This is a genomic window from Cupriavidus phytohabitans (assembly GCF_017815025.1).
Lineage (GTDB): Bacteria > Pseudomonadota > Gammaproteobacteria > Burkholderiales > Burkholderiaceae > Cupriavidus.
The window spans coordinates 1-112429 of sequence record NZ_JAGIQB010000012.1; the positions used below are offsets into that span (position 1 = coordinate 1).

Here is a 112429-nt window from a genome sequence, read left to right on the forward strand (position 1 = left end):
GGAAACGCCGGTCACGATGCCGGAATCGGCGGTCACGATAATCCGGAATGACCGGTCACGATCGGCCGGAATACGCATTCATAGGCTTCCAACGGGATGCCAGTCAGGATGATCTTGTCGTTGTAAATCAGCGTGGTTAGGTCTTTGTCCTTACCCTTCTTACCGTAGCGCATCTTCTCAACGCGGTAGTCGGCATCGGTCAGCAGCAATCCGCCGCCTTCAACGTGCAAGGGGTACTTCTCCACCGTCTCGAAGTTCAGATGCAAGTCGGCCAGCTTCCGACCAGCCTTGCAGAATGCCCAGAAGTCGGCTGCGCGCTTCACGCAAGGAATGCGCGGCAGTTCCTTAGCAAGATTGTCGGCGTAACGTTCGCGGTAGTCAGGCGAGTGCAGCAGGCCGTAGACGTAGTAGAAAACATCTTGCTTGCTGATCTCTTCGCCCGGATACGCTGAACGGAAGTGTGCAAGACCTTCATCGGTCAGTGCGTCGCGGCGATTGTGATTGCCATCTGTAGGAGTTGTCGCATCAAACAAGCCCACCTGTGGCGCATTTGCTTCAACCTCATCATCTGCGCTGTCATAGAGATACAGTGGAAAACATTGCGAACCGTCAATATCCACCATGTGCAGGCTTGGTACAGCGTTCGTCATCAACGTGCTAAACGCAACTTTGCCGCCCCTGCCGGAAACGCAGATAACACGGTTTTCTGTCGCCGCATCCGGAAAGATGCTAGGCATTTGGTAGCGACTCCAAAGGAAGTTCTTATCGTTGTACAGCCAATGTTTCGTGAACGGTCTATAAAGACTGGTGGCGATCAGCTTCGAGTCGACTTCAAGAATCTTACCCCGCCGTAGAGCGCCTTTCAAATCATCGGCCCAGCTAATCTTCGTTCTGTCTACTGTAATGAACTTATCAATATCTACGTCTTGCGTATCCGATGATGCTGATGCTGATTGGTATCGCTTGACATGCTCGTTGTAGAACTCCGTCATGCGCTGAACCTTGTTTGACAAGGAGGTCTTGGAAAACGCGAAAACCCAAGCATCTCGGTTTGTCTTTACACCCTGAGAGTAGCTTTCAAATAGCTTCAGCGATTGCCCCTTTTTGTCTCCCAAAACCATGAATTGGCTGAAGCTATTATCGCGCTGCTTCAGCCAGTCCGCGTGTTGGTCGGGGACGATGGGTTGCCAACGGCCAGCATTAGCTATGCCTGCCACACTGACAAAGGTGCTGATCCGTTCCAATTTCTCCTCACGACTCAGATAGTCGCCGATGTCGTGAAAATGAATCTGACCATGCTGTGCGGCTTTCGGATTCTTGACCAGCAAGGAAATGGCAATCGGCGCCCGGCTGCCACTACCGAAAATCTTGCCGCCTTCCCTGCGCGATTGTTCGCCAGAAGTACGCTGGTTGCCGCGCAAATGGAAAACGTAGATGCTGGAAAACTCTTCAGCCAGACACCGGCGCATTCCATCGGCAGAGTTCGCGTCCAGGAAACCAGCATTAGTCACGAAGCCGATCACCCCGCTATCACCGATGCGGTCTGAAGCCCAGCGAATGGCGCGGATGTAGCTATCGTAAAGCGACCTTACCATCGTGATGCTTGACTTGGCCGCGTAGGTTGACCGAATTCGGCCATCAAGATGGGGATATTCAACATTCTGGTTGTTGTCGTTGGCGCTTTCCTGACCCGCCGAGTAGGGCGGGTTGCCGAAGATGACACGGATGTCCAGCTTCTTCTGGCGCTTGCGGCGGGCGCTGTTATTCGCCAGCAGGGCATCTACCATGTCTTCCTTCTCATACAATTGGAAGGTGTCGGTCAGGCAGATGCCTTCAAAGGGCTGATACTTGCCGCCCACAGTGCCGTGGTACACGGCCTCGATGTTGATGGCGGCAATGTAGTAAGCCAGCAGTACAAGTTCATTGGCATGGATCTCATGCTTGTACTTGTGTGGGAGTTCTTCCGGTTTGATCAGCCCGCTTTGCAGCAGCCGCGTGATGAAGGTGCCGGTGCCAGTGAACGGGTCGATAATATGCACCCCCTTACTGCCAAGCGTCTGTCCAAACTCGGCTTGCAGGATGTGGGCGACGCTGTGGATGATGAAATCCACCACCTCAACCGGGGTGTAGACAATGCCCAACCGCTCGGTCATCTTGGGGAAGGCATTGCGGAAGAACTTGTCGTAAAGCTCAACAACGATTTTTTGCTTGCCTGCTGCGTTGTCGATACCTTGGGCACGCAGTTTCACGCTGTCGTAGAAGCGTTCAAGCGTGTCGGCTTCCTTGTCCAGCCGGTGCTCATGCAGTACGTCCAGAACATTCTGCATCGCGATGGACATCGGGTTGTGTTGTGCGAAGCTGTAGTCTTGGAATAACGCGTCGAACACCGGCTTGGTGATGAGGTGCTGCGCCAGCATTTCGATGATTTCGCCGTCCGTGATGCTGCCGTTCAGGTCATCGCGTAATTCGGCGGCGAAATCATCGAACGCATCTCGTTCCTTGGTGTTGGCCGGATTCTCGATGATGCCGGTGATGCGGTCGATGTGAGTGCGGGCGATCTTTGCAATGTCGTTGGCCCAGTCTTCCCAATGGTGCCGATTGCCGACCTTCTGGACCAGCTTGGCGTAGATAGCCTTTTCAATCTCACCGATCTCGAATTGCAGGTCGTGTTGTTCCTGCGGGGCAGGGCGCTTCTTGACCGCTTCGCCGATGGAGAAGCCGCCCTTGGCCGCATCCTTGTTCTTGGTGCCCTTCGTTTTTTCCTGTTTTTTCTGAATTTTGTCGGTGATGGCGATGACTTCCATCTTGCTGGTGTCCTTGCCGATCAAGTCCAGCTTATTGACCATCGCGTCGAAGCGGTCATCGTGCGAACGCAGCGCCTGCAAGACCTGCCAGACGACGGAATAGGTCTTGTTGTCATTCAGGGCCTCGTGCGGTTCCACGCCAGCCGGGATCACCACCGGCAGGATCACGTAGCCTCGCTTCTTGCCCGGTGCGTTCCGCATGACGCGGCCTACGGACTGCACCACGTCCACCTGCGAGTTACGCGGTGTCAGGAACAGCACGGCATCCAGCGCCGGAACGTCAACACCTTCGGACAAACAGCGAACGTTGCTGAGGATGCGACAGGTGTTTTCCGGCGCCTCGGATTTCAGCCATGCCAGTTTCGCTTCCTTCTCACTGGCGTTCATGCCGCCGTCTACGTGCTCGGCCTCGCAGGTCAGGCGGGTGATCTGTTCGATTTCCTCGGTTTCTTCGCTTTCCTGATACGCCTCAACCACCGATTGGAACATTCCAGCGATCTGCTTCGAACTGACCTTGTGCGTTTTGGCACCCTTCGAAACCTCGATGACCTGACAGAAGGCAACGGCGCGTTTCATGGCTGCGGCGTCGCCAACCAAGTCCTCGGTCAGGTCCTGCTTTGATAGCGCCTTCCAGCAACCGACGATCCGGGCTGCATCGTCTACCTTCAACTGATTGTTGTCGTCCCGCAGCAGGTCTTGCAGGCGTCGATTGACGTGCGCTTCTTCGACGGCCAGCACGATCACCTTGTAATCGACCAGCAATTGGCGCTTGACGGCTTCTGAGAAGGTGATGACGAATAGTTCCTTACCGTACAGCGATTCATCGTCCATCGAGCACAGTGCCACGTTGTCCCGTTCGGCACTGGCCTTGGCCGTGTCGCCATAGATGCGCGGCGTCGCCGTCATGTACAGGCGCTTGGCGGATCGAATGAATGTCGAATCGTGGACCTTGACGAAGGCGCTTTCATCATCGTCGCCGAAAGTCGCGCCGGTTGTGCGGTGCGCTTCGTCGCAGACGATCAGGTCGAAATCGGCCAGCCCGAATTCCTCCTGGGCGCGACTGATCACATTGATGGAGTGATAGGTGCTGAAGACGACGGACATGTGCGTGCCATCGTGCCGCTTCGCCATCTCCGTCGCCAACCGGGCCGAATCCGTTGTGGCCGGGTAGCGCAGTTCATGGACGAAGGTCTGGACGGCATCGTCTTCCTTCTTCCGCTTTTTACCCACGTCGCTGTCGGAACAGACGGCGAAGCTGTGGAGGGGCGTCTCGCTTTCCTGTGTCCATTCGGTCAAGGTCTGGGACAGTAGCGACAGACTTGGAACAAGGAACAGGACCCGCTTGCCTGCCCCGGCCAATGTCTCAGCGATCTTCAAGCTGGTAAATGTCTTCCCGGTGCCGCATGCCATGATTAGCTTGCCCCGGTCGGCATCCGCCAGACCATGAATGGCCCCGTTCAGTGCACTCTTCTGGTGGTCCCTTAACTGCTTCTTTGCCTTGATGACCGGCGTAGCCGCCTTTGGTTGGTACTGCGACCAATCGATCTGACTCTCTTCAAGGGCGGTCAAGTCAATCTTGCTGACTGGTGGCTGCTGGTCATAGAGGGCATCTTCGGCGTGGTCACTCCAATGATTCGTCGTGGCGACGATGATCCGGCGCGTGAACGGCTTCTTGCCCGATGCCGTGAAGAAGCTGTCGATGTCACTCTTCTGGACCTTATAGTCCGGTGCGTACAGCTTGCACTGGATGGCGTGGTACTCGCCGGTACCCTGTGTCTTCGCCACAAGGTCGATACCGGCGTCCCGCTTGTCCAGCCCTTGCAGGTCCGCCCATGCCGCATAGGTCCATACATCGCTGTACAGGTCGCGGTAGGTGGCTTCGTTCCGCAGGTAGCAGACGATCAACTCTTCGAAGTAAGTCCCCTTCTCCCGTTCGGTGACTGCGGCGGAGCGGAAGGTGTTCAGAAGCTGTTCGAGGGCCGTCATTCTTGTGTGCGGAAACAATTTGGCAAGGTTCAGCATTATGCCTGCCGACCGCAACGTCTCGGACACACTGTCAGCGATTGCTTGTCATGGATTGCTCAACGTTCCGCGCTTCCCGCTGTTACCAATCGACCGTTTTCTAACAGAGTTCCGAACACGACTCCAAGAACTGTTGGAAATATAGGGTTGACACATTCCAACATCAGTTGATATTCTGACACCCTTTTCCAACATATTGCGGGGCATGATGGCGATCTTCGGGTACGGCAGGGTCAGCACGCGAGAACAGACAACTGAGAACCAGCGCCTTGAAATCGAGAACGCTGGCTTCAAGGTGGATTACTGGTTCACCGACGAAGGCATCAGCGGAAAGACCCATGCGACCCAACGCCCGCAGTTCGTCGCCATGCTGGACAAGATTCGTGATGGTGAAACGCTCGTTGTGTCGCGCCTTGACAGACTTGGCCGGGATGCGGAGGACGTGCTGCGGACCGTTCGGACATTGGCGGAACGCAAGATAGAGGTTGTCGTCCTTCAGCTTGGCAAGCTGGACCTTGGGTCATCTGCCGGGAAGCTTATGTTGACGATGCTGGCGGCGGTTGCATCGATGGAAAGGGACTTGCTGGTGGAACGGACCCAATCTGGTCTGGCGAGGGCAAAAGCACAAGGGAAGGTGCTTGGCCGGCCATCCAAGACCACACCAGCCCAACGTGAAGAAATGAAGGGCAAGTATGCGACGGGAGAGACGGTCAGCGCCTTGGCCCGGACCTATGGCATCTCACGTGCCAGTGTGCTGGCGGTGGTGAATCCGTAGCGGGCTTGCCACAAAAGGTTGCGGATGTCAACTTTAGTTGACGGTGTGATCCAATTCCTGTATAATGTCGTTTTGGTGGCCAATTGTTCGCCGAATTCTGAAAAACTTCCGATGACTAAATAGTACTAGGAAGTGCCTGATTGGCGCTCAGCACCTCTGCTGGATGCCCCCAAGCAGACCCATGTTTCTTCAGGTCTCGCGTCTATATAAATTCCAAAGCGTTTTGTTGACAGCCTGTCGGTACGAACGTGCCCGTGGACTGGCATTGACATTACTCGATGCAGTAGATGTAGCGTTTCGTGCTGACGAGACATCTGCGCTGGCTGATTCAATTTCAGCATCTGGGCCTGACATGCCCGCCGTGCCTGTGATCTTCGAATGACAGGAAGCACTCATCACCGGTCAATTATCCGCGCAAAGCGTGGAAAGGTAGTGCCCGTTCTTTCGGTTGATGAGTATGTCAAATAACAGTGCGTATGATGATATAAGGGAATTTAAAAATAGGAAGCGCCCATTCGTATGGGTATATGTGCCATTAATAGGCACCTAAGCATGGATGCTCATGTGCTTCTAAGTCCGAGAAATCGGCAGGTTGTGGATAACCTACACGGAACCACCCCTTCATCAGTGGATACATACCCGCCACTTAAAATAAAGCGAAATGAGCGACTGACTAGGTCAGTCCATGTCCCCGGTGGGATGTACGCAACAGGTGATACCCCTCTCCCTGCCGAGAACAGCCATTAATGAGGGGCGGCACATTCCATGTCATGCGAAGTATGGGTGTGCCGCCCACATCTCATTTTTGTGCCGCACCTTGGGAGCAGGCCACAATTGTATCTAGTGATTTCAAAAATCACGGTTCTCGCAGGGCGGTCCCCACGTCACGCGATAGTTTCCTCAAACTAAAATATGGGGGGCGGCGCTATTGTGAATAGTTAAGTAACTAGTCTGATCTAATCAGTCACTAGTTAAAAACCAAAAACAAAAACACAAGTTATGAGCCGCAGGCGAATGGGCGCTTGCGCCCCGAATTAGTGACTAATCGTTAATAATTATTCACAATAGCGGGCCGCGTAGCGGCCACTCGGCTTCGCCTCGTAATCTGATGTAGGTCAAACCAGTGACATGAGTTGGCGCGAAGAGCCCAGATCAGTATCGATGGGATCAAATGAAGATTTAATTCGAGGATAATTTGGGCCGCTTTGCGGCCACTCGCTTCGCTCGTAACACAGCCAAGATATAGCAAGTCGGACTAGTGCTGGATTTCCGACCAGATAACACCTGTGAGTCAATTTTTCATCGATACATTTCTGGTGACGACTGATCACCACCTGTCATTTGTAACCGGATTCCTTTCTGGTCACGCACCTACCTCTTCTACTCATACTCGCGTACTGGCGTCAAAGCATCTGTAAGCTTGTTCAGGTCAGGCTTTCCGGCGCTTGCGTCACACCCCACACGAAACTCCGCAAAGCTATATGGCAAGTTCGCTCACGAACGAAATGACCCTCGTCCGTTGCTTCTTTGGCAGTCGGTGAAAGACCAGTAGAAGTTCGGCCTCGTCGTCTTCCATAGCGTAGAAATACGACGCGGGCACCTTCAGGACAGCGGCAATCCTCTCTACAAGCTGCAAATCAGGTGTTCTCTTCCCAAGTTCATATCGATTCATCCGTGTGCTTGCCGACATGGGGTCAAGCCCGGCTTCGATGCCAAGTTTTTCTTGCGACCACCCGGCACGCTGTCGGGCCTCTTTCAGTCGTTTTGCAAGTACGGACATTTCTGCCTTCTGGGATGTGAAGACAGGAATCGTCCGGCGTTGGTCTGGTGCGAATGCTACCGATTTGGTAGTATCGCGTCCTTGCAGACAACCGTCATGAGGTGCACATGAAGAACTGCCCGGCCTGTGCTGAACAAATTCAAGACGCAGCCTTGAAGTGTCGCTACTGCGGTACAGATTTGGCAGCCGCCGAAGCCGCTACCGCAGAGGCCGAAGCCGAACGGGGACTGAATTACGCATTGGGCATCTTCTTTGGGATCGTCGGTGCCGCGATCTTCGGCTTCTTCGCCTACCGGGCTTTCGTGGGTGGTGAACAGAAGATTGCTATGGTCATTGGCGGGTTCGCAGCAGCGTTCCTGGTCGTCGGACCGGTAGCGTCTCGTCTGGGCGATGCATTCAGGCAGGCCGTGATGCCGGACGTTGTGTTCGCACGTAGTGCGTCCGAACTTGCCGGCCAACAGTTGTTTTGGAGTTTCGGGCCGCAAGCCATTGCCGCTGTTGCCGCCTTCATCGGCATGGCGGTGCTACTGACCAAGCTGGTTCCGATGGAAGACATCGTGAACGAGGCGTTCGGTTCAACCCCGGCCAAGACCGTACAGGTCGCCGAAGCGCAGAACGAACCGACCAGTCTCACGTCCGCACCTGTTGAGCCGGACAAGCCGTCTGATCAAGTCGTCGCACAACAGCAGGCTGTGACGATGCCGAACCCAAGCCCACAGGCTGCTGTTCAGGAACCGGCCACTCCAGCAACGCCCGCACCTGCGGATGAAGCCAAGGAAGCACCGGCGACTTCTACAACAGTACCTGCCGTCCCCGAGAAGTCCGTGATCGAGGCTTCATTCGATTGCAACAAAGCAACATCGAAGATCGAGAAGCTGATTTGTTCGACCCCTGAGACTGCGGCTGCGGACAAGCGACTAGCATCCGCCTACAGCGCCGCCAAGGCGAAGTCCACCGACATCCATGCCCTGAAGGCGCAGCAGGTCGAATGGATGAAGCAAGAACGGAATGCCTGTACCGATTCGGCCTGTCTGTTGAAGGCTGTGGACGACAGAATTCAAAAGCTGGCGGCGTCATAACCAACCGCCCCACGAACGATAAAGGATGCCTGTGCGGCATCCTTTTGTTTTTCAGCTAGCCGTAGACCACCATGCTAGCGAACGACGGCGGCACTGTATTTGACAAAATTCCCACTGCGACATCGCCATCGACATGCTTTCAACGCTCATCCGGACGACAGCGGTTTGGTGTCGCGGAAAGTTCAACTTGACATTGGCTGCAGACCGCGAACATATCGGCGAACGCATACCTCGGATTGGCGATTGGAAGTTCGTCCGCGTCGGCACACTCGATCCATCTTGTACGCCCCACGAAAGGAGGGTGATTCGTCATCCTCTTGGTTATAAAATATCAAACTCAGACCAAATGACGGGTCTTCAGTTCATTCAATTCGATAACGATTCGCGGCGAAATCGCGATTCACATTGCCTGCGGAAGAGGGGGGAATCATGAAGGTTTTGGTATGGGCTGCAATTGCGTCGGCGGCAGTGAGCGTTTCCGGTTGTGCGACCTCCACTGCCCATTACTCTCCGCCCACCGCTTCTCAGGTTTCGGCATCGAAGACTGTTGCAACACCATTTGACGCGACATGGGATAAGCTCGTGAAGAATCTGGCGTCGGATTTTTTTGTTATCAACAACATTGACAAGAATTCAAGGCTAATCAACGTTTCGTTTTCGTCCGATAGGCCATCTGACTATGTGGATTGTGGATTTAGTAGTCGGACATTCAAGAATGCACGAGGTGAATCTTCTTATAATTATCGCACGGCGGATTCTGCGCAATTCACCTTCGCCAATAAGGACGGCATGGCATTTAACGTGAATCGCAAAACTAGGTTGGAAGGACGGATTAACGTTTATGTTGCGCCGGAGGCGTCAGGCACGGTTGTCAACGCAAACGTCAAGTATATTCTCGGGGTCAACATCGTTTCCGCTCCCCTAGGAGGTGGAGTCCCTGCGACGGCTAACATTCAAGCTGATTTTTCCACCAAAGCACCTTACGTCGGTAGCGATTTTACCTGCCATGCTAATGGAGCCATAGAATCCCGAGTGTTAGGGTTTGTGGAACGCTAAATGCCGAGAGAAGCTATTTCGACGTGATTTGGGATGTTGGACCAATCCGGCATGCCACGGTACTTCTGCTAGATTGGACGCCAATACGATTTGAACAAGAAATGAGGTGGCTCAATGGGTCGAAGGAGAAGGGAACCGTCTCTGAGCGACATCCTGCTGGATGCGCCGTGGTGGGTGTCGGCTGCGTTGGCCTTGGGCAGCTACATCGGGTTCCATGCGATCCTGCCTGCCTTGTTCGCCTCAAATCCATTCTTGATCGGCCTTGCCATTGTCAGTCGGTCCCTCGCATGGGTCCCGGCAACGATCTTCAGTTTCCTCGGATTTCTTGCGTATCTGCGCGCACGAAGGCGCCAGTCGGAGGCCGGTACCGGTTCTGGTGGTGCACGGCCCTCGCGCAAGGAGCGCAACCTTCGTGTAGTTCCTAGTCCCAGCCCTGTCGTGAACAGAAATCCCGAGGCGAGAGACAGGATCGATGAGGCGCTCTCGGTCCTGCGCCAGAACATTACGCCTGCAAAACCCACAGAATGGTCGCTGGATGCGCTCAAACAACTGGAATGGAAGCGGTTTGAGATGCTATGCGTGTGGTACTACGAGGCGATGGGTTTCGCCGTCAAGACGGTGCCTCATGGGGCAGACGGCGGTATCGATGCCACGCTGTACAAGGATGGACTGTCGGCACCCATTGCTGTCGTCCAGTGCAAGGCATGGCGTTCACCGGTCAAGGTGGAACCAGTTCGGGCACTTGGTGGGGTCATGCACTCGAAGCAGGTGAAGCGGGGCGTTTTCTGGTCGCTGGCAGGGTACATCGGCCAGCCAGTGCAGACCTATGCCGCCGAGGCAGGCATCCAGCTACTGGACGGTGCTGGCATCGTCGAACGTATTCGCGCACTCGATCAGTACAAGCAGGCGACGCTGCTGGCGCAGGCGTTTAAAGGCGACTACTGGACACCGACATGCGCGGCCTGCGGCGTGAAGATGGTGGAGCGGCAAGGTAGGGACAGTTCGTTCTGGGGGTGCCGCAACTACTCGAAGGGGTGCAAGGTCAGGCTTCCACGTGCCGCTTGATGCAGGCGGGACCTTTTGCCATCAGCCGAAAATGGGCAAGTGACGCGGCCCACAATTCTTGAGAGATTGTCTGTGCAAATTCAATGGGTGGGGAGATATAAGCTGTCGTTCGACAGCAACCGCTTCACGGTCGAATGCCCTTTGGGAACCGACAAGTTCTCCGGTCTTGCGACATCTGGCTTACCGAAGCTGTATGTCGTCAGTGTCGAAGATCGACCAATTTACGTCGGAATCACCAAGCAGCCTGTTCGGAACCGGTTACGTCTGGGGTGGAATGCATCAGGGGAGAATGGTTATCACGGTTACGCATGGCGGCATGCGCTGTCTGCGGCCAACTTGGACATATGGTGTCACCGTGATCCGCCCGAGACCGATCCGTGCTTAGACATCGAGACGATTGAGGCTGAGGTGGTCTACTTGATCCGACAGTCTGGTCAGTGGCCGCGTTTCCAGACTGAAATTCACTTTCATCCATCTACCGATGCGCATCGGCAATGGGCTTGCTCAATCGCAGAGAGGTACGATTTGAGACCAGAGGGTCAGCTTGCCGCCATCAGGGATGGTGCGAGACACGACCAACAGCTTGCCTGATGAAACCCGGCGCGTCTGGGCGGGCATAGAAGCAGCCGCTGCGTCGCCCCATCACAAATGAAATGGATCGCCATCCAGTCGCTTCAAGTTCGGTCGTGTCCGGGTACGGCTGCTCCGTGACATCCATCACGTGGCGAAGGTTGACGTAGAGAAGCAAGTCTGTCCCACGCTTGAAGTCAGACGAATACTTGTCGAGACTTGCCGCTCCTTTCTGACAGAGGCGGTATATCTCTCCGAGGCTCATGTCCTTCGGCGTAAAGGGCCGCAGCAGGTCTTTGGCTTCAGTGATGTTTTGCGCACGTTCTAACTCTTGCTTGTACTCGGCATGTCGTCGTCTGCCCGGGTCTAAAATCTCTTTGATCTCGAAACGGGCGTTGCGAAATGCAACGTCGGGCGGGTCTTGTTTGATGCTGATGATCTCGCCTTTCGCCGGGATAATTCCAAGATTTCGGACAAACGCATCTGCAACCCAACATTCGCGCTCATTCTTGTTTTGGGGCGCGAAGTATTCAACGGAGGCTTCAAGGTCTTTGCGGCGCTGCGCGATGAATTTCTGTTCGTCCATACCTTCCTTTGGTCCAGTGTGGGGAAAACTCAGATGATCGGAATGCAGTCCGCAAAGTCCACGTGGAACTTGCGGACGGCTGGCATGTTCCTTTGCGGATCGCCAGTGAGAATGGCGGTCAACTGTGCCGCGATGCAGACAAGCGCATTGGAGTTCCGCATTGCGTCAATTGCAAGCTGGACAGGGAAGCCGGAGAGCGTCCTTGCCAGCGGGTGAAGCCCGCCATGCGTGTAGCTACTCAGTGCTTTCCACGACACATCCTTAAATTGCCGAAGCTGGTCAACCAGTTGTGCCGGGGCTTCACTAGCATCCAATTGCTTCAGCATTTCCGCCAACATCGGCCCTTCGTTCGCCCTGCGGGCACTCTCGACGGTCAGGGGTTCGCCAAGTTTTTCCACCCAATTGTCCGTGGCGGCATGAAGCAGCCAGATGCCACGAACAAGGGATTCGTACTGAGGGCGCAGCAGGGATAGGGCGGAAGTACCCAGACCGTTGCCAATCAGTATCAGCGCACCCCTTGCGTGGTCCATTGACAGAAGCCCGGCCTGAAACGAGACGACGAAGCGTTTTTCCGGGTAGGGGATGAGACTAGCTACATGCGTCTCGACTGCTTCGTGTAGCTGTGCGGTCCGGTCAATTGCAGTAAGTAGCTTTTCTTCGGTCATATCAGTAGGTGCTGCCGGACTGGTGGCGGATCGGGTGGGACATCAGTGTACCGATGTCCCGCCGTCATGGATGAACGGACGGTTAGCCGATCTTCTTCGCCAGTTCGGCGGCGGAAGGATGGTAGTACCGCTTCAGCATGGTCAGGCTGCGGTGCCCGGATACTGCCGCCAGTTCGATCAGGTTTGGCAGCTTCGTCGCCAGCCGGGTGATGGCCGTGTGACGAAGGTCGTGCCAGTGCAGGTCAAGCAGTCCGGCCCGCTTACATGCCCGCTTGAACGCCTTATGGTGTGCCGGTGCATTGATTGGGAATACGCTTCCATCGATCCAACGCGGCAGTTCTTTCAACAGGGCTACCGCCTTCAGGGAAAGCGGCACAGTCCGTGCAGTTCCGTTCTTGGTCATCGGCAAGAAGGCAGTTTGGCTTTCGAAGTCGATGTTCTGCCAACGAAGTTGCAAAAGCTCACCCCGCCGCATGGCCGTTTCCAAGCTCAAGATAGCCATTGGCCGAAGCCACGGATTTCGGCGTGCAGTTGGTGCCAGCGCCGCCAGCAATCGGGCTTCTTCTTCAGCCGACAGCACCCGGTCTCTTCCCTGTGGCGTTGGCGGTTTGCGAATCGATGCAACAGGGTTTGTGATGTTGATGCCCCATTCGCGCCGTGCGTGGTTGATGATTGACGACAGGTAAGCCAGTTCGCGGATCACCGTACCCGCCTGTACTTGTTTCAGTCGTTCATCGCGATAGGCGGCGATTGCCATTGGCGTCAGCGCAGCCATGCTCAGTTTGGCAAGTCTCGTGCGACACATCGCACGCAGTCTGATGGTGTCTTCAGTGCCGCCACGCATCGACGGGCAAATGTCGCTTATGTAGCGTTCGAGAACATCCCCAAGGGTGGTCGATTCAGCCTCACTGCGGCTGACGAAACTACCCCGGTCCATATCCAACTCGATGGACCGTGCCCATCGTTCGGCATCTTGGCGAGTGGTGAATGTCTTTACTTCAAGCGGGAAACCTTTGCGACGAACACGTACCTGCCATCCGTCGCCTCTGCGGGATATGGAAGCCATTTCCTGTCTCCGGTGGAGCAGGATTGGAGCAAGATCGAATTTTTGTGCACTTCCGTCATCATCGTGCCGCGCCAGAGGGGCCGCAGGTGCTGCGCAATGCGGTCGAGAGTGACTGTCTGGAAAGCCTTGTGAATCAAGGGTTCGCCACCCAATCCCCCGACTTCCCGCCGTGCTTCTCCAGTAGCTTCACATTCCCGATCACCATGCCCCGGTCCACCGCCTTGCACATGTCGTAGATCGTCAGCAGCGCCACCTGCACGCCGGTCAGCGCTTCCATCTCGACGCCGGTCTGGCCGCGGGTCTCGGTGCGGACGGTGCAGGCGACGGTGGCGTTGGCCTCGTCGAGCGCAAAATCGACCGCGACCTTGGTCAGCCCGATCGGATGGCACAGTGGGATCAGGTCGGCGGTGCGCTTGGTGGCCATGATCGCGGCCACGCGCGCGATGCCGAGCACGTCGCCTTTCTTTGCATTGCCGTCGCGCACCAGTGCGAAGGTGTCGGGCAGCATGGTGATGGTGCCGGTGGCCACGGCCACGCGGTGCGTGCTGGCCTTGTCGCCGACGTCGACCATGTGGGCCTGTCCGGCGGTATCGAAATGGGTGAGCTGGGTCATGGCTGGGCGTTGTGCGGGAGGCCTTTGGCTGGGGTGAAAGCCGTCTGATGGGAACGGCCACCGGAGGCCGCTATCATAGCAACATGCCAAAACAACCATCGCTTCGCAGGTCTGCCGCACCCGGCCGTTGTGCTGCTGTGGATGCCGCGCCTGCCGGTTCGGCGTCACATCGCGGCCGCCCCGGGTCGCCATGGCGGCGGTCGCTGGCGGCGCTGCTGGCGCTGAGCATCGCGTCGCCGGCGTGGCCGCAGGCGACGCCGCGAACAGCGGCCGCAGCCCCGGCCTCGGCCGCTGTAGCGCCGGCCAGGCCGGCGGCGTCCACGCGCGCGCCGCAGCCGGTGCCATCGTTGTCCGGCGAGGCCAGCGACCAGGTCTACGACAACCTGAACCGCAGCATCAAGGCCGGGCAGAAGTCGGAGTTCGGCCTGCGCACCAATAACGCGGTGGTGGAAAGCGGCGGGGTGCAGCTGCCTGACCTGGGCGACCCGTCCACGGCATCGCTGTCGCCCGACATGGAAAAGCGCCTGGGCGACCGCATCATGCGCGATATCCGCCGCGATCCGCTGTACGTGCCGGATCCGCTGCTGTCGGATTACCTGAACGCGCTCGGCTACCGGCTGGTGCAGGCGGCGCGGCGGCAGAGCATCTCGGGCTCGACCGGAGCCGGCACCTTTGCCACCGGCTTCGACCTGTTCGCGGTGCGCGACCGCAGCATCAATGCCTTCGCGCTGCCGGGCGGCTATATCGGCGTGCATACGGGGCTGCTGGTGCAGTCCGACACCGAGTCGGAACTGGCCTCGGTGCTGGGCCATGAAATCGGCCACGTGATGCAGCGCCATATCGCACGCGGCATCACGTCGCAAGACCAGTCGATGTGGATCGCGCTGGCGTCGATGGTGCTGGCCGGCCTCGCCGCCACGCGCAGCCCCGATGCCGCGGCGGCGCTGGCGATGGGCGGGCAGGGCGCCGCCGTTGCGAACCAGCTGTCGTTCTCGCGCGGCGCGGAGCGCGAGGCCGACCGCGTCGGTTTCCAGATCATGACCGCGGCGGGCTTCGACCCGCAGGGCATGCCCGATTTCTTCGCGCGGCTGCAGCGCGTGTCCGGCATCTCGGAAAGCTCGGTGCCGTCCTATGTGCGCACCCACCCGCTGACTTCCGAGCGTCTTGCCGACATGCAGGACCGCGTGAGCCACGCCAACGCGCGCAAGGTGCCCAATACGCCCGAGTACGAGTTCGCACGGATGCGCGCGCGCGTGATCCAGGAATCGTCGCCGAGCGACCTGCAGGCCTTGCGCAACGCGCTGCGCGCGCAGTTGCCGGGCGCCTCGGCGCTGCGCGCGCCGGCGCTGCACTACGGCCTTGCCTTCACCGAGCAGCGCCTCGGCCGTGCCGCCGCCGCCGAGCAGGAACTGGCCGAGGCGCGGCGGCTGTACGGCACCATCCCCGGCGCCAGCTCGGGCAGCCCCATGCTAGACGTGATGGCGATCCAGCTGGCGCGCACGCAGGGCCGCGTGCCGGAGGCGCTGTCACAGGCCACGGCGTCGATGAAAGGCTTCCCGCTCTCTCATGCGGTATCGGTCGTCTATGCCGAGACCCTGATTGGCTCGGGCCGTTATGACGAAGCGGTGCGCTTCCTGCGCGAACGCACGCGCCAGGAAACCAGCCGCAGCGACTGGTGGGAGATGCTGGCGCGCGCGTACGCCGGCCAGGGCAAGCGGGTACAGCAGCACCAGGCGCTGGCCGAGAAGTACGCGATGGACGGCGCCTACCAGGCCGCGATCGAACAGTTGCAGATCGCCCGCAAGGCCGGAGACGGTGACTTCTATACGCTGTCCGAGGTCGACGCCCGCCTGCACCAGCTGGAACGCCAGTACCGCGAGGACAAGCAGGACAGCAAGGGCATGCCGAACTGAGGCCGGCCCGGTCAGCGCCGGTCGGCGTCAGGCCGCCGGCTGGCGCACGAAGCCGAAGCGCTTCGGCACCTCGCTTTCCGCGATGGGCTCGATCGGCAGGTCGCGGCCGTCGTGGTGGAACAGGCCGAGTTCGGTGCCGCAGGCTTCGCCATGCCAGGTGCTGCTGCCGCTGAAGGTCTCGAGGTCATGGTCGTGCAGCAGCGCTGCCTGCGTGCCATCCACGCCGTCGACCGTCCCTGACAGCACCACGTTGCCATTGTCGTCGGCGTAGCAGGCCTGCAGCGTGAAGGGCTGCCGCGAAGTCGTGCAAAACGCGCGCTGGTGCAGCCGCACGATCCACGGCGCGTACGCCAGCGCCACGAACACCTTCTGCGGCCCGTTCTGGAAGTACCACGCGCCGCGCTCGTCGCACAGGTAGTTGCGTTCGATGAAGGCGACCAGCGCTTCGTTGCGCACCGGCTCGCCGGACAAGCCGTGCTGCTGGGCGTATTCATTGCGCAGGCGCCACTGCCCGCGCCGGTCCAGTGCGAGCCAGCCATAGGCGTTGGGCACGTTGGGCCAGCGCGCCATGGCTTGCCTGACGATGTCGTCCATCTCCTTCTCCTCTGCCGCCCGGGCGGCACGCGCCGCCGGCGGCTTTACATCATGCTGTCGAAAAAGCGCAGGATCCGCGCCGGCAGCCATTCGATGTGGCCGCCGAAGGCTACGCCCCACTGGCTGTCGGGCAGCCACAGATGGCGCCGCCAGCCTTCATCCGGGGTCATGAAGCCGACATGGCCGCCATGCTCCGGCTGTTCCAGCCAGACCTGCGGGCTGACGTCGGTCGGGCCGGGCAGGTGCCGCCCGGGCAGGAAAGGATCGTTGCGCGCATTGAGCACCAGCGTGGGCACGGCGATCGCGCCGAGCACCGGCTTGCTGGCGGCGCGGCGCCAGTAGTCGTCGGTATCGGCATAGCCGTGCAGCGGCGCCGTGACCACGTTGTCGAACGCGTACAGGTCGCGGCTGGCCAGCATCGCCTCGCGGTCGAACAGGCCGGGGAACTGCTGCAGCTTGGCCAGCGACTTGCGCTTGAGGGTCTGCAGGAACATGCGCGTATAGAGCATGTTGAAGCCGGCCGACAGCGCCGCGCCGCCCGCGGCCAGGTCCAGCGGCGCCGAGATCGCGGCGGCGGCGTGCACATGGCCGGCACTGTTGCCGTCTTCGCCGAGCAGGCGCAGCAGCGCGTTGCCGCCCAGCGAGATGCCGACCACCAGCAGCTTGCGGCCATGGGCGCAGTGCTGGCGGTGCACGCGCTCCAGCACCCAGCGCAGCTCGGCCGAATCGCCCGAGTGGTAAAAACGCGGCGCCAGGTTGAGCTCGCCGGAGCAGCCACGGAAATGCGGGATCACGCCCTGCCAGCCGCGCGTGCCCAGCGCGTGCATCAGCGCCTGCGCGTAGTGGCTGTTTGAATCGCCCTCCAGCCCATGGAACATCACCACCAGCGGCGTGTCCGGCCGCAGCGGGTGGGTGGTCCAGTCGAGGTCGATGAAGTCGCCGTCAGGCGTGTCCCAGCGCTCGCGCCGATAGGCAACGCGCGGCGGGCGGCGCGAAAAGCGGGCGGGGATGATGGTCTGGGCATGGCCGCCGCGCAGCCACCAGGGCATGGCGATGCCGTCGCCGTAGCCGTGGCCATGCTCGGGCGGCGTGGCGGCAACAGGCAAACGATGCGTCAGGAGGTCGGGGCGCTGCGTCATGCCAGCTCGGTAATGCGGTCTAGCGGTCTTGCGTTCTTGCCTTCTCGCAGCCCTGCCCGGTTGCAGCCGGGCCGCGCGGCCCGGCAGGCTCAGTGCAACGCCTGGCCGGGCGCCGCGGCCACCGCGGCTACCTGCACGGCGTTGGCCGGGCTGCAGTGGATATGGGCCAGGCGCCAGCCTTCGTGGTTCTGCATCAGCACATAGGTGGTGTGCACGTACAGGTCGGCTTCGACCCGGTCGCTGCCAAAGCGCAGCGCCTCGGTGACGTCGAAAATCGACACGGCCATCGATGCGTGGCTGCTGGTTTCGATCGCGTCGACCAGCACCGGCTGCTCTTCCAGCAGCTGCGAGAACGCCTGGCGCAGTTGTTCGTGGCCAATCATGCGCTGGCCGTCGGGCAGCACGCAGGTGATCGAATCCTCGTCCAGCCACAGGCGCAGCGCGGCTTCGGCATCGCGCAGCTTGAGCGCCTCGCGGAAGGCTTCGACGATGTCTTCGGCAGAATCGAACAGGCGGGCAAAACGAGGCATGGTGGCAGTGTCAGGGTATCAGGGCCGGTGCAGCAGCTTGCGCAGCTCAACGAAGACCATTTCGGGTTCGATCTCTTTCAGGCAACGCAGGTGGCCCAGCGGGCACTCGCGCTTGAAGCACGGGCTGCACTCCAGCTGCAGCCACATGATACTCGCAGCCTGTGACAGCGGCGGCGTGTGGCGCGGATCGCTCGATCCATAGACCGCCACCTGCGGGCGGTTCAGTGCCGCGGTCACGTGCATCAGGCCGGAATCGTTGCAGACCGCGGCCTCGGACAGCGCCAGCAGGTCGACGGCGTCATCGAGCGAAGTCTGCCCGCACAGGTTGCGCACGAACGGCGCGTCCTTGACGATCTCGGCGGCGATCTCGGCGTCCTTGGCCGAGCCCAGCGTGATCATCTGCGCGTACGGGTAGGAGCGCCGCAGCATCTGCGCCAGCCTGGCGAAGTGGCCGGCAGGCCAGCGCTTGGCGGGGCCGTATTCGGCGCCCGGGCAGAACGCGATCACGCGCGTGTGCGGGGCGATGCCGAAGCGCTCCGCGGTCGCCGCCATGCGCGCCGGGTCGACGCGCAGGCGCGGCTCGGGGATGTTCTCGGGCAGGCGCGCGCCGGGCTTGAGCGCGAGGCGGGCATAGTGCTCGACCATCGGCGGACGGTGGTCGCGCGGCGGGTTGGCATGGCGCACGTTGAGCATGCCGAAGCGCGCTTCGCCACGGTAGCCGATGCGCAGCGGAATGCCTGCCAGCCACGGGATCAGCGCCGACTTGAGCGAATTCGGCAGCACGTAGGCGAGGTCGTAGCCTTCGTTCTTGAGCTGCTGCGCGAACATCAGCCGCGCCGACAGCTGCAGCTTGCCGTGCGCCAGGTCGGACGGGAATACGCGGCCGATCTCGGGCATGCGCGCGAGCACGGGCGCCACCCACTTGGGCGCGAGCGCGTCGATGACCAGGCGCGGATGGCGCGCCTTGAGCAGCGCGAACAGCGGCTGCGCCATCAGGGCGTCGCCGATCCAGTTGGGGGCGATGACGAGGGCTTTCTTCATGGGCGGGGCGCGGGAAGCCGGTTCGCCGGCACGATCGCAGACATGGGCGCCGGCGCAATCGCCGGCAACAGCAACGCCCCGGGGCGCCTGCTGGCGGCCCGGAGCGTCAGGGTCGTGCGAAAACCGGCGGCTCGGGTCAGTGGTGGCCCTTCAGCACGGTGCCCGGCTTGAGCTTGTAGACGGTACCGCAGTACGGGCACTTGGCTTCGCCGGTGTCGGCCACGTCCAGGAACACGCGCGGGTGGTAGTTCCAGGCCGGGGTGTTGGCGGTCGGGCAGTGCAGCGGAATGTCTTCGGCGCCGATTTCGATGATGGTGGCGGTTTGCGTCATGGTGTTGCGGGGATTGAGGCTTGTTGTTCGTCAAAACAAGGCATGCCCCGCGCGCACGGCGGCGGGTGCGGGGCACGAGGGCTGGCGGCCGGTGCTCAGACCAGCGTCAGCCACTTCTTGTACTTTTCGTCGGTGCCGCCCACGGCGGCAAAGAACGCGTCCTGGATCTGCTTGGTCACCGGGCCGCGGCGGCCTTCGCCGATGATGCGGTCATCCAGCTCGCGGATCGGCGTGACTTCGGCGGCGGTGCCGGTGAAGAAGGCTTCGTCGGCGCAGTACATCTCGTCACGGGTGATGCGCTTCTCGCGCACCTCGATGCCCAGGTCGCGCGCGATGGTCAGCGTGGCGTCGCGCGTGATGCCGTCCAGGCACGAGGCCAGGTCCGGGGTGTAGATCACGCCGTTGCGCACGATGAAGACGTTCTCGCCCGAGCCTTCGCTGACGTAGCCTTCGGTGTCGAGCAGCAGCGCTTCGTCGTAGCCCAGGCCGGTCGCTTCCTGGTTGGCGAGGATCGAGTTGATGTAGTAGCCGCTGGCCTTGGCGCGCACCAGCGACACGTTGACGTGGTGGCGGGTGAACGACGAAGTCTTCACGCGGATGCCGCGCTCCATGCCCTCCTCGCCCAGGTAGGCACCCCACGGCCACGCCGCGATCGCAACGTGGATGGTGTTGCCCCTGGCCGACACGCCCAGCTTTTCCGAGCCGATCCACACCAGCGGGCGGATGTAGCAGGATTCCAGGTTGTTGGCGCGTACCACTTCGCGCTGGGCGGCTTCCAGGGTGGCCTCGTCGAACGGCATGGCCATCTGGAAGATCTTGGCGGAGTTGAACAGGCGGCGGGTGTGCTCTTTCAGCCGGAAGATGGCGGTGCCTTCGGGCGTCTTGTAGGCGCGCACGCCCTCGAATACGCCCATGCCGTAGTGCAGCGTATGCGTCAGCACATGGATCTTGGCGTCGCGCCATTCGATCAGCTTGCCGTCCATCCAGATCTTGCCGTCGCGATCCGCCATCGACATGTCTATTCTCCCAGCGCCGTGAAAGTAGCAAAAACGACATTGTAAGCCCGGGGGGCATGGGTGCCAACGCGAGCGGCGGGGGGAGGGCGGGGGAATGCGGGAGAAAAAGGGGCAGCGGCGGACTAGAATCCTCATTTCCGTGCGTTTGCCGGCTCGCCGGTCGCATCGTCCGCGCCCGTCCCGACGCCAGTCCGTTCCCTCGTGCCTTTGACCACACATTCCGACCCGCATGCCGAACCCGGCCAGCCTGGCTGGGAGCAGGCGCTGGAAGCGCTGCGCGCGCTCGCCAGCGCCGAACCCGCCGCTGCCAGCGAGGGCGGCCGCCGCCTGCTGTGGGCGCTGACGCTGGAACCGGACGGCGCGGTGGCCACCCTCGAGCCGCTCGAGCAGGTGCGCGGCGCGCGCGGCTGGGGCAAGCCGAAGCCCGTAACGCTGGCGCGCGTGGCCGAGGATGACCGGCTCGAGCCGTGGGACGCACGCATCGCGCGCGCGATCCGGCGCGACGCCTCGCACAACCGGCGCTATGTGCTGGATCGCGCGGCGGCCGCCATGGCGCTGGTCGGCCATCCGGCCGTGGTGCTCGCCCACGCGACGTCGCAGACACTGGAGGTGGTCGAGGACGCGCCCGCGCTGGAGGCCGTGCACAGCGCCGGCCGCTTCGTGCTGCGCCTGTACCCGCCATTGCGCGAGGCGCCGGCGATGGAGGCCTTGCTGCCCGCCGCGGCGCGCCAGGAGGCCGAGGCGCTGCGCCAGGTCACGGTGCTGCGCGACGGGCCGCACCGGCTCAAGGTGCTTCGCTTCACCCCGGCGCAGTTCGACGCCGCGCGGCTGATCGGCGACGGGCTGGCGATCCCGGAGGACGGCCAGGCCCAGCTCGACCGCACCCTGCGGGCGCTGGCCGGCCACTTCCAGGTCCATGCCGACCAGGCCGCCGGCACGCGCCCTGTCGAAGCCGAAGCGAGGCTGCGTGCCGAGGTCGCGCCCATCGGCGGCGTGGCCGGGCGCGGCATCACGATGCGGCTGGTGGTCACGCCGCTGGGCCAGCTCGGGCCGAGGCTCGCGCCGGGCGCGGGCAGGGAACGCCTGATGGCCGCGGTACGGGGCGAGACGCTGGTCACGCAGCGCGATCTCGATGCCGAACTGGCCAGCGTGGCCGAGGTCTTCGCCGCGCTGCCGGTGCTGGTCACGCAGTCGCCGCCGGGCGGCGAATATACGTGGACACTGGACGACCCGGAGGACGCGCTGGCCGTGCTGGAAGCGCTGCCCGGCCTGCCCGCGGTGCAGGCCGTGGAATGGCCGCGCGGCAAGGAAATCCGCATCGTCGCCGCCGACCTGCCGCAGCTCGGCGTCCATATCGAAAGCCGCGGCGCCTGGTACCGGCTGGCCGGCGAGTTGCGCGTGGCCGAAGGGCTGGTGCTGGAGCTGGGCAAGCTGATCGACTGGACCGGCAGCCACGCCGGCCGCTTCGTGCCGATGGGGCAGGGCGTCTACGTGGCGCTGACGCGGGCACTGCGCGGCCAGCTGCGCGACCTGGCCGCGGTGGCCGAGCGCATCCCCGACGGCATCCGCGTGCCGCAGATGGCCACGCCGTGGCTGGACGACGTGCTCGCCGGCGCGGGCGTCGATCCCGACGCGCATTTCCGCCAGCGCATCGCCCGCCTGCGCGCGGCGCGCGACACGCAAATCACCGTGCCCGCCACGCTGGCGGCGGAACTGCGCCCGTACCAGGAAGCCGGCTACCGCTGGGCCATGACGCTGGCCGCCTCGGGGCTGGGCGCCTGCCTGGCCGACGACATGGGCCTGGGCAAGACCGTGCAGTCACTGGCGGTGCTGGTGGCGCGCGCGGCCGGCGGCGCCGCGCTGGTAATCGCACCCACCTCGGTGTGCGGCAACTGGGCCGCCGAGGCGCGCCGCTTCGCGCCCACGCTCAATGTCCACGTCTATGCCGAGGGGGCAGACACTGCGCGCGACACGCTGCTGGAGCAGGCCGGGCCGCAAGACCTGGTGATCGTCTCGTACACGCTGCTGCAGCAGGCGCGCCAGGATTTCTGCGCGCGCGACTGGCACACCGTGGTCGCCGACGAGGCGCAGGCGTTCAAGAATGCCATCACGCGGCGCGCGCAGGCGATGTTCGACCTGCGCGCCGATTTCCGCATGGCACTGAGTGGCACCCCGGTGGAAAACCGGCTGGCCGAGCTGTGGTCGGTGATGCGCTTCTGCAACCCGGGTCTGCTGGGCTCGCTGGCCCGTTTCAACGAGCATTTCGCCAACCCGATCGAGCGCGGCGGCGTGCGCGAGGCCCGCCAGCGCCTGCGCCGCATGATCGCGCCCTTCGTGCTGCGCCGGACCAAGGCACAGGTGCTCGACGAACTGCCGCCGCGCACGGAGCTGGTGATACGGGTCGAGCCCGAAGCGGTGGAAGCCGCGCACTACGAAGCGCTGCGCCGGCAAGCGCAGACCCAGGCCGAAGCCGCGCTGGCGCGGGTGGAGGCCGCGCGCAAGGCCACGCAAGACGCGCCGGCGGGGGCAAAGGCGCGCGCCCTCGCGCAGGCGCAGCAGCAGTCACAGGCGCGCATCCATGTGCTGGCGCAGATCATGCGCCTGCGCCGTGCCGCGTGCGACCCGCGCCTGGCCACGCCGGAAATCGCCAGCCAGCTGGAAGAGGGCGCCAAGCTGCGCGCCTTTGTGGCACTGGCCGGCGAACTGGCCGCCAGTGGCCACAAGACGCTGGTGTTCAGCCAGTTCGTCGATTTCCTGCAGCTGCTGCGCCAGGGCCTGGAGCGCGCCGGGCTGGCGCTGCAGTACCTGGACGGCGCCACGCCGGCGGCAGAGCGCACGCGCCGCGTGGCCGCCTTCCAGGCGGGCGAGGGCGATGTCTTCCTGATCAGCCTGAAGGCCGGCGGCTTCGGCCTGAACCTGACCGCTGCGGACTACGTGATCATCGCCGACCCGTGGTGGAACCCTGCCGCCGAGGACCAGGCCATGGGCCGCGCGCACCGTATCGGCCAGCAGCGCCCGGTGACGGTGTACCGGCTGATCAGCGCCGGCACCATCGAGGAGCGCATCGTCGACCTGCACCGCGACAAGCGCGCGCTGGCCGACGGCTTGCTGGAGGCGGATGACGAACGTGCCGCGGGAACCGGTGCGCCATTGCCGGATATCGACGAACTGGTGGGCCTGCTGCGCCGCTGAGCGCCACGCCATGCGCACCATATGCCGCCACGGCATACCTTCAAGCGAACTGGTTCGTTGGGTTTTGGCAGGATCCTTGCTATCTTGTGGCACTGGCCCGGGGCTCAGACCCCGGCCTTTTTTTGTGCTGACTTTTCCTGACGGTGCCCCCATGCCCATTTCGTCCCGCCTGCCGCGCTTGTCCTTCCGTTCCACCTGCCGCCTGGCCGCAGGCATGGCCGCCCTGTGCGCCGCCGCTGCCGTGAGCGCGCCCGCCCGGGCGCAGGGCGAGTGGCCGACGCAGCCGGTGACGATCCTGATGGGCTTCACCGCCGGCTCCGGCGTCGACATGGTGGGCCGCGCGCTGCAGGAATCGCTGCAGAAGTCGCTCAAGACCACGATCATCTATGACTACCGTCCGGGCGCCGGCGGCAACGTCGCCTCCGAAGTGGTGGCGCATGCCAGGCCTGACGGCTACACGCTGCTGCTCGGCACCGCGGCCACGCACGGCATCAACCCGGCGCTGTACAAGAACCTGCCGTTCGACGCCGACACCGATTTCACGCCGGTGGCGCCGCTGGTCGAAGTGTCCAACGTGCTGACCGTCAATCCGGCCGTGATCGACGTGAAGACGGTGAAGGAATTCATCGAGAAGGTGAAGGCCAATCCGGGCAAGTACAACTATGCCTCGACCGGCAACGGGACGGGCACGCACCTGGCCTTCGCCGAATTCAACGCCCGCGCGGGCCTGGACATGACCCACGTACCGTACAAGGGCGGCCCCGATGCGCTGCAGGCCGTGCTAAAGGGCGAGGTCTGCTGCATCTTCAACCAGGTGCAGAGCGTGCTGCCGCAATACCGTGCCGGCAAGGTGCGGCTGCTGGGCGTGACCACCAGCAAGCGCGTGCCGGTGATTCCCGACGTGCCGACCATTGCCGAGAGCGGCGTCGCCGGCTACAACAGCACCATCTGGTTTGGATTCTTCGGGCCCAAGGGCCTGGATCCGAAGATCGCGCGCAAGATCAACGGCGCGGTCAAGGTCGCGCTGGAAACGCCGTCGATCCGGCAGAAGCTGGTCGATGCCGGCAATACGCCGCGGATCGAGTCGGTGGAGCAATTCAAGGCTACCGTCAAGGCGGACCGGCAGAAGTGGGCGGGGGTGGTGAAGACGGTGGGGGCTTCGATCGATTGAGGCTAGGCAAGGGCTTCACTTCGTTGAAGCTCCGGCCCTCTCCCCCGGCCCCTCTCCCGCAGGCGGGAAAGGGGAGCAGACAAGCGGGTGCCTTAAGCCCTAACTCCCAACCGCGTCAGCAAATGCGCCAGCTGCGCCTGCGTCCCGGTAGCAGTCTTGTTGAAAATCGCCTTCAACTGCGTCCTCCCGGTTTCCCGCCGAATCCCGATCTGCTCGCAAGCTTCAGGCAGCCCGATCCCCGTTGACAGCTGCAGCGCCAGGCGCGTCTCCGCCGGCGTCAGCCCATACAAGTCCCGCAGCACAGCGGGCAGCGTCATCGGCACGACTCCCGGCTCATGGATCGCCACCAGCGCGCTGGGCCGCTGCCAATCCATCGACAACTGATGCGCCGGCGGCAAAGGCAACAGGATCACCTGCGCCTGCCGCCCACTGCCATCCACCGCCCGCAGCGCCTGCGCCGGCTGCGTATTGCCCGGATCGCACGCGGCCTTCAATGCCTCAGGAAACGGCCGTGACAGCCGCCATTCTTCAGGCCGCGCGCCCGCGGCAGACGCCGCCGCGCTGGTCTCGATCGACACCGCCGGCAGCAGCCGCCGCACCCACGCCTCCCCGGTACTGTTGGCCAGCAGCGTCTTGCCATCGTCCCGCAACACGATCACCCCGAACGGCAGCCGCTCCAGCAACTGGCTCGATGCATGCGCCAGCGCCGACACCTGGTGCGTGCGGTCGCGCAGCGCCATGGCGTGGCGCACATGCGGAATCGCCCAGTCGAGCGCGCGCGCGTCCTCGGGTGAATACTGGTTGCCGCCCAGCGGCCGCTGCAGCGACAGGAACACTTCATAGTGCGGCTTGCGCTCGATCAGGCAGGCCATCACCGACGATTGCTCGAACTGGTGCAGGAACTCGCCGTAGAACGGCGAGTGGCGCATCGCCTGCGAACCAAGCTCGCGCGAATCGATATACCAGTTGCCCACCGACATGCGCTGGGCGAAGGGCAGGGCCGGGTCGATGGTCTCGTAGTATTCGCTATAGGCGGCCACTGCTTCGGGAACGGGATTGACCACCTGGTTCACCAGCACGCGTTCGTGGACCGTATCGCGCACCAGCAGCAGCGCATGCGAGCTGTCGCTGGCCTGGCAAAGCGCGCCCAGGCTGCGGCGCCAGGCATCGGCGTCAAAGATTCCCTCGTACAGCGCGCGGATGGTGTCATGCATCGGCGTGTCGCTCATGGTTTTTCTTCTTTCTTCTTTTTTGTACTTTTGGTACTTTCTTTGCGCGGCTGTGCCAGGGCTGCCGGTGTGTTGCCGGCCGGTGTACCGCGCGAGGGTGTAATTCAGGCCCCTTCCAGCGCCGCGCCCAGGCGCGAAAGCAGGTGGGTGAGCTGGGCCTGGCTGTTGGTGCCGGTCTTGTGGAAGACGGCCTTGAGCTGCGTGCGCGCCGTTTCGTGGCGGATGTTCAGCTGCTGGCTGGCTTCGGGCAGGCCCTGGCCGCCGGCGAGCTGGGTCGCCAGCCGCGTTTCCGCCGGCGTCAGGCCGTACAGGTCGCGCAGCACGGGAGCCAGCAACAGCGGCGCGTTGTCATGCTCGTGCACCACCACCAGGGCCGCCGGCTCCTGCCATTGCGCGGCAAAGGCGTGCGAGGGCGGCAGCGGCAGCACGATCACCTGCGCGCTGGCGCCGCTGCCGTCGGTGGCGCGCGCGGCCTGGGCGGCCACCGCGCGCTGCGGGTCGCAAGCCGCGGCCAGCATTTCGCCGAAGGGCCGCGACAGGGTCCAGTCCGAGACCTTGCCCGCCGGGTCCAGGCGCCGCACCCAGCGTTCGCCGGCGCGATTGCCCAGCAGCACCTGTCGCTGCGGCGAAAACACCAGCAGCGCGAAGTTGAGCCGCTCCACCAGCTGCGACGACAGCCGCGCCAGCACGGTCAGCCCCAGCGTGCGGTCGCGCATGGACATGGCACTGCGCATATGCGGGATGATCCAGTCCATGCCGCGGGTGTCGTCGGTCGAGAACAGCGGCTGCGTGCGCCCGCGCTGCATCGAGAAATAGACTTCGTAGTGCGGCTGGCGCGCGACCAGGCATGCCACGTAGGAGCGCAGGTCGTAGCGGTGGAAGAAATCGCGGTAGAACGGGTGGCGCGCCATGGCGCCTTCGCCCAGCTCGCGCGCGTCGACGTACCACGCGCCCGGCTGAAGCCGCGGTGCGAAGTGCTTGGCCGGATCGATGGCCTGGAAATCCGATTCGTACTCGGTGAACAACTCCACCACCGGATTGACGATTTCATTGACGGTGACCTGGTCGCGTACCGTGTCCCAGACCATCATCGAGGCGTGCGCCGAGCCGGCCATATCGGTCAGGGTGCGCAGGCTCTGCTGCCAGGCACCCGGATCGAGAATGCCCTCGTACAAGCCACGGATCGCTCCGTGCATGTCGGCTTCGTTCATCTGATTACCCCCTGCATTCGCGACAAGATAATGCGCGGCGCCGGCTGTGCGCCCACGCACGCCGGCATGCCTTGTTGTTATCCGCCTGGTGCGATCCTGGCCGTTTGCCTTACCGGCTCTGCTGTCAGCGCGTGTCTGTTTTAGCAGACGTTGCATACATTACCGCACTCGGGGGGGCAGGGGGACGTCCACTTGACCCTTCTTTCGTGGGGCGTGCAGGCCGGTGGGAAATGTCATTGTGTACGTTGATGCACATTGCAAGTCCATTGCCGCCCGGAATGCCAAAGCGTCGACCGCGATCAGGTAAAATCCCCGTTTCCCCGATTTTTCAGCGAAATCTCGCGCCTTTCACCGTCATGACCACTGTCCTGCGTCTTTCCGATCTGATTTCCCAAGGCAAAATCTCCGGCAAGCGGGTGTTCATCCGCGCCGACCTGAACGTGCCGCAGGACGACGCCGGCCATATCACCGAGGACACCCGCATCCGCGCCTCGGTGCCCGCGATCGAGGCCTGCCTGGCCGCCGGCGCCGCGGTGATGGTCACGTCGCACCTGGGCCGCCCGACCGAAGGCGAGTTCAAGCCGGAAGACTCGCTGGCGCCGATCGCCACGCGCCTGTCCGAGCTGCTGGGCAAGCCGGTCAAGCTGGTGCAGAACTGGGTCGACGGCGTCGAGGTCGCGCCCGGCCAGGTGGTGCTGCTGGAAAACTGCCGCGTCAACAAGGGCGAGAAGAAGAACAGCGACGAGCTGGCGCAGAAGATGGCCAAGCTCTGTGACGTCTATGTGAACGACGCCTTCGGCACCGCGCACCGCGCCGAGGCCACCACCCATGGCATCGCCAGGTTCGCCCCGATTGCCTGCGCCGGCCCGCTGCTGGCCGCCGAGATCGACGCGCTGGGCAAGGCGCTGGGCCAGCCGGCCCGGCCGCTGGTGGCGATCGTGGCCGGCTCCAAGGTCTCGACCAAGCTGACCATCCTGAAGTCGCTGGCCGACAAGGTCGACAACCTCGTCGTCGGCGGCGGCATCGCCAACACCTTCATGCTGGCCGCCGGCCTGAAGATCGGCAAGTCGCTGGCGGAAGCCGACCTGGTCGGCGATGCCAAGGCCATCATCGACATCATGGCCGGGCGCGGCGCCTCGGTGCCCATTCCCGTCGACGTGGTCTGCGCCAAGGAATTCAGCGCGACCGCCGCGGCGACCGTCAAGGACGTCAAGGACGTGGCCGACGACGACATGATCCTGGACATCGGTCCCAAGACCGCCGCCCTTCTGGCCGGGCAACTGAAGGCCGCCGGCACCATCGTCTGGAACGGCCCGGTGGGCGTGTTCGAGTTCGACCAGTTCGGCAACGGCACCAAGGTACTGGCCGAGGCCATTGCCGATTCGAAGGCATTCTCGATCGCCGGCGGCGGCGACACGCTGGCCGCCATCGCCAAGTACGGCATCGCCGACCGCGTCGGCTATATCTCCACCGGCGGCGGCGCGTTCCTGGAATTCCTGGAAGGCAAGAAGCTGCCCGCCTTTGAAGTGCTGGAACAACGCGCTGCAGGCTGAAGCATCCGCCGGGCCTGGCGCCATGCCGGGCCACTGTCCTTCACCAAGGAAACCCGCGCATGACCCGTTCCACCAAGATCGTCGCCACCATCGGCCCCGCCTCCAGCTCGCTGGAGATCCTGACGCGCATGATTGCCGGGGGGGTCGACGTGGTGCGGCTGAATTTCTCGCACGGCACCGCGCAGGACCATATCGACCGCGCCCGGCTGGTGCGCGAAGCCGCCCAGGCTTGCGGCCGCGAGGTGGCGATCATGGCCGACCTGCAGGGCCCCAAGATCCGCGTCGGCAAGTTCGAGCACGGCAAGATCACGCTCAAGCCGGGCGATCCCTTTGTCCTCGATTCCGCCTGCCAGCTCGGCAATGAAGAACGCGTTGGCCTGGACTACCAGGACCTGCCGCGCGATGTCGGTCCGGGCGACCTGCTGCTGCTGAACGACGGCCTGATCGTGCTGGTGGTGGACCGCGTGCTCGGCACCGAGATCTTCACCACCGTGCGCATCGGCGGCGACCTGTCCAACAACAAGGGCATCAACCGCCAGGGCGGCGGCCTGTCGGCGCCGGCCTTGACGGCCAAGGACATGGACGACATCAAGACCGCCATGGCCCTGGGCGCGGACTACGTCGCGGTCAGCTTTCCGAAGAACGCCACCGACATGGAAATGGCGCGCCAGCTGGCCGCCGTGGCCGGACAGCCGCATGGCCACAAGGCCCGCATGATCGCCAAGATCGAGCGCGCCGAAGCGATCCACCCGGGCGTGCTGGAAGAGATCCTGCAGGCCTCCGACGGCATCATGGTGGCGCGCGGCGACCTCGCCGTTGAAGTCGGCAATGCCGCCGTGCCGGCGCTGCAGAAGCGCATGATCAAGCTGGCGCGCGAAGCCAACAAGCTCACCATCACCGCGACGCAGATGATGGAAAGCATGATCGTCAACCCGGTGCCGACGCGCGCCGAGGTGTCGGATGTGGCCAACGCCGTGCTGGACGGCACCGACGCGGTGATGCTGTCGGCCGAGACCGCCGCCGGGCGCTATCCGGTCGAGACCGTCGAGGCCATGGCCGCGGTCTGCATCGAGGCCGAGAAGTCCGAGGTGGTGCAGCTCGACACCGACTTCCTGAACCAGACCTTCTCGCGCATCGACCAGTCGGTGGCGATGGGTGCGCTGTTCACCGCCTATCATTTGCAGGTGAAGGCGATTGCCGCGCTGACCGATTCCGGCGCCACCGCGCTGTGGATGAGCCGTCACCGCATCCATGTGCCGATCTACGCCATGACGCCCAACCTCGCCTCGCAGCGCAAGATGCAGCTGTACCGCAACGTGGTGCCGCTGCCGCTGCAGTCCAGCGCCGACCGCGACACCGCGCTGGAGCAGGCCGAAGAGCTGCTGCTCGCGCAGGGCGTGGTACAGCGCGGCGATTTCATCGTGCTGACCATCGGCGAACCGATGGGGCAGCCGGGCGGAACCAACACCCTGAAGATCGTCAGGGTGGGGCATTGAGCGCCGACAGAACAAGTAGAGACACCCCATTTTTATTTAGGAGTTAGACATGCCACTCGTTTCGATGCGCCAGCTGCTGGACCACGCAGCCGAGAACAGCTACGGCCTGCCGGCCTTCAACGTGAACAACCTCGAGCAAGTGCAGGCCATCATGCAGGCGGCCGACGAGGTCAACGCTCCGGTGATCATGCAAGCCTCGGCCGGCGCCCGCAAATACGCCGGCGAGCATTTCCTGCGCCACCTGATCGAAGCCGCGGTCGAAGCCTACCCGCACATCCCCGTGGTGATGCACCAGGACCACGGCCAGTCGCCGGCGATCTGCCAGGGCGCGATCGACCTGGGCTTCTCGTCGGTGATGATGGACGGCTCGCTGCGCGAAGACGGCAAGACCCCCGCCGAGTACGACTACAACATCGACGTCACCCGCAAGGTGGTGGAACTGGCCCACGCCGTCGGCGTGACCGTGGAAGGCGAACTGGGCTGCCTGGGCTCGCTGGAAACCGGTGAGGCCGGCGAGGAAGACGGCATCGGCGCCGAAGGCGTGCTGGACCACTCCATGCTGCTGACCGATCCGGAGCAGGCCGCCGACTTCGTCAAGGCCACCCAGCTGGACGCACTGGCCATCGCCATCGGCACCTCGCACGGCGCGTACAAGTTCACCCGCAAGCCCACCGGCGACATCCTGGCGATCAGCCGCATCAAGGAAATCCACGCTCGCATCCCCAACACCCACCTGGTGATGCACGGCTCGTCGTCGGTTCCGCAGGAACTGCTGGAAGAAATCCGCAAGTTCGGCGGCGACATGAAGGAAACCTACGGCGTGCCGGTCGAGGAAATCCAGGAAGCCATCAAGTACGGCGTGCGCAAGATCAACATCGATACCGACATCCGCCTGGCCATGACCGGCGCGATCCGTCGCTTCTTTGTCGAGAACCCGAGCAAGTTCGACCCGCGCGAATACCTGAAGCCGGCCCGCGAAGCCGCCAAGCAAGTGTGCAAGGCGCGCTATATTTCGTTCGGCTGCGAAGGCCAGGCCAGCAAGATCAAGCCGGTCACGCTGGTCGACGTCGCGCAGCAGTACAAGTCGGGCAAGCTGGCGCAGGTCGTGCAGTAAGCAGTGCCCTGGCCCCGCACCGACGGGGCCGACGCTGACGCCTGGGGCTTCGCTACCGCACGAAGCCCCGTATTGTTTTCTCCCCTCTCCCGCTTGCGGGAGAGGGGTCGGGGGAGAGGGCAGGCGGTTGCCCGTGCCACGGTGCCCGTTGATGCGCTCCCCCTCTCCCCCAGCCCTTAGCCCCTCCCTCCCGCGAGCGGGAGAGGGGAGCAAACCGGACGGCGATTTGCCAACTACATCATGTCCAACGCTCTCTACCAGTCCTCCATCAACTCGCTGCCGCTGCTGGGCCACGGCAAGGTGCGCGACAACTACGCCGTCGGCAATGACAAGCTGCTGATCGTCACCACCGACCGCCTGTCGGCGTTCGACGTCATCATGGGCGAGCCGATCCCCGACAAGGGCCGCGTGCTGAACCAGATGGCCGACTTCTGGTTCAAGAAGCTGGCGCATATCGTGCCGAACCATGAGACCGGCATCGCGCCCGAAACCGTGGTGGCGCCGGCGGAAGTGGAACAGGTCAGGGGCCGCGCCGTGGTGGTCAAGCGCCTGAAGCCGATCCTGGTCGAAGCCGTGGTGCGCGGCTATCTCGCCGGCAGCGGCTGGAAGGACTACCAGGCTACCGGCAAGGTATGCGGCATCGCGCTGCCCGCCGGCCTGCAGAACGCGCAGAAGCTGCCCGAGCCGATCTTCACCCCGGCCGCCAAGGCCGAGATGGGCGAGCACGACGAGAACATCTCGTTCGCCGAGGTCGAGGCCCGCATCGGCATCGCGCTGGCGCGCCAGATGCGCGAGATCTCGATCCGCCTGTACAAGGAAGCGGCTGAATTTGCCGCCACGCGCGGCATCATCATTGCCGACACCAAGTTCGAGTTCGGCCTGGACGACAACGGCGTGCTGACGCTGATGGACGAAGTGCTGACCGCCGACTCGTCGCGCTTCTGGCCGGCCGATTCGTACCAGGTCGGCACCAACCCGCCGTCGTTCGACAAGCAGTTCGTGCGCGACTGGCTGGAAGCCGTGCGCATCGACGGCAAGCCGTGGCCCAAGACCGCGCCGGCGCCGCAACTGCCGGATGACGTGATCGAGAAGACCGCGGCAAAGTATCGTGAGGCGCTGACGCGCCTGACCGGTGAAGAATTGAAGTAAGGTTTCCACCGGCTTCCCGTAAGCCGACTGTGTTCCCCTCTCCCCGCATGGGGAGAGGGTAGGGTGAGGGGTGGTTTAGCAAGACACCACGCGTCGAGAGGCGCATGGCCCTCTCCCCCGGACCCTCTCCCGCAAGCGGGAGAGGGGAGCAAACAAGCAAGGATCAAACGTGAGCAAGCAAGACAAGCCGCTGGTCGGCGTCGTGATGGGCAGCAGTTCCGACTGGGACGTGATGCAGCACGCGGTGGCCATGCTGAAGGATTTCGGCGTGCCGTTCGAGGCTAAGGTGGTGTCCGCGCACCGCATGGCCGACGACATGTTCCGCTATGCCGAGACCGCGCGCGGCCGCGGCATCCGCGCCATCATCGCCGGTGCCGGCGGTGCCGCGCACCTGCCGGGCATGATTGCCGCCAAGACCATCGTGCCGGTGTTCGGCGTGCCCGTGCCGTCGAAGTACCTGCGCGGCGAGGATTCGCTGCTGTCGATCGTGCAGATGCCCAAGGGCGTGCCGGTCGCCACCTTCGCCATCGGTGAAGCGGGCGCCGCCAATGCCGCGCTGCATGCCATCGCCACGCTGGCGACCACCGACGACGCGCTGGCCGTTGCGCTGGATGCCTTCCGCGCGAAGCAGACCGAAGCCGCGCGTGCCATGACGCTGCCGCTGTAATGCTGCCGCTGTAATTCTCCGGACCCACACGGAACCGAGCAATGCCGACCGATATCCATCCCTACCTCTCCGAAGCCCATACGCCGGAATCGCGCGCCGAGTTCGGCGTCGACCGTCCCGACGCGCCCATCCTGCCCGGCGCATGGCTGGGCATGCTGGGCGGCGGCCAGCTCGGCCGCATGTTCACGCATGCGGCGCAGGCGATGGGCTATCGCGTGTGCGTGCTCGATCCCGACCAGGATAGCCCGGCGGGCGCGGTGGCGGACAAGCATATCTGCGCCCAGTACACCGACGAGGCCGCGCTGGCCGAGATGGCCAAGCTGTGCCAGGCGGTGAGCACCGAGTTCGAGAACGTGCCTTCGCTGTCGCTGGACCGCCTGGAGCAACTGGGTTCGTTTGTCGCGCCGCGCGGCTACTGCGTGTCGATCGCGCAGAACCGCATCGGCGAGAAGAAGTTCTTCGCCGCCTGCGCCGAGCGTACTGGCGTGCCGACGGCCCCGCACTGGGTGATCCAGCACGACGCCGACGTCGACCAGCTGCCCGACCACGTGCTGCCCGGCATCCTCAAGACCGCGCGCATGGGCTACGACGGCAAGGGCCAGGCGCGCGTGAAGACGCGCGACGACGTGCGCGCCGCGTGGAAGGCGATGCAGCACGTGCCGTGCGTGCTGGAACAGATGCTGCCGCTGGCCTATGAAGTCTCGGTACTGGCCGCGCGCGCCGCGGACGGCTCCACTGCGACCTGGCCGCTGGCGGAGAACGTGCACCGCGACGGCATCCTGTTCTCGACGGAAATGCCGTCGACCAGCGTCTCGCCGGAGATCGCCGACCGCGCCCGCGCCGCGGCCGCCGCCATCGCGACGGAAATGGGCTATGTCGGCGTGCTGTGCATCGAGTTCTTCGTGCTGACCGACGGCTCGCTGGTCGCCAACGAAATGGCGCCGCGCCCGCACAACTCGGGCCACATCACCATGGATGCATGCGAAACCAGCCAGTTCGAGCAGCAGGTGCGGGCCATGGCCCGCCTGCCGCTGGGCAGCACGCGCCAGCATTCGGCCGGCAAGATGCTGAACCTGCTGGGCGATGTGTGGTTCGAGTTCGGATTGGAACGCACGCCTGCGTGGGACGAGGTGGTGGCGCAACCCGGCGCCAAGCTGCACCTGTACGGCAAGAACGATCCGCGCCCGTCGCGCAAGATGGGGCACGTCAACTGCATCGGCGAGCATGCGGAGGCGGCCGAGGCCGCCTTTACGGCCGCTGCGCAAGCACTGCATATCCCGCTCTGATTCCCGCTCTGATTCCCTCTCTGATTCCCGCTCTGATTCGACGCAAGGAACACGATGTCGCCGCGCATGCCAACGGCTGCTGAACTCGAAGAAGCCGTCCGCCTGCTCGAGGCGGGGCAGCTGGTCGCTTTCCCGACCGAGACGGTCTACGGGCTGGGCGCCGACGCCGAGAATCCCGACGCGGTCGGCCGCATCTTTTCGCTCAAGGGGCGGCCGTCCAACCACCCGGTGATCGTGCACGTGGTCGATGGCGCGGATATCAGCTACTGGACCGACGAGGTCCCTGAGGCCGCGCAGAAGCTGATCGATGCGTTCTGGCCGGGGCCGCTGACGCTGATCCTGAAGCGAGCCTCGCATATCGACGCCGCGGTGGCGGGGGGGCAGGACAGCATCGGGCTGCGGTGCCCGTCGCATCCGGTGGCGCAGGCGCTGCTGGCTCGCTTCAAGCGCGGCCGCGGCGGCATTGCGGCGCCTTCGGCGAACAAGTTCGGCCAGGTGAGTCCGACCACCGCGCAGCATGTGCGCGAAGAGTTCGGCGACGCGGTCTATGTGCTGGAAGGCGATGGGGTCGAGGTCGGGATTGAATCGACCATCGTGGATCTGTCGCGCCTGGACGCCGGAGTCGGGCCGGTCTTGCTGCGTCCCGGCGCGGTCACGGTCGGGATGCTGGCGCAGGTGCTGGGCGAGGCGCCGTTGCCGCCCGACGCCGCAGCACCGCGCGCGTCAGGAACGCTGAAGGCCCATTACGCGCCGCACACGCCCTTGTTGCTGGCGGATGCGCAGGCGGCTGCCGCGCGGCTGGTCGCCCTGCCGGCCGATGCGCGCGTAGCATGGGTAGGACGCGCGCCGCTGGCGGATCAGCGCTGCACCTGGGTGCAGGCGCCGGCCGATGCTGCCGCGTATGCGCAGGAGTTGTATCGGTTGCTGCGCAAGCTCGACAAGCAGGGCTATTCGCAGCTGGTGTTCGAGACCTTGCCTGAGGGTCAGGATTGGGCCGGGGTGCGGGATCGGCTGGAGAGGGCGGCTGCGGCGTTCGGGGGCTGAAGGGGAACAAGGCTGGCACTGACAACAGGCCCGCGCTTGCCCTCACCCCAACAACCGCAACGCCGTATAAACCGCCATCCCCACCGCAATCATCCCCACCATCCGCCGCGTCAGCAGGTAGAACGCGGTGGCTACCACCCCGGCAACCAGCTTGTAGTTCGACAGCGCCACGGTGAAATGCCCCTGCCACGTCATCAGGTCCGGCAGGATGATCGCCGCCAGTGCCGCTGCGGGCGCATAACGCAGCGCTCGCTGGATGCGGTCAGGCACCGAGACGTGCTCGCCGGCCATCAGGAACAACGCGCGCGTAATCACCGTGATCACGGCCATGCCGACCAGCGCGATCCAGGTCTCGACATGGCTCATGCCCGGTCTCCCGGCGGCGCGTCAGCCGCATTGCCGATCGGCGCAGACTTGCGTCGGCGGATACCCCGCAGCGCAGCCCGCGCCGCCAGGTCATCGCTGGCCATGCCCGCGGCGATTGCACCGACCACTGCCACCACCAGCCCAAGCCGGTACGGCAGATCAAAGCACAACAATGCCAACACCGCCGAAATCACCACAGCCATCAACGTCGACCGCGAATTGATGGTGGCGATCATCACCGGGATCAGCGCCATCGTGCCCGCCAGCCCCAGCCCCCAGCTGTCCGGGAACAGGCTGGCCAGCAAGATGCCGAGGATCGACGACACCTGCCACATCGCGAAGTTGGTCAGCGCCATGCCCCAGAAGTAGCCTTCCTTGCCGGGCTCATAGCCCGGCGTCGAATACTTCTGCAGGAAATAAACAAAATGCAGATCGCCGTTGAAGAACCCCAGCACCGTGCGCCGCGCCAGCGTCAGGTAGCTGAAGTGCGGCTGCATGGCGGCGCTGAAGATGACGAAGCGCAGGTTGACCATGGCCGCGGTCAGCCAGATCGTCCACAGCGGCAGGCCGGCGGCGAACAGCGGCAGCACCGCCAGCTGCGCCGAGCCCGCATAAACCAGCAGCGACATGCCGATGGCTTCGGGCACGGTCAGCACCGATTTGCTCATCGCCACCCCTGTCACCAGCCCCCAGGAAAACACCGCGGGAAGGGAGGGGGCGAAGCGGCGCACGCCGGCCATGAAGCCGTCGCGTTCGGCGGGCGCGAAGCGATGCCAGAGGCGCAACCACACCGGGGGTTGTCGGAAAGTCATGTCAGAGGAAGGGGGCAATGCAGGTCCGGGACCGAGGGCCGGTCCGGGAAGCTGCCGCCGCAGGACGCGGCCGGCACCCTGGCATTATAGGGTCGGATCGCGTCCTGGTAAGCGGGCGCTTAACAAAATGGCGCGCCGGCGTTGGCGGCAGGCCACGCGGAGTGGTCCGGCGGGCGCAATCCCAACGCGCAATCTCAGGGCGCGCCGCGATACACCCACTGCATCAGCGCATCGTGCGCCTCCCGCGCCTGCGAGGCGTTGGGGTGGTTGATCATGCTCACCAGCACGTAGCGGTTGCCGTCTTCCGCGTCGACATAACCAGCCAGCGCACGCACGTCGGCCAGCGTGCCGGTCTTGAGGTAGCCGCGGCCGGCCGCATTGGCGCCGGTCAGCCGGTTGCGCAGCGTCCCGTCGACGCCCAGCACCGGCAGCGAATCGACCAGCACCGGGCCGACGCTGCTGGCGGCGGCCTGCTGCAGCAGGCGCGCCATGTCGTAAGTGCTGATGCGTTCCTCGCGCGACAGGCCGGAGCCGTTGTCCAGCACCAGCCCGGGCATGTCCAGTCCCTGCTTCGCGAGCCAGCGCCGCACCACGCGGATCGAGCGCTCGGGGCTGGCCGGGCCGCCGCGGTCCAGCTCGGCGCCGATGGTCAGGAACAGCTGGCGCGCCATCACGTTGTTGGAGAACTTGTTGATGTCGCGCACGATGTCGGACAGCGGCAGGCCATAGTGGCGCGCCAGCAGCACCGCGCTGCGCGGCACCTTGCCGCTGCGCAACGCAGGCAGATGGGTAAAGCGCCCGCCTGCGCGCTGCCATTCGGCGACGAAGCCGCCCCAGGTGAACTCCGCGTGCGACAGCGTGGCGATATTGAGCACGTGCTCGCCGCAGTCGCTGGAATAGTCGCCGGCGAACGATGCCAGCACGGTGCCGTCGGACTGCGGCCGCACGCTGGGGGTGGCGCGGCTCTGCCAGTCGCCGCAGCGGGCGTTGGTCAGCGTCAGCTGGTTGTCGAGCTTGAGTTGCGCCAGCTCCGGCGTGACGCTGACCGCGACAGTCTGCGTGACGGGATCCGGCGTCAATGTGAACGACAGCGTCTTGAAGGCGTAGAGCAGCGCATCGGGGCCGACGTTGTAGGCGCGCTGCACTTCGCCGTCGATGGTGCCATTGCCGTCCAGGCCATCGGCAAAGTAGCTGCGATCCAGCACCAGGTCGCCGTTGATGGCGGTGGCACCCCCGGCGCGGGCGCTGGCGACCAGCTTGGCCATTTCCTCAGGCACCAGCTTGGGATCGCCGCGGCCGCGCAGGTAGACATTGCCGTTGACGGTGCCGTCGAAGCCGGGCTGCGCGTCGGCGTAGAGCGCGGTCTGCCAGCGGTACTCCGGTCCCAGCAGTTGCAGGCCGGCGAAGGTCGTGACCAGCTTCATGGTCGAGGCCGGATTCATCGGCTGCAGCGCGTTCCAGCTGGCGCGCGCGCTGGGTGCGCCCAGTTTGACCACGTAGAAGCTCGCGGCCGAAGCCGGCACGCCGGCGCGGCGCAGGGCCGCGGCCACCGGCGCCGGCACGCCGGCCTGCACCAGGCCAGCATCGGCGGACGGCGCGGCTTTTGCCGCTTTGCCGGCAATCTGGTCCTTCTGTGCTTTCGCGCTTTTCTGGACCTTCTGCGCTTTCTGCGCCTTCTGGGATTTCTGTACCTTGGCCGGCGGCTTGGCCAGCGCCGGCGCGATGACAGGCCCACCGGCCATCAGCAAGGCGGCGGCAAGAAGAGGCGACAGGCGGCGCAGCAGCGCGCCGGGCCGCGATGCGGTTCGCGTGGCGGTTGTTCTTGGCATGGCGGCCATGTTAACGCATGGCAAGCGCCTGCCGGATGACAGCGGCCTGGCGTCAGCCCGCGCGCGGCGGCGCCAGCCGGGACAGCAGCGATTTCAGCGTGGCCTGGTCGCTGTCGGACAGCGCGCTGCCCACATGCGCGTCATGTTCGACCACCGCGCGGGTGGCAGCGTCCAGCGTCTTGCGGCCCGATGGCGTCAGCACCAGGCTGTAGGCGCGCCGATCGCCCGCCGCCGGGCGGCGCGCGACCAGGTTCATCTCTTCCAGCGCATCGACCAGCAGCACCGCGCCCGAGCGCGCAATGCCCAGGATGCGCGCCAGCTCGGTCAGCTTCAGGTGCGGATTGCGCGAGATGATCACCAGGGCCGAGAAGCGCGGCGGGGTGATCTGCCATTGCGACAGCGACAGCACGAAATCCTCGTAGATGCGGATCTGCGCGCGGCGGATGGCGTAGCCGATCAGGCTGTCGAGCACGCCATAATCGACATTCGGCACATGCGGATCGAAGCCGCCGTCGGCCACCGCCGGATCCGGCGCAAGCGGCTCGCGCGGTTTGCGCCGCGAGCTGGCGGTGTGGGTGCCGCCAGTCTTGCCTGCCGCGGCGGGTGCGTCGGATGCACCGGATGCGTCGGGGATCATTGCACTAGTTTCCAGTTGCCGTTGTCGATTGTCAGCATAACGCGGCCGCGCTGGTCAAAGCCATAGTGGTCTTGCCCACTGTAGTTGAGCACGCCGTGCGACACCACGATGTCCTTTTCGCTCTCCAGCGCCTGGCGCAGCGCCTGGCGGAAGGCCTGCGTCCCCGGCCTGGCGCTTTTCAGCGCCACCGGCACGATCCGCTCCAGCACCAGCCCGGCATCGTAGGCATGCGCGCCGAACTGCGTGCGCGACTCGGCGCCGTATTGCTTCTCGTAGCGGGTGACGTAGTCGAGTCCCGGCTTGCGTACCGGATCGCCGGCCGGCAACTGCTCCGGCACGATCACCGGGCCCGCCGGCAGGATCGCGCCATTGACCATGCGTCCGCCGATGCGGATCAGGTCCTTGGTGGCGGCCCCGTGGGTCTGGTAGATGGTGCCGCCGTAGCCGCGCTCGCGCAGCGTGGTGTGCGGCAGGGCCGCACCGGTGCCGGCGCCGGCGACCAGGATGGCATCGGGTTTGGCGGCGATCAGCTTGATGGCCTGTGCGGTCACGCTGGTATCGGCGCGGCCATAGCGCTCGGTGGCGATCAGGCGCAGGCCGTTGGCCGTTGCCGCGGCGGTGAAATCCTTCAGCCAGGTTTCGCCGTATGCGTCGGCAAAGCCGATAAAGCCGATGGTCTTGACGCCCATGGTCTTGGCGGTGGCGGCGACGGCATTGGCCATCAGCCGCACCGGCTGCGCCAGGCGGAAGGTCCAGGCGCCCCGGCCGGGCTTGAGCTCGATCGGCGAGAAGGCAAGCTGGACGGTCTGGCTTTCCTCGGCGACCTCGGCAATGGCGATCGACGGCGCGACCGCGGAGGAGCCGAGGATGATGTCGACCTTGTCCTCGGACACGAAGCGGCGCGCGACCTTGGCGCCCTGGGTCGGATCGGAGGCGTCGTCCAGCACGATGTAGCGCACCGCCTCGCCGCCGATCTTCTGCGGCAGGTATGGCATCGAGTTCTTCTGCGGGATACCGAGCGAAGCGGACGGGCCCGTCGTCGACAGGCTGACGCCGACGGTGATGTCGGCCTGTGCGGCGGTGGCGGTGAAGGCGAGGACTGCGGCCAGCGCAATGTGCGCGGGGCGGGTGAGCCGGGTGAGCCGGGTGAGATTGGGGGGCGCCATGTTGTCTCCTCTTGATGGCTTGTTTCTTGTTGTGGCCTGGCGGATCGCGATGCTATCGCGCGCCCTGCATCGACTGCCGGTCGAACCCGGCCAGCTGCTTGTACCGCAGCGAAATCGCTTCCAGCTCGGCGCGCGGAATCACCTGTTCGACAGCGTGGAACCCCTGCGGCGCGCGTTCCTCCGCCAGCTGCATCACCTGCTCCGGCCCGTTCATGCGGTTGCGCAGCACGATGCCCGCGGTGCGCGGCAGGCGCTCGGCCTCGTATTCGCGCAGCGCGTAAGGGGTGTCCTGCGTGCCGAGCAGGCTGTCGAGCAGGTAGCGCGCATCCAGGATCGCCTGCGCGCTGCCGTTCGAGCCGATCGGGTACATCGGGTGCGCGGCATCCCCGAGCAGCGTGACGCGGTCAAAGGTCCAGCGTGGCAGCGGGTCCTTGTCGACCATCGGGAATTCATAAATCGCCTCGGCACCGTCGATCAGCGCGGGGATGTCGATCCAGTCCCACTGCCAGCCGGCAAACTGTGCCCGGAACACCGACTTGTCGACCTGCTTGTTCCAGTCGCTGCGCGGCGGGGTGTCCGGCACGCTGTCGGGCACGCGCAGCTCGGCGATCCAGTTGACCAGCGAGCGGCCCTGCCGGCGCAGCGGCTCGGAGATGGGATAGGCGACGAACTTCTGGTCCTGGTGACCGGCCATGAACATCGAGCGTCCATCGAGGTAGGGCGGCGCCTCGGTGACCGCGCGCCACAGCATGCGGCGCGAGAAGCGCGGTGCATCGCCGCTGGCATAGAAGTGGCGGCGCACCGCGGAGTGGATGCCGTCGGCGCCGACCAGCACGTCGGCGCTGGCTTCCACCTCGGCGCCATCGCTGCGGCGGCGCAGGACGAAACGCGCCGGCCCGCGCGCGCCGGTATCGAGCACGGTCTCGAACGCATGCCCTGTGTGGATGGCATCGGCACCCAGCCTCTCGACCACGGTGCGATGCAGCAACATCTGGAACTCGCCGCGATGGATCGAGAACTGCGGCCAGTCATAGCCCGCCGCCAGTCCGCGCGGTTCATGCCAGATGCGCTGGCCGAGCTTGTTGTAGTAGGAGAGCGACGAGGTCTCGATCGCGAGCTCGGCCAGTGCATCGCGCAGGCCGAGCTCGGACAGGATGCGTACCGCGTGCGGCAGCAGGTTGATGCCCACGCCCAGCGGGCGCAGCGATTCGCTGGCTTCCCAGACTTCGGCGTCGATGCCATGGCGGTGGCAAAGCAGCGCCAGCGTCAGCCCGCCGATGCCGCCGCCGGCGATTGCGATCTTCATGTTGTCTCCCCGCTTGCGGCGCGCAAGTACGCGCCTGGTCGTCGAATTTTGTTATGGAGTATAACAATTCGCGTCCGCTGGGCAAGACGGGGAACACCCCGGAGTGGCCTGTCCGGGGTCAGGAAAAACCCGGCCTCAGCCGGCGGCCACGCCGTCGGGCCTGGCCGCGGCTTGCTTCAGCGACGGCACCGGGAAAACGATGTCGTAAAGCCAGTTGTACACCAGCGCGTAGGCCATGTAGAAGACGGCCACGGCGATATCCATGATCAGCGCGTCGATCAGGCTGATATTCAGGTACCACGCCAGCGCCGGCAAAAACACCACCAGCAGGCCCAGCTCGAACAGGATCGCGTGCAGCACCCGCACCATGACCGATTTGCGGACCTGCCCGGTGATGCGCAGCATGGCCTTGTCGAACAGCAGGTTGTACAGGTAGTTCCAGCCGGTCGCGATCAGCGAGGCGACCGCGCCGATCACGCCCATCTCGTGCAGCTCGTAGCCAAAGGCCCAGCTGGCCAGCGGCGCGAAGATCAGCAGGCCGACAACCTCGAAGCCAACGGCGTGGCGAATCCGGTCCCGGGTGGTGCGCATGGTTTTTCTCCTGCGAGGCAAGAATTCAGACCGGGCCAAGTCTATCTGCTTTGCTGGGATTGCCAAGTTGGATACTATCGTCAGAACCGATAGATCTCGCAGGGGAGCGCCGCATGAGTCTCTCGCTAGACCAACTCCAGGCCTTCGTCGCTGCTGCCGAAGCCGGTTCTTTTTCCGCCGCCGCGCGCCGGCTCGGCAAGGCTCAGTCAGTGGTCAGCGCCGCCGTCTCGAACCTGGAGATCGATGTCGGCAACGCATTGTTCGACCGCACCGGCCGCTATCCCGTGCTGACCCCGGCCGGCGAGCGTCTGCTGGCGGAAGCGCGCGTAATCCTGGAGCGCTGCGAGCACTTCCGCGGCGTGGCCAAGAGCCTGGGCGAGGGTGTGGAGACGCGGCTGGTGCTCGCCGTCGACGAACTCTACCCGGAAGAGACGCTCGGCCAGCTGCTCGAAGCGTTCTCCGGCCGCTTTCCGGCGGTCGAGCTGGAAGTGCTGTTCCCCCTGATGGAAGACGTCAGCCGGCTGGTGCTCGAGGGCGGCGCCGATCTCGGCATCATGTGGCGGCAGGAAGTGCTGCCGCCCGAACTGGGTTTCCATGCGCTGGGCTGGATGCCGATGCAGATCCTGTGCGCGCCCGATCATCCGCTGGCGTCGCAGCGCGTGGACTGGGAAGAGCTGAAGCGCTACCGCCAGCTGATGGTCGCCACGCGGACCGACAGCGAGGAGAAGATGCGCCTGCGCGTGGCGGCGGACGTCTGGTGGGTGGAGAGCCAGTGGGTCATCGTCGAGCTGGTCAAGCGCGGGCTCGGCTGGGCGTTCGTGCCGTGGCACGTGGTGGCCAACTCGCCGGCCGCGGCGCAGCTGGTGTCGCCGCCGCTGGCGTTCCAGCAGCAGGACTGGCCGGTAGCGATGGAACTGGTGTGGCACAAGCAGCGGCCGCTGGGCAAGGCCGCCACCTGGCTGCGCGAGCGCATCTGCGCGCAGCCGTTGCCGAACGCGCCCCAGCGCGGCGCCTAGCGCCGGCCGACTGTGATGGCGGGTGCCGCAGGTGTGGCTGGTGCAGCGCCGGCGGGCCTGCTGCCGGTCGCGCCATCCAGCGGCTGCGGATGCCAGTTGCCGCCCAACGCCTTGATCAGCACCACCGCGGCCGTGTACTGGCGTCCGGCGATTGTCAGCGCGGTGCGCTCCGCGGTGTAGGCCGCGGTTTGCGCGGTCAGCACGTCGAGCAGGCCCGCGGTGCCGGCGCGGTAGCGGTTGTTGACCAGCACCAGCGCGTCGCGCGCGGAGCGCAGCGCGTCGTTCTGCACTACCGCTTCCTGTTCCAGCAGCCGCTGTGCGGCGAGGTTGTCCTCCACTTCCTGGAACGCCGACAGCACGGTCTGGCGGTAGTTGGCTACGGTCTGGTCGTAGGCGGCCACGGCCTGCGCCTTGGCCGCGCTGCGCAGTCCGCCATCGAACAGCGTGCCGGCCAGCCCGCCGCCGATCGACCAGATGCGGTCCGGCAGCGACATCCAGCGCGCCAGTGTGCTGGCGGTCAGCCCGCCGCTGGCCGACAGCGACAGCGTCGGGTAGTAGGCGGCCTGCGCCACGCCGATCTGCGCGTTGGCGGACGCCATGCGGCGCTCGGCCGCGCCGATGTCGGGCCGGCGCTCCAGCAGTTCCGACGGCACCGCGGCCGGCACGCGCGGCGGGGCCTTGCGGAAATCGTCCGCGGCCAGCGACAGCGCCGCGGGCGGCTTGCCGACCAGCACGGCGATGGCATGTTCCAGCTGCGCGCGCGTGATCTGGATGTCGATCTGCTGCGCCTGCGCGCTCTTGAGCTGGGTCTCTGACTGCAGCACATCGGAGCGTTGCGCGGTGCCGGCGGCGTACTGGTTCTGCACCAGCTGCAGCGACTTCTGGTAGTCGGCCACGGTGCGGTCGAGCAGCGCCTTCTGCGCATCGGCCACGCGCAGCAGGAAATAGCTCTGCGCCAGCGTCGCCTGCGTCGACAGCAGCGTCGAACCCAGGTCGGCCTGGCTTGCTTGCGCGCTGGCTTCGCTGCTTTCCACCTGGCGGCGCACGCGGCCCCACACGTCGATCTCCCAGGTCGCGCCCAGCGTCAGGCTCTGGCCGTTAAGCGTATTGCCGCTGGCGCCGCGCGCGCGCGACGCACCGGCCTGCGCATCGACGGTCGGGAAGAAGCCGGCGCGGGCCGCCTGCAGCGCGGCCACGGCCTGGCGGTACTGCGCTTCGGCCGCCTTGATGTTCTGGTTGGAGATCTGCACTTCCGACATCAGCGCATCGAGCTGCGGGTCGCCGAAGACCGTCCACCAGTCGGCGCGCGCGACGGCATCCTGCGGCTCCGCGGTCTTCCAGTCGCCGCGCCAGGCATTGGCATCGGTGGTGGTATCGCTGGTGGCATCGCTGGTGGCATTGGCTTCCTTGAAGGCTTCCGACACCGGCGCATCGGGTCGCTTGTAGTCGGGGCCGACCGCGCAGCCGGCCAGCAGCAGCGCGCACGCCAGCGGCAGCGGCAGGGCATGGGTCAGCAAGCGGCTAAACACAGGGCTAAACACGGGGCTAAACACAGTCATGTGGAATCTCTGCAAATTCAGACAGCGGCCGGCTGGTCCGGCGTGCCGCGATCGCCGCGGCGGCGCTGGCGCCAGGCCTTGACCTTCAGGCGCCAGCGATCCAGCGTCAGGTAGACCACCGGCGTGGTGTACAGCGTCAGCAGCTGGCTCACCACCAGGCCGCCGACGATGGAGATGCCCAGCGGCGCGCGCAGCTCGGCACCGTCGCCGCGGCCGATCGCCAGCGGCACCGCGCCCAGCAGCGCGGCCATGGTCGTCATCAGGATCGGGCGGAAGCGCAGCAGGCAGGCGCGGTAGATGGCATCGCGCGGCGACAGTCCTTCGCGGCGCTCGGCGTCGATGGCGAAGTCGATCATCATGATCGCGTTCTTCTTCACGATGCCGATCAGCAGGATCACGCCGATCAGCGCGATGATGCTGAAGTCCGTCTTCGACGCCATCAGTGCCAGCAGCGCGCCCACGCCCGCCGAAGGCAGCGTCGACAGGATCGTCAGCGGGTGCACGTAGCTTTCATAGAGCATGCCCAGCACGATGTAGATCGTGATCAGCGCGGCCAGGATCAGGATCGGCTGGCTCTTGAGCGAATCCTGGAACGCCTTGGCGCCGCCCTGGAAGTTGGCGCGCAGCGTTTCAGGCACGCCGATGCGCGCCATTTCGCGGTTGATCGCCTCGGTTGCCTGCGACAGCGAAGTCCCTTCGGCCAGGTTGAACGAGATCGTCGATGCCGCGAACTGCCCCTGATGGTTCACGCCCAGCGGCGTGCTGGTCGGCACCACGCGCGCGAACGCGGACAGCGGCACGCGGTTGCCGTTGCCGGTGACGACGTAGATGTCCTTAAGCGCGTTCGGCCCTTGCAGGTATTCCGGGCTCAGCTCCATCACCACGCGGTACTGGTTGAGCGGATGGTAGATGGTCGACACCAGCCGCTGGCCGAAGGCATTGTTCAGCACCGCGTCGACCTGCTGAGCGGTCACGCCCAGGCGCGACGCCGCGTCGCGGTCGATGATCACTGAGGTCTGCAGGCCCTTGTCGTTGGTATCGGTGTCGATGTCCTCCAGCCCCTTCAGGTTGGACAGCGCCGCGCGCACCTTGGGCTCCCACGCGCGCAGCACCTCCAGGTCGTCGGACTGCAGCGTGAACTGGTACTGCGAGCTGCTCTGCCGCCCGCCGACGCGGATGTCCTGCACCGATTGCAGGAAGAGCCTTGCCCCCGGTTCCTTGGCCAGCTTGTCGCGCAGCCGCGCAATGATCGCGTCGGCCGATTCCTTGCGCTCCGCCAGCGGCTTGAGCGTGACGAACATCTGCCCGGTATTGCGCTGCGAGCCGCCGGTAAAGCCGGTCACGTTCTCCACCGCCGGGTCCGACTGCACGATCTTGATGAAGCTGTCGAGCTTGCCACGCATGGCCTGGAACGACGTCGCCTGGTCGGCGCGGATAAAGCCGATCAGCCGGCCCGTGTCCTGCTGCGGGAAAAAGCCTTTGGGCACGATCACGTACAAGTACACATTGAGCGCGATGGTGGCGATCAGCACCAGCCACACCAGCGGGCTCAGCCGCAGCGCGGTGGAAAGCGAACGCGCATAGCCATCGTGCAGCCACTGGAACATGCGCTCTGTGGCGCGGAAGAAGCGACCCTGCTTCTCCGGTTCCACCGGCCGCAGCATGCGCGCGCACATCATCGGCGTGGTGGTCAGCGATACCACCAGCGACACCAGGATCGCCACCGACAGCGTGATCGCAAACTCCTGGAACAGCCGGCCGACGATGCCCCCCATCATCAGCAGCGGAATGAATACCGCGATCAGCGACAGGCTCATCGACAGCACCGTAAAGCCCACCTCGCGCGCACCGCGCAGCGCGGCCGCCAGCGGCTTCATGCCTTCCTCGATATGGCGCGAGATATTCTCCAGCACCACGATGGCATCGTCGACGACGAAGCCGGTGGCGATCGTCAGCGCCATCAGCGACAGGTTGTTCAGCGAGAACCCGGCCAGGTACATCACCGTGAAGGTGCCGATCAGCGATACCGGCACCGCAACGCTGGGGATCAGCGTCGCGCGCACGTTGCGCAGGAAGATGAACACCACCATGATCACCAGCGCCACCGAGATCATCAGCGTGTGCTCGACCTCGCGCAGCGAGGCGCGGATGGTGGGCGTGCGGTCCATCATCACGTCCATCGAGATCGCCGCCGGGATCATCTTCTGCAGGTTCGGCAGCATCTCGCGTACGCGGTCGACGGTCTCGATGATATTGGCGCCGGGCGAGCGGTTCAGCACCAGCAGCACCGACGGCTTGCCGTTGGCCGAGCCGGCATTGCGGATGTCCTGCACCGAATCGACCACGTTGGCCACGTCGCGCAGCCGCACCGGCACTGCGAACGAGTTGGGGCCGCTGGTGGCGCTGGTGCCGCCGGTGGCGCCGCTGGTGATGGTGGTGGTGCCGCTGCTGGTGGTCAGCGTGGTCACGGTGACGCCGTTGACCACCTTGGTGCTGACGCCGCCGCTGGCCGTCGCATTGGCGGTGCTGGCGATCAGCGCGCCCGCCGACGCCGACGAGTACGTGCCCGGCGTGGCGTAGCGGATGATCAGCGGCATGTAGTCTTCCGCCTTCATCATCTGGTCGTTGGCGTAGACCTGCCAGTTGTTGCTGGTGTTCTCCAGCGTGCCGAGCGGCCGGTTGGCGTTGGTCGCGCTGATGGTGTTGCGCACATCCTCCAGCGAGATGCCGTAGTTGTTCAGCGCGGTCGGGTTCAGCTCGACCCGCACCGCCGGCAAGGAGGCGCCGCCGATGGTGACCTGGCCAACGCCTTCCACCTGCGACAGCTTCTGTGCGAGGATGGTCGAGGCCGCATCGTAGAGCTGCCCGCGCGTCATCGTCGGCGACGTCAGCGCGATGATCATGATCGGCGCGTCGGCGGGGTTGACCTTGCGGTAGGTCGGGTTGTTGGGCAGGCTGGTCGGCAGGGTCGCGCGCGAGGCGTTGATCGCCGCCTGCACGTCGCGCGCGGCGCCGTCGATGTTGCGCGACAGGTCGAACTGCAGCGTCACGCGGGTCGAGCCGAGCGAGCTGCTGGAGGTGATTTCGGTCACGCCGGCGATGGTGCCGAGCGCGCGCTCCAGCGGCGTCGCCACGGTGGCGGCCATCGTTTCCGGGCTGGCGCCGGGCAGCGACGCCGATACCGAGATGGTCGGGAAGTCCACCTGCGGCAGCGGCGACACCGGCAGCAGCCGCAGCGCCGCCAGCCCGGCCAGCAGGATGCCGAGCGTGAGCAGCGCGGTCGCGACCGGGCGATGGATGAAGGCAGCCGAAAGATTCATGGTCAGACCGGCTCCTCGCCCGTGCCGCCTTCCTCCGGATCGCCGAAGCGGCGCTTGCGCCAGCCCTTCACGCGCGTCGCCACGCGGTCGAACGCCAGGTAGATCACCGGCGTGGTGAACAGCGTCAGCACCTGGCTGACCAGCAGGCCGCCCACCATGGTCACGCCCAGCGGCTGGCGCAGCTCGCTGCCGATGCCGGAGCCCAGCATCAGCGGCAGCGCCGCCAGCAGTGCCGCCATCGTCGTCATCAGGATCGGGCGGAAGCGCAGCAGGCAGGCCTGGAAGATCGCGTCGCGCGGCGTCATGCCGCCTTCGCGCTCGGCCTCGAGCGCGAAGTCGATCATCATGATCGCGTTCTTCTTGACGATGCCGATCAGCAGGATGATGCCGATAATGGCGATGATGCCCAGGTCCATGCCCGCGACCAGCAGCGCCAGCAGCGCGCCTACGCCCGCCGACGGCAGCGTCGACAGGATGGTGACCGGGTGGATCGTGCTTTCATACAGCACGCCCAGCACGATATACATCGTCACCACCGCGGCCAGGATCAGCCACAGCGTGTTCGACAGCGACGCCCGGAACGCCAGCGCCGCGCCCTGGAAGCTGGTCTGCATCGAGATCGGCAGGCCGAGCTCCTGCTCCACCCTGGTGATCTTGTCGACCGCGGCGCCGAGCGATTCGCCATGCGCCAGGTTGAACGAGATCGTCGCGGCCGGGAATTGCCCCTGGTGGTTGATCACCAGCGGCCCGGTGCGCTCGGTGATGCGCGCGAACGCGCCCAGCGGCACCTGTCCGCCGGACGAGGAGGGCAGGCGCAGTTCGGCCAGCGATTGCGGGCTGGTGCGGAACTCCGGCATGGTCTCCAGCACCACGCGGTACTGGCTCGACTGCGTGAAGATGGTCGACACCAGCCGCTGGCCGAAGGCGCTGTACAGCGCGCTGTCGATCACCGCGGTGGTGATGCCGAAGCGCGCCGCGGCGTCGCGGTCGATATCGACATAGGCGCGCAGGCCGTTGTTCTGCTGGTCGCTGGTGACGTCGCGCAGTTCGGGCTCCTGGCGCAGGCGCTCCACCAGCTTCGGCACCCAAGCAGCCAGTGTCTGGGGATCGGGGTCCTCCACCGTGAACTGGTACTGCGTGCGCGAGACCTTGTCCTCGATGGTCAGGTCCTGCACCGGCTGCGTGAACAGCGACACACCGCCGAGGCTCTGCACCGATTGCTGCAGGCGCTGCGTGACCACGTCGATCGGATCGCGCTCGCCCTTGGGCTTGAGGTTGATCAGCATGCGCCCGGCGTTGAGCGTGGTGTTGCCGCCATCCACGCCGATGAACGACGACAGGCTCGCCACCGCCGGGTCCTGCATCACCACCTTGGCCACCGCCTCCTGCTTGCGCGCCATGGCGCCGAACGAGGTGGTCTGCGCGGCCTCGGTGATGCCCTGGATCACGCCGGTGTCCTGCACCGGGAAGAAGCCCTTGGGCACCAGCAGGTACAGCAGCACGGTCAGCGCCAGCGTGGCCACCGCCACGACCAGCGTGGCCTTCTGGCGGTCGAGGACCCACTCCAGGCCGCGGCCATAGCGCTCGATCACGTTGTCGAAGAAGCGGCCGGCGGCGCGGTGGAAGCGCGACAGCTTCTCTTCCGGAACATGGTGCAGCAGGCGCGCGCACATCATCGGCGTGAGCGTCAGCGATACCACCGCCGAGATCAGGATCGACACCGCCAGCGTGATCGCGAACTCGCGGAACAGCCGGCCGACCACGTCGCCCATGAACAGCAGCGGGATCAGCACCGCCACCAGCGAGAAGGTCAGCGAGATGATGGTGAAGCCAATCTGCTTCGAGCCTTTGAGCGCCGCCTGCATCGGCGAATCGCCCTTCTCGATGTAGCGCATGATGTTCTCGATCATCACGATCGCATCGTCGACCACGAAGCCGGTGGCAATGGTCAGCGCCATCAGCGTCAGGTTGTTGATCGAGAACCCGGAGAGGTACATCACGCCGAAAGTGCCCACCAGGGACAGCGGCACCGCCACGCCGGGGATGATGGTGGCGGGGATATTGCGCAGGAACAGGAAGATCACCAGCACCACCAGCGCGATCGCCAGCAGCAGTTCGAACTGCACGTCCTCGACCGAGGCGCGGATGGTGGTGGTGCGGTCGGTCAGCAGCTGCACGTGGACCGACGCCGGCAGCGCGTTCTGCAGCTGCGGCAGCAGCGCCTTGATGCGGTCGACCACCTCGATCACGTTGGCGCCGGGCTGGCGCTGGATGTTCAGCACGATCGCGGGCTTGTCGTTGGCCCACGCGGCCAGGCGGCTGTTCTCGGGGCCGTCGAGGATCTCGGCCACGTCGGTGATGCGGATCGGGGCGCCGTTCTTGTAGCCGAGGATGATCTGCCGGTATTCGTCGGCGGAGCGCAGCTGGTCGTTGGCGTCGATGGTCGACGCGCGCTGCGGGCCGTCGAAGCTGCCCTTGGCGCCATTCACGTTGGCGGAGCCGATCGCGGTGCGCAGGTCGTCGATCGACATGCCGAGCGAGGCCAGTGCGGCCGGGTTGGCCTGGATGCGCACCGCGGGGCGCTGCCCGCCACTGATGGTGACCAGGCCCACGCCCTGGATCTGCGAGATCTTCTGCGCCACGCGCGTATCCACCATGTCCTGCAGCTTGGGCAGCGGCATGGTGTCGGACGTCATGGCGATGGTCATGATCGGCGCGTCGGCCGGGTTGACCTTGCTGTAGACCGGCGGCATCGGCAGGTCGGCCGGCAGCAGGTTGCTGCCGGCGTTGATGGCGGCCTGCACTTCCTGCTCGGCCACGTCCAGCGGCAGCGTCAGCTCGAACTGCAGCGTGATCACCGAGGCGCCGCCCGACGAGGACGACGACATCTGCTTCAGCCCCGGCATCTGGCCGAACTGTCGTTCCAGCGGCGCGGTCACCGACGAAGTCATCACGTCGGGGCTGGCGCCGGGGTAGAGCGTGGTCACCTGGATCGTCGGGTAGTCGACTTCCGGCAGCGCCGACAGCGGCAGCAGCCGGTATGCCACCAGCCCGGAGAGCAGGATGGCCAGCATCAGCAGCGCCGTCGCGACCGGGCGCTCGATGAAGAGGCGTGAGGGGTTCATGCGCGGTCCTTACTGCTGCGGCGGCTGGCGGCGCTGGCCTTCGGCAACCGGGGCACTGGCGTCGCCTTCACGATGGCGGCGCTGTTCCCCCGCCACGCCGGATGCACCGCTGGCCGCCGCGCCACTGGCATCGCCGCGCGGCGCGCTGGCACCGCCCCAGCCCGCGCCATCGCGGTTGCGCCGGCCCCGCCCGCGCGGCTGGCTGGCCGGCACCGTCGCCGCGGCACGCGCGGCCGGGTCGACCGCTTCCACTGTCATGCCTTCCTTGAGCCGGTCGGCGCCATCCACCACCACGCGCTGGCCGGGCTCCAGTCCCTTGAGCACGGCATTGCGGCTGCCATCGCCGGGCCCGAGCGTGATCACCTGCACCTTGACCTTGCTGGCGTCGTCCACGGTGTAGACAAAGGTGCCCTGCTGGCCGCGCTGGATCGCCGCCACCGGGATCACGGTGGCATCCCTGAGCGTGTCCACGCGCGTGCGCACGTTGACGAACTGGTTCGGGAACAGCATGCCGTCGGCATTGGGGAAGACCGCCTTGAGCTTGACGGTGCCGGTGGTGGTGTCGATCTGGTTGTCGGTGGTCAGCAGCTCGCCTTCGCCCAGCTGGTTGCGCACCTGGCGGTCCCACGCCTGCACCGGCAGCTTTTCGCCGGCGTTGAGCTTCTTCAGCACCGACGGCAGGTTGTCTTCGGGGATGGTGTACATCACGGCGATCGGCTGGATCTGAGTGATCAGCGCGATGCCGTTGGTGTCGCTGGTGTTGACGATATTGCCCGGATCCACCTGGCGCAGGCCGATGCGGCCGGACACCGGCGCCACGATCCGGGTGTAGCCCAGCTGCAGGCGTGCATTGGCGACGTTGCCCTGGTCGGTCTTGACCACGCCTTCGTACTGGCGCACCAGCGCGTCCTGGGTATCGACCTGCTGCTTGGCAATGGAATCCTGCCCCAGCAGGGTGCGGTAGCGCTGCTGGTCCAGCTTCGCGTTCTGCAGCAGCGCCTGGTCGCGCGCCAGCTGGCCCACGGCCTGGTCGAGCGCGGCCTGGAACGGGCGCGGGTCGATCTCGGCCAGCACGTCGCCGGACTTGACCATCTGGCCTTCCTTGAACAGCACCTTCAGCAGCGGGCCGGAAACCTGCGCGCGCACGGTCACGTTCGAGACCGGGGTCACGTTGCCCAGCCCGTTCAGGACCACGTCCATGTCGCGCTGGGCCACGGTGGCGACCACCACCGGCGAGCGCGGCATGCCGGCGCCTCCGCCCGGGCCGCCTGCACCGGGTCTGCTGGCGCCACCCGGGCCGCCTGCGGTGCCTTTGGTGGCATCGCCGCGGTGCGCATACCAGTACCAGCCGCCCCCGGCCAGCAGCAGCACCAGCAGCCCGGCATACAGCCGGCGCCGGTTCCTGCGCGGTGGAGTGCCGCCGGGCGGCAGGGGCGGTCGGGAAGACGGGGACGGGGAAGGGTTAGGTTGGCCTTGTTCGGGGTTGGACATGTCCGCAATCCTGGGTACGGCGCGCCCGGCGCGCCGCGGTGTTCTGCCGGCAAGTGCTGCCGGCAAGTGACGATGCAGCACAGCAGTATGCCGCAACGCAAAGGGCGCCGGCCGGCCGCGGGGGCGGGGCGCCCAAGGGCCGCCGGCGTGCCGGCAAGTGCCGTGCGGCGCGCATGGGCGGCGCCGATGGCAAGTCATGCGGCAAGGATAATGTGCGGGTGCGGACGCCCGTATTTCGGCGCCCGGCGCTTTTATTACAGAGGATTACCAGCGCCCCAGGTGTAACCTCCGGAAACAAAACCGCCCGGCCGATCCGGCATGTGCGCCGCCCGGGCTGACTATCATGTGCCTATGCGAACGAACCAGCCTACCCAGATCCTCGTTGTCGACGACGATCCCGAACTCCGCGACCTGCTGCGCGAGTACCTGACCCAGCAGGGCTTTGCCGTCTCGGTACTGCACGACGGCGACGGCCTGCAGGCGCGCCTGGAGCGCGAACGGCCGGCGCTGATCGTGCTCGACCTGATGATGCCCAAGGTCGACGGCCTGACCGCGCTGCGCAACCTGCGCGCCAAGAACGACGACATCCCGGTGATCCTGCTCACGGCCCGCAGCGACGAGATCGACCGCATCGTCGGCCTGGAGATCGGCGCCGACGACTACCTCGGCAAGCCCTTCTCGCCGCGCGAGCTGCTGGCGCGCATCAACGCCGTGCTGCGCCGCAAGCTGGCCCGCCCCGCCGCGGCGCCCGAGGACCGCGAATCGGTCGCGTTCGGCCCGTTCCGCGTCAATTTCCGCCAGCGCACGCTGATTCGCGCCGGCCAGCCGCTGTCGATCAGCGATACCGAATTCGCGCTGCTCAAGCTGCTGCTGATGCATCCGCTTGAAGTGCTGTCGCGCGAGCGCATCGTCGAGCTGATGTACGGCAGCGCCAGCGGCATCAGCGACCGCGGCATCGACGTGCAGATCTGGCGCCTGCGCCGCCTGCTGGACGAAGACGCGCAGCGCCCGCGCTATATCCAGACCGTGCGCGGCCGCGGCTACACCTTCGTGCCCGACGAAGCGGAAGAGATTCCCGCCGTGCTTTCCGATTAAAGCCCGCGGCGGCCGGCCGTTTTACCGCCTGACGTGCCGCCGCGTGCCACCCGAGCCTGCTTCCCGATGAAGTTGCGACGTATCGACACCCTGTTCGGCCGCATTGCCTTGCTGATCGCGGCCGTGCTCGTGATCAGCCATTTCTCGTGGCTGGCCATCCTGCGCATGGACCGGCGCCAGCAGCAGGTCGACTATTCCGTGGAGCAGATGCTGTTCCAGCTCGACAGCATCGAGCGCGCCCTCGATGCGCGCCCGCCGGCGAAGCTGCCCAGCCTGGTGGAGACCGCCGATACCGCCAGCGCCGACGAGCACGCCACCGCGCCCAAGGGCGGCCGCTCGCGCCGGCTGGTCGAACAGTTCATTTCGCGGCTGCCGCCGGGCACCGAGGTCCGGCTCGAGGACGAGACCACGCCGCGCATCTGGATCAAGCTGCCGAGCCGCGACGACTGGATAGCGATGCCGATTCTCTGGGTTCACAACCCGCCGCCAGACAACCGTCTGGTGCCCGGCGTGATGCTGGTGGTGGGCGTGGCGATCGTGTTTGCACTGCTGATCGCGTGGCAGCTGCAGCGGCCGGTGCGGGACATGGCCAATGCGGCCGAGTTGCTGTCGCGCCAGCGCGCGGTGCCGCCTTTGCGCGAACGCGGGCCGCATGAGTTGCGGCAGTTGATCGAGCGCTTCAACCGCATGGTGGCGGACCTCGCACGCATCGACCAGGAGCGCAATACGATGCTGGCGGGCATCGCGCATGACCTGAAGACGCCGCTGGCGCGGCTGCGGTTGCGCGCGGAGATGCTGTCCGATCCCAAGGCTGCGGCGGGGGTTACCCGCGACGTCGATTCGATGCAGGCGATCGTTGAGCAGTTCCTGAGTTTCGCGCAGACCAGTGAATCGACGGCACGGCCGGTGCCGGTGGACCGGCGGGTCAATGAACTGGCGGCTTCGCTGGCCGAGCAGGAGCGGCAGGTGGTGTTGTCGCTGGGCGCGGGGGACGGGTTCCGGATGATTGCCACGCAGCTGGACCGGATCATCGGGAACCTTGTTGACAATGCTTATGCCTATGGCAAGCCGCCGGTGTGTATCGCCACGACGCGGACGGCTGATGGTTATTTGCTGGTGGTGGAAGACCAGGGGGTGGGGATTCCCGAAGAGGACAAGGAACGGGTTACGTTGCCGTTCGTGCGGCTGGACCCGGCGCGTGGCGGGAATGCGCATTCCGGGCTGGGGCTGGCGATTGTGGATCGGCTGGTGCGGCAGGCTGGGGGCAAGCTCAACCTGGTAAATGCTGACGGGGGTGGGTTCAGGGTCGAGATGGCGTTTGGGGGCGCGGTCTGAGGGGTGGCTTGTGGTGGCTTGCGGTGGCTTGCGCTCGCCGCGGCCAGATGCCCGGCCGCGGAAAGCGCGCCGGACGCCGGCGCTGGCAGCGTAACCCGCTCAGACCTTCTTCTTGTCCCCGATCCGGCTTTCCTTGCCGGCCAGCAGCTTGGCAATATTCTGCCGATGCCGCGCGATCAGCAGCACGCTGATCACGAAGATGGCACCAGTCATCACATCCACGCCATTCATCAGCACATAAAAGAACGGCGCGAAGATCGCCGATACCAGCGCCGCCAGCGACGAATAGCGGAAGAAGAACGCAATGATCAGCCAGGTGGCCAGCGTGCCCAGCCCCAGGATCGGGTCGATCGCCAGCAGGATACCGGCCGCCGTGGCCACGCCCTTGCCGCCGGCAAAGCGGTGGTACACCGGGAACAGGTGGCCGAGGAATACCGCCAGCGCCACCATGGCCAGGCCGGTTTCATTCAACCCGTAGGCGGGGCCGAAGCGCGCCGCCAGCCACACCGCCAGCCAGCCCTTCAGCGCATCGCCGATCAGCGTCAGGATCGCGGCCTTCTTGTTGCCGGTGCGCAGCACGTTGGTCGCCCCCGGGTTGCCCGAGCCGTACGAATGCGGGTCCGGCAGCCCCATCAGCTTGCTGACGACAACAGCAAAGGAAATCGAGCCGATCAGGTAGGCGGCGAGGGCGAATAGCAGGTTGGCCATGTGCAGTGGGGTGTTTTCAAGCTGGCGGGATTGTAGCGCGGCGGCGCCTTCACCACGTGCGTGACTTCCCGGATTGGCATGCGCGGCCGCCGTGCGCCTGGCGCCAGGTGACCGGTAGGGCGCCTGGCGGGTGCCTCAGTCAGGAAGCGCGCATTGGACCGGTTGTGCATCGACCAGTGCCTGCAGCAGCTTCGGGTCCAGGCTGACGAGATAACCGCGCCGCCCGCCGTTGATGTAGATGCGCTCCAGCTCCAGCACCGTGGCTTCCACATACACCGGCATGCGCTTGCGCGTGCCGAACGGCGAGGTGCCGCCGACCAGGTAGCCGCTGTGGCGCTGCGCCACTTCCGGCTTGCACGGCTGCACGCTCTTGCGCCCGGTCTGGCGCGCCAGGTTCTTGGTCGAGACCGAGCAGTCGCCGTGCATCAGCACCACCAGCGGCTGCGCGCGATCGTCTTCCATGATCAGGGTCTTGACCACGTCGTGCTCGGGAACGCCGAGCTGGCGCGCCGATTCTCCGGTGCCGCCATGCTCGACGTATTCATAGGGGTGTTCGCCGAAGGCCACGCCTTGCTTGCGCAGGAACTGGGTGGCAGGGGTTTCGGAGACGTGCTTGTTCTTGCTCATGGCGATGGGGTCGCTCGGTGCCGCTCAGCCGCGCGGATGGTGCTGCTGGTGCAGCTCGCGCAGGCGCTCGCGCGCGACGTGGGTGTAGATCTGCGTGGTGGAGATATCGGCGTGGCCGAGCAGCAGCTGCACCACGCGCAGGTCGGCGCCGTGGTTGAGCAGGTGCGTGGCAAAGGCGTGCCGCAGCGTATGCGGCGACAGCGGCGCGTGCACGCCGGCATCGCGCGCGTGGCGCTTGATCAGATGCCAGAACGCCTGCCGCGTCATGCCTTCGCCGCGCTGCGTGACGAACAGCGCGTCGCAGGCGCGCCCTGCCAGCAGCACGGGACGGGCGCTGGCGAGGTAGCGGCGCAGCCAGTCGGCGGCCTGCTGGCCGAACGGGACCAGCCGTTCCTTGTCGCCCTTGCCGCCGACCACGCGCGCCACGCCCTCGTTCAGGCCGATCTCGACGGTCTTCATCTGCGTCAGCTCGGACACGCGCAGGCCGCTGGCGTACATCAGTTCCAGCATGGTGCGGTCGCGCAGGCCCAGCGGCGTGCTGGTGTCGGGCGCTTCCAGCAGCGCATCGACCTGCGCCTCGGTCAGTGTCTTGGGGTAGCGCGGCGGCTGCTTGGCGGGGCGCAGCAGCAGGCAGGGATCGGCCTCGACCACGTGCTCGCGCAGCGCCCACTGGTAGAAGCGGCGGAACACCGCCAGCCGGCGGTTGGCCGACGACGCGCGCGTCTGCGTATGGCGTGCGTTGAAGTAGGCCGACAGCACGCTGTCGTCCACGCCCGGCAGCTCGCCACGGCCTTCGTGGCGCAGCCAGCGCGCCAGCAGGGTCAGGTCGCGGCGGTAGGCGTCGATGGTGTTCTGCGACAGGCCGTCTTCCAGCCACAGCGCATCGCAGAAGCGCCCGACCAGCGCCGCGTCGGCATCGCTGGGAGCCGTGGCAAGCTCTGGCGGCATGTCCGCCGCTACCGCTCGTGATACCGGGCTCATATCAGCATGGCGCCTTCATGACGCAGCAGCCAGCGTTTGACGTCGAGGTGGAAACCATCTTCGGCATGATGGGAGAAACCGCCGATGCCGCGGGCCGAGACCACGCGATGGCAGGGGATCACGATCGGGAACGGGTTCTGGCCGCAGGCCTGGCCTACCGCACGTGGCATCGCGCCGATGGCCCCGGCAATGGTGCCGTAGGTGGTGGTGGCGCCGCGCGGCACGGCGGCGATGGCCTGCCAGACGCGCTGCTGGAATTCGCTGCCCACCGGTGCGAGGGGCAGGTCGAAGTGCGCGTCGGGGTTGGCGTAATAGGCCTCAAGCTGGGCTTCGAGCCGGGCCACGACCTCTCGCGCCTGCGCATCGGCCGGCGCGAGGGATTCGACGTGCCCGGGCAGGTACACGATGGCCCGGATGCGGGAGCCGTCCGTGCGCACGCCGACCTTGCCGAACGGGGCAGGGAGGATGGCATCGAAAGTGGCTGGCATGGCGGTCTGACTGGGGCGGATGCTGGATTTTAGTGCTTTTTGCATTGGCAAGAAAAAAGGCCGCCTTTGCAGGCGGCCTTTGGTGGCGTGCGATGGCAGCCGGTGCTGCAAGCCGGATTACTGCTCCAGCTTGATGTTCTGCACCTTCACCAGGTTCTTCATCTTGTCGAACTCTTTCTTGATCTCGGCCGCGTGCTGCGCCGGCGTATTGCCCGACGGCTCGGCGCCGGCGGCGCGCAGGCGCTCCTGGAAGCCCTTGTCCTGCAGTGCCTTGACCGCGGCGTCGTTCAGCTTCTTGATGACATCGTCAGGCGTGCCGGCCGGCGCCACCAGGCCATACCAGGCCGGGTCGTTCGGCTCCTTCAGGCCCATTTCGCCGAAGGTCGGCACGTCCGGCAGCGAGTCCACGCGCTTGTTCCAGGCAACCACCAGCGGGCGCAGCTTGCCGGCCTTGATGTAGGGCATCGACGACGGCAGGTTGTCCACCATGATCGGCACCTGGCCGGCCAGCACGTCGTTCAGCGCCGGGCCCGCGCCGCGGTACGGGATATGGACCATGAAGGTCTTGGTCGAGACCTTGAACTGCTCGCCCAGCATGTGGCCGAAGCCGCAGGTGCCCGACGACGCGTACGAATACTTGCCCGGGTTGGCCTTCAGCACGGCCAGGAATGTCTTGTAGTCCTTGGCCGGGAAGTTCGGGTTGACCGCGATCACGTTGGCCACGTTGGCCAGGTTGGTGATGGGCTTGAAGTCCTTGATCGGGTCGTACGACAGCTTGGGGTTGCAGGCCGGGTTCACGGCCATGGTCGACACCGTCGAGATGCCGATGGTGTAGCCGTCCGGCGCCGCCTTGGCGATCGCGTCCGCACCGATCGAGCCGCCCCCGCCCGCGCGGTTTTCCACGACCACCGGCTGGCCCAGGATGCGGCTCATCTGGTCGGCGGCACCGCGGCCGACGATGTCGGTGGTGCCGCCCGGTGCGAACGGAATAATCAGGCGGATCGGCTTGGTCGGATAGCTCTGGGCGTGCGCCGTGGTGGCGGCCGCGACCAGGGCCAGGGTCAGAGCGAGTTTGCCAGCTTGCATGAGATCATGTCTCCCGTCAGATGTCCGGGCAGGGTGCTGCCCGGAAGCAAAGAAACCGTCGCGGTGCCACAGGTGAAGGCACGGCGGCGGCAGCGTAAAAAAGGGCTACCAGAGGGCAGCCTCTGTCAGCCGCCGAGCAGTCCGCGCTTGACGTCCGGGTCGACCGGACGGTCGCCCAGGAACACCCGCAGCACGGCCTGGTAGAAGTCTTCGCCAGGGATCGGACGGCCGCGCGGCGTGCCGTTGATGGCGATGACAGTGCCCGTCTGCGGGGCAAAGTCCAGGTTGATCACGTCGCCCTTGTGCGCGTTGCCGACCTCGCCCAGGGTGCGCTCGAACTGCACCAGCCGCGCGGCCAGGCCCTGCACCTGCGCTTCGCTGTGGTTGTCGCGAATGCCCTGGCGAATGGCGCGGGCAAAGGCAGGCGGCTCGGCCTCGCGCAGCATGCGCAACTGTAGCCGCTTGGCGCCGGGCGTGCCGAGTACCACGGTCGCGTTGCGGGCTTTTTCCTGCAGGTACAGCGCGGCCACGTAGCCCTTGGTCAGGAAGCGCGCCCGCAGTGCGGTGCCGTTGAGCTGCAGCTCCTTGCCGGCCACGCGAGCGGCATCGTCGAAGCGGATCCCTTCCATCTCGACCGCGCGCGCCGGCACGGCGCCGGCAGCAGTGGCGGCGCACAGCATCACCAGCAGGGCGGCCGCGCGCGAGCGCAGGCCGGTGTACAGGCCAGGGCGTGAACGGGAGCGAAAGTGGGTGTCCGGGCCTCGCGGCGCGGAACGGATGCGGGACAACATGGCGGCAGGGCGTACAACTTGGCATGCCATGTTGACCTAAATCTGGAAAAATACCTATCCGTATCTGCCCTAGTCTGCACATTCCCGCGCACCAGCCGTTATTTCTTCCCCCATGCGGCCGGGATCGTACCCGGATCCCAGGCAGATACCGCGCCGTGCCCTCGCCATTACAACAACGACAATGTCTTCTGCTCTCCTGCTGGTGCCGGACTTCAGCCTGATCCTGATCGGCTGGCTGCTGGTGCGCTATTCGCCCTTCGACCGCGCCTTCTGGGGCGGGGTGGAGCGCCTGGTCTACTTTGTGCTGTTCCCGGCGCTGCTGCTGCAGTCGACCAATGCCGCGGTCTTCGATTTCTCTTCAACCTCGTCGATGCTGGGCCTGGCGCTGCTGGCGCTGGCCGTCGGCATGGCCGGCGGCTACGCAGTCAAATGGGTGCTGAAGCCCGATGCGCTGAGCTTTGCCTCGGGCCTGCAGACGGCCTTTCGCTTCAACTCTTATATCGGCCTGGCGCTGGCGTCGCGCCTGGGCGGCAGCGAGGGACTGGCGCTGATGGCGGTGATCGTCGGCTGCACTGTGCCGCTGTGCAACGTGGCGGCGGTGTGGGCGCTGGCCAGGCACGGCGAAACCGCGCTGTGGAAGGAGCTGGCGCGCAACCCGCTGATCCTGGCCACCGCCGGCGGGCTCGTGACCAACCTGCTGGCCCTGCACCCGCCCGAGGTGGTGGCGATGACGCTGAACCGGCTTGGCTCGGCGTCGACCGCGCTGGGGCTGATGACGGTTGGCGCCGGGCTGCAGATGAGCGGGGCGACCGGCACGGTCGGACCGGTCGCGTGGTGGACCGGGATCAAGCTGCTGGCGATGCCGTGCGTGGCCTGGCTGGTGGGCCGGCACCTGCCGCTGACCGCGCTGCAGTACCAGGTCGTGGTGCTGTATGCCTCGCTGCCGACCGCGTCGAGCGCCTATATCCTGGCGGTGCGCATGGGCGGCAACGGGCCAATGGTGGCGGCCACGATTTCGGTGATGACGGTGGCGGCCATCGTCACCACGCCGCTGTGGCTGGCGCTGGCCAGCTAGTTCGGTCAGCTGGATTCCGTCACCCGATGCGTGCCGGCTCGCCCTGCGAGAGCGCCCAGTCGATATGCTCTTGCACCAGCGGCGACGCGCCATCGCGCCGCGCCTGCAACGCCTCGCGGATGCGCGCGGCCAGGGCGGCGTCTTCAGCGCGGGTGCCGGAAAGCGCCGCGCGCAGGCTGTTGCCAAGTCCGACGGCCAGGTTGCGCAGCCAGCGCTCATGGCCGATGCGGCGGATCGGGCTGCCCTCCAGGCGCTGGTTGAACTCGTCCTCGGTCCACTGGAACAGCGCCACCATGTCGGGCGCGTCCAGGCCATTGCGCACATCGAAATCCGGCACGCTGGCCACGTGCGCAAACTTGTTCCACGGGCAGGCCAGCTGGCAGTCGTCGCAGCCATAGACGCGGTTGCCCATCGGCGCGCGGAACTCGACCGGGATCGGGCCCTTGTGCTCGATGGTCAGGTAGGAGATGCAGCGGCGCGCATCGAGCCGGTAGGGCGCGACGATGGCGCGTGTGGGGCAGATGTCGAGGCAGCGGTGGCAATTGCCGCAGTGGTCCGGTTCGGGCGCATCGGTTGGCAGCGGGATATCGACCAGGATCTCGCCCAGGAAGAACATCGAGCCGCCGTCGCGGTCGAGCAGCAGCGTATGCTTGCCGCGCCAGCCGAGTCCGCCCTGGCTGGCCAGCGCCACTTCCATCACCGGCGCGGAATCGGTAAAGACGCGGTAGCCGAATTTGCCGATTTCAGCCTCGATCCGGCTGGCCAGCTGCTGGAGGCGGCTGCGCAGGACCTTGTGATAGTCGCGGCCGCGCGCATACAGGGACACCACCGCGGTGGCCGGATCGCCCAGCCGCGCCAGTTCGCGCCGGCGCCAGTCGGGCGCGCCCGGCGGGGTCTCGGTGGCGGGGACATAGGGCATGCGCGCCACGATGGCGCGTACCGTGCCCGGCACCAGTTCGGCCGGACGGGCGCGCCGCAAGCCGTGGTTCGCCATATAATCCATGTCGCCGTGGTAACCCTGCTCCAGCCATGCCAGAAGCCCCGGCTCGGCATGGCCAAGATCGACGTCGGCGATGCGCACCGACGCAAAACCCAGCCCGGCGCCCCATGCGCGGATGGACTCCGCAAGCGCCGCCAGCTCCCCCGGGCCGGCCTGGCCGGATTGCCCTGGAGAGTCTGCGGGAACACTGTGCGCGCCTGTTGCGTTGGCCGGCGGCTTGACTGCTGGGTCGATCATCCCTGAATTGTACGCAATGCCCTTGCTCGAAGAACGCACTCTGACGCTGTCCGACGAAGCCGCCACCGCGCGCCTGGGCGCCGCGCTGGCCGCCACGGTGCAGGCCATGCCGCCGCGCACGGTGCATGTGCAGCTCTCCGGCGACCTTGGCGCCGGCAAGACCACGCTGACGCGCGCGGTGCTGCGCGCGCTCGGCCATGCCGGCAAGGTGCGCAGCCCCACTTACACGCTGTGCGAGCCTTACGAAGTCGCCCGCGCCGACGGCTCGCCGCTGACGGTTTACCACTTCGACCTGTACCGCTTCGCCGATCCGGAAGAGTGGGTCGACGCGGGTTTCCGCGACTGTTTTGCCGAACCGGCCTTCAACCTGGTCGAATGGCCGGAGAAGGCGGGCCGCCTGCTGGGGGAACCCGACCTGCATGTGTTGCTCCAATCGGACATGGCGCGGGCGGCGGACAGCGAAAAGCTTGCCGGCGATGCCGGCGAGCGGCGAATCGCGACCTTGCGCGCCTATACTCCCACTGGACTTACCTTGCTGAACGCATGCTGATCAAGCGACTTGCCACCGACCGCCCCGATGGACCCGACGGCCTGCTGCAGGCGCGCCGCAAATGGATGGCGCAGGCGCTGAAGCTGGGCGCGGGTACCGCCGTGCTGACGCTCGCCGGCCCGCAGATCGCGTTCGGTGCCGGCATCGTCGCGGTGCGCGTATGGCCGGCCGAGGACTACACCCGCGTCACCATCGAATCCGACGCGCCGCTGGTCGCGGTGCACCAGATGATTCGCGATCCGGACAGGCTGGTGGTGGACATCGATGGCCTGGACCTGTCGCCCACGCTGCGCGAACTGGTGGCCAAGATCACCCCCAACGATCCGTATATCCAGACCGTGCGCGTCGGCCAGAACCGCCCGCGCGTGGTGCGCATGGTGTTCGACCTGAAGGAGAGCGTGGCGCCGCAGGTGTTCACGCTGCTGCCGATCGGCAACTACCGCAACCGGCTGGTGTTCGACCTGTACCCGGTCAACCCGCCCGACCCGCTGTGGAAACTGGTGCGCGACACCGAGGACAAGCAGCGCCGCTTCGCCACCATGGACCCGGCCCCGGGTCCGGACAGCATCGCCGGCGCCCCGGCCGGTGCCGAGGAAGATGCCATCGGCGCGCTGGTGCGCAGGTTCGACGAGAAGGGCGAAATGCCGGCCACCACCGCGCCGCCGCCGCCGGTGGTCGCCGCCCGGCCCAGGCCGTCCGCGCCGGTGGTGCCGAAGCCCGATGCGCCCGTGGTGCCGCCCGTCGCGCGCGACAACCCGACTGCCGAGCGCCCGTTCAAGATGCGCCGCCTGCTGACGGTGGCCCTCGATCCCGGCCACGGCGGCGAAGACCCCGGCGCGATCGGCGCCGCTGGTTCTCGCGAGAAGGACGTGGTGCTGCAGATCGCGCACCGGTTGCGCGCCAAGATCGACGCCCAGCCCAATATGCGCGCGATGATGACGCGCGATGCGGATTTCTTCGTGCCGCTGAACGTGCGCGTGCAGAAGGCGCGCCGGGTGCAGGCCGACCTGTTCGTGTCGATTCACGCCGATGCCTTCCTGTCGCCGGAAGCCAATGGCGCTTCGGTGTTTGCGCTGTCCGAGCGCGGCGCTTCCAGTACCGCGGCGCGCTGGCTGGCCAACAAGGAAAACGCTTCCGACCTGATCGGCGGCGCCAACATGGGCAACAAGGATGCGCAGGTTGCGCGCGTGCTGCTGGACCTGTCCACCACCGCGCAGATCAACGACAGCCTGCAGGTCGGCAAGTCCGTGCTGGGAGAGATCGGCGGCATCAACCGGCTGCACAAGGCGCACGTGGAACAGGCCGGGTTTGCGGTGCTGAAGGCGCCGGACATCCCGTCGATCCTGATCGAGACCGCGTTTATCAGCAACCCGGCGGAGGAGCGCAAGCTCAACGACAGCGCGCACCAGGAACAGCTGGCGAATGCCATCCTGCGCGGGATCAAGGCGTACTTCGCGAAGAATCCGCCGTTGTCGAAAAATCCGTCGGTCTGACGGTCTGACGGTCTGACGGTCTGACGGTCTGACGGTCTGACCATAGCGCCGCCACGGCGCACGCTCAGCGCTCGCCGAATTCCTTCTCGCTGCGTGGCGCATCAGGGCATTGCCGGTCCAGCGATTCGCGGTACTTCACGCAGCCGCGCATAAACTGGGGCCACGCCGGAACCGTCGGGACCTGGTCGCCGGGCTCGGGCAGCAATGCCCACAGATCCGGATGGTGCCAGCACAGGTCGTGACCCGAAGCATCCCGATGGCGGCGTATGCCCGCGCGCAGTACCTTCACTTCTGCGATCAGCCGCTCGCGGCTCATCGTATCGAGGTCGTCGTCCATATCCACTCCTCAACCCCCAAGCGTTGCACGCCATGCAGCGGGCCGGCGCGACGACGGATGGCGCGGATCAGGCGCGCGCCGCCGCGCGGTCCTCCAGCAGCGCATCGCGGTTGGCATAGCGCGACGCAATCACCGAGCAGACGATCAGCTGCAACTGGTGATAAACCATCAGCGGCAGCACCAGCAGCCCCAGCGCGGGATGTCCGGCAAACAGGATCTTTGCCATCGGAATGCCGTTGGCCAGGCTCTTCTTCGAGCCGCAGAACACCGCGGTGATTTCGTCCTCGACCGAGAAACCCATCCGGCGGGCGGTCAGCGTGGTAAAGCCCAGCACCACGAACAACAGTACTGCGGCAATCAGCATCACCGCGCCGATGGTCTGCCACTGGTACTGGTGCCACAGGCCCTCGGCAGTCGCATCGCAGAACGACGAATAGACGATCAGCACAATCACGCCACGGTCGATCTTGGTGGTGATCGGCTTCCTCTTCGCCAGCCAGTTGCCGATCAGCGGGCGCAGCAGCTGGCCCAGCGCGAACGGCAGCAGCAGCTGCAGCGCCACGCCGGTGAGCGCCTTGCCCAGCGGCATCGAGGCGCCGCTGGCGCTGATCACCAGCCCCATCAGCAGCGGCGTGACCAGCATGCCGATCAGGCCCGAGATGGTGGCATTGAAGATCGCGCCTGACACGTTGCCGCGCGCCATCGAGGTCATGGCCACCGACGAGGACACCGTCGAAGGCAGCGCGCACAGGAAGAACACGCCCAGCAGCAGGTCCGCCGGCAGCGTGTTGTGCAAGGCCAGCATCAGCAGCGCGCCGACCACCGGGAAGACCACGTAGGTGAACGACTGCACGAACACATGCAGGCGCCAGTTCTTGGCGCCCGCCACCAGCTTGTCGCGCGACAGTGCCGCGCCATGCAGGAAAAAGACCAGTGCCACGCCCACGCTGGTGACCACGCCCAGGTGCAGCGGGCCCTTGCCGGCGCCGATTTCCGGGGCCGCCAGCGCGATGGCAATGGCGGTCAGCATGATGAGGACGAAGCCGTCGATCAGGTCATAAAGTTTCTTGAGCTTGGCAAAAAGTCGAGACATGACTGCGGTTGGTTAGGGTTTTGCCTAGTATTGGACGCCAGCCGGGTCTAGAATGCAAATTCATTTATAGAATCTATTTATCCGGTCGTTGCATGAATTACACACTGCGCCAGCTGCGCGTCTTCCTGGCGGTGGCCAGCAGCGGCGGTTTCAGCCGTGCTGCCGACGTGGTGGGGCTGACCCAGCCGGCGGTCAGCCGGGGCGTGGCTGAGCTGGAAGAGGCACTTGGCGTCAAGCTGCTTGACCGCACCACGCGTGAAGTGGTGCTGACCGATGCCGGCCACGCGCTGGTGCCGGCGCTGGAGCGGCTGCTGGGCCAGCTCGACGACACCCTTGAAGAAACGCGCCAGTTAGGCGAGCGCTATCGTGGGCGTGTCGTGATAGCCGGCGCTCCGACCATTTCCGCCCGGCTGATGCCGATGTATGTCGCCGCCTGCGCCGCGCAATACCCCGATATCCGCCTGACCGTGCGCGACAACGTGCAGGCCGACGGCCTCGAGCAGGTCCGCGCCGGCGCCGTCGATTTCGGCGTGCTGATCGATCCGCTGGCGCGCGAAGGGCTGGCGGTGGAGGCGGTGGCGACTGATCCGTTCTGCTTTGTCTGCCGGCGCGACCACCCGCTGGCGCAGTCGGCGACGGTGCCGTGGTCGGCGCTGCACGGCATGCGGCTGGTGCTGCTGGACTTTGCCTCGGGCAGCCGGCCGCTGATCGACCGCATCTTCGGTCGCCATGGCGTGGCGCCGCAGGTGGTGCAGGAACTGGGGCACTCGGCCAGCGTGTTCGGCATGGTCGAGGCCGGCATCGGCGCTTCCGTGCTGCCCTCTTTCTCGCTGCCGCTTCCTGCCGCATCGCCGCTGGTGTGGCGGCCGCTGGTGCCCCGCGAAGAGCGCAGCATCGTCATGGTCCGGCGCGAGGACCGCTCACTCTCGCCGTCCGCGGAGGCGGTGTGGGCGCTGGTGCGGCGCCTGACGCTGCGCGTCGAGGCGCCCGCAATGGGCGCTGCGGCCTGAGTGCCGGAGCTTATTACTTCGGCTGCATCCGGATCGCGCCGTCGAGGCGAATCACTTCGCCGTTAAGCATCGTGTTCTCGATGATCGCGCGTGCCAGCTTGGCGTATTCCGCCGGGCGGCCCAGGCGCGGGGGAAACGGAACCATCTTGCCGAGGGCGTCCTGCACTTCCTGCGGCATGCCAAGCAGCATCGGCGTTTCAAAGATCCCCGGGGCGATGGTCATGCAGCGGACGCCGTCGCGGGACAGGTCGCGGGCGATGGCCAGGGTCATGGCGACCACGCCGCCCTTGGAGGCGGCATAGGCGGCCTGGCCGATCTGGCCATCGAAGGCCGCCACCGAGGCGGTGTTGATGATCACGCCGCGCTCGCCTTCGCTGTCGGGGGTGTTCTGGACCATGGCGGCGGCGGCCAGGCGGATCATGTTGAAGGTGCCGACCAGGTTGATGCGGATGGTCTTGTCGAAGGCATCCAGCGGATGCGGCCCGTTCTTGCCAACCGTCTTGTTGGCGGTGGCGATGCCGGCGCAGTTGATGAGGCCGGACAGGCGGCCCAGGGACTGGGCGGCGGCGACCACGGCCTGGCCGTCGGATTCGGAGGTGACGTCGCAGCGGATGAACTGGCCGTTCAGTTCGGTGGCGAGGGATTGGCCGGTTTGCTCGTTGAGGTCGGCGATGACGACTTTGGCGCCGGCTTCGGCGAGCATGCGGGCGGTGCCGGCGCCCAGGCCGGAGGCGCCGCCGGTGACGATGAAGACGTTGTCCTTGATTTGCATTTGCTGTGTCTCCTTGTTGGTAGTGTTTCCGTTTACGTAAACGTCAATTATTGTACGGGGCGGAGGTTGTTGTGCAAGGGTTTTGGGCCCGTGTGGGCATCTGGTGGCTACTGGATATGCCCGGTTCCGCCCTGAAGGGCGGGTAACTTTTTGTCCGTGTCAAGTCCTGACATAGGTTGACAGGTTTGGTAGCTCCATTCGGCGCCTAGCGCTCCGCGGCAACAGACGCCCGATGAACATCATTGGGCGTTTTGTATTCCAGGGCCTGATGGGGTCGTTCCCGGTTATAGATGTGTACAGACTCCCTCACCATACGAGCAGCTTGCTGCAGATCGGCTGGACGGTTCAGGAGGAATTCACTTTTGAGGATGCCGTTGATGCGTTCTGCCATGGCGTTCTGGTAGCAGTCGTAGCCATCGGTCATGGAGCAGGTCAGCCCATGTCGCGTGTGAATCGCCTGATAGTGGGTCGCGCAGTATTGGACGCCCCGATCCGAATGGTGCACAAGCCTTTGCCGGGTCCGGCGCGAGCGTAGCGCCATCTTCAGCGCCTGGCTCACCTGCTCGGTCTGCAGAGTGTCGTGGACGTGGTAGCCCACGATCTTGCGCGAGTAGGCGTCCGTGACCAGGCTCAAGTAGACCGTGTGCTGCGCGGTGGGAAGGTAGGTAATGTCAGCGACCCAGACCTGTTCGGCCGCGGTGGGCACGACCTGCTGCGGCCCGTCCTTGAGCAGATTAGGGTGGCGCCGGAAGCGATGATGGCTGTTGGTGGTCTTGTGATAGGCCCGATGTGGCTTCACCAGCAGCCTGGCTGCGCGCAGGATATCGAATAGCCGGTCCCGGCCCAGCCGGATGTCCGCTTTCTGCAGCGGTGCTCGCAGGATCTGCTGCAGCTTGCGCGTGCCAATGCGGGGCTGGCGCAGCCGCACGTCGGTCACCAAAGCGCAAATCGTGGCATCCCGAGCGGTGCGCCGAAGCTCGCTATCGCGGCGCTTGTAGTAAGCCTGGCGGCTGATGCCGAAATAACGGCAGGCCCTGCTAACGCTTAGCCCTTGGACGAGCTCTTGCGCGAGGACCTGCCCGAAGGCTTTTTTGTGATACGTACTCCATGCTCCTTCTGGATCACGTCGATCACGGCCTTGAACAGCCGAGCTTTCTCTTGCGCCTCGCGCAACTGCACCTCCAGTTCCTTGATGCGCTGTTCGGGCGTGAGGGGCTTGGCTTTGTCTTGGTTTCCCATCGTGTCGTACCGGGCGCCCAGTGGCAGTGCGCCGCTCCAGTCCTGTAGTCCGTGCTTGCGCAACCATACCAGCACTGTGGCGCTACCCTGTATCCCGTACTTGCGTTGCGCCTGCTTATCCGTCAGATCGCCTCTTTCACCTTCCTCCACGACCGCCAATTTAAAAGCGAGCGTGTAATCGCGTTGTGTTCGCTTTCGATCCGTCTCCAAGGCACTCTCCTCATCACGGTTGGAAAAGTGTCAACCATATTCAGGACGGGTCACCGAGCGACAAAAAGTCACCAAAAAGCGCGTTACTGCCCTGGGCGGGCGGCCACTTTTATCGTAGTGTGCCGGGGCTTTCGTACGGGGCTTTGCTTCGTTGCAGAATAGGACTGCCTGACGCCGTGGTGCGCCACGGTGGCTCGGGATTGACGCGGTTCTTGAACGAGCCCAGAGCTGTGGGTGGCCTCTGCTGCTGGCGGTGTGGTAGGAACGCCTTCGGCTGCGCTGTGCGCGGTCACAAAGAAAAAGCGGCACATGGGCCGCTTTGTTGTCACATCGTGTTGGGACAAATTACTTCAGCGCCTCAAACACTTGCGCGGTGATCTCGTCGACGTTGCCGACGCCCGAGATCTTCCGGTACTTCGGCGGAGCTACCTTCGCAGCGGCATCGCCCTTGGCGGCCCAATCCGAGTAGTAGTCGACCAGCGGGCGGGTTTGCTGGGAGTAGACGTCCAGGCGCTTCTTGACCGTCTCTTCCTTGTCGTCGTCGCGCTGGATCAGCGCTTCGCCGGTTTCGTCGTCGACGCCTTCGGCCTTCGGCGGGTTGTACTTGACGTGGTAGGTGCGGCCCGAGGCCACGTGCACGCGGCGGCCGCTCATGCGTTCGATGATGGCGTCGAACGGCACGTCGATTTCCAGCACGTAGTCGATCGCCACGCCGGCGTCCTTCATCGCCTCGGCCTGCGGGATGGTGCGCGGGAAGCCGTCGAACAGGTAGCCGTTCTTGCAGTCGTCCTGCTTCAGACGGTCTTTCACCAGGCCGATGATGATGTCATCCGACACCAGTCCGCCCGCATCCATGACTTTCTTGGCTTCCACGCCCAGGGGCGTGCCGGCCTTCACCGCCGCGCGCAGCATGTCGCCGGTGGAGATTTGCGGAATGGCGAACTTCTCGCAGATGAACTTGGCTTGCGTGCCTTTGCCGGCGCCGGGTGCGCCCAACAGGATCAAACGCATTTACGGGTCCTCAGAGTTTTGAATCTGGTATGGCGGGAGATCAGAAGGAGGGTAATGCCGCAACTTGACGCAAGACTTACTGCTGTCTTGTCGGATGTTGACGGCATCTGGCGCAGGCGCACACGCGCCTACGCGGACGTCCGGCGTCGGCTGCCAGGGGGATGGCGGCGCGGCACACCAGTCGGGCTCTATCTTTATCTCCCCACCGAGCCTTGGCCGGCGGCGCGTTGGCGCGCAGCCGGGGCGGCTCTGTATCGGCAAGCATTATGCCATGAGGCGGCGCTGATCCGGCTCGAAATCCGCCCCCCGGATTCAGGTTGCAGCAGTTTGAACCTCAGCGGGCGGCCGCCGTGGCCGGATGCTGGCCAGGCTGGGCGATCAGGGCCCGTCCTGCGCCATCGACTCGGCCCACAGCGCGCGCACGCGCTCCAGGTCGGCCGGGGTGTCGACGCCGGGCGCCGGCGCGGCAGCGGTTTCCACCACCGCGATGCGCTCGCCATGCCACATGGCGCGCAGTTGCTCCAGCGCCTCGGTCTGTTCGAGCGGCGCGGCGGCCAGGGCAGGAAAGCGCCGCAGGAAGCCGGCGCGATAGGCGTACAGGCCGATATGGCGCAGCACCGGCATGGCCGGCAGCGGAACCTGGGCCATCGCGGCGGGGACGGCCGGCACGCCTGACCAGGCGTCTCGCGCCCACGGGATCGGCGCGCGCGAGAAGTACAAAGCGCGTCCGGCGGCGTCGCACACGACCTTGACCACGTTGGGATTGAAGACCTCGGCGATGTCGTGCAGCGGGTGCGCCGCGGTGGCGACGGCGCAGTCCGCGTGGTGCGACAGGTGCAGCGCCACCTCGTCGATCAGCGTCGGGTCGATCAGCGGCTCGTCGCCCTGCACGTTGACCACGATGGCGTCGTCGGGCAGGCCGAGCTGCGTTGCCACTTCCGCCAGGCGGTCCGTGCCGGTGGGGTGGTCGGCACGTGTCAGCACCGCTTCGATGCCGTGGTCCGCGCAGGCCTGCGCCACGGACGGAGCGTCGGTGGCGACCACGGTGCGCCGGGCCGACGAGGCATGGGCGCGTTCGGCCACGCGCACGATCATCGGGCGCCCGCCGATATCGGCCAGCGGCTTGTCAGGCAGGCGCGTCGATGCGAGCCGCGCGGGGATGACGACGGTGAAGGCCGGGACGGTCATGGTGCTGGCTCAGTGGTTCTCAGTTGCCGTTGGCTGGCGCGTCCGGGTCGATGGCACGGCCCGGCACCGACTGGCGCGCCTCGTCGGCCAGCATCACGGGGATGCCGTCGCGGATCGGGTATGCGAGCTTGTCGGCGTGGCAGATCAGTTCCTGCGCGGCGCGGTCGTACTCCAGCTTGCCCTTGCACAGCGGGCAGACCAGGATTTCAAGCAGCCGGTTGTCCATCTCGGTGTTCCTCGTTGCGCCCGGCGCCGCCGGACGTGGCCGCCGCGGACTGCGCGGTCGGTGCGGTGTTGATATGCGCCAGCACGGCGCCGCGGATTTTGTCGATCAGGCCCGCGTCGATCACCGGCCTGGTCGGCACGACCCAGATGCGCGGGTCGTCGAAGCGCTCGCATTTTACGGCATCCTTCTCGGTGATCAGGATCACGTCGGCGTCGAGCGCGTCGGCGTTGCCGGCGAACGGGTCGTCGGCAAAGTCATAGTGGTCGGGCAGCGGCAGTGTCTTCGGCGACAGGCCGGCACCGCGCAGGCTGGCGAAGAAGCGCTCGGGGTTGCCGATGCCGGCCGCGGCCAGCACGCGCCGCCCGGCAAAGGTGGAAAGCGGGCGCGCCATCGTCGGGTCGTTCAGCTGCCAGGCGTCTTCCAGCTCCAGCCGCATGCCGTAGACGCCGGGGCGGTCGGGCGTGGCGCGGAAGTTTGGATCGTTGATCAGCGTGGCGTCGCGCGGGCGCGTCAGCGGTTCGCGCAGCGGGCCGGCCGGCAGCATCAGGCCGTTGCCGCCCATGCGCGTGTCGAACATCACGATCTCGAAATCGCGCTGCAGCTTGTAGTGCTGCAGGCCGTCGTCGAGCAGCAGCACGTTGACGCCGGGATGCGACACCAGCATGGTCTGCGCGCACAGCGCGCGGTCCGGGAACACCCACACCGGCACATCGGTGGCGCGCGCGATCAGCAGCGGCTCGTCGCCGACGTCGCTGGCCTGCGAGGTCGGCTTGACCCGGCGCGGATGCTTCAGCTCGACGCCATACCCGCGCGACACCACGCCGGGGCGCAAGCCGGCCTCGGTGAGCGCGTGGGCCAGCGCGATCACCGCCGGCGTCTTGCCGGTGCCGCCCACGGTCACGTTGCCGACCACTACCACCGGCATCGGCAGCCGCGTGGACTTGAACCAGCCGCGCCGGTAGCCGTGCCGGCGCACCCGCGCCACCAGCCCGAACAGCAGCGAGAACGGCAGCATGACCCAGGCAAACCAGCCGCGGCGCTGCCACTGGGCGGTCACGAAGTCGGCAAGGGCATGGCGGGGAACGGGCATGGACGCGGCGGGTCGGTCAGGTCGTGGATGGGCAGGGATTGTAGTGCGCTCGGGATCTTGCGTCCCAAGGAGGGCAGGCAATGTGAGGGTCGGCAAAGACCGGCGGATCAACCCATTATGGGCACTGCGCAGCGCATGGGGCAAGCCCGGCCAGGCGTCGCGCCCGACCGCCTGGCGGCCGGTCCCCGCTTTCGCGGGGGAGGGCGCGACGATGGCCCGCGCTCAGCGCGGCTGCGCGCTCTGCGTGGCGAAGGTCAGGCGCGACAGCCCGGCCAGCCGCGCGGCTTCCATCACGTTGACCACCGCCTGATGGCTGGCCTGCGCGTCGGCGTTGACGATGACCACCGGCGGCTGGCCATTTCCGGCCCCGGCGGGCCCGGAGGCGGCGCGCAGCTGGTCGGCCAGGCTGGTGACATCCTTCTGCTCCAGCACTTTCTTGTTGACCGAGTAGACCCCGCGCGAGGACACCGACACCACGATTTCCTGCGGCCGCTGCTGGGCGCGCTCGGCGTCGGCGGTAGGCAGCTGGATCTGCAGCTCGGTATAGCGCGAGTACGTGGTCGTGATCATCAGGAAGATCAGGATCACGAGCAGCACGTCGATCAGCGGGATCAGGTTGATCTCCGGCTCTTCGCGCCGCTGGCGGGAACGGAATCGCATGGCGTGGCAGGTCCGTGATCAGCTGCGGCGCTGCGGCAGGATCGCGTCCAGGAACGCGGTGGCGCGGAATTCCAGCTCGGCCACGTAATCGTCCACGCGGCGGCGGAAGTAGCGCCAGAAGATCAGCGCCGGGATCGCCACGATCAGGCCGAAGGCGGTGTTGTACAGCGCCACCGAGATGCCGTGCGCGAGCTGTTCCGGATTGGCGCCGGTGCCGCCCTGGCTGCCGAAGATCTCGATCATGCCGATCACGGTGCCCAGCAGGCCCATCAGCGGCGCCACCGAGGCGATCGTGCCGAGCGCGTTCAGGTAGCGCTCCAGCTCATGCGCGACCGCGCGGCCGGCTTCCTCGACCACGTCCTTGGCGGCGTCGCGCGAGGTGTGCGGCTGCAGCACCACGTGGCGCAGGCCGGCGGCCAGCACGCGGCCGAGCGGCGAATTCTGTTCGAGCGTGTTGACCACTTCCGGCGTGGCGCGGCGCTGCTGAGCGGCGGACAGCGCTTCGTCATAGAGCCGAGGCGGCAGCACCTTGCTGCGCTTGAGCGACAGGAAGCGTTCGACGACCAGCGCCAGCGCGAGGACCGAGGCCAGCAACAGCGGCCAGATCGGCCAGCCGGCCGCTTGAATGATGGAAAACAATTGGACCCCCGGGATCGACAACCCAATAAAGAAACCCCAACCAGCTGGTCGGCATGCCTTGAGGCGCGTCAGCAGGCAGCGCACTCCGGCATTGCTCTGAAAAATCAGGCGCAACTCTACCCCGCGGCCTGCCGCGCGGCAAGCGACGGCGGGGCCGGCTGTCTCGGGCGCGCATCGGCGCCGGCCGATGTCGCCGTCGACTTTCCACAGGGCGCAGGGACAGAATTGTGGATCGATTGTGGAAAGCCGCCGGACAAGGGAGGCAAGTGATTGATTCGCAAGAGGAAGTTTTGGTCTGCTTAAAAATTGTGCAACCCGCGCCGAGGGCTCGCGGCGCTTGCCTCACATCAGGGGAAAACGGGTTGGGCGCTATCACGCACCCTTGTCTGTGCGCAGGCGCACCATGCCGGGCGATCTCTTCCACACGAGTGCGGGACAGGATTGTGGAACGGTTGTGGACAGGTATCTGAGAAGCCACCTAAGTCGTTGATTTAAAAGGTTGAGCACGTGATTGCCTAAAAAACAGGCAAATGCGCGCTGACGCGCCACCGAAAGGGCCGGCGCCGCGTCGCTTGGGTAAACCCGTGCTTTTCCACACCAGGCAGGGAGAGGATTGTGGACGGCCTGTGGATAAAGTCTGGAGAGGTAGGCTAACCCATTGATTTTATTTGATATGTGGCCGCCTGCCTGGAAATTAGGCAATCCCTCGCCTGGCGCCGTTCCACATGATGACGTGCTGGCCCGTGCCGTGGCATGCCGGCTACGCCGCCTGGGGCGTGACGCGCGCCACGCTTGACGGGCATGGCTGCGGTAAAGTCGGGTAAACCCGGTACTTTATCCAGAGAATCTGTGGATAACTTTGTGAACAAGCGCAATCCACACTCGCTAAGTGGTTGATGCAAAAGAGAATTGGTTATATTGCCTAATTTTTATTGCGATCATAAATCTCATAAAAATCAAGGGGTTGTACGAAGCGATGCGGCCTGCGGGACAGCATCCGGCCATCATGGCTACCCCCTTGACAGACCAGTTATGCTGTGGACATGTCCCATTAACGCCGCTTGACCGGCGTGCGCCATGCCCGACCTGACCAGCTTTTCGCGTGACGCGTCCTCCACCGGCCCGCGCAGTGGCCGCGAAGTCATTCCTGTCGGTGAGCTGAACCACACAATCGCCCGGTTGCTGGAGCGCAGCTTTCCGCTGGCCTGGGTGCGCGGGGAAATCTCCAACTTCACCCGCGCGGCAAGCGGCCACTGGTATTTCTCGCTCAAGGATGCGCGTGCCCAGATCCGCTGCGTGATGTTCCGCGGCCGCAACCAGCATGTCGACTTCCAGCCGCGCGAGGGCGAGGCGGTCGAGGTGCGCGCCGTGGTCACGATGTACGAGGCGCGCGGCGAACTGCAGCTCGGCGTGGAAGCGATGCGCCGCGCCGGCCTGGGCAACCTGTATGAAGCCTTCCTGCGGCTGAAGGAAAAGCTGGCGCAGGCCGGCCTGTTCGCCCCGGAGCGCAAGCGGCCGGTACCGTCGCATCCGCGCACCATCGGCGTCATCACCTCGCTGCAGGCCGCCGCCCTGCGCGATGTGCTGACCACGCTGCGCCGGCGCGCGCCGCATGTGCCGGTGGTGGTCTATCCGGTACCGGTGCAGGGGGCTGGGGCGGCCCAGAAGATTGCCGACACGATCGACCTGGCCGATGCGCGCCGTGACTGCGACGTGCTGATCCTGTGCCGCGGCGGGGGCAGCATCGAAGACCTGTGGTCGTTCAATGAAGAGGTGGTCGCGCATGCGATCGCGCGCTGCGCGCTGCCGCTGATTTCCGGCGTGGGCCACGAGACCGACTTCACCATTGCCGATTTCGTCGCCGACGTGCGCGCGCCCACGCCGACCGGCGCGGCCGAACTGGTCAGCCCCGACCGTTCGCACCTGCTGGCGCAGACCCTGCGCGGCCGCGACGCGCTGGCGCAGGCGATGCGCCGCGCGCTGGACCTGCGCGCCCAGCACCTGGACTGGCTGGCGCGGCGCGTGCGCAGCCCGCAGGCGCAGCTGCAGGAACGCCGCGCGCGCGTCGACAATCTGGCCCGACACTTGCGGTCGGCATTGCGCGACACCGTGGTGTCGCAGCGCCACCGCCAGCAAGTGCTGGCGATGCGCTGGAGCGCATGCCGTCCCGACACCGCCGCGGCGCAGGCGGATCTGGCACGGCTATGGCAGCGGCTGCAGGCCGCCGCCACGCGCGGCCACGAGCGCGCCGGCCAGCGCCTGGCACGCGCCGCCGGTGCGCTGGAACTGCTGGCGCCGCAGCGCACGCTCGAGCGCGGCTACGCGGTGCTGCTCGACCAGCGCGGACGCGCGCTGCGCTCGCCCTCCGAGATCCGCCCGGGCAGCGTGGTCGAGGCGCACCTGGCCGAGGGCGTGGCCGACCTGTCGATTGCCGGCGTGCAGGCGAAGCTGCCTGAATTCTGAGCACGCGCCATGTCCGCAACGGGTCCGATCCGCGCCCGGGAAGCGTCCGGGAAAGGACGCGTAAAACCCCCGGAAACCAGCGCCAGGACAAACTAACATCGGAGCAGGGGGCATAGGCCTGCGGTTTGCGTGGGTATTACAAGTCCCCTACAATCGGCAATTCCGGACCCTACAACCCCAACCCACAGAGACAGAACAATGGAACACAAGCTCCCCCCGCTCCCGTACGCGCATGATGCCCTGGCTCCGCACATCTCCAAGGAGACGCTGGAGTTCCATCATGACAAGCACCACCAGACCTACGTCACCAACCTGAACAACCTCATCAAGGGCACCGAGTTCGAGAACGCGACCCTGGAAGAGATCGTGAAGAAGTCGTCGGGCGGCATCTTCAACAACGCAGCCCAGGTGTGGAACCACACCTTCTACTGGGATTCGCTGAAGCCCAACGGCGGCGGCCAGCCGACCGGCGCGCTGGCTGACGCCATCAACGCCAAGTGGGGCTCGTTCGACAAGTTCAAGGAAGAGTTCACCAAGGTCGCCGTCGGCACCTTCGGTTCGGGCTGGGCCTGGCTGGTGAAGAAGGCCGACGGCTCGCTGGACCTGGTGTCCACCTCCAACGCCGCCACGCCGCTGACCACCGACGCCAAGCCGCTGCTGACCTGCGACGTGTGGGAACACGCCTACTACATCGACTATCGCAATGCCCGTCCGAAGTACGTCGAGGCATTCTGGAACGTCGTGAACTGGGACTTCGCCGGCAAGAACTTCGCTGGCTGATCCACGGATCACCGTCTCATGAAAAAGGGCCGCAAGGCCCTTTTTTGTTGCGCGCTCGCCTGCGCTTCAGTCCTGCCTCGGTTGCCCGTTCGACGCCATCAGTCCGCCATCCACCGGCAAATTGATGCCGGTGACAAAGCGCGCATCGTCGCTTGCCAGGAACGCGATCACCGCGGCGATGTCTTCGGGCTCGGCGGTGCGGCCCAGCGCGATGCGGTCGCGGAAGCGCTCCAGCAGCGCTTCGTCCCCGAACATATCCCTGGTCAGGTCGGTGCGCGTCAGCGACGGGCATACGGCATTGACGCGCACGCCGTCGCGGCCATAGTCCATGGCCAGTGCGCGCGTCAGGTTGCTGACGCCGCCCTTGGCCGCGTTATAGAAGGACAGCCCCCAATCGCCGCCGAGCCCCGATACCGACGACACGTTGACGATGCACCCGCGCGACTTGAGCAGCGCGGGCATGGCCGCGCGGCAGCCGTGGAACACGCCGTCGAGGTCGATCGCGGTCACCTTGTGCCAGTCGTCCAGGCTGGCTTCGGTAATGCGGCCTTCGACCGCGACGCCGGCGTTATTCACCATCACGTCGAGCCGCTGGAACCGCTGCAGCGTCGCCGACACCAGCGCTTCGACCTGTTCCCACTGCGAAACGTCCGTGACATGCACCAGGTGGCGGCCCCCGGGCAGCGTGCCGGCGACCGTGTCGAGCTTCTCGCGCGTGCGTCCGGCCAGCACCACGCTGGCTCCTTCTTCGGCGAAGCGGCGCGTGGTCGCCGCGCCGATGCCCGATCCTGCGCCGGTCACGATGACCACCTTGTCGGTAAAGCGTTGCATGAAGTCTACCTCCTGTGTGAAGACGCATGAAGACGCGAGTTCGAACCGATTTCAACGTCCCTTGGAATCGGGCACACGGGTCTGGTCGATGCTCGCGCCGCCGCTGCCCGTGCGCGGCTTGCCGTGCAAGCCATCGCGGTCGACCTTGCCGGCACTTTCCGATGCCGGCTTTGGCTTGTCGCGGCCAGGCAGGCCGCCGGCCGTATGCGGTTCCCTGGGCACGTCGCCCAGCTCACGCGCAAGCCCGCCGGGATTGGTCGGCGTGGCGCCCGGCGTGCTCGATGGCGCCCCCTCGGCGCCCGGCGGCGGAATGGTCTGGCTGCCCTTGGGGCCCTTGTCGGTGCGCACGCCGGTGCTGTCCGCCTTCCGGGCCAGCGCGCCGCCGGCCAGCAGCGACAGCAGCGCGGCGGCGGCAAGGCGCGAGGAAATGCGGATGCGCATGACTCTCTCCTGAAGTGATGGTGTCTTGCTGTTGTTGCGCCAAGCATTTGCCGGGCCACGGATAGCACAAGGGCCCGCGTCGCCGCGTTCACTCGCCGCATCGCATTTTCTACAAGCGCTGGCCGTTCTTACAGGTGTCATCCGCGGCATGCTGTATGGCCGGGAAAGGGCCGGGCATGTGTCCGGTCCGCCGCAGCGTCGCAGCCGTGGAACGAAAGTTGCGCGCCATGGTGAAGTGGCCGCGCCGCGGCCGATGCCTCAGGAGGTGCCATGAAGCAAAGCAAGCACGACACGTCGGGCAATCCTTCGCTCGACAAGCGCCAGGGACTGGATGACCGCGAACTGCAGGAAAACGCGGCGGAAAACCAGCGCGCGCGCGAACGCGCCGCTGCGGATTGGGAACATGCGGCTTCGCATCGCAAAGGCGAACCCGCGCCGCAGAGCGAAGAGAAGCCCGGCAAGCCCGGCCGCGGCGATTTCCCGCCTGGCCTCGGCAAGCGCGACCTGCACGACCCGGGCAGCCGCGATCCCGACGCACCGCCCACGCTGAACCGTTCCTGAGTCTGGCTAGCGTTCGCCGCGCGCCAGCCGCGCGGCGGCGCGCAGGCTGCGCACGATGCGGTCGAACGCGGCCGCGCGCGCGTCGTCGGAACGCTGGCGCAGCGCGAACGAGGGATGATAGGTGGCGATGACGAGCCGGCCCTCGTGCTCGACCGGCGTGTCCATCATCGCGCCCAGCGTCACGCTCTTGCGGCCCAGCACCGCGCGCGCGGCGGTGCCGCCCAGCGCGACGATGATCGTCGGATCCACCTGCTTCAGCTCGCGCTCGAGCCACAGGTGGCAGGCTTCGATCTCCAGTTGCCCCGGCGTCTTGTGCAGCCGCCGCTTGCCGCGCAGCTCGAACTTGAAATGCTTGACCGCATTGGTCATGAACAGCTTGTCGCGGTCCAGTCCGGCCTGTTCGAGCGCATCGTCCAGCAGGCGTCCCGCGGGGCCCACGAACGGTGAGCCCTGCAGGTCTTCCTGCGAGCCGGGCTGTTCGCCCACCAGCATGATGCGGGCGTGCGACGCGCCGGCGCCGGGCACGCCCTGCGTGGCGTTGCGCCATAGCGGGCAACGCCGGCATTCATTCAGTTCGGCACGGCTGACCGGTGGTTTCCTGCGCTCGGGCATGGCATCGATATCGGGCGGTCGGAACGCAATGGCCCCGCTGCAAGGTGCGCAGCAGGTTCCGCGCCATGCGCCGCCGGCGGAACGTACCGGTACGGAATTTGCCTCGCCCCAACACCTCGTGGCGGCCCGCCCGGCTGCCATACCACCCGCGGACCCGGACGCCGACTCCCAGTACGCATGCCCCAGCAACCGATAGCGCCGCCATCCCGCCGCCGAATTGCCGCGGAGCTGTTCCGTGCGATCTGGCGTTTCCGCCTGCGCGTGGTGGTGGCGGTGTCGCTGCTGCTGCTGCTGCTGCTGGCCAAGGCCTGCGCGGTCGCGGTGCCGCTGCTGCTGAAGCTGGTGGTCGACGAAGTCACGCCGGCCGCGGCGCGGCTCGGGCTGGTGACCATGCCCGTGTTCCTGGGGCTTGGTCAGCAGGCATCGGTATCGGAAAGTTGAATCAGCCTTGCGCGGGCTCGCCGGCAGACAGCCACCAGTAGCGCTCCGGCGCGCACAGGTCGCACAGCTGCTCTTCGCCGAACATCTGCAACTGGCTCTGGTAGGCATTGACCGCATAGCTCTTCTGCGCGAGATGCTGGCTGACCGGCAGGTTGACCGGGGTCGCATGCAGCCCCGCGCGCAGGCATTCGGCCAGCCGTTGCTGCAGCACACCGGGCAAGCGGCGGTAGATCGCGTCTTCGTAGTACAGCCACTGCACCGGCGGCGTCGATGCCGCCTGCGCTCGCGAGGGCACCAGCAGCGCGGCCCACGCCGCCGCGCGCACCTGCGCCGCCTGCATCAGCATGCGGCAGGCTTCATGCGCCAGCACATGATCGGAATGGAACAGGCCGAGCGGCGCAGCCACCATGCCGTCGGCCTGCGTCGCCAGGACGTGCTGCAAGCTGTCGGCGATCTCGCGCGGCGTATGGCGGCGGCCGTACTGGCTGTCCCAGAAATCGAGCCAGACCGGCTGCGCGCCCAGCATGCCAAGCGCGCGGTTGTCCTCGCGCCGGCGCGCGCGCACCGCCTGCTCGGCGCTGTCGAAGCCCGCGGCGCGGTCCCCGTCCGGTGCCGGCACGCCGGCGGGCGGGACGCCGGCGAAGACCGTCACCACGCGCGCGCCGCGTGCCGCGGCGATCAGGCCGCCGCAGCTGAACACCGCATCGTCCAGGTGCGGTGAAATCACCGTCACCGGTCCGGCTATGTCAGTCACCATCGAATCACCCTTGCCATCGCCACTGGCAGGTTCGTCTCGCGCGCTACTTGTTGAGCACCACGGCGCGGGCTTCGCGTGCCGTGGCGGATACCGGCACCACGTTGCCCGGCGCGCCCTGCGCATGCGCTTGTGCCGCGAGCCGCGCGGCGAAGTAGTCGACCGTGTGGCGCAGGCCTTCCTCAAGCGACGTGCGCGGCTCCCAGCCCAGCAGGCTTCGCGCCAGCGAGATATCGGGGCAGCGCTGGTGCGGGTCGTCGGCGGGCAGGGGGCGCATCTCGACCGGCGAACGCGAGCCGGTGGCGCGCAGCACTTCCTGCGCAATCTCCAGCATAGTCGTCTCGCGCGGATTGCCGAGGTTGACCGGCATGCCGGAAGCGGGCGCTTCCATCAGCCGCACCAGCGCGTCCACCAGGTCGTCGACATAGCAGAAGGCGCACGTCTGCGCGCCATCGCCATAGACCGTCAGCGGCTGCCCGGCCAATGCCTGGGTGATGAAGTTGGACACCACGCGGCCGTCCGCGGGATGCATGCGCGGCCCATACGTGTTGAAAATGCGCGATCCGGCCGAATGGGATGAGACGCTGCGCATGGTGGCGGGGTGCGCTGCACTCCGTTCAGGGTTTGCCGTGGAGCCGGCCATTGCCACTGGCAATGCCGCTGCCATCGCCGGCCGGCGCCGCGCGCCGGTCTTTGCGCGCGGATGTGCCGGCCGAGACTGTGCAGCAGACCAGGTAGTAGGCCCGTTTCAGCGCCATCGCGGCCTGCACTTTGGAGCCCGCTCCGGCGCGGGCAAAGGCCTCGTGCAAGCAGTGTTCGATGCTGTCTGCGGTGCCATGCTGCTCGAACAGGCCCTCGGGCCGCTGCGCCCAAAGCGTGAGCAGCACCCGCTGGCGTTGCGCCATCGTGTGCGAGGGCCACACCCGGTCGCGGCTCAGCAGTTCCAGGCGGGTCGCCAGCAGGGTTTCGAGGAATATGGTGGGCCGCGCAGCACGCCTGGCGGGAGCCGGTGGCTGCAAAGCCGGTGCGTGCGCGGAGGCGGTGCCAACCGCGGGCTCGGTCTGCGCAAGCGTGTCGTGATGGAAGAAGATCATGGCAGTGGGCGGCGCCCGCGTTTGCCACCCATGCGAAGCATGAAGTTGCGCCTCGGTGCCGGGGTCTGGTTGCGATTGCGCGCTCACTGGTAACGCTGCAAGGAGCGTTCCAGCGCGCCACCGGGACGGCAGGCGCGGCGCCGGCCAGCGCGGCGCCTGGCCCGCAGGGAGAATTGCAACCTTGCGCGTAAATCCGGCACGGGCTTCCGTTGGCGCACCGGCCAAACGGACGCCAAACGGACGCCAAACGGACGCCAAACGGACGCCAAACGGACGCCAAACGGACCCCGTTGCGCCTCAGGCGACGCGCAGCTCCCGGATGGCGTTCAGCAAGGCTTCCAGTGAGACGGGCTTGGTCAGGTGCGCGTCGAAGCCTGCCTGCATCGACTCGCGGATATCGTCCGGCCGGCCATAGCCGCTCAATGCAATCGCGGTCAGCTTGTGCAGGTGCGGCTGGCGGCGGATGGCGCGAATAAAGTCCAGGCCCGACATGCCGGGCATGCCGATGTCCGACAGCAGCAGGTCCGGGCAATGCTGCCCGAGACGATCCAGTGCCTCCTGCCCGCTGGTGGCAACCGACACGCTGGCGCCTTCCATTTCGAGCAGCATCTTGAAGGTCTCGACCGTGCCGGAATCGTCGTCGACCAGCAGGATCTCGGTGCCGCCCAGCGGCAGCGATGGCGCAAGCGCCGGCGCGGAGTCGGCGGCGACTTCCTCGCGCAGCGGGAGCGTTACGGTGAACACCGAACCCTTGCCGAGCCCGTCGGAATTCGCGCGCACCGTGCCGCCCTGCATGGTCACCAGCTCGCGTACCAGCGACAGGCCGATGCCAAGTCCCCCCTGCCGCGCGCTCGGCGCGGTGCCCTGGCGGAACATATCGAAGATATGCGGCAGGTTCTGCGCATCGATGCCAATGCCGGTATCGCGTATCTCCAGCACGCCGTCGCCGCCCTCTGTCACCAGCGAGACCGTGATCCTGCCGCCGGCGCTGGTGTATTTGAGCGCATTGCTGACCAGGTTCCACACCACCTGCTCGACCCGCGTCAGGTCGGCGTCGATCATCAGCGGACCGGCCGGCAAGATGCTCTCCAGCGCGATGTCCTTGCGCCTGGCCTCTTCCTCGATGGCGTGGCAGACGCGCTCGACCACTTCGCGCCAGTCGACCGGCGCGCGTGCGATCGACAGCTTGCCGGTGCGCAGGCGCGACATGTCCAGCAGGTCGTCGATGATGTGCGCCTGTCCGATCACGGTGCGCCGGATGGTGCCGGCGGCGCGCTGGATCACCGGGTTGCCGCGCCCTTCGGGCGAACGGATGATCAGCTCGGCGCTGGCGCTGATCAGGTTGAGCGGATGCTTGAGTTCGTGCGACACCACGGCCAGGAATTCGTCGCGCATGCGTTCGGCACGCGCGTCGGCGCGTTCGCCGGTGCGCGCGTCCGCGGAATCGATGATTCCCTGGCGCCCGGTGCGCGTGGCCAGCCGCGTCAGCGCCACTTCGTCGAGGTTGCGCATGATCTTGGCAAAGCCGCTGAAGCCGCCCTTGTCAATGCGCGACAGCACCCCGCTGGCGCGGAAGCGGCTGCCGTCCTTGCGCTGGTGCCAGCGGTCTTCCTCGACGCGGCCGTACAGGCGCGCCTGCGCCATTTCTTCCTGCGCGATGCGGGCGGCGCGGTCCTCGGGCGTGTACAGGGTTTCCGCTTCCTGTCCAAGCATCTCCGCCTCGGTATAGCCGAAGATCCGTTCGGCGCCGGTGTTCCAGCTGGTGACGCGGCCTTCGTCGTCGAAGGTGATGATGGCGTAGTCGCGCGTGCTTTCCGCCACGATATTCATGCGCTTCTCGCCTTCGCTCAGGCGCTCTTCGGCCGCGCGGCGCGACGTGATGTCGATGAACGACAGCACCGCGCCCTCGATGCGGTCCTCGGTGGTGCGGTACGGCAGGAAGCGCGCCAGGTACCAGCGGCCGTCGCTGCTCTTGACTTCGCGTTCGATCAGGCGCAGGGAGTCGAAGGCTTCGCCGGCATCGTCGGCAAGCTTGTCGTACTCGAGCCGGTGCGTGATATCGAGCAGCGAACGGCCGATGTCGGACGGGATGATGCTGAAGACGTCGGTGGCGCGCGGGGTGTAGCGCTTGATGCACAGGTTGCGATCGACGAAGACCGTGCCGATATCGTTGGCCATGATCAGGTTCTGCAGGTCGTCGTTGATCTTGCCCGTTTCCTCGACCTTGGACTTGAGTTCGGCGTTGACGGTGGTCAGCTCCTCGTTGATCGACTGCAGTTCTTCCTTGCTGGTCTCCAGCTCTTCCGTGGTCGAGCGCAACTCTTCGTTGATCGCCTGCAGCTCTTCGTTGGAGGCCTTGAGTTCCTCGGTCGAGGTTTCCGACTGCTCGATGGTGGCCTGCAGCTGCTCCTTCGTGCGATGCAACTCGCGTTCGAGCTGCGCGATCATCGGGTCGCGCTCGTCGGCGGCCTGGCCGCGCGGCGTTGCGCTCATGCTGTCCTCGACCTCGTCGAACAGCACCAGCACGAAGTCGCCGTTGGCCTCGGCGTCGTGTACCGGGCGCGCCGTCATGTTGACGAAGAAATGCCTGCCGTCGCGTTCGAGCTGTACGCGCCGGGCCTCGACGCTGTGGTTGGTCTGCAGCGCCTGGTAGATCGCGGTACGCAGTTCCAGCCGCAGTTCCTGGCGCACCGCGCCGATGATGTTGTGCGACGGCACGCCGCCGGCGTACTGCAGGAAGCGCCCGGCGCGGTCCGACAGGTGCACGATCTCGGAATCGCGGCTGACCAGCACGCTCGGCGGCGCGTGCTGCTCGATCAGCCGCTGGTGCAGGTCGCCGAAGGAGAACTTGCGCTTGCCGGCCGGCTGCAGCACCGTCACCGGCGTGCGCGCATTGAGCATGCCGGCCGACAGTGGCAACGGCGTTTCGGCGCGCACCGCGACGTTGGCGCGGTAGATGCGGGCCTTCTTGTCGACCACCGAAAACAGGTTGCTGACGCTGTCGGCGGCTTCGGAGCTGCCCAGGAACAGGTAGCCGCCCGGGCGCAGCGCGAAATGGAAGGTGCGCAGGATTTCGGTCTGCGCGTCGCGGTCCAGGTAGATCAGCAGGTTGCGGCAGCAGATCAGGTCCAGCCGCGAGAACGGCGGATCGCTGAGCACGTTGTGTCGACGATCATCAGGTGTTGGTCGGGTGGCGCCACGTAGATTGCGCCGGGCCGCAGCGGCTCGCCATCGCGGGCGTGGCGGGCCGGCAGAGGCCCGACGCTGGCCAGCATGTCCGGCAGCATGCTAGGGTTGGCGCCGATGTGCAGCACGGCGAGTACGGCCGCGTCCAGGTCCGGCGGCAAGCCGGCGGCTATATCCCGCAGCGCATTGACGCCGCCGGAGGAGTGCCCAGGACTATGGTGTCGCGCTTCATGGGATCTCGGGTTGGTTTCAGGCCGCTGCCGGCAGCCGGAATCGAGCGGCAGGCTGCCGGTCTACTCCGCGGTGGATACCTCTGCCGGCACTTCGGGCTCGGCAGCGGCGCCGGTGTCGGATGGCTGGACGATGGCCGGCGCCGCCGCGCGTATCCGCAGCACGGTCTGGCGTGAAGTGTTGAAGCGCCGCGCCGTTTCGCTGACCGACTGGCCTTCCGCCAGCAAGCGCAGGATGGCATCGCGCTCGTCGGGCTTGTGCTTGGGCGGGCGTCCGACCGCACGACCCATGGCCTTGGCCGCAGCCAGGCTGTCGCGCACGCGCGCGCTGCGCGTGCTGCCCTCCAGCGCGGCCACTGCGCGCAGCACCATGACAGCTTCAGGCGGCGCGGGGCTGGACAGGTTGGCGCGGCCGAGTTGCACGCAGTGCAGCGCCACGCCGAGCAGGCGGAACTTGCGGACCGTGCCCAGCACTTCCTGCACGCTCCAGCCCAGGCAGCTCAGCTGCGTCGTCACCAGCGTATCGCCGGCCCGCACCCGTTGCAGCAGCGACAGCATCCGCGGCCGTTCGGCCGCGGGCACCGAGGCCGGCTCGCACTCCCAGAAAGCGCGGCGCAGGTCGACGGTATAGCCGGCCCGGTCGGCTATGCGCATTTCATCTTCCATCGCTTCGAGGTCACGGGCGCGGTTCGAGTAGATGAAGGTAGACGTCATGAGGCTTCCTCGTTCTGGTTTTCGTCTCCGGTCGCACGGCTGGGCGTCCCTTGGGGCAAGCCGGGCAGGCGACCTGTTTCTTCTGATTAGCAAAACTCGTCCCAGCTGCGGGGGTGGCAAGATAGTGACGGTAAACGTGCGTATGTGCGCATTTTTGCTGTGTACGTAACGCAAGTTCTACGTACCCTTTACGGTCGCTCTGCAACGGCACGAGGTCGGCAGCTGCGCGCCCTCGGCGCGGCCACGCCCTTGAGCCTGGCCGAGGCGGCGCGCGCCTTGGCGGGCACAAATAACAACCCTTCGCGCAGGAATTGCAATGATTACCGTGCGCGCGTGCCGGATCCGTGCCGTCGTTGCCCGGTGTCCCACCGTGTGCGCGTCGGGCACAGAACCTGCCTGCACGGTGGCACAGCCGGGCAAGACCGGCTTCCCACTCAAGTTCCCAGGAGGCAATCGTGGACAAGTCGAAGATCCCCGCAGACCAGGCCGACGCCATCGGCGCATTGATGGACGATCACCGCGCGGTCAAGAAACTGTTCAAGGCGTTCAAGGACACCGACGACCGCGATGAGAAGGAATCGATCGCGCTCGAGGTCTGCCGCCAGCTGACCGTGCATGCCACCATTGAGGAGGAAATCTTCTACCCGGCGCTGCGCGGCGTCGGCGATGACATCGACGACATCCTGGACGAAGCGCAGGTCGAGCACCAGGTTGCCAAGGACCTGATAGCGGCGATCGAGGAAGACCCGGCCGGCGATATGCTCGCAGCCAACTTCACGGTGCTGTCCGAGTACGTCTCCCACCATATCGAGGAAGAGGAAGGCGAACTGTTCAAGAATGCGATCAAGGAGAAGGTCAACCTGCGCGACGTGGCTGAGGCCATGGCGGCGCGCAAGGAAGAACTGATGCAGCAAACCGCTTGATTTCCGGGACCGCTCCCATCCCCGGATGCAACTTGCCAGCAGAAGCGGCACGGTGCGGACTTCAGGCGATTTGAATAAGTCGCGCAAGGCCGCGCCACCCGCGCGGCTTGCCAAGCGGCTACGATGACGCAGTGTTTACCGCCGTACCGCGTTTGCCCATGACCTTTGTCGTGACGGATGCCTGCATCCAGTGCCGCCATACCGATTGCGTGGAAGTCTGTCCGATGACGTGTTTCCACGAAGGACCCAACTTCCTCGCCATCGACCCCGACCAGTGCATCGACTGCTCGATGTGCGTGCCGATGTGCCCCGTGGGCGCCATCTATTCCGAGCACGACCTGCCCGACGACAAGCGCCATTTCATCGCGCTGAACGCCGAACTGTCGCGCCGGCCGGACTGGCCGCCGCTGCTGCAGGCCAAGGGTCCGATCGCCGGCCACCAGCAATGGGCGGACCATCCTGACCGCCTGGCGTTGCTGATGCGCTAGCGCGTGCCGGCGTAGTCGGGAAACGCTTCGTCCAGCGTCAGCACGCTGCCGGTCAGCGTGCCGTCATAGCCCGGCAGCGCATTGACGCGCTGGCGGAACGCCTCGCTGGTCAGCGCGCCGACCGCGCCCGACAGCGCCGCGCTGCGCAGCATCGATTTTTCGATGGCGAAGAAGTAGCGCTCCTTGATCACCGGCTCGAACCCCAGCCCGAACCGCCGCGCCGCGGTTTCCACGCCGAAGCCCACATCCGCCATGCCGCTGCCGATATACGCCGCCACCGCGGCGTGGGTGAACTCGCCGTTGCTGTAGCCCTCGATGCGCGCCGGGTCGATATGGCGCGCGGCCAGCATCAGGTCAAGCAGCAGCCGCGTGCCCGAGCCCACCTGCCGGTTGACGAAGCGCACCTCGCCCCGGGTCAGGTCTTCGAGCGTGCGGATCCCGAGCGGGTTGCCCGGGCGCACGAACAACCCCTGGCTGCGCACCGCCAGGTGCACCAGGCAGTGCGTGTCGGGCTTGAGCCAGGTGGTGAAGTGGCGCCACATGCCGTGCTCGAACTCGCCCACCGGCACATGGAAGCCGGCGATATCGCACGCTCCCGCGGCCAGTGCCGCCACCGCCTCGACGCTGCCGCAGTACTTCAGGTCGTGCCGCACGTGCTGCTCGTCGAGGAAGTCGCGCAGCGCCGCCACCGCGAAGCCGTGGCTGGCATGCAGCCGGACCGCGGCCCCGGACTGTTCCATCAGCTTCTTCAGTTCGATTTCCAGCTCGGAGGCCAGGCTGTCCAGCGTCGGCGACAGGCGCGCGCCGATGCGCTTGCTGGCCCACACCAGCTGCTGCGCCAGCGGCGTCAGCGCACTGCCGCGCCCGCGGGTTTTGTCGATCAGCGGGCCGCCGAACAGGGCCTCGGCATCGCGCAGGATGCCCCAGGCGTAGCGGTAGGACAGCGACACTGCCTGCGCGGAGTGACTGATGCTGCCCGATTCCTCGATATGGCCCAGCAGGGCGACCAGCCGCGACACGTCGAGCGCCTCGGCGCCGTCGGGGCCGTCGTCGCGGATTTGCAGGTGGGGGAGGATCGAGATACGGAGCATATGAAAAAAATAGCTTATTGATCGACCGTTGTCACTCTCTTATATTGCATTCCACGGCCTCGGCAGCGTAGCTGACAGGTCGGAAATAGGAAAAAAATAGCATATAAGGGGTGCGGACGGCAGTGGCTGCCAGCCCCAGCGACCCCACAGGAGACGCCATGCCAGACATCGCTCCCAACGCCCAGGCCTCCGCGGCCGCGATCGACGCCATCGTCGCCGCGCGGCAAGACATGCCGGGCGCATTGCTGCCGATCCTGCACGAGATCCAGGACACGCAGGGCCATATCCCGGACGCCGCCGTGCCGGTGATCGCCCGCGCGCTGAACCTGTCGCGGGCCGAGGTGCATGGCGTGATCACCTTCTACCACCACTTCCGCCAGCAGCCGGCCGGCCGCCATGTGATCCAGGTGTGCCGGGCGGAGGCTTGCCAGGCGGTCGGCGCCGAGGCGCTGGCCGACCACGCCAAACGTGCGCTGGGGTGCGGCTTCCATGAAACCACCGCCGACGGCGCGGTCACGCTGGAGCCGGTGTACTGCCTGGGCCAGTGCGCGTGCGGCCCGGCCGTGATGGTCGGCGAACGGCTGCACGGCTATGTCGATGCGAAGCGCTTCGATGCACTGGTGCGGTCGCTGCGCGAAGCGCAGGCCGCCAACGAAACCGCGGAGGCCCAGGCATGAGCGCCACTGTCAACACCATCTTCGTGCCACGCGATTCCACCGCGCTGGCGCTCGGCGCCGATGAAGTCGCCCGCGCGATCGAACGCGAGGCGGCCCGCCGCGGCGAAGCGGTGCGCATCGTCCGCAACGGCTCGCGCGGCATGTTCTGGCTGGAGCCGCTGGTCGAGGTGCAGACCGAAGCGGGACGCGTGGCCTATGGCCCGGTCAGCGCGGCAGACGTGCCGTCGCTGTTCGACGCGGGCCTGCTGCAGGGCGGCGCGCATGCGCTGGCGCTTGGCCTGACCGAGGAGATCCCGTTCCTGAAGAAGCAGGAGCGCCTGACCTTTGCCCGCATCGGCATCACCGACCCGCTGTCGCTGGACGATTACCGTGCGCACGAGGGCTTTGCCGGCCTGGAGCGCACGCTGTCGATGACGCCCGCCGAGATCGTGCAGGAAGTCACCGATTCCGGCCTGCGCGGCCGCGGCGGCGCCGCCTTCCCGACCGGCATCAAGTGGAAGACGGTGCTGGGCGCACAGTCGGCCATCAAGTACATCGTGTGCAATGCCGACGAAGGCGACTCGGGCACGTTCTCCGACCGCATGGTGATGGAGGACGACCCGTTCATGCTGATCGAAGGCATGATCATTGCCGGCCTCGCGGTGGGCGCCGAGCAGGGCTACATCTACTGCCGTTCCGAATACCCCCACGCCATCGCCGTGCTGGAAAGCGCGATCGCCATCGCCAACGCAGGCGGCTGGCTGGGCGACGATCTGCGCGGCAGCGGCAAGCGCTTTCACCTTGAAGTGCGCAAGGGCGCAGGCGCCTATGTCTGCGGCGAGGAAACCGCGCTGCTGGAAAGCCTGGAAGGCAAGCGCGGCGTGGTGCGCGCCAAGCCGCCGCTGCCGGCGCTGGAGGGCTTGTTCGGCAAGCCTACCGTGATCAACAACGTGATCTCGCTGGCCACCGTGCCGGTGATCCTGGCGCGCGGCGCGCAGTACTACCGCGACTACGGCATGGGCCGTTCGCGCGGCACGCTGCCGTTCCAGCTTGCCGGGAATATCAAGCAGGGCGGGCTGGTGGAAAAAGCGTTCGGCGTCACGCTGCGCGAGCTGCTGGTCGACTACGGCGGCGGCACCCGCAGCGGCCGCGCCATCCGCGCGGTGCAGGTGGGCGGCCCGCTCGGCGCCTACCTGCCGGAGTCGCGCTTCGACGTGCCGCTGGACTACGAGGCCTTTGCCGCCTTCGGCGGCGTGGTCGGCCACGGCGGCATCGTGGTGTTCGACGAGACCGTCGACATGGCCAGGCAGGCGCGCTATGCGATGGAGTTCTGCGCGATCGAATCCTGCGGCAAGTGCACGCCGTGCCGGATCGGCTCGACCCGCGGCGTCGAGGTGATGGACCGCATCATCGCCGGCGACGAGCCGCAGGAAAGCGTCATCCGGCACGTCAAGCTGGTGCGCGACCTGTGCGACACCATGCTGTACGGCTCGCTCTGCGCGATGGGCGGCATGACGCCGTACCCGGTGCTGTCCGCGCTCAATGAATTCCCCGAGGACTTCGGCCTCGCCCCTAACCAGGCCAAGGCGGCTTAAGCCGACATTGTCTGACGCCAGAACAGAACACGGGAGACAAAACATGGACTGCCGCGATGTGATCGACTTCGGTACCCCCGCCAGCGAATCGACCGAGATGGTCACCCTTGAAGTCGACGGCGTCAGCGTCACCGTGCCCGCCGGCACGTCAGTGATGCGCGCCGCGATGGAAGCCGAGATCGCCGTGCCCAAGCTGTGCGCGACCGACAGCCTCAAGGCTTTCGGCTCGTGCCGCCTGTGCCTGGTCGAGATCGAAGGGCGCCGCGGCTACCCGGCCTCGTGCACCACGCCGGTGGAAGCCGGCATGAAGGTGAAGACGCAGAGCGACAAGCTCGCCGACCTGCGCCGCGGCGTGATGGAACTGTATATCTCCGACCACCCGCTCGACTGCCTGACCTGCCCGACCAACGGCAACTGCGAGCTGCAGGACATGGCCGGCGTGGTGGGGCTGCGCGAGGTGCGCTACAACGACGGTGGGCCTGACGTTGGCACAAGCGCAAAGCCCATCGCCACGCACACCGCGCTGAAGAAGGATGAATCGAATCCCTACTTCACCTATGACGCCTCGAAGTGCATCGTCTGCAACCGCTGCGTGCGCGCCTGCGAAGAGACGCAAGGCACCTTCGCGCTGACCATCAGCGGACGCGGTTTTGATTCCCGCGTCTCGCCCGGCACCAGCCAGTCGTTCATGGAGTCGGACTGCGTCTCGTGCGGCGCCTGCGTGCAGGCGTGCCCGACCGCGACGCTGACCGAGACCTCGGTCATCAGGCTGGGCCAGGCCTCGCACAGCACCGTCACCACGTGCGCTTACTGCGGCGTGGGCTGCTCGTTCAAGGCCGAGATGAAGGGCAACGAGGTCGTGCGCATGGTGCCGTACAAGGACGGCAAGGCCAACGAGGGCCACGCCTGCGTCAAGGGCCGCTTTGCCTGGGGCTATGCCACGCACAAGGACCGCATCCTCAAGCCGATGATCCGCGCGAAGATCACCGACCCGTGGCGCGAAGTGTCGTGGGAAGAGGCGATCGGCTACGCGGCTTCGGAGTTCAAGCGCATCCAGGCGAAGCACGGCAAGGATTCGATCGGCGGCATCGTGTCGTCGCGCTGCACCAACGAAGAGGGCTACCTGGTACAGAAGCTGGTGCGCGCCGCCTTCGGCAACAACAACGTCGACACCTGCGCGCGCGTGTGCCATTCGCCCACCGGTTATGGCCTGAAGCAGACGCTGGGCGAATCGGCCGGCACGCAGACCTTCAAGTCGGTGGAAAAGGCCGACGTGATCATGGTGATCGGCGCCAACCCGACCGACGGCCATCCGGTGTTTGCCTCGCGCATGAAGAAGCGGCTGCGCGCCGGCGCGAAGCTGATCGTGGTCGATCCGCGCCGCATCGACCTGGTCGACTCGCCGCATATCCGTGCCGATTTCCACCTGCAACTGCGTCCGGGTACCAACGTCGCGCTGGTGACGTCGCTGGCACACGTGATCGTCACCGAAGGGCTGCTCAACGACGCCTTTATCGCCGAGCGCTGCGAGGACCGCGCGTTCAACCAGTGGCGCGATTTTGTCGCGCTGCCGGAGAACTCGCCGGAGGCGATGGAAAGCGTCACCGGCATCCCGGCGGAACAACTGCGCGGCGCCGCGCGCCTGTACGCCACCGGCGGCAACGCCGCGATCTACTACGGCCTGGGCGTCACCGAGCATGCGCAGGGTTCGACCACCGTGATGGGCATCGCCAACCTGGCCATGGCCACCGGCAATATCGGCCGTGAGGGCGTGGGCGTGAACCCGCTGCGCGGGCAGAACAACGTGCAGGGCTCGTGCGATATCGGCTCGTTCCCGCATGAGCTGCCGGGCTATCGCCACGTATCGGACTCGACCGTGCGCGGCCTGTTCGAGGCCGCGTGGAATGTCGAGATCAGCCCGGAGCCGGGCCTGCGCATCCCCAACATGTTCGAGGCCGCGCTTGGCGGCAGCTTCAAGGGCCTGTACTGCCAGGGCGAGGACATCGTCCAGTCCGACCCGAACACGCAGCATGTGTCCGAAGCGCTGTCGTCGATGGAATGCATCGTGGTGCAGGACATTTTCCTGAACGAAACCGCCAAGTACGCGCACGTGTTCCTGCCGGGCTCGTCGTTCCTGGAAAAGGACGGCACCTTCACCAACGCGGAGCGCCGCATCTCGCGCGTGCGCAAGGTGATGCCGCCCAAGGCCGGCTACGCCGACTGGGAAGCCACCATCCTGCTGGCCAATGCGCTCGGCTACCCGATGGACTACACCCACCCGTCGCAGATCATGGACGAAATCGCGCGCCTGACGCCCACGTTCTCCGGCGTCAGCTACAAGCGGCTGGACGAACTGGGCAGCATCCAGTGGCCCTGCAACGCCGATGCGCCGGAAGGCACGCCGACCATGCATATCGACGCCTTCGTGCGCGGCAAGGGCAAGTTCATCATCACCAAGTATGTGCCGACCACCGAGAAAATCACGCGCGCCTTCCCGCTGATCCTGACCACCGGCCGCATCCTGTCGCAGTACAACGTGGGCGCGCAGACGCGGCGCACGGACAACGTCTACTGGCACGCCGAGGACCGGCTGGAAATCCATCCGCACGACGCGGAAGAGCGCGGCATCAAGGATGGCGACTGGGTCGGCGTGCAGAGCCGCGCGGGCGATACGGTGCTGCGCGCCATTGTCAGCGAGCGCATGCAGCCGGGCGTGGTCTATACCACCTTCCACTTCCCGGAATCCGGCGCCAACGTGATCACCACCGACAACTCGGACTGGGCCACCAACTGTCCGGAATACAAGGTCACCGCGGTGCAGGTGATGCCGGTGGCGCAGCCGTCGGCCTGGCAGCAGCAGTACCACGACTTCAACGCGCAGCAACTGCAGTTGCTGGAAGCGGCCAGCGCGGACCCGACACAAACCGCGGCGCAGGCCGCGAACTGAGCGGAGGTCGACATCATGATGTGCTGCATGCAGTCACCACAGGCCCCTCCCGACACGTCGGCCATGCCGGACGAGATGCCGACCCACAGCACCTTTGCCGTCAGCCGCTGGCGGCAGGGCGAGATCTCGCTCAGCCCCGACGAGGTCGCCGAGGAGGTGCCGGTCGCGCTGGAATACAACGGCATCTCGCATGCGGTGATGCTCGCCACGCCGGCCGACCTGGAGGACTTCGCGCTCGGCTTCAGCCTGAGCGAAGGCATCGTGCCGACGGCGCGCGATGTCTATGACATCGAAGTCGACATGCGCGAGCACGGCATCGCGGTGCGGCTGGAAATCGCCTCGGAAGCGTTCATGCGGTTGAAGGACCGCCGGCGCTCGCTGGCGGGGCGCACCGGCTGCGGGCTGTGCGGGACCGAATCGCTGGAGCAGGTGATGCGCACCCCGGCGCCGGTGCACAGCGCAGCCAGCTTCCATACCGACGTGATCCAGGCCGCGTTCGTGCAGCTCCAGTTGCGCCAGGCATTGCAGCACGACACCGGCGCCACCCACGCCGCCGCGTGGCTGCGTGCCGATGGCCATGTATCGCTGGTGCGCGAAGACGTGGGGCGCCACAATGCGCTCGACAAGCTGGCCGGAGCGCTCGCGCGCAGCGTCGAGGACATCTCCACGGGCGCGGTCCTGGTCACCAGCCGGGCCAGCTACGAAATGGTGCTGAAGACCGCCGCCATCGGCGCCGGGGTGCTGGCGGCAGTGTCGGCGCCGACGGCGCTGGCGGTGCGGCTGGCCGAGCAGGCCAATGTCACGCTGGCCGGGTTCGTGCGCGCCGGCGCGCACGTGGTCTATGCCCATCCACAACGCCTGCAACACGGCCTGCAACACGAAGCGAGCCTCGCATGAACGTCGACAACCTGATCACCATGGCCAACCAGATCGGCAGCTTCTTCGAGGCGATGCCCGATCGCGAGGAGGCGGTCTCCGATATCGCCGGGCATATCAAGCGCTTCTGGGAGCCGCGCATGCGCAGGGCCTTGCTGGGGCACGTCGATAGCGAATCCGGCACCGGGCTGGACGCGATCGTCCAGGAAGCGCTGGCCCGGCATCGGAGCGTGCTGGAATAGCGCAGTCCGCCCGCGATCCGGTAAACCAGGGTCGCTAGCTGCTGCTGCCGTATTCCAGCTTCGGATACCAGTCGCCGCCGCGGCCTTCGGGCGTGGTATCCAGCAACGTCCAGAGCGGGTCGAGGTCCGGCGCGCCGCGCGGATCCTGTCCGGGGTCGGCCGTGAGGGCATACATCTCGCCGCTCCAGAAGTGCCGGATCTTGCCGTCGCGGCGCGTGAAGACCGTGTAGCCGGGCACGTCACCGTCTTCCGGGCTGACATAGTCGCGCGTGAATGCGCCGTCGACGTCGGCATAGACCTTCAGCCTGGTCCAGCCGCGCTCCTTCTTCGCCCGCAGCAGGCGTTCGACCGGCGAGCGGGCCACCATTGCCAGCGCCACGCGCTGCTCGATATCAGGCACCTTGTGGTCCCATGATCCCATCAGCGATGTGCACATCGGGCAAGGCCGTTCGCGCTGCGGCCCGAACATGTAGCTGTAGACCACCAGGGTGTCCCTGTCGCCGAACAGGTCTTCCAGCGTCACGGGACCGTGTTCGCCCTGGAAGGTGTAGCGCCTGGTGACTTCGCCGCCGGGCGGCAGCTTGCGGCGTTGCGCGGCAACGCGTTCGATATGCCGCCGCAGTTCGATCTCTTCGGCCAGCAGCGCATTGCGCGCCTTGCGGTACTCGGCACTTTCGTTGGGGAAATGAACCGGATTGCGTTGCGCCAGGTCCGCGGCCGGGGTGAGTGTTGACTTGTCTTCCATGTCGGCCCTCCTTGTCAGGCTAGCGTCTTGGAACAGCCATGCAAGGTGCGCTGCCCGCCACCAGGCGGGCGCCGCGGATGGCATGGCCCGTCATGGTTGGTGCGCGTCCGGCCCGGAATCGTTCCCACGCCGGGCGTCGGGCATCACTTCAGGCGCAAGGGCTCCAGCAGCGCCCCGTCATATTCGGGATGCGAAATCCTGCCCAGCTCCAGCATGCGCCGCAGGATATAGGCCTGCCGCTGCCGCGCCCGGCGCGGATTGGCGACCGGGTTGTTCGCCGAGGGTGCCTTGGGCAGGCCGGCCAGCATCGCTGATTCGGCCAGCGACAGTTGCGCCAGCGGCTTGCCGAAATAGGTCCGCGCCGCATCGGCGAAGCCATATGCGCCCTGGCCGAGATAGATCTTGTTCAGGTACAGCTCGAGGATCTCGTCCTTGCTCAGCGCGTCCTCGATTTGGTATGACAGCAGCACCTCGTACAGCTTGCGCGTATAGGTCTTGTCGCGCGACAGGTAGAAGTTGCGCGCCACCTGCATGGTGATGGTCGATGCGCCCTGCGACAGGTCGTCCGAGAGGTTGGCGACGCCCGCGCGGACCACGCCGACGTAGTCGATGCCGTCATGCACGTAGAAGCGCTCGTCCTCGATCGCCACCACGGCGTCGATCAGCTCGCGCGGATAGCGCGACAGCGGGACATAGCCAGCGGTGCGGCGGAAATCCGTCAGCGCGTCCAGCGACGGCAGCTGCCGCTGGACGGCGAGGAGGGCAACGGTGGCAAGCAGCGCGCCGCCGACCACGGCGAGCACCAGCAGCTTGACGAAGGCGGACCAGAGACTTTTCATGCGGCGTATTGTGCCAGCCGCGGGCGGCGCGGAGCGAGTCCCTGCTGTCCCTCTCGCGCGCGGCGGGTGGCGCCGCGGCGGTCAGCCTTTCGGCACCGGTAAGCCTACCGCCTGCGCCAGCTGTTCCAGGTTGCGCCAGATCGCCGGATTGATGTCGATGGCGTCGGCCGCACGCTCCCGGTTGGCCGCCTCGAACTCGCCCGGATACTGCACGCGGTCGAATCCCGGCGCCGTCGGTGTGTCGTGCAGGCATTTGACGAACGCCTCCACCTCCGCGCTTTCCCGGCTCAGGCCGAGGTCAATACGCCGTGAGGAGTCCATGATGAAACTCTCCCTTGATTCCGCCCGCCGTTTTGCGCGTGACCTGCTGGTGGCGCAGTCGGTACCCGAGGACATCGCCGACGACGCATGGCGTCCTCATGGCGTCCTCATGGCGTCCTCATACCCAGCCCAGCCAGCGCCAGTACGTTGCCGCGAACAGCAGCATCAGGGCATAGCCGACGATGGTGATCGGGATGCCGATGCGCGCGAACTGGCGGCCATTGAAGGTCTCGGTGCCCAGGCACACCATGTTCTGCGGCGCGTTGATCGGCAGGATAAAGCCGAAGCTCACGGTAAAGCCCAGCAGCATGGTGATGCCGACGCGGTTGATGTCGCCCGGCAGTGTCTGCAGCACCGAGATCAGGATCGGCAGCAACGCCGCGGTCAGTGCGGTGGCGCTGGCAAAGCCCAGGTGGATCAGGATCAGGAATGCCGCCAGGATGGCGAACACCACCACCGCGCCCTGCGTGGCCAGGCCGGAATGCGTCACCACGAACTCGCCGAGCCACTGGCCGGCCTTGGTGGACAGCAGCGCCGTGCCCAGGCTGATGCCAACGCCGAACACGATCAGCGTGCCCCACGGCGTGCGCTGCTGCATGGTCTTCCAGTCCATCACGCCGATGCGCGGCAGCATCAGGATCACCAGGCCCACAAAGGTTACCGTGGCGGTATCGAAGCTGTGCAGCTTGCCTTCAGTGGCCCAGAACAGCAGCAGGCCGATCGACACCGCGGCCAGCCGCTTCTGCGGGGCGGTCATCGGCCCCAGGACGGACAGTTCGCGCTGCACGGCTTCCTTGCCGCCGGGAATGGCTTCGGTCTCGGGCGGCAGCAGCCAGCGCACCAGGAAGAAAAGCACCACCGACATGACCATCGCCCATGGCGCGCCCGCGATCAGCCATTGCAGCCACGTGATCCGCTCACCGAGCAGCTTGTCCATGAATCCCACCGTCAGCAGGTTCTGCGCGGCGGCGGTCTGGATGCCGACGTTCCAGATGCTGGTGGCCTGCGCCACCGTGATCATGATGCCGGCGGCGATATTCGATTTCTTGTCGACGCCGAACGCGGCGATCACGCCCATCATGATCGGCACCACGCAGGCGCTGCGCGCGGTGGCGCTCGGCACCACCAGGCTCAGCGCGATGGTGACGGCGATCGTGCCGACCAGGATGCGGCGCGTGCTGGTGCCGATGGCCGACAGCGTCACCAGCGCGATGCGCCGGTCCAGCCCGGTTACGGTCATGGCCGCGGAAATGAACAGCGCCGCAGCCACCAGCGCCAGCGCGGTGTTGGAGAAACCGGCCAGCGCCATGCCCAGCGCCCGGGAGGTGCCGTACTGCACGCTGGGATCGTTGACCGTCGGCGCGAAGCCGATCAATCCGGCCATCAGTGACGTGATCATGATCGCGCTGGTCTCGTACGAGACCGCCTCGGTGATCCACACCACGATGGCGAAGGCAAGGATGGCCAGCATGCGCTGGCCGGCAATGGTCAGGCCTTCGGGCTGCGGGATCGCGAGTACGCCGAGCAGCACGGCGACGGCGACGAACAGGCCCCAGTGCAGCGTCATCTTGGGCGCGGCGGCGCTGGCGGTTGCAGCGGTAGCCGGGCCCGTGGGCGGAGCGGGTGAGGCAGGGGAAGCGTGAGAGGTATCGGGCATCGCCGTTATCCTTTTCGTTGACGATCCTTGTCGAATATCTCGACACGGCGCTCGACACGGCGTACTGGCGATCCGGTGCGGCGGGCCGGCAACCGGGCCGGCGAGGCATTGTCGGCCGCGAGGCGGCATCCGCGTCTGGCTTGCTCCAGCGGCCGGGCCTCTGGCCTGGCCGCCGCGTTCGACATGATAGGAATTGTCCGAGCCGGCAGGGGGTGATGTCGAGGTTTCCAAGTGCCTCATTGCGCCAGCAATGATTCAGATCAAGTTCTGCTTCGGACGGCGAAATCTTGCGGCGGATTTGTTATCCCATCTGTAAAGGCAGGCGCCACAAGGCGTGGCGGGCGATGCGGCGCACGCGCCGCCGGGGCCGCCCAGCCAGGTGATGCATGCGTCGGGGCGATCTGAAATAATTGGAGCCGATGATGAAGGTTTTAGTACGCGGGCTGAAGGCAGGACTCAGCGCCACGGCGCTGCGCCAGGCACTGGCGAAGTACGCCAGCATCCGCTCGGTCGAGCTAGTCGAGGCCGGCGACCCGAAGCGTCCGTGGGCCTGGGTCGATATCGACGCCAGCGTGCTGGCGGTGTGGAAGCTGGTGGCGCGGCTGGACCGGCGCTATGTCGCGGGCTGCCACCTGCGCTGGCATGTGCCGGCCTACCGCAACCGCTGACCCTGGCCGCTGACCTTGGATTCACGCGGCTGCCGGGTCCGCATCGATAAAAACAGTCAGGGAGCAACAATGAACAAATGGTTCCGATGGGCGTTTCCACATGGCCACGCGGTCGTGTCGCCAGGACCGGCGGCACCGGACAGCACGGCCGGCAACGCGGCGCTGGAATTCGACACCATCAGCAATGCGCGTGACCTTGGCGGCCTGCGCGGTGCCGCCGGACGCCGCGTGCGCGGCGGCCGGCTGTATCGCAGCGGCAACCCGGCGCTGGCCAGCACGGCCGACCTGGACCGGCTGCATGCGCTCGATCTCGACGTGGTGGTCGACTTCCGCTCTCCCGGCGAGAAGTCGCCGGACGAGGCCGGCTTCGGTGCGCGCTTCAACTGGGTGGCGGTGCCGGTGCTGGACGGCAGCATGGCGATGGACGTGCTGATGCCGCGCCTGCGCGCGAGCACGCCGGCGCAGATCGACGGCTTCATGCTGGAGGTCTACCGCGATTTCCCGGTGCGCTACCGCGACGCCTTCGGCGGCTTCATGCAGACCGCGCAAGAGGGCAAGACGCTGCTGTTCCACTGCACCGCGGGCAAGGACCGCACCGGCTTTGCCTCGCTGCTGCTTCTGTCGGCGCTGGGCGTGGCGCAGGACGATATCCTGGCCAATTACCTGGAATCGAACCAGCGCAATGCACGCTTCAACGAAACGGCGCTGGCGCGCATGGCGCGGCTGGGTGTAAGCGCCGAGGCCATGATGCCGCTGCTTGAGGTCCGTGCCAGCTATCTCGATGCCTCGCTGCAGGCGATCGAGCAGGGCTGGGGCAGCGTCGACAACTACCTGGGCGATGCGCTTGCCGTCGACGTCGCGCAGCTGCGCGCGCACTACCTGGAAGGCTGAGGAACGGCGACCCATGCTTGAACTCCAGGGAGCCATCTGGTTCCGCTCCGGCTCGCAGGACTGGGGCGGCAAGGACCGCATCGCGCTGCTCGCCGCCATCGGCGAGCACGGTTCGATCACCGCGGCCGCGCGCGCGGTCGGCATCAGCTACAAGGCAGCGTGGGACGCCATCGACCTGATGAACAACAGCGCCGGAGAAGCGCTGGTCGTGCGCGCCGCCGGCGGCAAGGGCGGCGGCGGCACGCGCCTGACGGCGCGCGGCGAGCAGCTGATCCGCACCTACCGCGCGCTGGAGGACGAGCACCGGCGCTTTGTCGCGCAGCTGTCGCAGCTGGGCGAGGGTGCTGCCGAAGATATCCACCTGATGAGGCGAATGATGATCAAGACCAGTGCGCGCAACAAGCTGTTCGGGCACGTCGCCAGTGTGCGCGGCGGCGCTGTCAACGACGAGGTGGCGCTGGCGCTGCCGGGCGGCCAGCAGATCGTGGCGACGATCACGCATGAAAGCGTCGAGACGCTGGGGCTGGCTGCGGGGGCGGAGGCATTCGCGCTGATCAAGGCATCGTCCGTGCTCGTGGGATTGCCCGATCCGGGCATGCGGCTGTCGGCACGCAACCAGTTGCCGGGCGTGGTTTCGCGGGTGTTGCCTGGGGCGGTCAATGCGGAGGTAGTGATCGAGCTGGATGGTGGAGGCACCATCGCAGCGATCGTCACCAATGGCAGTGTCGAGGCGCTGGGGCTTGCCGTGGGCGTGCCGGCAGTGGCGGTGTTCAAGGCGTCTAGTGTGATCCTGGGGGTGGTGGGATGAGGCTGGCATGCTGACGGGCTTCACTTCGTCGATGCGCTGGCCCTCTCCCCCACCGCTCTCCCGCAGGCGGGAGAGGGGAGCAACCCGTTGGTATGCAAGAGCGTTGGAACTTGCCAATACCTCTGGCGATCGCGCCTGCGTCGACCTGCCGCGCGCTCAGGCCACGCGCGCCGACACCGGCGCGTAGACCGGCGGATGGTGGCGGCCGGTGCCGCTGCCGAAGATGCGGCCTTCGCGGATCTCGAGCACGTGGTCGCCCAGTGCTTCGACGTCGGCGGGATCATGCGAGATCACCAGCATCGGCACGTCCAGGCTCGCCTGCAGCGTGCGCAGCTCGGCGCGCATGCGCGAGCGCAGCGCGGGATCGAGCGCCGAGAACGGTTCGTCGAGCAGGACGATATCCGGCTGCGCCACCAGCGCGCGCGCCAGCGCCACGCGCTGCTTCTGGCCGCCGGAAATCTCGGCCGGATAGTTGCCGACGATCTCGTCCAGTCCGAAGGCATCGATCCAGCGCCGGGCTTCCGGCGGGATCGCGCCGCGGCGCGGGTTGCGCCAGCCGCGCGCCAGCCCGAAGGCGACGTTCTGGCCCACGGTCAGGTGCGGGAACAGCGCGTATTCCTGGAACAGGTAAGCCACGCGGCGCTCCTGCGGGCGGACGTCGATGCCCGCGTCGCTGTCGAACAGCGTGCGCCCGTTCAGCTCGATGCGGCCGCTGTCGGGGGCGAGCAGCCCGGCGATGGCGCGCAGCGTCAGGCTCTTGCCGGCGCCGGACGGCCCGAACAGCGCGAGGCGGCGGCTGTCGGAGTCGAAATCGATATCGAGCGCAAACTGCCGGTCGGCCGACACCATCTGCTTGCGAATGCTGACATGCATGCCCATGGCGTTGCTCACCGTACCGCACGCGGGCGCAGGCGCCGGCGTTCGTAGAGTTCGGCGGGATTGCGCGCGGCGGCGGGCACCAGCCGCCCGGCGACCACCAGCAGCAGCACGCACGTGACCGAGGTCACCAGCACCAGCAGGTTGGCGGTGTTGTCGTCGCCGGCCTGCACGGCCTCGTAGATTGCCACCGACAGCGTCTGCGTGCGCCCCGGCAGGTTACCGGCGACCATCAGCGTGGCGCCGAACTCGCCCAGCGCCCGCGCGAAGGCCAGCAGCACGCCGGCGATGATGCCGCGCGCGGCCAGCGGCAGGGTCACGCGGAAAAAGATGCCGGATTCGGAGACGCCCAGCACGCGCGCGGCGTTTTCCAGCTGGTGGTCGACGCCCTCGAACGCCGCGCGCGCGGACTTGAGCACCAGCGGGAAGGCCACGATGGTCGAGGCCAGCACCGCGCCCTGCCAGGTAAAGACCAGCTCGATGCCGAGGCTGGACAGCCACTCGCCAAACACGCCACGCCGGCCCACCAGCACCAGCAGGTAGTAGCCGAGCACGGTCGGCGGCAGCACCAGCGGCAGCGTCAGCACCGCGTCGACCACGTCGCGCAGCGGCGAGCGCCAGCGCGCCAGCGCCCACGCCGCGCCGACGCCGAGCACGGCGTTCAGCGCGGTGGCCCAGCCCGCGACCTTCAGCGACAACAGCAGCGGGACCCAGATGGCATCCATGGCGTGGCGGAAATCAGGGTTTCAGGAAGCCGTAGCGCGACAGGATCGCCTGGCCCTCCGGCGACGCCACGAAGTCGACGAACTGCGCGGCTTCCTTCTGCTGGCGGGTCTGGCTGGTGATGGCGATCGGGTAGGTCACCGGGGTGCGGCTAGGCACGCGCACGGCCACCTTGACCTTGTCCGGCATCACCGTGGCGTCGGTGGCGAAGACGAAGCCGGCCTCGACCTCGCCGCGCGCCACGTAGTCCAGGCTCTGGCGCACGTTCTGTGCCGGCACGCCCTTGGCGGCGACCGCGTCCCACAGCCCGGCGGCTTCCAGCGCGCCGCGGGTGTAGCGGCCGACCGGCACCGAGGCCGGGTTGCCATAGGCGATGCGCTTCACTTCCGGGCGGGTCAGGGCCTGCAGCGAGCCGATTTTCAGCTTGCTGTCCGACGGCACGATCAGCACCACCTCATTGGCGGCGAAGTCGCGGCGCGAGGCGGACGCGACCACCTTTTCGGCCTCGGCCTTGTTCATCGCCTCCTGGTCGGCCGAGGCGAACACGTCGGCCGGCGCGCCCTTGACGATCTGCTGCATCAGCACGTCGGACGCGCCGAAGTTCAGCACCACCTTGGTCCCGGGATGGGCGCGCTCGTACGACTTGGCCAGCGACTTGAAGGCGTTGGTCAGGCTGGCGGCCGCGGAGACCACCAGGTCGGCGCCGAAGGCCGGCCCAGCGGGCAGGGCCAGCGCCAGGGCGGTCAGCATGGCACCGGTGGCGCCGGCAAGAACGGAGCGGCGCCCGGTGCGGGCGGAGCGGAACGCGGACATGGGAATCCTAAGCGAAGCGGCCAGGAAAGCTGGTGCTGGAATGGGTGGACTGTCAGGCGCAATATACGTCCGTATATAGCGGTGCGTCAATGATGCGCCGTGCCCGATGCCATGGGTATTCGGGCGCGAATAAGTGCTGTATCAGGGGCTGCGTATGTTTCCCGGGGCCGGAGGAGGTTCGGGCGAGGGTAGGGGGCTGGCGCCATTGCAGCGCCAGCTTGTCCGGCTTCAGGCCGGTGGCGTGCCTTCCTTGAACAACGACTTCAGCTGGGTGCGCAGCTCAGGGGTGTCCTGGTGCTGGTGCACCGCGACCGCGTGCTGGACCGCGGCTTCGAGCAGTTCGTCTTCACTGTCGGCGCTCAGCGCAACCGTGCAGCCGATGTCGCTCGGGAACTCGCGGCAATCGATAAACTTGCGTCCCATGGTGCCTCCTGTCACCGGCCGCGCGGCCGGTGTATCCAGTATAGGCAGGGGGGCCGGCTACTACAGCACCGGCGTCAGCACGTTGCCATCGGCCAGGAGCGCATCGAGATTCTGCCGGGTCAGCGCGGTCATCGCGGCGCGGGTTTCGTGCGTGCCGCTGATGTTCGTGCGGCGGCGGGTTATGCTGCGGCTTCCCATTTCTTCCGTGACGAACATCGCCATGAAAACCATCTACCTGGCCGGCTTCGACGTCTTCCGCAAGGATGCCATCGCCTGGGGCGAGCAACTCAAGTCGCTGTGCGCGGCGCATGGCTTCACCGGGCTGTATCCGCTCGACAAGGCGGCGCCGGCAGGCCTGTCGGCGCGGGACACGGCGCGCTGGATCTATGACGCCAATATCGCGCTGCTGCGCCGTGCCGACATGGTGATGGCCAACCTCGACGATTTCCGCGGGCCGGGAGAGCCAGACTCGGGCACGGCCTTCGAAGTGGGGTTTGCGGTGGCGCTGCAGAAGCCGGTATGGGGCTACAGCGCGGATCCGGGAACGGTGCGCGACCGCGCCACGGTGGTGACCGATGAGGACGGCCGGCCGCTGGATGCGCGCGGGTTTGTGGTGGAGGATTTCGGCTTGCCCGTGAACCTGATGCTGGCGTGCCCCGTGAAGCTGGTGCGGGGCGGGGCGGCGGAATGCCTGGCGGCGATGGCCGAGGCCATCCACCGGCGTGCGGCCGAAGCGGCGGCAAGGCGCGAGCGCGATGCGGCGGTGTGGGGGGATGACTGAGAGCGTTTCTCTACCGCCGGTTTGCTCCCCTCTCCCGCTGAGGCGAGAGGGAGAACACACCTTGCTTAGGCCAGATCGGGCGGCTCAGGCGCGCCTTCCTTCCGGCAAGCTCCGTCGCGTTCGGTCTATCGGCGAAGTGCCTCCACTCCCGCGGCAATGTCCTTCGCCGTGCTTGCCACGATCTCGCGGTAAGCCGCCACCACGCCGTCGACCTCGCCGGGCGCGGACAACTCTGCCTGCGTGCGGCCACTGACCACCTTGCCGTCCGGGAGCCGCCGCACCGTCCAGTTGATCGTGGCGCCCGCGCGCTGCCCGACATCCGCGTCGAGCCGCAGCACTTCCGTCGTGATCCGGTACAGCGGCTGCACGTCCGACAACCCCTGCTGGTAGGTGTCGACGGCGCCCAGAGTGGCCTGCAGGCGCTGAGACAACGCGTCGCGCAGCTCATCCGGCAGCGGCGACGACCAGCGCGCCAGGTCGAGCAGGCGCAGGCTGGCGTCATTGCCGCCGTCGCGCACCACCAGCTGCGGCCGGTTAAGCCGCTCCGGCACGCGCACCGGCGCGACTTCCAGCCACAGCGTGTTGGTCGACGCCGCCGGTGTCGCCGCCGGCAGCGTGGCGACACCCGCAGGCCCCTGGGCCAGCGTGTAATAGCGCGGTTCCGGCGAGGCACAACCGGCGAGCACGGTGGCGCCGATTGCGCCGATTGCGCTGGCAATGGCGCCGGCAATGGCGCGGCGTGCCAGCACCGAGGCAAGTGCGGAGTTTTGGGGATGGCGCTTCATCAGTCTTTCTCCGGCTTGCCGCGCAGCAGCGCTTCGGGATGGCGTTCGAGGTAGTCGGTCAGCGTGCGCAACGACGTGGCGGTGCGCGTCAGTTCCTGCAGCATGCGGCGCGTGTCCTGCTGCAGCGGCGCATCCGACGCCAGCGTGCCGTTGGCCGCAGTCAGCGTCTTGCGCGCGTCCTGCAGCGCCGCCAGCACCTGCGGCGCGACGTCGCCGTTGAGCTGCTGCACCAGCTGGTCGGCCGTGTCGAGCGTCTTGTTCAGGCTCGCCACGGTGGTACGCAGGTCCTGGCCGATCTGGTCGAACGGGATCTTGTCGATGCGGTTGACGATATCGCCGACCTGCGCCTGCAACTGGTCGAAGGTGCCCGGCGTGGTGGCGAACTCGGGGATCGGCGCATCCAGGTCGACCTTGGCGGGCGGCGCCTTCGGGAAGAAGTCGAGTGCCACGTACAGCTGGCCGGTAAGCAGGTTGCCGGTGCGCAGCTGCGCGCGCATGCCGCGCTTGAGCAGGCCCTCGATGATCTGACGGGCGCGCGCGCGGTCTTCCACGTCGCGTTCGCGGAAGCCCATGCGCGACGGGTACAGCTCGACCACCACCGGCATGCGGAAAGCCTTCTTGTCGCGCTGGTATTCGATGCCGATCGAGCGCACCTGCCCGACGATCACGCCGCGGAAGTCCACCGGCGCGCCCGGCGACAGGCCGCGCACCGACTGGTCGAAGTTGAGCACGGCCAGCGTCGGCGCCAGTTCCTCGGGCTCCTTCATGGCGTCGGACTGGTCGGCGGCCAGCAGGAATTGCGTGTTTTCCGCGGCGGCGTCGGTGGCGGTGGTGCGGTCCGGCGCCTGGAACGCAACGCCGCCCAGCAGCACCGTCACCAGCGATTGCGTCGACAGCTTGAGCCCGCCGGCATCGAGCTTGAGGTCGACGCCGCTGGCATGCCAGAAGCGCGTGTCGGCGGTGACCAGCTTGTCATAGGGCTTGTTGACGAACACGCGCAGCGTGATGTCGCGCCCGTTGGGCTCCAGCAGGTAGGCCACCACCTGGCCCACCTGCACGCGCCGGTAGTAGACCGGCGAACCGATGTCGAGAGAGCCCAGCTCCGACGCGCGCAGCACGAACTGCTTGCCGGATGCGTCGGTGGTCACCACCGGCGGCACTTCCAGGCCCTTGAATTCGCGCGTGGTCTCGCCGGACTTGCCGGCATCGACGCCGATATAGGCGCCCGACAGCAGCGTCTCCAGCCCCGACACGCCGCTGGCGGCGAAGCGCGGGCGCACCACCCAGAAGCGCGTGTCGGCCACGGCGAAGTTCTCGGCGTCCTTGGTCAGGTCGATCGAGGCGATCACGTGCGAACGGTCGCGCGCGAGCCGCACCGACTTGACCAGGCCGATATCGACGTCCTTGTAGCGCACCGCGGTCTTGCCCGGCGTCAGGCCCTCGGCGGTGCGGAAGCTGACGGTGATCTCCGGCCCGCGCGAGGCCAGCGTGTGCACCAGCAGCGACACGCCGACGACCGCCGCGACGATCGGGATCAGCCACACCAGCGATGGCAGCCAGCGCGCGCGGCGCCGGCGCTCGGGCCGCGGCAGGCCGGGTGCGCCAGCGGGATTGGGCGGATGTTGTTCAGTGTCGGGCATTGTCGTCTTCCAGCGAATCCCACAGCAGGCGCGGATCGAAGCTGAGCGAGGCCAGCATGGTCAGCACCACGACCGCGCCGAAGGCCAGCGCGCCGCCGCCTGGGATGATGGTGGCCAGCGCCCCGGCCCGCACCAGCGAGGCCAGCAGCGCCACCACGAAAATATCGAGCATCGACCAGCGGCCGATCACCTCCACCAGCCCGTACAGCCGGGTCTGCTGCCGGATGCGCCAGGTCGCGCGGAAATGCACCGACAGCAGCAGGAAGGTGAGGATCACCATCTTCAGGAGCGGCACGATGATGCTTGCGATCAGCACCAGCACGGCCAGCATGCGCGAGCCGGATAGCCACAGGTAGATCACGCCGGACAGGATGGTGTCGCGCTGGGTGCCGAGGATCGATTGCGTGACCATCACCGGCAGCATGTTGGCCGGGATGTAGAGGATAAAGGCCGCCAGCAGGAACGCCCAGGTGCGCGCCAGGCTGTCCGGCTTGCGGTGGTGCAGCGTGGCGCCGCAGCGCGGGCAGGGCTCGCCTTCCAGCGTGCGCGGGCTGACCAGGTCGCAGGCGTGGCAGGAGAGCAGGCCCAGGCGGCTGGCGGTTGGCACCTGCGGCAGCGGCTTGCGTTCGTCGTCGTCGGTCAGTCCGGCCACCACCTCGCGCGCGAGACGGCGCGGGTGCGCCAGGCGGTCGGGGCGCGGCGGCCGTTGAGGTTGCCGCGGGGTCGCGTCCGTCATTGTCCTTTCCCGCTTGTGCCGCCTGCCGCGTCCGCCTCATCGTCCGGCGTTTCCAGGTAGCGCCACAGGTCGCGCGGGTCGAACGAGAGCATCGCCGCCAGCACGATCACCAGCGCGGCGAACGACCACAGCGCAATGCCAGGCAGCACGCGCGCCATCGTGGACAGCTTCACCAGCGTAACCAGCACGCCGATCATGAAGACCTCGATCATGCCCCACGGCCGCGTCTGGCGGATGCCGCGCACGATGCGGTCGAAGCCCATGGGCATGCGGTGCCGCGCCATCGGCACCAGCAGGTAAGCCATCATCAGCAGCTCGGACAGCGGGAACAATATGGTGGTGGCGAACACCAGCACCGCCACCAGTGCCATGCGGTCCTCATACAGGGCCTGCACCGCGCCCAGCAGCGTGGTTTGCGTGCGCACGCCCTTGAGGTCCATCTCGACGATGGGGTAGGCGTTGGATACCAGGAACAGGATCAGCGCGGTGATTACCAGCGGCAGCAGGCGCCGGTAATGGCGCCGGCTCTCGCGGTACAGCTCGCCGCCGCAGCGCAGGCACAAAGCGCGCTCGCCGGGCGAGATCGGGGTGCGCTCGTAGACCGCATCGCAGTATTCGCACGCCACCAGCCGGTGCAGCGCGGCGGGGGAGGTATCGGGCAATGCGGGGGCGTTGTCGGGACCTGCCATCAGCCGTTCAGCCGGGGTGCTTGCCGGTGGTCGCCGGCGGCACGTCGGGGTTGTCGACCACGGCGGGGACTGCCGGCGTCGCCCCAGCGGGCGTCGTCACCGCGGGCACCGCTGCCGGCGCGCCGCCCGGCTTCAGGTCGCGCGCGAGATCCTGCGCCAGCTCGTCCTGCGAGCCGATGGTCCAGTCGCGCAGCAGCGCATACGCCACCGCCAGCAGCGTCGGGCCGATGAACACGCCCAGGAAGCCGAACGCCAGCGCGCCGCCCAGCACGCCCAGCATGATCCAGATCAGCGGCATGCCGGTGCCCTTGCTGATCAGCAGCGGCTTGACGATGTTGTCCGCCATGCTGACCACGCCCACGCCCCAGATCACCAGGAAGATCGCCCAGCCGGTGGAACCGGTGTGGTACAGCCACAGCGCCGCCGGCAGCCACACCAGCGGCGGGCCCACCGGCACCACCGACAGGAAGAAGGTGACAAAGCCAAGGATGGCCGCGCCCGGCACGCCGGCGATCCAGAGCCCGACGGCGGCCAGCACCGCCTGGATAAAGGCCGTGCCGAGCACGCCATAGACCACGCCCTTGACCGTGCTGCCGGCCAGTTCCAGCAGGTGGTCGGCACGCTCGCCGGCAATGCGGCGCATGCCCGCGCGCAGCCACGCGATGGCGAACTCGCCGCCGGTATAGAAAAAGAACGCCAGGATGATCGACAGCGCCAGCTGTCCCAGCCCCGCGCCGATCGACAGGCCGGCGCCGAGCAGCACATGCCCGACCGGCGCGATCAGCTTGCGCAGGTTGGCCACCATCTCGGAATCGGCGTTGACGATGCTGTTCCACGAGCCTTGCAGGTAGGTGCCGACATAGGGCAGGCTGCTCAGCCATTGCGGCAGCTGCGGGATGCCCTGCTCCATGTAGCGGTTGACCAGGGCCGCCAGGTCGTCCACGTGCGCCGAGAAGCTGGCGCCGGCGTAGACAAAAGGCCCGAGCACGATCACCGTGGCCAGCAGCACGCAGATCAGCGCCGCCAGGCTGCGCCGGTTGCCGAGCCAGCGCGACAGCACCATGTACGGGTACCACGAGCTGTAGGCCAGGATCGCGCCCCACAGCAGTGCCGTGGTGAACGGTGCGAGCACCAGCAGTGACCCGCCGATCAGCACGATCAGCGCAAAGACTGCAGCGATCTTCTCGATTAACTGGCCGGAACTCATTGATGGCTCTCCCTGGGCCCGCCGGTGTGACGGAAACGGCGTAAATATAGCCTACGCCGGGGCGGGCGATGCCAAAGGGCTGCTGGAAGGGTGCTTCAGGCGCCACCACCGCGGTGCGCCGGCGCAGCATGCCCGGACGCATCCACAGTGCCATAGCTTTGTGACGTTGAACAGCGCGGCTTCCGTGCTGTCAAGGCAGGAGGGAAGAGGCGCCGGGCAGGGCCGGCGCCAGGGGCGTGCCGGCTTCAGCCCGGCACGGCCATCACGCCGCTCTTGAGCAGGGCGGCAACCAGGTCGGACTGCGTCACCATGCCGACCACGCGGTGCTTGTCGTCGATCACCGGCGCATGGTGCAGGCCGCCGTCGGAGAAGGCCTGCGCCAGTTCCACCATCGGCTGGTCGGGGCGGGCGGTGACCACGGCGCGCGTCATCAGGTCGCGCACGGTGCCAGCCAGCCGGCGCGCGCCGGTATCGCGCTGCGCGGCGAAGAAATCACTCTGCGTGATGATGCCCTCGAGCCGGTTATTTGCATCGACCACGGGCAGCGCCTTGATGCGGTGCCGCGACAGCAGGTGACCGGCCTCGTGCGCCGGCTGGTCCGGCCGCACCATGACGACGTCCCGCGACATGATCTCGCTGCACAGCACGTTGCCGAAGTGGCGCCGGTACGCGTGCAGCTGTGCCGCCACCAGGATGGCTTCCAGGTCGTCTTCTTCGATGTCGAGGAATTCGCCGCGTGCCTGCAGGGCCGCGTCCAGGTCGGCGCGGGTAAAGCCCACGCGCTGCGTCGGCGGCACGTCCCTGGTGCCATGCTGCACCGCAGGCTCGGGCGGGCGGTGCGGGTAGCGCCGCCGCGACAGGTTGTTGAAGGCCAGCGCCATCAACAGCAGCAGCATCGAGTTGAACAGCACCGGCACCACCACGAAGCCGAAACCGAGCGCGCTGACCGCCGGCCCGCCGAATACCGCGGTGATGGCCACGGCGCCGCTGGGCGGGTGCACGCAGCGGAACTGGAACATCACGGCAATCGCCACCGCCACCGCTGTCGCCGCGGCAATGCCGGGATCCGGAATCCAGCGCGCGCAGGCCACGCCCACCAATGCTGCAAACAGGTTGCCGCCGATGATCGACCACGGCTGCGCCAGTGGCGAAGACGGCACCGCGAACAGCAGCACCGCCGAAGCGCCCATGGGCGCGACGAACCAGGGGTTGAATCCGCCCAGCGTCTGGTGGCTGATCCATTCGGTGAAGAACAGGCCAAGCAGCGCGCCAAGGCAGCTCTTGATGCGCTCATGGCGGTTGGCAGCGACCGGCAGCGGGACAAAAGTGCGCAGCCATGCACGGGTATTTTGCGCCAGCGAGGCGTCAGCGGGGGCGGTTGGCATTCTTGGACGGGGGGCGGCTTGGAATGGTGCGCGTAATATATCACGCGGTGATATATTTGGCCGCCTTTGGTGCAGCGCATCCCCGTGTTGGGGCGTGATGCACCGCACCAGAGCAATCCGAAGAGCATCGAGAAGAGCGATCAGGAGTCGCCCCCATGTCGTTCCCTGCGTCACCCACCCCCGCGCCCGTCGAGAAGCGCGACTACGCGGTCAACCGCCGCCTGCTGATGCTGTCGGCGATCGCGCTCGGCATCGGCGCGCTCAGCACCGTCGCGGCCAGCGTGCTGGTCAACCTGATCCGCTTCTTCACCAACCTGTTCTTCTACCAGACGCTGTCGCTGGCCGAGCGCTCGCCGGCGGACCATGCGCTGGGCGTGTGGGTCATCGCGGTGCCGGTGGTCGGCGGCCTGGTGGTGGGGCTGATGGCGCGCTACGGCAGCGACAAGATCCGCGGCCACGGCATCCCCGAGGCGATCGAGGCGGTGCTGTTCGGCAAGAGCAAGATGTCGGCGCGGGTGGCGGTGCTCAAGCCGCTGTCGTCGGGCATCGTGATCGGCAGCGGGGGGCCGTTCGGCGCCGAGGGGCCGATCATCATGACCGGCGGCTCGCTGGCGTCGCTGCTGGCGCAGTACCTGCACCTGAGCGCCGGCGAGCGCAAGGCGCTGCTGGTGGCCGGGGCGTGCGCGGGCATGACGGCGATCTTCGGCACGCCGGTGGCGGCGGTGCTGCTGGCGGTGGAGCTGCTGCTGTTCGAGCTGCGCCCGCGCAGCCTGCTGCCCGTGGCGCTGGCCTGCGCGGTGGCGGGCTTCCTGCGGCCGCTGCTCTTCGAGGCAGGCCCGCTGTTCCCAATGCAGACCGCGGCCGCTGGCACGCCCGCGCTGGCCTCGTGCGTGATCGCCGGACTGTTGTGCGGCGCGCTGGGCGCGGGGCTGACGCTGGCGCTGTACCGCACCGAAGATGCGTTCTCGCGCCTGCCGCTGCACTGGATGTGGTGGCCGGCGATCGGCGGGCTGGTGGTCGGCATCGGCGGGTATTTCGAGCCGCGCGCGCTGGGCGTGGGCTATGACGTGATCGGTGACCTGCTCAACCACCGCATTGCCATCGGCATTGCGCTGGGCCTGCTTGCGGTCAAGGCAGTGATCTGGATCGCTGCGCTGGGTTCCGGCACGTCGGGCGGCGTGCTGGCCCCGCTGCTGATGATCGGCGCCGGGCTTGGCACGGTGCTGGCGCCGTGGCTGCCGGGCGGTTCGCCCGAGCTGTGGGCGCTGGTGTGCATGGCCGGCGTGCTCGGCAGCGTGCTGGGCGCACCGCTGACCGCGATCGTGTTCGCCTTCGGGCTGACGCATGACACGCAGGCGCTGCTGCCGTTGCTGCTGACGACGGCGGTCGCGTACGGCTTCTCGGTGCTGACCATGAAGCGGTCGATCATGACGGAGAAGATCGCCCGGCGCGGCCTGCATATCTACCGCGAATACGGCGTCGACCCGCTCGAGCGCGCCCATGTGGGCGAGCTGATGACGCATGAGGTGGTGACGATCGACGCCGACTTGCCGGTGGCCGATGCCATGGCGCGCTATTTCGGCGAGCACGCCGCGCATCGC

General features: G+C 66.4%; 102 protein-coding genes and 2 pseudogenes (1 of these 104 cut by a window edge). 37 read left to right on the forward strand and 67 right to left on the reverse strand.

Features of this window, described 5'->3' with window-relative positions; genetic code table 11:
* Positions 1-32: 32 nt before the first annotated feature.
* A complete protein-coding gene (locus tag J8I34_RS10335) occupies positions 33-4790 on the reverse strand; it encodes a DEAD/DEAH box helicase (RefSeq protein ID WP_209805970.1) in 4758 nt (1585 codons plus the stop codon).
* A 241-nt stretch (positions 4791-5031) separates the two neighbouring features.
* On the opposite strand from J8I34_RS10335, the gene J8I34_RS10340 reads away from it, so the two are divergent.
* Positions 5032-5601 carry a recombinase family protein gene (locus J8I34_RS10340; protein WP_209805971.1) on the forward strand — a complete coding sequence of 190 codons (570 nt, stop codon included), beginning with the start codon at positions 5032-5034 and terminating at the stop codon, positions 5599-5601.
* Positions 5602-7078: 1477 nt separating this feature from the next.
* Here the strand turns inward: J8I34_RS10340 and J8I34_RS10345 are convergent.
* Positions 7079-7381: a helix-turn-helix domain-containing protein gene (locus J8I34_RS10345; RefSeq protein ID WP_209805972.1), complete on the reverse strand. Its 303-nt coding sequence runs from the start codon at positions 7379-7381 to the stop codon at positions 7079-7081.
* Positions 7382-7488: 107 nt separating this feature from the next.
* Here J8I34_RS10345 and J8I34_RS10350 point away from each other — a divergent pair, with 107 nt between their 5' ends.
* From J8I34_RS10350 to J8I34_RS10360, 3 genes are all read left to right on the forward strand, one after another.
* Positions 7489-8460 (forward strand): lysozyme inhibitor LprI family protein, encoded by a 972-nt coding sequence (locus tag J8I34_RS10350; protein ID WP_209805973.1) that lies wholly within the window; start codon positions 7489-7491, stop codon positions 8458-8460.
* Positions 8461-8889: 429 nt separating this feature from the next.
* Positions 8890-9516, forward strand: a complete 627-nt coding sequence (locus tag J8I34_RS10355) for a hypothetical protein (RefSeq protein ID WP_209805974.1) — start codon at positions 8890-8892, stop codon at positions 9514-9516.
* 192 nt (positions 9517-9708) lie between these two features.
* Positions 9709-10581, forward strand: coding sequence for a restriction endonuclease (locus J8I34_RS10360; protein ID WP_371748060.1), 873 nt, complete (start codon positions 9709-9711; stop codon positions 10579-10581).
* A 553-nt stretch (positions 10582-11134) separates the two neighbouring features.
* Here J8I34_RS10360 and J8I34_RS10365 read toward each other — a convergent pair.
* The 4 genes from J8I34_RS10365 to moaC all read right to left on the reverse strand — a co-directional run bounded on the left by J8I34_RS10365 (position 11135) and on the right by moaC (position 14081).
* On the reverse strand, positions 11135-11737 hold the full coding sequence (locus J8I34_RS10365; RefSeq protein WP_209805976.1) for a DUF1780 domain-containing protein: 603 nt from the start codon (positions 11735-11737) through the stop codon (positions 11135-11137).
* Positions 11738-11766: 29 nt separating this feature from the next.
* Complete coding sequence (locus J8I34_RS10370) at positions 11767-12402, reverse strand: DUF6988 family protein (protein ID WP_209805977.1); 636 nt, start codon at positions 12400-12402, stop codon at positions 11767-11769.
* A gap of 82 nt (positions 12403-12484) precedes the next feature.
* Positions 12485-13468, reverse strand: a complete 984-nt coding sequence (locus J8I34_RS10375; RefSeq protein ID WP_209805978.1) for a tyrosine-type recombinase/integrase — start codon at positions 13466-13468, stop codon at positions 12485-12487.
* Between the two features lie 133 nt (positions 13469-13601).
* Positions 13602-14081, reverse strand: a complete 480-nt coding sequence (gene moaC / locus J8I34_RS10380) for a cyclic pyranopterin monophosphate synthase MoaC (protein WP_209805979.1) — start codon at positions 14079-14081, stop codon at positions 13602-13604.
* Between the two features lie 83 nt (positions 14082-14164).
* Here moaC and J8I34_RS10385 point away from each other — a divergent pair, with 83 nt between their 5' ends.
* Complete coding sequence (locus tag J8I34_RS10385) at positions 14165-15994, forward strand: beta-barrel assembly-enhancing protease (protein ID WP_209805980.1); 1830 nt, start codon at positions 14165-14167, stop codon at positions 15992-15994.
* 27 nt (positions 15995-16021) lie between these two features.
* On the opposite strand, the gene J8I34_RS10390 is transcribed toward J8I34_RS10385, so the two are convergent.
* The 6 genes from J8I34_RS10390 to J8I34_RS10415 form a co-directional block, all read right to left on the reverse strand.
* Positions 16022-16588 carry a DUF2946 family protein gene (locus J8I34_RS10390; protein ID WP_029048157.1) on the reverse strand — a complete coding sequence of 189 codons (567 nt, stop codon included), beginning with the start codon at positions 16586-16588 and terminating at the stop codon, positions 16022-16024.
* Between the two features lie 44 nt (positions 16589-16632).
* Positions 16633-17727 carry a YheT family hydrolase gene (locus tag J8I34_RS10395; protein ID WP_209805981.1) on the reverse strand — a complete coding sequence of 365 codons (1095 nt, stop codon included), beginning with the start codon at positions 17725-17727 and terminating at the stop codon, positions 16633-16635.
* A gap of 89 nt (positions 17728-17816) precedes the next feature.
* Positions 17817-18257, reverse strand: coding sequence for a YybH family protein (locus J8I34_RS10400; protein ID WP_029048155.1), 441 nt, complete (start codon positions 18255-18257; stop codon positions 17817-17819).
* An 18-nt stretch (positions 18258-18275) separates the two neighbouring features.
* On the reverse strand, positions 18276-19298 hold the full coding sequence (gene waaF, locus J8I34_RS10405) for a lipopolysaccharide heptosyltransferase II (protein ID WP_029048154.1): 1023 nt from the start codon (positions 19296-19298) through the stop codon (positions 18276-18278).
* Between the two features lie 136 nt (positions 19299-19434).
* The gene (locus J8I34_RS10410; RefSeq protein WP_010812205.1) at positions 19435-19629 is read right to left on the reverse strand and encodes a zinc-finger domain-containing protein; all 195 of its coding nucleotides are present in this window, start codon (positions 19627-19629) and stop codon (positions 19435-19437) included.
* A gap of 95 nt (positions 19630-19724) precedes the next feature.
* Positions 19725-20645, reverse strand: coding sequence for a branched-chain amino acid transaminase (locus J8I34_RS10415; protein ID WP_029048153.1), 921 nt, complete (start codon positions 20643-20645; stop codon positions 19725-19727).
* 201 nt (positions 20646-20846) lie between these two features.
* On the opposite strand from J8I34_RS10415, the gene J8I34_RS10420 reads away from it, so the two are divergent.
* Together J8I34_RS10420 and J8I34_RS10425 are read left to right on the forward strand one after the other, a co-directional pair.
* Entirely contained in the window at positions 20847-23837 is a 2991-nt protein-coding gene (locus tag J8I34_RS10420; protein WP_209805982.1) for a DEAD/DEAH box helicase, read from the forward strand.
* Positions 23838-23988: 151 nt separating this feature from the next.
* Complete coding sequence (locus J8I34_RS10425) at positions 23989-25008, forward strand: Bug family tripartite tricarboxylate transporter substrate binding protein (RefSeq protein WP_209805983.1); 1020 nt, start codon at positions 23989-23991, stop codon at positions 25006-25008.
* Positions 25009-25100: 92 nt separating this feature from the next.
* Here the strand turns inward: J8I34_RS10425 and J8I34_RS10430 are convergent, their stop codons facing one another.
* Together J8I34_RS10430 and J8I34_RS10435 are read right to left on the reverse strand one after the other, a co-directional pair.
* Positions 25101-26237 carry a helix-turn-helix transcriptional regulator gene (locus tag J8I34_RS10430; protein ID WP_209805984.1) on the reverse strand — a complete coding sequence of 379 codons (1137 nt, stop codon included), beginning with the start codon at positions 26235-26237 and terminating at the stop codon, positions 25101-25103.
* Positions 26238-26341: 104 nt separating this feature from the next.
* Positions 26342-27448 carry a helix-turn-helix transcriptional regulator gene (locus J8I34_RS10435; RefSeq protein WP_029048149.1) on the reverse strand — a complete coding sequence of 369 codons (1107 nt, stop codon included), beginning with the start codon at positions 27446-27448 and terminating at the stop codon, positions 26342-26344.
* A 356-nt stretch (positions 27449-27804) separates the two neighbouring features.
* On the opposite strand from J8I34_RS10435, the gene J8I34_RS10440 reads away from it, so the two are divergent.
* From J8I34_RS10440 to J8I34_RS10470, 7 genes are all read left to right on the forward strand, one after another.
* A complete protein-coding gene (locus J8I34_RS10440) occupies positions 27805-29001 on the forward strand; it encodes a phosphoglycerate kinase (RefSeq protein ID WP_209768191.1) in 1197 nt (398 codons plus the stop codon).
* A 59-nt stretch (positions 29002-29060) separates the two neighbouring features.
* Positions 29061-30497 carry a pyruvate kinase gene (gene pyk / locus J8I34_RS10445; RefSeq protein ID WP_029048147.1) on the forward strand — a complete coding sequence of 479 codons (1437 nt, stop codon included), beginning with the start codon at positions 29061-29063 and terminating at the stop codon, positions 30495-30497.
* 49 nt (positions 30498-30546) lie between these two features.
* Positions 30547-31611, forward strand: a complete 1065-nt coding sequence (gene fba / locus J8I34_RS10450) for a class II fructose-bisphosphate aldolase (RefSeq protein WP_029048146.1) — start codon at positions 30547-30549, stop codon at positions 31609-31611.
* Positions 31612-31851: 240 nt separating this feature from the next.
* The gene (locus J8I34_RS10455) at positions 31852-32760 is read left to right on the forward strand and encodes a phosphoribosylaminoimidazolesuccinocarboxamide synthase (protein WP_029048145.1); all 909 of its coding nucleotides are present in this window, start codon (positions 31852-31854) and stop codon (positions 32758-32760) included.
* A gap of 169 nt (positions 32761-32929) precedes the next feature.
* On the forward strand, positions 32930-33427 hold the full coding sequence (gene purE, locus J8I34_RS10460) for a 5-(carboxyamino)imidazole ribonucleotide mutase (protein WP_209805985.1): 498 nt from the start codon (positions 32930-32932) through the stop codon (positions 33425-33427).
* A gap of 41 nt (positions 33428-33468) precedes the next feature.
* A complete protein-coding gene (locus J8I34_RS10465) occupies positions 33469-34713 on the forward strand; it encodes a 5-(carboxyamino)imidazole ribonucleotide synthase (protein ID WP_209805986.1) in 1245 nt (414 codons plus the stop codon).
* A gap of 54 nt (positions 34714-34767) precedes the next feature.
* Positions 34768-35757: an L-threonylcarbamoyladenylate synthase gene (locus J8I34_RS10470; RefSeq protein ID WP_209805987.1), complete on the forward strand. Its 990-nt coding sequence runs from the start codon at positions 34768-34770 to the stop codon at positions 35755-35757.
* A 42-nt stretch (positions 35758-35799) separates the two neighbouring features.
* On the opposite strand, the gene J8I34_RS10475 is transcribed toward J8I34_RS10470, so the two are convergent.
* From J8I34_RS10475 to J8I34_RS10505, 7 genes are all read right to left on the reverse strand, one after another.
* Positions 35800-36123, reverse strand: a complete 324-nt coding sequence (locus tag J8I34_RS10475) for an AzlD domain-containing protein (RefSeq protein WP_029048141.1) — start codon at positions 36121-36123, stop codon at positions 35800-35802.
* Positions 36120-36935 (reverse strand): AzlC family ABC transporter permease, encoded by an 816-nt coding sequence (locus J8I34_RS10480; RefSeq protein ID WP_209768210.1) that lies wholly within the window; start codon positions 36933-36935, stop codon positions 36120-36122. The genes J8I34_RS10475 and J8I34_RS10480 overlap by 4 nt, the downstream gene beginning before the upstream one ends.
* Before the next feature lie 194 nt (positions 36936-37129).
* On the reverse strand, positions 37130-38773 hold the full coding sequence (gene dacB, locus J8I34_RS10485) for a D-alanyl-D-alanine carboxypeptidase/D-alanyl-D-alanine endopeptidase (protein ID WP_209805988.1): 1644 nt from the start codon (positions 38771-38773) through the stop codon (positions 37130-37132).
* 43 nt (positions 38774-38816) lie between these two features.
* Positions 38817-39401 carry a MarR family winged helix-turn-helix transcriptional regulator gene (locus tag J8I34_RS10490; RefSeq protein ID WP_209805989.1) on the reverse strand — a complete coding sequence of 195 codons (585 nt, stop codon included), beginning with the start codon at positions 39399-39401 and terminating at the stop codon, positions 38817-38819.
* The gene (locus J8I34_RS10495; protein ID WP_029048137.1) at positions 39398-40567 is read right to left on the reverse strand and encodes an ABC transporter substrate-binding protein; all 1170 of its coding nucleotides are present in this window, start codon (positions 40565-40567) and stop codon (positions 39398-39400) included. Before J8I34_RS10495 ends, J8I34_RS10490 begins: the two co-directional genes overlap by 4 nt.
* Positions 40568-40619: 52 nt before the next feature.
* Complete coding sequence (locus tag J8I34_RS10500; protein ID WP_209805990.1) at positions 40620-41873, reverse strand: flavin-dependent oxidoreductase; 1254 nt, start codon at positions 41871-41873, stop codon at positions 40620-40622.
* A 135-nt stretch (positions 41874-42008) separates the two neighbouring features.
* On the reverse strand, positions 42009-42464 hold the full coding sequence (locus tag J8I34_RS10505) for a PACE efflux transporter (RefSeq protein WP_029048135.1): 456 nt from the start codon (positions 42462-42464) through the stop codon (positions 42009-42011).
* 113 nt (positions 42465-42577) lie between these two features.
* On the opposite strand from J8I34_RS10505, the gene J8I34_RS10510 reads away from it, so the two are divergent.
* Positions 42578-43480 carry a LysR family transcriptional regulator gene (locus J8I34_RS10510; RefSeq protein WP_029048134.1) on the forward strand — a complete coding sequence of 301 codons (903 nt, stop codon included), beginning with the start codon at positions 42578-42580 and terminating at the stop codon, positions 43478-43480.
* On the opposite strand, the gene J8I34_RS10515 is transcribed toward J8I34_RS10510, so the two are convergent.
* From J8I34_RS10515 to J8I34_RS10530, 4 genes are read right to left on the reverse strand one after another with little or no spacing between them, the layout of a single operon-like run.
* Positions 43477-45039: an efflux transporter outer membrane subunit gene (locus J8I34_RS10515; protein WP_232232436.1), complete on the reverse strand. Its 1563-nt coding sequence runs from the start codon at positions 45037-45039 to the stop codon at positions 43477-43479. The genes J8I34_RS10510 and J8I34_RS10515 overlap by 4 nt on opposite strands.
* 17 nt (positions 45040-45056) lie before the next feature.
* The gene (locus J8I34_RS10520) at positions 45057-48359 is read right to left on the reverse strand and encodes an efflux RND transporter permease subunit (protein ID WP_209805991.1); all 3303 of its coding nucleotides are present in this window, start codon (positions 48357-48359) and stop codon (positions 45057-45059) included.
* Positions 48360-48361: 2 nt separating this feature from the next.
* Entirely contained in the window at positions 48362-51484 is a 3123-nt protein-coding gene (locus J8I34_RS10525; RefSeq protein WP_209768252.1) for an MdtB/MuxB family multidrug efflux RND transporter permease subunit, read from the reverse strand.
* Positions 51485-51493: 9 nt separating this feature from the next.
* Entirely contained in the window at positions 51494-52975 is a 1482-nt protein-coding gene (locus tag J8I34_RS10530; RefSeq protein ID WP_209768256.1) for an MdtA/MuxA family multidrug efflux RND transporter periplasmic adaptor subunit, read from the reverse strand.
* A gap of 351 nt (positions 52976-53326) precedes the next feature.
* On the opposite strand from J8I34_RS10530, the gene J8I34_RS10535 reads away from it, so the two are divergent.
* Complete coding sequence (locus J8I34_RS10535) at positions 53327-54070, forward strand: response regulator (protein WP_029048130.1); 744 nt, start codon at positions 53327-53329, stop codon at positions 54068-54070.
* A 66-nt stretch (positions 54071-54136) separates the two neighbouring features.
* The gene (locus J8I34_RS10540) at positions 54137-55405 is read left to right on the forward strand and encodes an ATP-binding protein (RefSeq protein ID WP_029048129.1); all 1269 of its coding nucleotides are present in this window, start codon (positions 54137-54139) and stop codon (positions 55403-55405) included.
* A gap of 99 nt (positions 55406-55504) precedes the next feature.
* Here J8I34_RS10540 and plsY read toward each other — a convergent pair whose 3' ends face one another.
* The 6 genes from plsY to J8I34_RS10570 all read right to left on the reverse strand — a co-directional run bounded on the left by plsY (position 55505) and on the right by J8I34_RS10570 (position 60086).
* Positions 55505-56113, reverse strand: coding sequence for a glycerol-3-phosphate 1-O-acyltransferase PlsY (plsY, locus tag J8I34_RS10545; RefSeq protein WP_209805992.1), 609 nt, complete (start codon positions 56111-56113; stop codon positions 55505-55507).
* Positions 56114-56248: 135 nt separating this feature from the next.
* A complete protein-coding gene (gene ybaK, locus J8I34_RS10550) occupies positions 56249-56740 on the reverse strand; it encodes a Cys-tRNA(Pro) deacylase (RefSeq protein ID WP_209805993.1) in 492 nt (163 codons plus the stop codon).
* A 24-nt stretch (positions 56741-56764) separates the two neighbouring features.
* Positions 56765-57688 (reverse strand): site-specific tyrosine recombinase XerD, encoded by a 924-nt coding sequence (gene xerD, locus J8I34_RS10555; protein WP_029048126.1) that lies wholly within the window; start codon positions 57686-57688, stop codon positions 56765-56767.
* A gap of 29 nt (positions 57689-57717) precedes the next feature.
* On the reverse strand, positions 57718-58209 hold the full coding sequence (locus J8I34_RS10560; protein ID WP_209768266.1) for a methylated-DNA--[protein]-cysteine S-methyltransferase: 492 nt from the start codon (positions 58207-58209) through the stop codon (positions 57718-57720).
* 117 nt (positions 58210-58326) lie between these two features.
* Complete coding sequence (locus J8I34_RS10565; protein ID WP_029048124.1) at positions 58327-59295, reverse strand: tripartite tricarboxylate transporter substrate binding protein BugE; 969 nt, start codon at positions 59293-59295, stop codon at positions 58327-58329.
* A gap of 125 nt (positions 59296-59420) precedes the next feature.
* A complete protein-coding gene (locus tag J8I34_RS10570) occupies positions 59421-60086 on the reverse strand; it encodes a chalcone isomerase family protein (RefSeq protein ID WP_084402475.1) in 666 nt (221 codons plus the stop codon).
* A gap of 181 nt (positions 60087-60267) precedes the next feature.
* On the opposite strand from J8I34_RS10570, the gene J8I34_RS10575 reads away from it, so the two are divergent.
* Positions 60268-61161, forward strand: coding sequence for an AEC family transporter (locus J8I34_RS10575; protein WP_209768269.1), 894 nt, complete (start codon positions 60268-60270; stop codon positions 61159-61161).
* Between the two features lie 19 nt (positions 61162-61180).
* Here J8I34_RS10575 and queG read toward each other — a convergent pair whose 3' ends face one another.
* On the reverse strand, positions 61181-62398 hold the full coding sequence (gene queG, locus J8I34_RS10580; RefSeq protein ID WP_245175876.1) for a tRNA epoxyqueuosine(34) reductase QueG: 1218 nt from the start codon (positions 62396-62398) through the stop codon (positions 61181-61183).
* A 16-nt stretch (positions 62399-62414) separates the two neighbouring features.
* On the opposite strand from queG, the gene tsaE reads away from it, so the two are divergent.
* Both tsaE and J8I34_RS10590 read left to right on the forward strand, forming a co-directional pair.
* Positions 62415-62948: a tRNA (adenosine(37)-N6)-threonylcarbamoyltransferase complex ATPase subunit type 1 TsaE gene (gene tsaE, locus J8I34_RS10585; protein WP_029048120.1), complete on the forward strand. Its 534-nt coding sequence runs from the start codon at positions 62415-62417 to the stop codon at positions 62946-62948.
* Complete coding sequence (locus J8I34_RS10590; protein ID WP_029048119.1) at positions 62942-64441, forward strand: N-acetylmuramoyl-L-alanine amidase; 1500 nt, start codon at positions 62942-62944, stop codon at positions 64439-64441. Before tsaE ends, J8I34_RS10590 begins: the two co-directional genes overlap by 7 nt.
* Before the next feature lie 64 nt (positions 64442-64505).
* Here J8I34_RS10590 and J8I34_RS10595 read toward each other — a convergent pair whose 3' ends face one another.
* Entirely contained in the window at positions 64506-64778 is a 273-nt protein-coding gene (locus J8I34_RS10595) for a hypothetical protein (RefSeq protein WP_029048118.1), read from the reverse strand.
* A gap of 67 nt (positions 64779-64845) precedes the next feature.
* Positions 64846-65871, reverse strand: a complete 1026-nt coding sequence (locus J8I34_RS10600) for a bile acid:sodium symporter family protein (protein WP_209768275.1) — start codon at positions 65869-65871, stop codon at positions 64846-64848.
* 92 nt (positions 65872-65963) lie between these two features.
* On the opposite strand from J8I34_RS10600, the gene J8I34_RS10605 reads away from it, so the two are divergent.
* On the forward strand, positions 65964-66881 hold the full coding sequence (locus tag J8I34_RS10605) for a LysR family transcriptional regulator (protein ID WP_029048116.1): 918 nt from the start codon (positions 65964-65966) through the stop codon (positions 66879-66881).
* Between the two features lie 13 nt (positions 66882-66894).
* Here the strand turns inward: J8I34_RS10605 and J8I34_RS10610 are convergent, their stop codons facing one another.
* The 8 genes from J8I34_RS10610 to J8I34_RS10645 form a co-directional block, all read right to left on the reverse strand.
* Complete coding sequence (locus J8I34_RS10610) at positions 66895-67653, reverse strand: 3-hydroxyacyl-CoA dehydrogenase (RefSeq protein ID WP_029048115.1); 759 nt, start codon at positions 67651-67653, stop codon at positions 66895-66897.
* A 205-nt stretch (positions 67654-67858) separates the two neighbouring features.
* Positions 67859-69102, reverse strand: a protein-coding gene (locus tag J8I34_RS10615; protein WP_209768277.1) for an IS3 family transposase whose coding sequence is annotated in 2 segments (ribosomal slippage) — positions 67859-68746 and positions 68749-69102 — 1242 coding nt in all. Because the reading frame shifts where the segments join, the coding sequence is not laid out codon by codon here.
* Positions 69103-69447: 345 nt separating this feature from the next.
* Positions 69448-70113, reverse strand: a complete 666-nt coding sequence (gene adk, locus J8I34_RS10620; RefSeq protein ID WP_029047912.1) for an adenylate kinase — start codon at positions 70111-70113, stop codon at positions 69448-69450.
* Between the two features lie 378 nt (positions 70114-70491).
* Positions 70492-71301, reverse strand: a complete 810-nt coding sequence (gene kdsB / locus J8I34_RS10625) for a 3-deoxy-manno-octulosonate cytidylyltransferase (protein WP_029047913.1) — start codon at positions 71299-71301, stop codon at positions 70492-70494.
* Positions 71302-71320: 19 nt separating this feature from the next.
* A complete protein-coding gene (locus tag J8I34_RS10630; RefSeq protein ID WP_029047914.1) occupies positions 71321-71527 on the reverse strand; it encodes a Trm112 family protein in 207 nt (68 codons plus the stop codon).
* Positions 71508-72617: a tetraacyldisaccharide 4'-kinase gene (gene lpxK / locus J8I34_RS10635; RefSeq protein WP_029047915.1), complete on the reverse strand. Its 1110-nt coding sequence runs from the start codon at positions 72615-72617 to the stop codon at positions 71508-71510. Before lpxK ends, J8I34_RS10630 begins: the two co-directional genes overlap by 20 nt.
* A gap of 222 nt (positions 72618-72839) precedes the next feature.
* On the reverse strand, positions 72840-73277 hold the full coding sequence (locus J8I34_RS10640) for an ExbD/TolR family protein (RefSeq protein ID WP_029047916.1): 438 nt from the start codon (positions 73275-73277) through the stop codon (positions 72840-72842).
* Positions 73278-73295: 18 nt separating this feature from the next.
* Positions 73296-73916 carry a MotA/TolQ/ExbB proton channel family protein gene (locus tag J8I34_RS10645; protein WP_209768280.1) on the reverse strand — a complete coding sequence of 207 codons (621 nt, stop codon included), beginning with the start codon at positions 73914-73916 and terminating at the stop codon, positions 73296-73298.
* Between the two features lie 1077 nt (positions 73917-74993).
* On the opposite strand from J8I34_RS10645, the gene xseA reads away from it, so the two are divergent.
* Together xseA and sodB are read left to right on the forward strand one after the other, a co-directional pair.
* On the forward strand, positions 74994-76379 hold the full coding sequence (gene xseA, locus J8I34_RS10650; protein ID WP_029047918.1) for an exodeoxyribonuclease VII large subunit: 1386 nt from the start codon (positions 74994-74996) through the stop codon (positions 76377-76379).
* A 198-nt stretch (positions 76380-76577) separates the two neighbouring features.
* The gene (gene sodB / locus J8I34_RS10655; protein WP_012351891.1) at positions 76578-77159 is read left to right on the forward strand and encodes a superoxide dismutase [Fe]; all 582 of its coding nucleotides are present in this window, start codon (positions 76578-76580) and stop codon (positions 77157-77159) included.
* 66 nt (positions 77160-77225) lie between these two features.
* Here sodB and budC read toward each other — a convergent pair whose 3' ends face one another.
* A complete protein-coding gene (budC, locus tag J8I34_RS10660; RefSeq protein WP_209768296.1) occupies positions 77226-77990 on the reverse strand; it encodes a meso-2,3-butanediol dehydrogenase in 765 nt (254 codons plus the stop codon).
* 51 nt (positions 77991-78041) lie between these two features.
* Positions 78042-78431: a hypothetical protein gene (locus J8I34_RS10665; protein ID WP_209805994.1), complete on the reverse strand. Its 390-nt coding sequence runs from the start codon at positions 78429-78431 to the stop codon at positions 78042-78044.
* Positions 78432-78701: 270 nt separating this feature from the next.
* Here J8I34_RS10665 and J8I34_RS10670 point away from each other — a divergent pair, with 270 nt between their 5' ends.
* The gene (locus tag J8I34_RS10670) at positions 78702-78992 is read left to right on the forward strand and encodes a hypothetical protein (protein WP_029047922.1); all 291 of its coding nucleotides are present in this window, start codon (positions 78702-78704) and stop codon (positions 78990-78992) included.
* A gap of 6 nt (positions 78993-78998) precedes the next feature.
* On the opposite strand, the gene J8I34_RS10675 is transcribed toward J8I34_RS10670, so the two are convergent.
* Positions 78999-79604 carry a UdgX family uracil-DNA binding protein gene (locus tag J8I34_RS10675; protein ID WP_029047923.1) on the reverse strand — a complete coding sequence of 202 codons (606 nt, stop codon included), beginning with the start codon at positions 79602-79604 and terminating at the stop codon, positions 78999-79001.
* 177 nt (positions 79605-79781) lie between these two features.
* Here J8I34_RS10675 and J8I34_RS10680 point away from each other — a divergent pair, with 177 nt between their 5' ends.
* A complete protein-coding gene (locus tag J8I34_RS10680; protein WP_029047924.1) occupies positions 79782-80045 on the forward strand; it encodes a hypothetical protein in 264 nt (87 codons plus the stop codon).
* Between the two features lies 1 nt (position 80046).
* Here the strand turns inward: J8I34_RS10680 and J8I34_RS10685 are convergent, their stop codons facing one another.
* The 6 genes and pseudogenes from J8I34_RS10685 to J8I34_RS10710 all read right to left on the reverse strand — a co-directional run bounded on the left by J8I34_RS10685 (position 80047) and on the right by J8I34_RS10710 (position 86023).
* On the reverse strand, positions 80047-80802 hold the full coding sequence (locus tag J8I34_RS10685; RefSeq protein ID WP_029047925.1) for a PIG-L deacetylase family protein: 756 nt from the start codon (positions 80800-80802) through the stop codon (positions 80047-80049).
* A gap of 43 nt (positions 80803-80845) precedes the next feature.
* Positions 80846-81361 (reverse strand): annotated as a pseudogene (locus tag J8I34_RS10690) (NAD-dependent epimerase/dehydratase family protein); the annotation flags it as partial.
* Positions 81362-81416: 55 nt separating this feature from the next.
* Positions 81417-81893 carry a hypothetical protein gene (locus J8I34_RS10695; protein WP_064737456.1) on the reverse strand — a complete coding sequence of 159 codons (477 nt, stop codon included), beginning with the start codon at positions 81891-81893 and terminating at the stop codon, positions 81417-81419.
* A gap of 297 nt (positions 81894-82190) precedes the next feature.
* Positions 82191-85058, reverse strand: a pseudogene (locus J8I34_RS10700) (PAS domain S-box protein); the annotation flags it as partial.
* The gene (locus J8I34_RS35475) at positions 85016-85240 is read right to left on the reverse strand and encodes a chemotaxis protein CheB (protein WP_371748061.1); all 225 of its coding nucleotides are present in this window, start codon (positions 85238-85240) and stop codon (positions 85016-85018) included. The pseudogene J8I34_RS10700 and the gene J8I34_RS35475, both read right to left, overlap by 43 nt.
* Positions 85241-85372: 132 nt before the next feature.
* Entirely contained in the window at positions 85373-86023 is a 651-nt protein-coding gene (locus J8I34_RS10710; protein ID WP_209805995.1) for a recombinase family protein, read from the reverse strand.
* 455 nt (positions 86024-86478) lie between these two features.
* On the opposite strand from J8I34_RS10710, the gene J8I34_RS10715 reads away from it, so the two are divergent.
* The gene (locus J8I34_RS10715) at positions 86479-86946 is read left to right on the forward strand and encodes a hemerythrin domain-containing protein (RefSeq protein ID WP_029047926.1); all 468 of its coding nucleotides are present in this window, start codon (positions 86479-86481) and stop codon (positions 86944-86946) included.
* Positions 86947-87104: 158 nt separating this feature from the next.
* A complete protein-coding gene (gene fdxA, locus J8I34_RS10720; RefSeq protein WP_209768325.1) occupies positions 87105-87434 on the forward strand; it encodes a ferredoxin FdxA in 330 nt (109 codons plus the stop codon).
* Here the strand turns inward: fdxA and J8I34_RS10725 are convergent.
* Positions 87431-88525 (reverse strand): substrate-binding domain-containing protein, encoded by a 1095-nt coding sequence (locus J8I34_RS10725; protein WP_209768328.1) that lies wholly within the window; start codon positions 88523-88525, stop codon positions 87431-87433. The genes fdxA and J8I34_RS10725 overlap by 4 nt on opposite strands.
* A gap of 158 nt (positions 88526-88683) precedes the next feature.
* Between J8I34_RS10725 and J8I34_RS10730 the strand changes: the two genes are divergently transcribed.
* Genes J8I34_RS10730 through J8I34_RS10750 form a run of 5 tightly spaced genes read left to right on the forward strand, consistent with a single transcriptional unit; the run spans position 88684 to position 94841 of the window.
* Complete coding sequence (locus tag J8I34_RS10730; protein WP_209768344.1) at positions 88684-89202, forward strand: formate dehydrogenase subunit gamma; 519 nt, start codon at positions 88684-88686, stop codon at positions 89200-89202.
* Positions 89199-90776 (forward strand): formate dehydrogenase beta subunit, encoded by a 1578-nt coding sequence (locus tag J8I34_RS10735; protein ID WP_209768347.1) that lies wholly within the window; start codon positions 89199-89201, stop codon positions 90774-90776. Before J8I34_RS10730 ends, J8I34_RS10735 begins: the two co-directional genes overlap by 4 nt.
* A gap of 43 nt (positions 90777-90819) precedes the next feature.
* Entirely contained in the window at positions 90820-93723 is a 2904-nt protein-coding gene (gene fdhF, locus J8I34_RS10740; protein ID WP_209768350.1) for a formate dehydrogenase subunit alpha, read from the forward strand.
* Positions 93724-93738: 15 nt separating this feature from the next.
* On the forward strand, positions 93739-94620 hold the full coding sequence (gene fdhD / locus J8I34_RS10745; RefSeq protein ID WP_209768367.1) for a formate dehydrogenase accessory sulfurtransferase FdhD: 882 nt from the start codon (positions 93739-93741) through the stop codon (positions 94618-94620).
* The gene (locus tag J8I34_RS10750; protein WP_029047933.1) at positions 94617-94841 is read left to right on the forward strand and encodes a formate dehydrogenase subunit delta; all 225 of its coding nucleotides are present in this window, start codon (positions 94617-94619) and stop codon (positions 94839-94841) included. Before fdhD ends, J8I34_RS10750 begins: the two co-directional genes overlap by 4 nt.
* Before the next feature lie 34 nt (positions 94842-94875).
* Here the strand turns inward: J8I34_RS10750 and J8I34_RS10755 are convergent, their stop codons facing one another.
* The 4 genes from J8I34_RS10755 to J8I34_RS10770 all read right to left on the reverse strand — a co-directional run bounded on the left by J8I34_RS10755 (position 94876) and on the right by J8I34_RS10770 (position 98403).
* Positions 94876-95586 (reverse strand): DUF899 family protein, encoded by a 711-nt coding sequence (locus J8I34_RS10755; RefSeq protein ID WP_029047934.1) that lies wholly within the window; start codon positions 95584-95586, stop codon positions 94876-94878.
* 143 nt (positions 95587-95729) lie between these two features.
* Complete coding sequence (locus J8I34_RS10760; RefSeq protein WP_209805996.1) at positions 95730-96425, reverse strand: transglycosylase domain-containing protein; 696 nt, start codon at positions 96423-96425, stop codon at positions 95730-95732.
* An 81-nt stretch (positions 96426-96506) separates the two neighbouring features.
* Positions 96507-96746, reverse strand: a complete 240-nt coding sequence (locus J8I34_RS10765; protein WP_209805997.1) for a hypothetical protein — start codon at positions 96744-96746, stop codon at positions 96507-96509.
* A 118-nt stretch (positions 96747-96864) separates the two neighbouring features.
* Positions 96865-98403, reverse strand: coding sequence for a DASS family sodium-coupled anion symporter (locus tag J8I34_RS10770; RefSeq protein ID WP_209805998.1), 1539 nt, complete (start codon positions 98401-98403; stop codon positions 96865-96867).
* A 422-nt stretch (positions 98404-98825) separates the two neighbouring features.
* Here J8I34_RS10770 and J8I34_RS10775 point away from each other — a divergent pair, with 422 nt between their 5' ends.
* From J8I34_RS10775 to J8I34_RS10785, 3 genes are all read left to right on the forward strand, one after another.
* Positions 98826-99071: an RNA recognition motif domain-containing protein gene (locus J8I34_RS10775; RefSeq protein WP_209805999.1), complete on the forward strand. Its 246-nt coding sequence runs from the start codon at positions 98826-98828 to the stop codon at positions 99069-99071.
* 69 nt (positions 99072-99140) lie between these two features.
* The gene (locus J8I34_RS10780) at positions 99141-99962 is read left to right on the forward strand and encodes a tyrosine-protein phosphatase (protein ID WP_209806000.1); all 822 of its coding nucleotides are present in this window, start codon (positions 99141-99143) and stop codon (positions 99960-99962) included.
* Between the two features lie 13 nt (positions 99963-99975).
* A complete protein-coding gene (locus tag J8I34_RS10785; protein ID WP_209768415.1) occupies positions 99976-100770 on the forward strand; it encodes a TOBE domain-containing protein in 795 nt (264 codons plus the stop codon).
* Between the two features lie 156 nt (positions 100771-100926).
* On the opposite strand, the gene J8I34_RS10790 is transcribed toward J8I34_RS10785, so the two are convergent.
* From J8I34_RS10790 to J8I34_RS34715, 5 genes are all read right to left on the reverse strand, one after another.
* On the reverse strand, positions 100927-101649 hold the full coding sequence (locus J8I34_RS10790; RefSeq protein ID WP_209768418.1) for an ATP-binding cassette domain-containing protein: 723 nt from the start codon (positions 101647-101649) through the stop codon (positions 100927-100929).
* A gap of 8 nt (positions 101650-101657) precedes the next feature.
* Entirely contained in the window at positions 101658-102371 is a 714-nt protein-coding gene (modB, locus tag J8I34_RS10795) for a molybdate ABC transporter permease subunit (protein ID WP_029047942.1), read from the reverse strand.
* Between the two features lie 13 nt (positions 102372-102384).
* On the reverse strand, positions 102385-103182 hold the full coding sequence (gene modA / locus J8I34_RS10800) for a molybdate ABC transporter substrate-binding protein (RefSeq protein WP_209768421.1): 798 nt from the start codon (positions 103180-103182) through the stop codon (positions 102385-102387).
* A 228-nt stretch (positions 103183-103410) separates the two neighbouring features.
* On the reverse strand, positions 103411-103605 hold the full coding sequence (locus J8I34_RS10805) for a DUF1059 domain-containing protein (RefSeq protein WP_029047944.1): 195 nt from the start codon (positions 103603-103605) through the stop codon (positions 103411-103413).
* 60 nt (positions 103606-103665) lie between these two features.
* On the reverse strand, positions 103666-103827 hold the full coding sequence (locus J8I34_RS34715) for a hypothetical protein (protein ID WP_245175877.1): 162 nt from the start codon (positions 103825-103827) through the stop codon (positions 103666-103668).
* Between J8I34_RS34715 and J8I34_RS10815 the strand changes: the two genes are divergently transcribed.
* A complete protein-coding gene (locus tag J8I34_RS10815; protein ID WP_209806001.1) occupies positions 103826-104386 on the forward strand; it encodes a nucleoside 2-deoxyribosyltransferase in 561 nt (186 codons plus the stop codon). The two genes, J8I34_RS34715 and J8I34_RS10815, sit on opposite strands and share 2 nt — an antisense overlap.
* A gap of 125 nt (positions 104387-104511) precedes the next feature.
* Here J8I34_RS10815 and J8I34_RS10820 read toward each other — a convergent pair whose 3' ends face one another.
* From J8I34_RS10820 to J8I34_RS10845, 6 genes are all read right to left on the reverse strand, one after another.
* Positions 104512-105174 (reverse strand): PqiC family protein, encoded by a 663-nt coding sequence (locus tag J8I34_RS10820; protein ID WP_371748063.1) that lies wholly within the window; start codon positions 105172-105174, stop codon positions 104512-104514.
* Entirely contained in the window at positions 105171-106811 is a 1641-nt protein-coding gene (locus tag J8I34_RS10825; protein ID WP_209806002.1) for a PqiB family protein, read from the reverse strand. The genes J8I34_RS10820 and J8I34_RS10825 overlap by 4 nt, the downstream gene beginning before the upstream one ends.
* Entirely contained in the window at positions 106798-107547 is a 750-nt protein-coding gene (locus J8I34_RS10830; protein WP_029047947.1) for a paraquat-inducible protein A, read from the reverse strand. The genes J8I34_RS10825 and J8I34_RS10830 overlap by 14 nt, the downstream gene beginning before the upstream one ends.
* Positions 107544-108236, reverse strand: a complete 693-nt coding sequence (locus J8I34_RS10835; RefSeq protein WP_029047948.1) for a paraquat-inducible protein A — start codon at positions 108234-108236, stop codon at positions 107544-107546. Before J8I34_RS10835 ends, J8I34_RS10830 begins: the two co-directional genes overlap by 4 nt.
* 7 nt (positions 108237-108243) lie before the next feature.
* Positions 108244-109443, reverse strand: coding sequence for an AI-2E family transporter (locus J8I34_RS10840; protein ID WP_209777640.1), 1200 nt, complete (start codon positions 109441-109443; stop codon positions 108244-108246).
* A gap of 245 nt (positions 109444-109688) precedes the next feature.
* Positions 109689-110828 (reverse strand): HPP family protein, encoded by a 1140-nt coding sequence (locus tag J8I34_RS10845; RefSeq protein ID WP_029047950.1) that lies wholly within the window; start codon positions 110826-110828, stop codon positions 109689-109691.
* A gap of 155 nt (positions 110829-110983) precedes the next feature.
* Here J8I34_RS10845 and J8I34_RS10850 point away from each other — a divergent pair, with 155 nt between their 5' ends.
* Positions 110984-112429, forward strand: partial view of a chloride channel protein gene (locus J8I34_RS10850; protein ID WP_209806003.1) — the 5' portion only. It continues 327 nt past the right edge of the window; the window shows 1446 of its 1773 coding nt (coding positions 1-1446); its start codon is at positions 110984-110986; its stop codon lies beyond the right edge, outside the window.

Coding starts and splice junctions, on each gene's coding strand:
- J8I34_RS10335 (WP_209805970.1), bottom strand. CDS start 4,790: ATGACGGCCCTCGAACAGCTTCTGAACACCTTCCGCTCCGCCGCAGTC.
- J8I34_RS10340 (WP_209805971.1), top strand. CDS start 5,032: ATGATGGCGATCTTCGGGTACGGCAGGGTCAGCACGCGAGAACAGACA.
- J8I34_RS10345 (WP_209805972.1), bottom strand. CDS start 7,381: ATGTCCGTACTTGCAAAACGACTGAAAGAGGCCCGACAGCGTGCCGGG.
- J8I34_RS10350 (WP_209805973.1), top strand. CDS start 7,489: ATGAAGAACTGCCCGGCCTGTGCTGAACAAATTCAAGACGCAGCCTTG.
- J8I34_RS10355 (WP_209805974.1), top strand. CDS start 8,890: ATGAAGGTTTTGGTATGGGCTGCAATTGCGTCGGCGGCAGTGAGCGTT.
- J8I34_RS10365 (WP_209805976.1), bottom strand. CDS start 11,737: ATGGACGAACAGAAATTCATCGCGCAGCGCCGCAAAGACCTTGAAGCC.
- J8I34_RS10370 (WP_209805977.1), bottom strand. CDS start 12,402: ATGACCGAAGAAAAGCTACTTACTGCAATTGACCGGACCGCACAGCTA.
- J8I34_RS10375 (WP_209805978.1), bottom strand. CDS start 13,468: ATGGCTTCCATATCCCGCAGAGGCGACGGATGGCAGGTACGTGTTCGT.
- moaC (WP_209805979.1), bottom strand. CDS start 14,081: ATGACCCAGCTCACCCATTTCGATACCGCCGGACAGGCCCACATGGTC.
- J8I34_RS10385 (WP_209805980.1), top strand. CDS start 14,165: ATGCCAAAACAACCATCGCTTCGCAGGTCTGCCGCACCCGGCCGTTGT.
- J8I34_RS10390 (WP_029048157.1), bottom strand. CDS start 16,588: ATGGACGACATCGTCAGGCAAGCCATGGCGCGCTGGCCCAACGTGCCC.
- J8I34_RS10395 (WP_209805981.1), bottom strand. CDS start 17,727: ATGACGCAGCGCCCCGACCTCCTGACGCATCGTTTGCCTGTTGCCGCC.
- J8I34_RS10400 (WP_029048155.1), bottom strand. CDS start 18,257: ATGCCTCGTTTTGCCCGCCTGTTCGATTCTGCCGAAGACATCGTCGAA.
- waaF (WP_029048154.1), bottom strand. CDS start 19,298: ATGAAGAAAGCCCTCGTCATCGCCCCCAACTGGATCGGCGACGCCCTG.
- J8I34_RS10410 (WP_010812205.1), bottom strand. CDS start 19,629: ATGACGCAAACCGCCACCATCATCGAAATCGGCGCCGAAGACATTCCG.
- J8I34_RS10415 (WP_029048153.1), bottom strand. CDS start 20,645: ATGTCGATGGCGGATCGCGACGGCAAGATCTGGATGGACGGCAAGCTG.
- J8I34_RS10425 (WP_209805983.1), top strand. CDS start 23,989: ATGCCCATTTCGTCCCGCCTGCCGCGCTTGTCCTTCCGTTCCACCTGC.
- J8I34_RS10430 (WP_209805984.1), bottom strand. CDS start 26,237: ATGAGCGACACGCCGATGCATGACACCATCCGCGCGCTGTACGAGGGA.
- J8I34_RS10435 (WP_029048149.1), bottom strand. CDS start 27,448: ATGAACGAAGCCGACATGCACGGAGCGATCCGTGGCTTGTACGAGGGC.
- J8I34_RS10440 (WP_209768191.1), top strand. CDS start 27,805: ATGACCACTGTCCTGCGTCTTTCCGATCTGATTTCCCAAGGCAAAATC.
- pyk (WP_029048147.1), top strand. CDS start 29,061: ATGACCCGTTCCACCAAGATCGTCGCCACCATCGGCCCCGCCTCCAGC.
- fba (WP_029048146.1), top strand. CDS start 30,547: ATGCCACTCGTTTCGATGCGCCAGCTGCTGGACCACGCAGCCGAGAAC.
- J8I34_RS10455 (WP_029048145.1), top strand. CDS start 31,852: ATGTCCAACGCTCTCTACCAGTCCTCCATCAACTCGCTGCCGCTGCTG.
- J8I34_RS10465 (WP_209805986.1), top strand. CDS start 33,469: ATGCCGACCGATATCCATCCCTACCTCTCCGAAGCCCATACGCCGGAA.
- J8I34_RS10470 (WP_209805987.1), top strand. CDS start 34,768: ATGTCGCCGCGCATGCCAACGGCTGCTGAACTCGAAGAAGCCGTCCGC.
- J8I34_RS10475 (WP_029048141.1), bottom strand. CDS start 36,123: ATGAGCCATGTCGAGACCTGGATCGCGCTGGTCGGCATGGCCGTGATC.
- J8I34_RS10480 (WP_209768210.1), bottom strand. CDS start 36,935: ATGACTTTCCGACAACCCCCGGTGTGGTTGCGCCTCTGGCATCGCTTC.
- dacB (WP_209805988.1), bottom strand. CDS start 38,773: ATGGCCGCCATGCCAAGAACAACCGCCACGCGAACCGCATCGCGGCCC.
- J8I34_RS10490 (WP_209805989.1), bottom strand. CDS start 39,401: ATGATCCCCGACGCATCCGGTGCATCCGACGCACCCGCCGCGGCAGGC.
- J8I34_RS10495 (WP_029048137.1), bottom strand. CDS start 40,567: ATGGCGCCCCCCAATCTCACCCGGCTCACCCGGCTCACCCGCCCCGCG.
- J8I34_RS10500 (WP_209805990.1), bottom strand. CDS start 41,873: ATGAAGATCGCAATCGCCGGCGGCGGCATCGGCGGGCTGACGCTGGCG.
- J8I34_RS10505 (WP_029048135.1), bottom strand. CDS start 42,464: ATGCGCACCACCCGGGACCGGATTCGCCACGCCGTTGGCTTCGAGGTT.
- J8I34_RS10510 (WP_029048134.1), top strand. CDS start 42,578: ATGAGTCTCTCGCTAGACCAACTCCAGGCCTTCGTCGCTGCTGCCGAA.
- J8I34_RS10515 (WP_232232436.1), bottom strand. CDS start 45,039: ATGACTGTGTTTAGCCCCGTGTTTAGCCCTGTGTTTAGCCGCTTGCTG.
- J8I34_RS10520 (WP_209805991.1), bottom strand. CDS start 48,359: ATGAATCTTTCGGCTGCCTTCATCCATCGCCCGGTCGCGACCGCGCTG.
- J8I34_RS10525 (WP_209768252.1), bottom strand. CDS start 51,484: ATGAACCCCTCACGCCTCTTCATCGAGCGCCCGGTCGCGACGGCGCTG.
- J8I34_RS10530 (WP_209768256.1), bottom strand. CDS start 52,975: ATGTCCAACCCCGAACAAGGCCAACCTAACCCTTCCCCGTCCCCGTCT.
- J8I34_RS10535 (WP_029048130.1), top strand. CDS start 53,327: ATGCGAACGAACCAGCCTACCCAGATCCTCGTTGTCGACGACGATCCC.
- J8I34_RS10540 (WP_029048129.1), top strand. CDS start 54,137: ATGAAGTTGCGACGTATCGACACCCTGTTCGGCCGCATTGCCTTGCTG.
- plsY (WP_209805992.1), bottom strand. CDS start 56,113: ATGGCCAACCTGCTATTCGCCCTCGCCGCCTACCTGATCGGCTCGATT.
- ybaK (WP_209805993.1), bottom strand. CDS start 56,740: ATGAGCAAGAACAAGCACGTCTCCGAAACCCCTGCCACCCAGTTCCTG.
- xerD (WP_029048126.1), bottom strand. CDS start 57,688: ATGCCGCCAGAGCTTGCCACGGCTCCCAGCGATGCCGACGCGGCGCTG.
- J8I34_RS10560 (WP_209768266.1), bottom strand. CDS start 58,209: ATGCCAGCCACTTTCGATGCCATCCTCCCTGCCCCGTTCGGCAAGGTC.
- J8I34_RS10565 (WP_029048124.1), bottom strand. CDS start 59,295: ATGCAAGCTGGCAAACTCGCTCTGACCCTGGCCCTGGTCGCGGCCGCC.
- J8I34_RS10570 (WP_084402475.1), bottom strand. CDS start 60,086: ATGTTGTCCCGCATCCGTTCCGCGCCGCGAGGCCCGGACACCCACTTT.
- J8I34_RS10575 (WP_209768269.1), top strand. CDS start 60,268: ATGTCTTCTGCTCTCCTGCTGGTGCCGGACTTCAGCCTGATCCTGATC.
- queG (WP_245175876.1), bottom strand. CDS start 62,398: ATGATCGACCCAGCAGTCAAGCCGCCGGCCAACGCAACAGGCGCGCAC.
- tsaE (WP_029048120.1), top strand. CDS start 62,415: ATGCCCTTGCTCGAAGAACGCACTCTGACGCTGTCCGACGAAGCCGCC.
- J8I34_RS10590 (WP_029048119.1), top strand. CDS start 62,942: ATGCTGATCAAGCGACTTGCCACCGACCGCCCCGATGGACCCGACGGC.
- J8I34_RS10595 (WP_029048118.1), bottom strand. CDS start 64,778: ATGGACGACGACCTCGATACGATGAGCCGCGAGCGGCTGATCGCAGAA.
- J8I34_RS10600 (WP_209768275.1), bottom strand. CDS start 65,871: ATGTCTCGACTTTTTGCCAAGCTCAAGAAACTTTATGACCTGATCGAC.
- J8I34_RS10605 (WP_029048116.1), top strand. CDS start 65,964: ATGAATTACACACTGCGCCAGCTGCGCGTCTTCCTGGCGGTGGCCAGC.
- J8I34_RS10610 (WP_029048115.1), bottom strand. CDS start 67,653: ATGCAAATCAAGGACAACGTCTTCATCGTCACCGGCGGCGCCTCCGGC.
- adk (WP_029047912.1), bottom strand. CDS start 70,113: ATGCGTTTGATCCTGTTGGGCGCACCCGGCGCCGGCAAAGGCACGCAA.
- kdsB (WP_029047913.1), bottom strand. CDS start 71,301: ATGACCGTCCCGGCCTTCACCGTCGTCATCCCCGCGCGGCTCGCATCG.
- J8I34_RS10630 (WP_029047914.1), bottom strand. CDS start 71,527: ATGGACAACCGGCTGCTTGAAATCCTGGTCTGCCCGCTGTGCAAGGGC.
- lpxK (WP_029047915.1), bottom strand. CDS start 72,617: ATGCCCGTTCCCCGCCATGCCCTTGCCGACTTCGTGACCGCCCAGTGG.
- J8I34_RS10640 (WP_029047916.1), bottom strand. CDS start 73,277: ATGCGATTCCGTTCCCGCCAGCGGCGCGAAGAGCCGGAGATCAACCTG.
- xseA (WP_029047918.1), top strand. CDS start 74,994: ATGCCCGACCTGACCAGCTTTTCGCGTGACGCGTCCTCCACCGGCCCG.
- sodB (WP_012351891.1), top strand. CDS start 76,578: ATGGAACACAAGCTCCCCCCGCTCCCGTACGCGCATGATGCCCTGGCT.
- budC (WP_209768296.1), bottom strand. CDS start 77,990: ATGCAACGCTTTACCGACAAGGTGGTCATCGTGACCGGCGCAGGATCG.
- J8I34_RS10665 (WP_209805994.1), bottom strand. CDS start 78,431: ATGCGCATCCGCATTTCCTCGCGCCTTGCCGCCGCCGCGCTGCTGTCG.
- J8I34_RS10670 (WP_029047922.1), top strand. CDS start 78,702: ATGAAGCAAAGCAAGCACGACACGTCGGGCAATCCTTCGCTCGACAAG.
- J8I34_RS10675 (WP_029047923.1), bottom strand. CDS start 79,604: ATGCCCGAGCGCAGGAAACCACCGGTCAGCCGTGCCGAACTGAATGAA.
- J8I34_RS10680 (WP_029047924.1), top strand. CDS start 79,782: ATGCCCCAGCAACCGATAGCGCCGCCATCCCGCCGCCGAATTGCCGCG.
- J8I34_RS10685 (WP_029047925.1), bottom strand. CDS start 80,802: ATGGTGACTGACATAGCCGGACCGGTGACGGTGATTTCACCGCACCTG.
- J8I34_RS10695 (WP_064737456.1), bottom strand. CDS start 81,893: ATGATCTTCTTCCATCACGACACGCTTGCGCAGACCGAGCCCGCGGTT.
- J8I34_RS10710 (WP_209805995.1), bottom strand. CDS start 86,023: ATGACGTCTACCTTCATCTACTCGAACCGCGCCCGTGACCTCGAAGCG.
- fdxA (WP_209768325.1), top strand. CDS start 87,105: ATGACCTTTGTCGTGACGGATGCCTGCATCCAGTGCCGCCATACCGAT.
- J8I34_RS10725 (WP_209768328.1), bottom strand. CDS start 88,525: ATGCTCCGTATCTCGATCCTCCCCCACCTGCAAATCCGCGACGACGGC.
- J8I34_RS10730 (WP_209768344.1), top strand. CDS start 88,684: ATGCCAGACATCGCTCCCAACGCCCAGGCCTCCGCGGCCGCGATCGAC.
- J8I34_RS10735 (WP_209768347.1), top strand. CDS start 89,199: ATGAGCGCCACTGTCAACACCATCTTCGTGCCACGCGATTCCACCGCG.
- fdhF (WP_209768350.1), top strand. CDS start 90,820: ATGGACTGCCGCGATGTGATCGACTTCGGTACCCCCGCCAGCGAATCG.
- fdhD (WP_209768367.1), top strand. CDS start 93,739: ATGATGTGCTGCATGCAGTCACCACAGGCCCCTCCCGACACGTCGGCC.
- J8I34_RS10750 (WP_029047933.1), top strand. CDS start 94,617: ATGAACGTCGACAACCTGATCACCATGGCCAACCAGATCGGCAGCTTC.
- J8I34_RS10755 (WP_029047934.1), bottom strand. CDS start 95,586: ATGGAAGACAAGTCAACACTCACCCCGGCCGCGGACCTGGCGCAACGC.
- J8I34_RS10760 (WP_209805996.1), bottom strand. CDS start 96,425: ATGAAAAGTCTCTGGTCCGCCTTCGTCAAGCTGCTGGTGCTCGCCGTG.
- J8I34_RS10765 (WP_209805997.1), bottom strand. CDS start 96,746: ATGGACTCCTCACGGCGTATTGACCTCGGCCTGAGCCGGGAAAGCGCG.
- J8I34_RS10770 (WP_209805998.1), bottom strand. CDS start 98,403: ATGCCCGATACCTCTCACGCTTCCCCTGCCTCACCCGCTCCGCCCACG.
- J8I34_RS10775 (WP_209805999.1), top strand. CDS start 98,826: ATGAAGGTTTTAGTACGCGGGCTGAAGGCAGGACTCAGCGCCACGGCG.
- J8I34_RS10780 (WP_209806000.1), top strand. CDS start 99,141: ATGAACAAATGGTTCCGATGGGCGTTTCCACATGGCCACGCGGTCGTG.
- J8I34_RS10785 (WP_209768415.1), top strand. CDS start 99,976: ATGCTTGAACTCCAGGGAGCCATCTGGTTCCGCTCCGGCTCGCAGGAC.
- J8I34_RS10790 (WP_209768418.1), bottom strand. CDS start 101,649: ATGGGCATGCATGTCAGCATTCGCAAGCAGATGGTGTCGGCCGACCGG.
- modB (WP_029047942.1), bottom strand. CDS start 102,371: ATGGATGCCATCTGGGTCCCGCTGCTGTTGTCGCTGAAGGTCGCGGGC.
- modA (WP_209768421.1), bottom strand. CDS start 103,182: ATGTCCGCGTTCCGCTCCGCCCGCACCGGGCGCCGCTCCGTTCTTGCC.
- J8I34_RS10805 (WP_029047944.1), bottom strand. CDS start 103,605: ATGGGACGCAAGTTTATCGATTGCCGCGAGTTCCCGAGCGACATCGGC.
- J8I34_RS10815 (WP_209806001.1), top strand. CDS start 103,826: ATGAAAACCATCTACCTGGCCGGCTTCGACGTCTTCCGCAAGGATGCC.
- J8I34_RS34715 (WP_245175877.1), bottom strand. CDS start 103,827: ATGGCGATGTTCGTCACGGAAGAAATGGGAAGCCGCAGCATAACCCGC.
- J8I34_RS10825 (WP_209806002.1), bottom strand. CDS start 106,811: ATGCCCGACACTGAACAACATCCGCCCAATCCCGCTGGCGCACCCGGC.
- J8I34_RS10830 (WP_029047947.1), bottom strand. CDS start 107,547: ATGACGGACGCGACCCCGCGGCAACCTCAACGGCCGCCGCGCCCCGAC.
- J8I34_RS10835 (WP_029047948.1), bottom strand. CDS start 108,236: ATGGCAGGTCCCGACAACGCCCCCGCATTGCCCGATACCTCCCCCGCC.
- J8I34_RS10840 (WP_209777640.1), bottom strand. CDS start 109,443: ATGAGTTCCGGCCAGTTAATCGAGAAGATCGCTGCAGTCTTTGCGCTG.
- J8I34_RS10845 (WP_029047950.1), bottom strand. CDS start 110,828: ATGCCAACCGCCCCCGCTGACGCCTCGCTGGCGCAAAATACCCGTGCA.